102 protein-coding genes (1 of these 102 running past the window's edge) are annotated in these 115,343 nt (G+C 46.3%); 44 read left to right on the top strand and 58 right to left on the bottom strand.

Translation table 11 applies throughout. The features are described 5' to 3' along the window. Window positions 1–183: 183 nt before the first annotated feature. The gene (locus LY387_RS21860) at window positions 184–1,029 is read right to left on the bottom strand and encodes a hypothetical protein (RefSeq protein WP_234496315.1); all 846 of its coding nucleotides are present in this window, start codon (window positions 1,027–1,029) and stop codon (window positions 184–186) included. 168 nt (window positions 1,030–1,197) lie between these two features. Between LY387_RS21860 and LY387_RS21855 the strand changes: the two genes are divergently transcribed. Then, complete coding sequence (locus LY387_RS21855; RefSeq protein WP_234496314.1) at window positions 1,198–2,520, top strand: ferric reductase-like transmembrane domain-containing protein; 1,323 nt, start codon at window positions 1,198–1,200, stop codon at window positions 2,518–2,520. A gap of 74 nt (window positions 2,521–2,594) precedes the next feature. Here the strand turns inward: LY387_RS21855 and LY387_RS21850 are convergent, their stop codons facing one another. From LY387_RS21850 to LY387_RS21840, 3 genes are all read right to left on the bottom strand, one after another. Beyond that, entirely contained in the window at window positions 2,595–3,614 is a 1,020-nt protein-coding gene (locus LY387_RS21850; protein WP_234496313.1) for a hybrid-cluster NAD(P)-dependent oxidoreductase, read from the bottom strand. Window positions 3,615–3,670: 56 nt separating this feature from the next. Further along, on the bottom strand, window positions 3,671–5,332 hold the full coding sequence (gene hcp / locus LY387_RS21845) for a hydroxylamine reductase (protein WP_234496312.1): 1,662 nt from the start codon (window positions 5,330–5,332) through the stop codon (window positions 3,671–3,673). Window positions 5,333–5,531: 199 nt separating this feature from the next. Continuing rightward, window positions 5,532–6,269: a FadR/GntR family transcriptional regulator gene (locus tag LY387_RS21840; protein WP_234496311.1), complete on the bottom strand. Its 738-nt coding sequence runs from the start codon at window positions 6,267–6,269 to the stop codon at window positions 5,532–5,534. Window positions 6,270–6,475: 206 nt separating this feature from the next. Between LY387_RS21840 and LY387_RS21835 the strand changes: the two genes are divergently transcribed. From LY387_RS21835 to LY387_RS21805, 7 genes are all read left to right on the top strand, one after another. Then, window positions 6,476–7,714 carry a M20 family metallo-hydrolase gene (locus LY387_RS21835; protein WP_419153473.1) on the top strand — a complete coding sequence of 413 codons (1,239 nt, stop codon included), beginning with the start codon at window positions 6,476–6,478 and terminating at the stop codon, window positions 7,712–7,714. Window positions 7,715–7,760: 46 nt separating this feature from the next. After that, the gene (locus LY387_RS21830; RefSeq protein WP_234496309.1) at window positions 7,761–9,152 is read left to right on the top strand and encodes a YfcC family protein; all 1,392 of its coding nucleotides are present in this window, start codon (window positions 7,761–7,763) and stop codon (window positions 9,150–9,152) included. A 37-nt stretch (window positions 9,153–9,189) separates the two neighbouring features. Then, a complete protein-coding gene (locus LY387_RS21825) occupies window positions 9,190–9,903 on the top strand; it encodes a DUF1028 domain-containing protein (protein WP_234496308.1) in 714 nt (237 codons plus the stop codon). A gap of 151 nt (window positions 9,904–10,054) precedes the next feature. Next, complete coding sequence (locus LY387_RS21820; RefSeq protein ID WP_234496307.1) at window positions 10,055–10,777, top strand: amino acid ABC transporter ATP-binding protein; 723 nt, start codon at window positions 10,055–10,057, stop codon at window positions 10,775–10,777. Beyond that, the gene (locus LY387_RS21815; protein ID WP_234496306.1) at window positions 10,777–11,571 is read left to right on the top strand and encodes an amino acid ABC transporter permease; all 795 of its coding nucleotides are present in this window, start codon (window positions 10,777–10,779) and stop codon (window positions 11,569–11,571) included. Before LY387_RS21820 ends, LY387_RS21815 begins: the two co-directional genes overlap by 1 nt. Window positions 11,572–11,642: 71 nt before the next feature. After that, the gene (locus LY387_RS21810) at window positions 11,643–12,467 is read left to right on the top strand and encodes a transporter substrate-binding domain-containing protein (RefSeq protein WP_234496305.1); all 825 of its coding nucleotides are present in this window, start codon (window positions 11,643–11,645) and stop codon (window positions 12,465–12,467) included. A 29-nt stretch (window positions 12,468–12,496) separates the two neighbouring features. Next, on the top strand, window positions 12,497–13,390 hold the full coding sequence (locus LY387_RS21805) for an amino acid ABC transporter permease (protein ID WP_234497823.1): 894 nt from the start codon (window positions 12,497–12,499) through the stop codon (window positions 13,388–13,390). 35 nt (window positions 13,391–13,425) lie between these two features. On the opposite strand, the gene cyoE is transcribed toward LY387_RS21805, so the two are convergent. From cyoE to LY387_RS21785, 4 genes are read right to left on the bottom strand one after another with little or no spacing between them, the layout of a single operon-like run. Next, window positions 13,426–14,343, bottom strand: a complete 918-nt coding sequence (gene cyoE, locus LY387_RS21800) for a heme o synthase (RefSeq protein WP_234496304.1) — start codon at window positions 14,341–14,343, stop codon at window positions 13,426–13,428. Beyond that, window positions 14,340–15,506: a COX15/CtaA family protein gene (locus LY387_RS21795; protein ID WP_234496303.1), complete on the bottom strand. Its 1,167-nt coding sequence runs from the start codon at window positions 15,504–15,506 to the stop codon at window positions 14,340–14,342. Before LY387_RS21795 ends, cyoE begins: the two co-directional genes overlap by 4 nt. Window positions 15,507–15,549: 43 nt before the next feature. After that, on the bottom strand, window positions 15,550–16,134 hold the full coding sequence (locus tag LY387_RS21790) for a hypothetical protein (RefSeq protein WP_234496302.1): 585 nt from the start codon (window positions 16,132–16,134) through the stop codon (window positions 15,550–15,552). A 3-nt stretch (window positions 16,135–16,137) separates the two neighbouring features. Then, the gene (locus LY387_RS21785; protein ID WP_234496301.1) at window positions 16,138–16,878 is read right to left on the bottom strand and encodes an SURF1 family protein; all 741 of its coding nucleotides are present in this window, start codon (window positions 16,876–16,878) and stop codon (window positions 16,138–16,140) included. A gap of 94 nt (window positions 16,879–16,972) precedes the next feature. Here LY387_RS21785 and LY387_RS21780 point away from each other — a divergent pair, with 94 nt between their 5' ends. After that, entirely contained in the window at window positions 16,973–17,197 is a 225-nt protein-coding gene (locus tag LY387_RS21780; protein WP_042469869.1) for a DUF2909 family protein, read from the top strand. 62 nt (window positions 17,198–17,259) lie between these two features. Here LY387_RS21780 and LY387_RS21775 read toward each other — a convergent pair whose 3' ends face one another. Genes LY387_RS21775 through coxB form a run of 4 tightly spaced genes read right to left on the bottom strand, consistent with a single transcriptional unit; the run spans window position 17,260 to window position 21,593 of the window. Further along, complete coding sequence (locus tag LY387_RS21775) at window positions 17,260–18,141, bottom strand: cytochrome c oxidase subunit 3 (protein WP_234496300.1); 882 nt, start codon at window positions 18,139–18,141, stop codon at window positions 17,260–17,262. Beyond that, entirely contained in the window at window positions 18,134–18,766 is a 633-nt protein-coding gene (locus tag LY387_RS21770) for a cytochrome c oxidase assembly protein (RefSeq protein ID WP_234496299.1), read from the bottom strand. Before LY387_RS21770 ends, LY387_RS21775 begins: the two co-directional genes overlap by 8 nt. Window positions 18,767–18,780: 14 nt before the next feature. Continuing rightward, a complete protein-coding gene (gene ctaD / locus LY387_RS21765) occupies window positions 18,781–20,424 on the bottom strand; it encodes a cytochrome c oxidase subunit I (RefSeq protein ID WP_234497822.1) in 1,644 nt (547 codons plus the stop codon). Next, window positions 20,424–21,593 (bottom strand): cytochrome c oxidase subunit II, encoded by a 1,170-nt coding sequence (gene coxB / locus LY387_RS21760; RefSeq protein WP_419153458.1) that lies wholly within the window; start codon window positions 21,591–21,593, stop codon window positions 20,424–20,426. Before coxB ends, ctaD begins: the two co-directional genes overlap by 1 nt. 568 nt (window positions 21,594–22,161) lie before the next feature. On the opposite strand from coxB, the gene LY387_RS21755 reads away from it, so the two are divergent. Then, window positions 22,162–24,240, top strand: a complete 2,079-nt coding sequence (locus LY387_RS21755; protein ID WP_234496298.1) for a DUF4962 domain-containing protein — start codon at window positions 22,162–22,164, stop codon at window positions 24,238–24,240. 69 nt (window positions 24,241–24,309) lie between these two features. Here LY387_RS21755 and LY387_RS21750 read toward each other — a convergent pair whose 3' ends face one another. Continuing rightward, the gene (locus LY387_RS21750) at window positions 24,310–24,924 is read right to left on the bottom strand and encodes a fumarylacetoacetate hydrolase family protein (protein WP_042469866.1); all 615 of its coding nucleotides are present in this window, start codon (window positions 24,922–24,924) and stop codon (window positions 24,310–24,312) included. Between the two features lie 249 nt (window positions 24,925–25,173). Between LY387_RS21750 and hutC the strand changes: the two genes are divergently transcribed. From hutC to LY387_RS21715, 7 genes are all read left to right on the top strand, one after another. Continuing rightward, complete coding sequence (gene hutC / locus LY387_RS21745; RefSeq protein ID WP_234496297.1) at window positions 25,174–25,884, top strand: histidine utilization repressor; 711 nt, start codon at window positions 25,174–25,176, stop codon at window positions 25,882–25,884. 187 nt (window positions 25,885–26,071) lie between these two features. Further along, window positions 26,072–27,304, top strand: coding sequence for an imidazolonepropionase (gene hutI / locus LY387_RS21740; RefSeq protein ID WP_234496296.1), 1,233 nt, complete (start codon window positions 26,072–26,074; stop codon window positions 27,302–27,304). Beyond that, entirely contained in the window at window positions 27,288–28,325 is a 1,038-nt protein-coding gene (hutG, locus tag LY387_RS21735) for a formimidoylglutamase (RefSeq protein ID WP_419153457.1), read from the top strand. Before hutI ends, hutG begins: the two co-directional genes overlap by 17 nt. A gap of 99 nt (window positions 28,326–28,424) precedes the next feature. Then, window positions 28,425–30,131, top strand: a complete 1,707-nt coding sequence (hutU, locus tag LY387_RS21730) for a urocanate hydratase (RefSeq protein ID WP_234496294.1) — start codon at window positions 28,425–28,427, stop codon at window positions 30,129–30,131. Window positions 30,132–30,141: 10 nt separating this feature from the next. Further along, entirely contained in the window at window positions 30,142–31,674 is a 1,533-nt protein-coding gene (gene hutH, locus LY387_RS21725) for a histidine ammonia-lyase (protein ID WP_234496293.1), read from the top strand. A gap of 388 nt (window positions 31,675–32,062) precedes the next feature. Then, entirely contained in the window at window positions 32,063–33,514 is a 1,452-nt protein-coding gene (gbpA, locus tag LY387_RS21720; RefSeq protein ID WP_419153456.1) for an N-acetylglucosamine-binding protein GbpA, read from the top strand. Window positions 33,515–33,671: 157 nt separating this feature from the next. Next, on the top strand, window positions 33,672–34,502 hold the full coding sequence (locus LY387_RS21715; protein WP_234496292.1) for a hypothetical protein: 831 nt from the start codon (window positions 33,672–33,674) through the stop codon (window positions 34,500–34,502). A 68-nt stretch (window positions 34,503–34,570) separates the two neighbouring features. Here the strand turns inward: LY387_RS21715 and LY387_RS21710 are convergent, their stop codons facing one another. Beyond that, on the bottom strand, window positions 34,571–36,187 hold the full coding sequence (locus tag LY387_RS21710; protein ID WP_234496291.1) for an NAD(P)/FAD-dependent oxidoreductase: 1,617 nt from the start codon (window positions 36,185–36,187) through the stop codon (window positions 34,571–34,573). 211 nt (window positions 36,188–36,398) lie between these two features. On the opposite strand from LY387_RS21710, the gene fdxA reads away from it, so the two are divergent. Further along, the gene (gene fdxA, locus LY387_RS21705) at window positions 36,399–36,722 is read left to right on the top strand and encodes a ferredoxin FdxA (protein WP_042469860.1); all 324 of its coding nucleotides are present in this window, start codon (window positions 36,399–36,401) and stop codon (window positions 36,720–36,722) included. 82 nt (window positions 36,723–36,804) lie between these two features. Here fdxA and LY387_RS21700 read toward each other — a convergent pair whose 3' ends face one another. Next, window positions 36,805–37,539, bottom strand: a complete 735-nt coding sequence (locus LY387_RS21700; RefSeq protein ID WP_234496290.1) for an RNA methyltransferase — start codon at window positions 37,537–37,539, stop codon at window positions 36,805–36,807. 425 nt (window positions 37,540–37,964) lie between these two features. Here LY387_RS21700 and codB point away from each other — a divergent pair, with 425 nt between their 5' ends. The 3 genes from codB (at window position 37,965) to LY387_RS21685 (ending at window position 41,019) form a co-directional block, all read left to right on the top strand. Beyond that, entirely contained in the window at window positions 37,965–39,209 is a 1,245-nt protein-coding gene (gene codB, locus LY387_RS21695) for a cytosine permease (RefSeq protein WP_234496289.1), read from the top strand. 19 nt (window positions 39,210–39,228) lie between these two features. After that, window positions 39,229–40,506 (top strand): cytosine deaminase, encoded by a 1,278-nt coding sequence (locus tag LY387_RS21690; protein ID WP_234496288.1) that lies wholly within the window; start codon window positions 39,229–39,231, stop codon window positions 40,504–40,506. Window positions 40,507–40,809: 303 nt separating this feature from the next. Then, window positions 40,810–41,019 (top strand): cold-shock protein, encoded by a 210-nt coding sequence (locus tag LY387_RS21685; RefSeq protein WP_006069145.1) that lies wholly within the window; start codon window positions 40,810–40,812, stop codon window positions 41,017–41,019. Window positions 41,020–41,122: 103 nt separating this feature from the next. Here LY387_RS21685 and LY387_RS21680 read toward each other — a convergent pair whose 3' ends face one another. Then, the gene (locus LY387_RS21680; protein ID WP_234496287.1) at window positions 41,123–41,833 is read right to left on the bottom strand and encodes a hypothetical protein; all 711 of its coding nucleotides are present in this window, start codon (window positions 41,831–41,833) and stop codon (window positions 41,123–41,125) included. 67 nt (window positions 41,834–41,900) lie between these two features. Further along, on the bottom strand, window positions 41,901–42,155 hold the full coding sequence (locus LY387_RS21675) for a hypothetical protein (RefSeq protein WP_234496286.1): 255 nt from the start codon (window positions 42,153–42,155) through the stop codon (window positions 41,901–41,903). A 246-nt stretch (window positions 42,156–42,401) separates the two neighbouring features. Here LY387_RS21675 and speA point away from each other — a divergent pair, with 246 nt between their 5' ends. From speA to LY387_RS21660, 3 genes are all read left to right on the top strand, one after another. Further along, window positions 42,402–44,312 carry an arginine decarboxylase gene (speA, locus tag LY387_RS21670; RefSeq protein WP_234496285.1) on the top strand — a complete coding sequence of 637 codons (1,911 nt, stop codon included), beginning with the start codon at window positions 42,402–42,404 and terminating at the stop codon, window positions 44,310–44,312. Continuing rightward, window positions 44,313–45,239 (top strand): agmatinase, encoded by a 927-nt coding sequence (gene speB, locus LY387_RS21665; RefSeq protein WP_234496284.1) that lies wholly within the window; start codon window positions 44,313–44,315, stop codon window positions 45,237–45,239. A gap of 133 nt (window positions 45,240–45,372) precedes the next feature. Next, window positions 45,373–45,606 (top strand): CG2 omega domain protein, encoded by a 234-nt coding sequence (locus LY387_RS21660; protein ID WP_234496283.1) that lies wholly within the window; start codon window positions 45,373–45,375, stop codon window positions 45,604–45,606. A gap of 64 nt (window positions 45,607–45,670) precedes the next feature. Here the strand turns inward: LY387_RS21660 and LY387_RS21655 are convergent, their stop codons facing one another. Next, window positions 45,671–46,189, bottom strand: a complete 519-nt coding sequence (locus LY387_RS21655; protein ID WP_234496282.1) for a DUF2058 domain-containing protein — start codon at window positions 46,187–46,189, stop codon at window positions 45,671–45,673. A 238-nt stretch (window positions 46,190–46,427) separates the two neighbouring features. Between LY387_RS21655 and LY387_RS21650 the strand changes: the two genes are divergently transcribed. Then, window positions 46,428–47,204: a sulfite exporter TauE/SafE family protein gene (locus tag LY387_RS21650; RefSeq protein WP_234496281.1), complete on the top strand. Its 777-nt coding sequence runs from the start codon at window positions 46,428–46,430 to the stop codon at window positions 47,202–47,204. A 148-nt stretch (window positions 47,205–47,352) separates the two neighbouring features. Then, complete coding sequence (ggt, locus tag LY387_RS21645; RefSeq protein ID WP_234496280.1) at window positions 47,353–49,089, top strand: gamma-glutamyltransferase; 1,737 nt, start codon at window positions 47,353–47,355, stop codon at window positions 49,087–49,089. 81 nt (window positions 49,090–49,170) lie between these two features. On the opposite strand, the gene LY387_RS21640 is transcribed toward ggt, so the two are convergent. From LY387_RS21640 to LY387_RS21620, 5 genes are all read right to left on the bottom strand, one after another. Then, on the bottom strand, window positions 49,171–50,739 hold the full coding sequence (locus tag LY387_RS21640) for a polysaccharide lyase family 7 protein (protein WP_234496279.1): 1,569 nt from the start codon (window positions 50,737–50,739) through the stop codon (window positions 49,171–49,173). Between the two features lie 328 nt (window positions 50,740–51,067). After that, entirely contained in the window at window positions 51,068–51,847 is a 780-nt protein-coding gene (locus tag LY387_RS21635) for a reprolysin-like metallopeptidase (protein ID WP_234496278.1), read from the bottom strand. Between the two features lie 179 nt (window positions 51,848–52,026). Beyond that, the gene (locus tag LY387_RS21630) at window positions 52,027–53,403 is read right to left on the bottom strand and encodes an aldehyde dehydrogenase EutE (protein ID WP_234496277.1); all 1,377 of its coding nucleotides are present in this window, start codon (window positions 53,401–53,403) and stop codon (window positions 52,027–52,029) included. A 524-nt stretch (window positions 53,404–53,927) separates the two neighbouring features. After that, entirely contained in the window at window positions 53,928–54,674 is a 747-nt protein-coding gene (locus LY387_RS21625) for a sugar nucleotide-binding protein (protein WP_234496276.1), read from the bottom strand. 162 nt (window positions 54,675–54,836) lie between these two features. Then, window positions 54,837–56,213, bottom strand: coding sequence for an aldehyde dehydrogenase EutE (locus LY387_RS21620; RefSeq protein ID WP_234496275.1), 1,377 nt, complete (start codon window positions 56,211–56,213; stop codon window positions 54,837–54,839). Between the two features lie 544 nt (window positions 56,214–56,757). Between LY387_RS21620 and LY387_RS21615 the strand changes: the two genes are divergently transcribed. After that, on the top strand, window positions 56,758–58,347 hold the full coding sequence (locus tag LY387_RS21615; RefSeq protein WP_234496274.1) for a diaminopimelate decarboxylase family protein: 1,590 nt from the start codon (window positions 56,758–56,760) through the stop codon (window positions 58,345–58,347). Between the two features lie 52 nt (window positions 58,348–58,399). On the opposite strand, the gene LY387_RS21610 is transcribed toward LY387_RS21615, so the two are convergent. Continuing rightward, on the bottom strand, window positions 58,400–58,990 hold the full coding sequence (locus tag LY387_RS21610) for an alpha-ketoglutarate-dependent dioxygenase AlkB family protein (protein WP_234497816.1): 591 nt from the start codon (window positions 58,988–58,990) through the stop codon (window positions 58,400–58,402). 142 nt (window positions 58,991–59,132) lie between these two features. On the opposite strand from LY387_RS21610, the gene cfa reads away from it, so the two are divergent. Next, entirely contained in the window at window positions 59,133–60,275 is a 1,143-nt protein-coding gene (cfa, locus tag LY387_RS21605) for a cyclopropane fatty acyl phospholipid synthase (protein ID WP_234496273.1), read from the top strand. A gap of 110 nt (window positions 60,276–60,385) precedes the next feature. Further along, the gene (locus tag LY387_RS21600) at window positions 60,386–61,441 is read left to right on the top strand and encodes a hypothetical protein (protein WP_234496272.1); all 1,056 of its coding nucleotides are present in this window, start codon (window positions 60,386–60,388) and stop codon (window positions 61,439–61,441) included. 47 nt (window positions 61,442–61,488) lie between these two features. Here the strand turns inward: LY387_RS21600 and LY387_RS21595 are convergent, their stop codons facing one another. Beyond that, entirely contained in the window at window positions 61,489–62,280 is a 792-nt protein-coding gene (locus LY387_RS21595; protein WP_234496271.1) for an MBL fold metallo-hydrolase, read from the bottom strand. A gap of 97 nt (window positions 62,281–62,377) precedes the next feature. Between LY387_RS21595 and LY387_RS21590 the strand changes: the two genes are divergently transcribed. Then, entirely contained in the window at window positions 62,378–63,331 is a 954-nt protein-coding gene (locus LY387_RS21590; RefSeq protein WP_234496270.1) for a GlxA family transcriptional regulator, read from the top strand. 8 nt (window positions 63,332–63,339) lie between these two features. Here the strand turns inward: LY387_RS21590 and LY387_RS21585 are convergent, their stop codons facing one another. The 5 genes from LY387_RS21585 to LY387_RS21565 form a co-directional block, all read right to left on the bottom strand. Beyond that, window positions 63,340–64,266, bottom strand: a complete 927-nt coding sequence (locus LY387_RS21585; RefSeq protein WP_234496269.1) for a D-hexose-6-phosphate mutarotase — start codon at window positions 64,264–64,266, stop codon at window positions 63,340–63,342. Then, a complete protein-coding gene (locus tag LY387_RS21580; RefSeq protein ID WP_234496268.1) occupies window positions 64,263–65,081 on the bottom strand; it encodes a Cof-type HAD-IIB family hydrolase in 819 nt (272 codons plus the stop codon). The genes LY387_RS21585 and LY387_RS21580 overlap by 4 nt, the downstream gene beginning before the upstream one ends. A 75-nt stretch (window positions 65,082–65,156) precedes the next feature. Then, entirely contained in the window at window positions 65,157–65,906 is a 750-nt protein-coding gene (locus tag LY387_RS21575) for a sulfite exporter TauE/SafE family protein (protein WP_234496267.1), read from the bottom strand. A gap of 52 nt (window positions 65,907–65,958) precedes the next feature. Beyond that, entirely contained in the window at window positions 65,959–68,616 is a 2,658-nt protein-coding gene (locus tag LY387_RS21570) for a glycosyl hydrolase-related protein (protein ID WP_234496266.1), read from the bottom strand. Between the two features lie 81 nt (window positions 68,617–68,697). Further along, window positions 68,698–70,434, bottom strand: coding sequence for a PTS transporter subunit EIIC (locus LY387_RS21565; RefSeq protein WP_234496265.1), 1,737 nt, complete (start codon window positions 70,432–70,434; stop codon window positions 68,698–68,700). 243 nt (window positions 70,435–70,677) lie between these two features. Here LY387_RS21565 and LY387_RS21560 point away from each other — a divergent pair, with 243 nt between their 5' ends. Then, window positions 70,678–71,709, top strand: coding sequence for a LacI family DNA-binding transcriptional regulator (locus LY387_RS21560; protein WP_234496264.1), 1,032 nt, complete (start codon window positions 70,678–70,680; stop codon window positions 71,707–71,709). A 177-nt stretch (window positions 71,710–71,886) separates the two neighbouring features. Then, a complete protein-coding gene (locus tag LY387_RS21555; protein WP_234496263.1) occupies window positions 71,887–73,644 on the top strand; it encodes a class I mannose-6-phosphate isomerase in 1,758 nt (585 codons plus the stop codon). A gap of 69 nt (window positions 73,645–73,713) precedes the next feature. Here the strand turns inward: LY387_RS21555 and LY387_RS21550 are convergent, their stop codons facing one another. After that, window positions 73,714–74,364: a hypothetical protein gene (locus LY387_RS21550; RefSeq protein ID WP_234496262.1), complete on the bottom strand. Its 651-nt coding sequence runs from the start codon at window positions 74,362–74,364 to the stop codon at window positions 73,714–73,716. A 454-nt stretch (window positions 74,365–74,818) separates the two neighbouring features. On the opposite strand from LY387_RS21550, the gene LY387_RS21545 reads away from it, so the two are divergent. Continuing rightward, complete coding sequence (locus LY387_RS21545; RefSeq protein ID WP_234497814.1) at window positions 74,819–75,463, top strand: flagellar brake protein; 645 nt, start codon at window positions 74,819–74,821, stop codon at window positions 75,461–75,463. 57 nt (window positions 75,464–75,520) lie between these two features. On the opposite strand, the gene LY387_RS21540 is transcribed toward LY387_RS21545, so the two are convergent. Then, window positions 75,521–77,881, bottom strand: coding sequence for a Lon protease family protein (locus LY387_RS21540; RefSeq protein ID WP_234496261.1), 2,361 nt, complete (start codon window positions 77,879–77,881; stop codon window positions 75,521–75,523). A 251-nt stretch (window positions 77,882–78,132) separates the two neighbouring features. Between LY387_RS21540 and LY387_RS21535 the strand changes: the two genes are divergently transcribed. After that, the gene (locus LY387_RS21535) at window positions 78,133–79,032 is read left to right on the top strand and encodes a hypothetical protein (RefSeq protein WP_234496260.1); all 900 of its coding nucleotides are present in this window, start codon (window positions 78,133–78,135) and stop codon (window positions 79,030–79,032) included. Window positions 79,033–79,036: 4 nt separating this feature from the next. Further along, on the top strand, window positions 79,037–79,561 hold the full coding sequence (locus LY387_RS21530) for a GNAT family N-acetyltransferase (protein ID WP_234496259.1): 525 nt from the start codon (window positions 79,037–79,039) through the stop codon (window positions 79,559–79,561). Between the two features lie 7 nt (window positions 79,562–79,568). Here LY387_RS21530 and LY387_RS21525 read toward each other — a convergent pair whose 3' ends face one another. Continuing rightward, complete coding sequence (locus tag LY387_RS21525; protein ID WP_234496258.1) at window positions 79,569–80,498, bottom strand: SRPBCC family protein; 930 nt, start codon at window positions 80,496–80,498, stop codon at window positions 79,569–79,571. A gap of 202 nt (window positions 80,499–80,700) precedes the next feature. Here LY387_RS21525 and LY387_RS21520 point away from each other — a divergent pair, with 202 nt between their 5' ends. Continuing rightward, the gene (locus tag LY387_RS21520; RefSeq protein ID WP_234497811.1) at window positions 80,701–81,162 is read left to right on the top strand and encodes a fasciclin domain-containing protein; all 462 of its coding nucleotides are present in this window, start codon (window positions 80,701–80,703) and stop codon (window positions 81,160–81,162) included. 51 nt (window positions 81,163–81,213) lie between these two features. Here the strand turns inward: LY387_RS21520 and LY387_RS21515 are convergent, their stop codons facing one another. The 3 genes from LY387_RS21515 to LY387_RS21505 all read right to left on the bottom strand — a co-directional run bounded on the left by LY387_RS21515 (window position 81,214) and on the right by LY387_RS21505 (window position 83,305). Beyond that, window positions 81,214–81,777 (bottom strand): DUF4136 domain-containing protein, encoded by a 564-nt coding sequence (locus LY387_RS21515; protein WP_234496257.1) that lies wholly within the window; start codon window positions 81,775–81,777, stop codon window positions 81,214–81,216. A gap of 93 nt (window positions 81,778–81,870) precedes the next feature. Next, window positions 81,871–82,569 carry a lipid-binding SYLF domain-containing protein gene (locus LY387_RS21510; protein ID WP_234496256.1) on the bottom strand — a complete coding sequence of 233 codons (699 nt, stop codon included), beginning with the start codon at window positions 82,567–82,569 and terminating at the stop codon, window positions 81,871–81,873. A gap of 154 nt (window positions 82,570–82,723) precedes the next feature. Next, a complete protein-coding gene (locus tag LY387_RS21505; RefSeq protein WP_234496255.1) occupies window positions 82,724–83,305 on the bottom strand; it encodes a class I SAM-dependent DNA methyltransferase in 582 nt (193 codons plus the stop codon). A 179-nt stretch (window positions 83,306–83,484) separates the two neighbouring features. Between LY387_RS21505 and LY387_RS21500 the strand changes: the two genes are divergently transcribed. Beyond that, on the top strand, window positions 83,485–84,363 hold the full coding sequence (locus LY387_RS21500; RefSeq protein ID WP_234497810.1) for a LysR family transcriptional regulator: 879 nt from the start codon (window positions 83,485–83,487) through the stop codon (window positions 84,361–84,363). A 242-nt stretch (window positions 84,364–84,605) separates the two neighbouring features. Next, the gene (locus LY387_RS21495) at window positions 84,606–85,283 is read left to right on the top strand and encodes a cation transporter (RefSeq protein WP_234496254.1); all 678 of its coding nucleotides are present in this window, start codon (window positions 84,606–84,608) and stop codon (window positions 85,281–85,283) included. Between the two features lie 30 nt (window positions 85,284–85,313). On the opposite strand, the gene LY387_RS21490 is transcribed toward LY387_RS21495, so the two are convergent. Beyond that, window positions 85,314–86,018, bottom strand: coding sequence for an START domain-containing protein (locus LY387_RS21490; RefSeq protein ID WP_234496253.1), 705 nt, complete (start codon window positions 86,016–86,018; stop codon window positions 85,314–85,316). Window positions 86,019–86,086: 68 nt separating this feature from the next. After that, on the bottom strand, window positions 86,087–87,004 hold the full coding sequence (gene yddG, locus LY387_RS21485) for an aromatic amino acid DMT transporter YddG (RefSeq protein WP_234496252.1): 918 nt from the start codon (window positions 87,002–87,004) through the stop codon (window positions 86,087–86,089). A gap of 204 nt (window positions 87,005–87,208) precedes the next feature. Between yddG and LY387_RS21480 the strand changes: the two genes are divergently transcribed. Next, window positions 87,209–88,741 carry a phospholipase D family protein gene (locus tag LY387_RS21480; RefSeq protein ID WP_234496251.1) on the top strand — a complete coding sequence of 511 codons (1,533 nt, stop codon included), beginning with the start codon at window positions 87,209–87,211 and terminating at the stop codon, window positions 88,739–88,741. A gap of 69 nt (window positions 88,742–88,810) precedes the next feature. Here the strand turns inward: LY387_RS21480 and LY387_RS21475 are convergent, their stop codons facing one another. The 11 genes from LY387_RS21475 to LY387_RS21425 all read right to left on the bottom strand — a co-directional run bounded on the left by LY387_RS21475 (window position 88,811) and on the right by LY387_RS21425 (window position 100,168). Continuing rightward, window positions 88,811–89,623, bottom strand: a complete 813-nt coding sequence (locus tag LY387_RS21475) for a nitrate- and nitrite sensing domain-containing protein (RefSeq protein WP_234496250.1) — start codon at window positions 89,621–89,623, stop codon at window positions 88,811–88,813. A 13-nt stretch (window positions 89,624–89,636) separates the two neighbouring features. Beyond that, a complete protein-coding gene (locus tag LY387_RS21470) occupies window positions 89,637–90,743 on the bottom strand; it encodes a methyl-accepting chemotaxis protein (RefSeq protein ID WP_234496249.1) in 1,107 nt (368 codons plus the stop codon). Window positions 90,744–91,014: 271 nt separating this feature from the next. Then, window positions 91,015–91,167, bottom strand: a complete 153-nt coding sequence (locus LY387_RS21465) for a hypothetical protein (RefSeq protein WP_128650681.1) — start codon at window positions 91,165–91,167, stop codon at window positions 91,015–91,017. A gap of 174 nt (window positions 91,168–91,341) precedes the next feature. Further along, complete coding sequence (locus LY387_RS21460) at window positions 91,342–92,493, bottom strand: arginase family protein (protein WP_031494544.1); 1,152 nt, start codon at window positions 92,491–92,493, stop codon at window positions 91,342–91,344. Between the two features lie 164 nt (window positions 92,494–92,657). Further along, complete coding sequence (locus tag LY387_RS21455; protein WP_234496248.1) at window positions 92,658–94,226, bottom strand: hypothetical protein; 1,569 nt, start codon at window positions 94,224–94,226, stop codon at window positions 92,658–92,660. A 61-nt stretch (window positions 94,227–94,287) separates the two neighbouring features. Then, a complete protein-coding gene (locus LY387_RS21450; RefSeq protein WP_234496247.1) occupies window positions 94,288–95,064 on the bottom strand; it encodes an AraC family transcriptional regulator in 777 nt (258 codons plus the stop codon). Between the two features lie 140 nt (window positions 95,065–95,204). After that, complete coding sequence (locus tag LY387_RS21445) at window positions 95,205–96,329, bottom strand: multidrug effflux MFS transporter (protein ID WP_234496246.1); 1,125 nt, start codon at window positions 96,327–96,329, stop codon at window positions 95,205–95,207. A 160-nt stretch (window positions 96,330–96,489) separates the two neighbouring features. After that, window positions 96,490–97,251, bottom strand: a complete 762-nt coding sequence (locus LY387_RS21440) for an ABC transporter ATP-binding protein (protein WP_234496245.1) — start codon at window positions 97,249–97,251, stop codon at window positions 96,490–96,492. An 11-nt stretch (window positions 97,252–97,262) separates the two neighbouring features. Further along, window positions 97,263–98,213, bottom strand: coding sequence for an iron chelate uptake ABC transporter family permease subunit (locus LY387_RS21435; RefSeq protein ID WP_234496244.1), 951 nt, complete (start codon window positions 98,211–98,213; stop codon window positions 97,263–97,265). Next, window positions 98,206–99,165 (bottom strand): ABC transporter permease, encoded by a 960-nt coding sequence (locus LY387_RS21430; RefSeq protein ID WP_419153455.1) that lies wholly within the window; start codon window positions 99,163–99,165, stop codon window positions 98,206–98,208. Before LY387_RS21430 ends, LY387_RS21435 begins: the two co-directional genes overlap by 8 nt. A gap of 82 nt (window positions 99,166–99,247) precedes the next feature. Next, complete coding sequence (locus LY387_RS21425) at window positions 99,248–100,168, bottom strand: siderophore ABC transporter substrate-binding protein (RefSeq protein WP_234496243.1); 921 nt, start codon at window positions 100,166–100,168, stop codon at window positions 99,248–99,250. Between the two features lie 260 nt (window positions 100,169–100,428). Between LY387_RS21425 and LY387_RS21420 the strand changes: the two genes are divergently transcribed. Then, window positions 100,429–101,163 carry a GntR family transcriptional regulator gene (locus tag LY387_RS21420; RefSeq protein WP_234496242.1) on the top strand — a complete coding sequence of 245 codons (735 nt, stop codon included), beginning with the start codon at window positions 100,429–100,431 and terminating at the stop codon, window positions 101,161–101,163. Window positions 101,164–101,225: 62 nt separating this feature from the next. On the opposite strand, the gene LY387_RS21415 is transcribed toward LY387_RS21420, so the two are convergent. Beyond that, window positions 101,226–101,549, bottom strand: a complete 324-nt coding sequence (locus LY387_RS21415; protein ID WP_234496241.1) for a 2Fe-2S iron-sulfur cluster-binding protein — start codon at window positions 101,547–101,549, stop codon at window positions 101,226–101,228. A 267-nt stretch (window positions 101,550–101,816) separates the two neighbouring features. Here LY387_RS21415 and LY387_RS21410 point away from each other — a divergent pair, with 267 nt between their 5' ends. Further along, entirely contained in the window at window positions 101,817–102,980 is a 1,164-nt protein-coding gene (locus LY387_RS21410; RefSeq protein ID WP_234496240.1) for a GGDEF domain-containing protein, read from the top strand. Window positions 102,981–103,150: 170 nt separating this feature from the next. Then, the gene (locus LY387_RS21405; RefSeq protein WP_042469785.1) at window positions 103,151–104,311 is read left to right on the top strand and encodes an MFS transporter; all 1,161 of its coding nucleotides are present in this window, start codon (window positions 103,151–103,153) and stop codon (window positions 104,309–104,311) included. 68 nt (window positions 104,312–104,379) lie between these two features. On the opposite strand, the gene LY387_RS21400 is transcribed toward LY387_RS21405, so the two are convergent. The 6 genes from LY387_RS21400 to LY387_RS21375 form a co-directional block, all read right to left on the bottom strand. Beyond that, on the bottom strand, window positions 104,380–104,844 hold the full coding sequence (locus LY387_RS21400; RefSeq protein WP_234496239.1) for a DUF302 domain-containing protein: 465 nt from the start codon (window positions 104,842–104,844) through the stop codon (window positions 104,380–104,382). 53 nt (window positions 104,845–104,897) lie between these two features. Further along, window positions 104,898–106,484: an ATP-binding cassette domain-containing protein gene (locus LY387_RS21395; protein WP_234496238.1), complete on the bottom strand. Its 1,587-nt coding sequence runs from the start codon at window positions 106,482–106,484 to the stop codon at window positions 104,898–104,900. A 305-nt stretch (window positions 106,485–106,789) separates the two neighbouring features. Continuing rightward, window positions 106,790–107,926, bottom strand: coding sequence for a DUF1501 domain-containing protein (locus tag LY387_RS21390; protein ID WP_234496237.1), 1,137 nt, complete (start codon window positions 107,924–107,926; stop codon window positions 106,790–106,792). A gap of 5 nt (window positions 107,927–107,931) precedes the next feature. Next, window positions 107,932–109,308 carry a DUF1800 domain-containing protein gene (locus LY387_RS21385; protein WP_234496236.1) on the bottom strand — a complete coding sequence of 459 codons (1,377 nt, stop codon included), beginning with the start codon at window positions 109,306–109,308 and terminating at the stop codon, window positions 107,932–107,934. Between the two features lie 147 nt (window positions 109,309–109,455). After that, on the bottom strand, window positions 109,456–109,806 hold the full coding sequence (locus LY387_RS21380) for a hypothetical protein (protein WP_128648927.1): 351 nt from the start codon (window positions 109,804–109,806) through the stop codon (window positions 109,456–109,458). Window positions 109,807–109,831: 25 nt separating this feature from the next. Continuing rightward, entirely contained in the window at window positions 109,832–111,037 is a 1,206-nt protein-coding gene (locus LY387_RS21375) for a peptidoglycan DD-metalloendopeptidase family protein (RefSeq protein ID WP_234497807.1), read from the bottom strand. Between the two features lie 566 nt (window positions 111,038–111,603). Between LY387_RS21375 and LY387_RS21370 the strand changes: the two genes are divergently transcribed. After that, window positions 111,604–113,205 carry a BCCT family transporter gene (locus LY387_RS21370; protein ID WP_234496235.1) on the top strand — a complete coding sequence of 534 codons (1,602 nt, stop codon included), beginning with the start codon at window positions 111,604–111,606 and terminating at the stop codon, window positions 113,203–113,205. Between the two features lie 127 nt (window positions 113,206–113,332). On the opposite strand, the gene LY387_RS21365 is transcribed toward LY387_RS21370, so the two are convergent. Further along, on the bottom strand, window positions 113,333–113,632 hold the full coding sequence (locus LY387_RS21365) for an isoamylase early set domain-containing protein (RefSeq protein WP_128648926.1): 300 nt from the start codon (window positions 113,630–113,632) through the stop codon (window positions 113,333–113,335). Between the two features lie 138 nt (window positions 113,633–113,770). After that, a complete protein-coding gene (locus LY387_RS21360) occupies window positions 113,771–114,397 on the bottom strand; it encodes a hypothetical protein (protein WP_234496234.1) in 627 nt (208 codons plus the stop codon). Window positions 114,398–114,695: 298 nt separating this feature from the next. Here LY387_RS21360 and LY387_RS21355 point away from each other — a divergent pair, with 298 nt between their 5' ends. Further along, window positions 114,696–115,343, top strand: the start of a protein-coding gene (locus tag LY387_RS21355; RefSeq protein WP_234496233.1) for a YjiH family protein. Its footprint extends 723 nt past the window's final position; only the first 648 of its 1,371 coding nucleotides appear in the window; the start codon lies at window positions 114,696–114,698; its stop codon lies off the right edge, out of view.

Here is a 115,343-nt window from a genome sequence, read left to right as displayed (position 1 = left end):
CACTGCTTGCGACGTCAGGAATTGGCGCACAAAGCTTGGGCAATCTTGTTGAGCTCGTCTTTTTACTGGGCGCTTCGGTCGCTCTGTTTTACATCAGGCTTTGGTACGTCAAACTTCACCCTACAAACGCAGCACTGTCTTTGATTGCCCTCTATTGCATCGTCATAACGCTTGTTGTACTGACTAGGATGAGCTTTCCGTTGATACCTGAATAGCTTGAAGTTTAACTCGCAGCGCTTCTGCAAACTCTCTAAGTTGGCGGGCATTATCTGCATGTAAAGGGTCACCACAAGCTCTGCCATTGTTGGTAATCTCAGGGCTGGAGTAAATTGAGAGCAGCTCGGACTCATAACTCATTATGGTGCCCGCACCGCCACACTGATACCCTCGCGCATAGGGCTTCAACCTGTCTTTATTCATGTCTGAGGTATGCTTTTCTAAAGTTTCATCTAGGACCTTGAACCAAGAACGGTCATCGTGCCAAGCCCAAGATAAATGCCCTAATTCATGCTCTAGCGTGTACTCGTCAGCGTGTTCAGACAACAAAAAGAACTGGCTATTTACATCAGGGTTGGTCGTGCCAATGGTGTATTCCTCAAAATAACCATCGTCGTCCGCTAGGATGACGCCATAAAAATGATTCGGGGAAGATTCAATGTATCGATGTTTTTCTTCTCCAATCAGCTCAGCCAAATCTTCCCTAATCTTGTCGATATCAAACAGAGCTCTACCACTAAAATCCACCACTGAAACCTCAGCTACGCTTCGCTTCATCGGTATGCAAGAGTTTTTCATGATGACGTTACTTTTTCTTACTGAGCGCTCAATCTCACTCGTGACCTCATCTAGACCATAGTTCTCAATCACGGTTTTCGACACAAAGAAAAAAATCGGCGTTTCGACAAGCTCTCCCATCGAACACTTTGGCAACCTCATACCTGGTTTATCAACTTTGTAGAACACCGGAATCAGAGTTAATGACAAACAGAACATAATTATTAGGCTTTGAATAGACAGCAGTTTTTTCATTTTAATATGCACTTTAGCTGATATTGTTTAATCCTAACCTAGAGATGAGATGAATAGTGATTAAACCTCGCTAAAGCCAACCTAGCTCAAGCATTTACATTGATTTACCTAGCATGACGTTGCCTTACATAGCATGGAGTAGAGTTAAAGCTCAACAGGAGCGTTATTATGAAAAAACTCTATTCTATGGTGCTCGCCCTCGTGTTTGTGGTCACCTTTATCTGGTTTCAAGCCGAGCCCTCATTGCTAGACAATGAGAGCTTTATGCCGTGGCGAAGCGCATTACTACAACTCACTGGAATCGTTTCAGTATTGCTTCTGACCCTTACCATGTTGCTGGCACTGCGACTTCCCGTCCTTGAAAATCTTACTCGAGGGTTAGATAAATCATATCGTCTACACAAGTGGACAGCGATATATGGCGTCATCATAGGCGCAGTGCACTGGCTTTTAGCTATTGTGCCGAAACAGCTCGTTAGCGCTGGCTATATGGAGCGTCCGCAACGCGGTTCACCGGCCTCGATCGACCCAGACTCACTTTATGCTGTGATTCAACCACTTCGCGGCAGCGCTGAAGCCATGGGAGAATGGATGCTGTATCTGTTTATTGCTCTTACGTTATTAGCGCTGTTTACTCCAGTAAAATACAAGGTGTTTAAATGGACGCACAAGTTGATGGCCATTGCGTTCGTCGTCATTGGCTACCACTCACTTGTATTGTTGAAACACGCGTATTGGGATAATGCGATCACACCAATTACTGTTGTTATCGTTTTAACGGGCGTTATCGCCGCGTTGTGGAGCTTATTAGGAAAGATTGGAAACAGCCGCAAGCACGTAGGCTCGATTGTCGACGTCCACTTCAACGAAGAGAACTCGACGACTGAGGTGGTGGCACAACTTCCATCTTGGAAAGGGCATCAATCCGGTCAATTTGCGTTTATAAAACTTGGTGATGAAGAGCCTCACCCTTTTACCATCGCGTCGTTCGATAAGGGAAATCAGCAAGTGGGCTTTTTGGTCAAAGCATTAGGAGACTTTACCTCCGACATTCAGAACCAAGTGTCCGTAGGTCAACAAGTCGAAGTGGAAGGACCTTATGGCCGATTTGATTTCAACGACAACAGAAAACAGATTTGGATTGCAGGAGGCATAGGCTGCGCGGCGTTTAAAGCGCGTCTGGAGGAGCTCGCGACATCGAAGTCTAATGGCAACGTCGTGTTCTACTATTGTACCCAAGCGCCCTCAAAAGCCTTGATTGAGGAGATGGAGATCGCGGCTGCCAAAGCAAACGTCGAGTTTCATGTCATCGACAATCGACTTAAACCGTTTTTGTCTATCGAGCAGATACACCAAAAACACCCTGATTTGGCGGAGCGCAGCATCTGGTTTTGTGGTCCTGTGGGGTTTAAAGATGCCCTGCTAACACAGCTCAAAACACTAAAACTTGACACTTCAATGTTCCACTCAGAGTTGTTTAACTTCCGATAACCCAATGCTTCTCGTTTAAACGCAGGGACAAAAAAGGCGCTTAACTCGCGCCTTTAGTCAATCTTAGCCAGGTACTAGTTAAGGCTTACCTCTACATCGGACTTGATAGTACTCGAACATGCCAACACATAGCCATTCGCTCTATCTTCATCTGATAAGGTTTCAAAGCTTGTAGACTCAACCTGACCAACCTTCACTTTGCACTTGCACGAACCACAGATGCCACTTCGGCACGCCGCGATGACAGGCACTCCACCTTTCTCGAGCGCATCGATCAGCAAGCTACCTTCATCCGCTTCCAGTTCCATACCGAAATCTGGCACTGCAACTTTTACCACGCTTTCTCCCACATCAGTATTCACCTGGGTAGGAGTAAAGCTTTCTTGATGGAACTGCGACATATCAAATTGTGCTTCTTCGAGTGCTGACTTGACCGCTTCCATGAAGCCTGTAGGGCCACACAAATAGACGGTGCGATCTCGAAAATCCGCCACCAACTTATTAATCCACTCGAGGCTTATCATGCCTTGTGGAAAGGTCGTCCCAGCATTGTCTTCAAGCAGCATGTTGAGATTAAAATGATCCACCGAGCGGTTTAGCTCCACAAGCCTGTCAAAATAGATAGCGTCTTGCTTACTCTTGGCGAGGTGAAAGAACTCAATATCAATATTTGCATCTTGCACCAGCCACTGGTCAACCATCGACATAATAGGTGTCACACCACAGCCAGCACTCAGCATCAGCACTTTCTGTTTCGGAACACAATCGACATTATTAAACTGCCCAACCGGTGCTTGCGCATCTACCTTGTTTCCCACCGCTAGACTGTCAACAATATGGTTAGAGACCAAACCGTTAGGGACACGCTTAACAGTAAACTTAAGACGTTGTTCACCTGGTACTGAGCTGATCGAATAGGCGCGAAACGTCTTGTTTCCATCGATATCAAAACCAAGTGAAGAAAACTGTCCTGCCTTGAAGTCGAACGAACCTTGCTCAGAGTCACTCGATAGCTCGAATGACACCGAATCTGGCGTCTCAAACCATTTCTTGGTGCAGGTTAGTTGAATTGTCTCTGAATCAGACCATGCCATTTTGCTTCTCCTAATAAAGAAATGACGCCTAAAGGCGTCATTTCCGTCACCTACGTTTACGCTGCCAGAATCGTTTTTAAGTCCTCTTCCACGGTTGTAATACCGCGCATGTCGAACTTATCTTGCAGAATGCCCATTAGGTTATCGGTTAGGAATGCAGGCGCTGTTGGACCGGTATAAATACCTTTCACACCCAGTGCTAACAAGGTCAGTAGAATCACGATCGCCTTTTGCTCGAACCAAGAAAGCACCAGTGTTAGAGGCAGTTCGTTGATATCACAATCGAACTCGTTTGCGAGAGCAAGTGCGAGTTGGATTGCTGAATAAGCATCATTACATTGACCAACATCCAACAGACGCGGGATGCCGTTAATGTCGCCAAACTGATTTTTATTAAAGCGGAACTTACCACAAGCCAAAGTCAAAATAACGCTGTCTTCTGGCGCCTGAGCAGTAAAGTCTGTGTAATAGCTGCGCTCAGATTTGTCGCCATCACAACCGCCGACTAGGAAGAAGTGCTTAATCGCACCCGCTTTCACTTGCTCTACTACTGCTGGAGCTGCTTGCATCAACGCATTACGACCAAAACCAACCGTGATCATGTGTTCGATTTCGTCATGCTGGAAGCCATCTTGAGCCAACGCACAGTCGATCACTTGTTTGAAATCATCACCTTCAATGTGAGCAACACCCGGCCAACCTACGATACTGCGCGTAAACAAGCGGTCGGCGTATTGACCGACGTTCGGGTTGAGCAGGCAGTTGGAGGTCATCACAATCGCACCAGGGAAGTTCGCGAACTCCTTCTGCTGGTTTTGCCAAGCACTACCATAGTTACCAACAAGGTGTGGGTATTTTTTAAGCTCAGGGTAAGCGTGAGCAGGCAGCATCTCACCGTTGGTGTAGACATTAATGCCCAAGCCTTCGGTTTGCTGAAGGATCTTCTCTAAATCATGCAGGTCATGACCAGACACAAGGATACACTTGCCTTTAACAGTCTTTACATTCACTTGCGTTGGCTCAGGATGACCAAAGGTGTCAGTTTCACCTTTATCGAGCATCTCCATGATTTTGTAGTTCATTAAACCAATCTGCATCGAGGTATTAAGCAGTGGCTCAAGGTCAACGGGGTCAGTGCCTAGCCAAGCCATGATTTGATGATACTCACCATACACAGCTTCGTCGGTCTGAGACAACACGCGCGCGTGCTCAAGGTATGCTGCTGCGCCTTTTAGACCATAGAGGCAAAGTAAACGCAGACCAATCACATCCTCGTGTAGGCTGTCATGACCACGGTTGACTGCTGCGGTAGGGGCAAACTCTAGTAGTGCTTCTTTTGTTGTTGGTAGCTCAAATTTCGCCGCAGGAGATAGCTCATCGATGGCAATACCTTTAACCAGAGATGCCGCTTGTACTTGCTGCTGAAGGCGAGCTTTATATTGCGCCGCTAGATTAGAGAGCTCGATGATACGCTCTGGGTCGAAGTTAACATTAGTTAGTGTAGAGAAGAAGGCTCTCGGCGCCCACTGGTCAATTTCTTGGTCAACAATACCAAATTTACGACCTTGGTCAGCCCAGAATGAAACACCCTGCAGGGTATACACTAATACGTCTTGTAGGTCGGAGACTTCTGACGTTTTGCCACACATACCTTGTGTGTATGAACACCCCTTAGAGACAGGGGTTTGAATAGTTTGCTCGCATTGAATACAGAACATAATAAGGACTCCAGTATTTTAAGTCGTGCTTTGGTACTTAGCCAAAGCTGATTATTTCCTGAAGCCCTTATAGCATTTCGCATGCCAATTTTTATCTATCTGATTTAAATGAGTTTAAACAATAAATTAACAACCAAATGAGTCATTTAGACTCACAAATAAAACCATTCATTTAACCACTATCGAGTCATGATGACTCTTATTCATCCAGGAAGCGGTTCTCCATTTCAACTTCCTGTACTTTCATTAACTTAAGTGCTGTCTTCATATGTTTTTGCATGACTCTGTATGCCATTTCCGAGTCACCCACTCGCAAAGCGTCTATCAATGCAACTTGGCTGTCTAAACCCGTCTTCCACAGATCGTAGTTTTCTGGTTCATAAAGCTTTCGATATATGGTCATATCCGACAACATCTGAGCAGTAAAACGAACCACGAGCTTGAGCAATTCATTCGACGAATAATCAGCCAAAATTCGGTGAAACTCAATCGAAGCTAGGTGGTGTTCCCTCTCTTCAAAGATATCTTTTGGTGGCTCAGCGTACTTGTTAGTCTGGTTTTTCAGTTGTTTCAATTGCGTTACTGACAATTTCCCAGCTAAGGAGGCTGCTAGTTGCGGTTCAAGTGCCAATCGAATCTGATATAGGTCATCAATCGAAGATTCTCTAAAAAACAGATAATTACTGAGTAACATATGTGCTTTGGATTCTGAAACTTCAGAAACAAAGACGCCTCCTTTGGGACCCGTTTTTGTCTGAAGTAACCCTTGAGCGTCCAACAGTCGCATTGCTTCACGCACCGTGCTTTTTGATGCATCAAACATTTCCATAACTTCTGCTTCATTAGGTAAACGATCACCCGGCTGAAGCTTCTGCTCCACAATCCACTTCTTTATTGAAGACGCAACATTCTCTGTACGTCGTTTTTTAACGGCCACGCGCCACCTCTGTTTACACGTTGTTTCATCTACTACCGTAACTGAAGATCTCTTTAGGGTGAAGTAGTTACGTACATAGCTCTTCACGAACAGCTTTCATTTTGCTCACAAAACCATCAGCATCATTTGCATTTATCATGATAAATGGTGTATTTTGCCAATTTATCATGATAAATAAGCAAACGCAGCATCATAAAACGGAAAAAATTATGACATTAACCTCGACTTCAACACTTGCTTGGGAATGGCTAGAACAACTCGCTCAATGTTCAGAAACTACTCATCCCGATACGGAGGGAGTAACACGCCTTTGCGCGACAAAAGAGCATCGTGACGCTCTAGAGCTACTTCGCGAATATATGCTTGAGTCTGGAATGTCTGTATCAATGGACAATGCTGCTAACCTGATTGGCCGTTACGCCAGTAACCAACCAAATGCTAAAACACTTATCTTCGGTTCACATCAAGACACCGTTCCTAACGGTGGCAAATACGACGGTATTCTTGGCGTTGTTGCACCGCTCGCGCTGATTCACTACTTCAACCAGAACAACATTACTTTTCCTTACCATATTGATGTCATCGCGTTTAGCGATGAAGAAGGAACGCGCTTTCAATCAACTCTGCTTGGCTCGAAAGCTATCTCAGGTATCTTCGATCCGGCGATGCTTGATGCTAAAGATGCTCAGCAGCTATCGCTGCATGACGCTTTGGTCGATTTTGGTTGCCAGCCAGAGCTCATTGAACGAGACGCTTACCTAGCGGATGACGTTCTTGGGTTTGTGGAGCTGCATATTGAGCAAGGTCCTCAGCTTGAGTCTGCTAAGTTGCCAGTAGGGGTTGTGTCAGCCATTACCGGGATCGAGCGCCATACCATCACGATACATGGAAAGGCCGGTCACGCAGGGACGGTACCGATGAACAATCGTCAAGACGCATTGGTAGGCGCCTCTCATGTGATTACTCTGTTTGATCGGTTATGTAAAAGCGATGAGGACCTTGTCGGTGTCATCGGCAAGATCGAAAACTTCCCTAACGGCGTCAACGTGATCCCTCAGCGCACCGATATCACAGTAGAACTTCGCTCACCAATTGACGCTAAACGTGTTCAAGCAAGAGAAACATTCCTAAAAGGCGTCGAACAAGCGCTAACAGCACTGAACCTGAGTTACGACCATAGCCAAACCTACGAGCAGCAAGCCGTTCAATGTTCGAAAGCGTTATCTTCCAAACTCGTAACTGCAATAGAAGCTTGTGGCATTGAAAGTAAGACTCTGTTTAGCGGTGCAGGTCATGACGGACTGGCTGTCAGTTCGCTGACCGATATCGCCATGCTGTTCATGCGATGTACCAATGGTATTAGTCACCATCCAGATGAAGCCATTCTGCCGGAGGATCTGGAAGCGTCGATTAAAGTACTAAAAGAATTCTGCCTAGCAATATAAAAACACTAAGAATATTCCTAGAATCAAATAATGGAGAATATTGGACATGGAAATGACCAATCAGATAAACACAACATCAAAGCGTCCCTGGTATAAGTCGATGCCAGATCCCATGGTACTGATCTTCGGTATCTTAGTCGCAACCTATTTACTGACTTTTGTCGTGCCATCTGGTGCGTTTGAAAGAGCGGTTGTCGACGGGCGAACTACCGTAATCCCTGAGTCGTTTACCTTGCTAGCCGACGCCCCATCAGTGCATGTTTTCGACATTTTCGTTGCGATTCCTAAGGGATTGATAAGCGCCGCCCCTTACCTATTTATCGTTTTCATCGCAGGTGGTTTGTTTCACATTCTTCAGCGTTCTGGTGCTCTAGAGAATGCAATCGGTGTAGCTGTTAATCGTGTTGGCGTACAAAACCGCAATCTAATCATCACGGTTGGCACTTTCATCTATGGATTCTTTGGCGTCGCTGTTGGATTTGAAAACAATATCGCCCTTGTTCCTGTTGCAGTGCTTATCTCCGCCGCAGTGGGTTACTCAAGCCTCGTTGGTACTGTGATGGCCGTCGGTGGCATAGGTATTGGTTTCGCATTATCACCAATTAACCCATACACCGTCGGTGTGGCTCAGGGTATTGCGGAGCTACCTACTTTCTCTGGCGCAGGTTTGCGCACCGCTTTGGTTCTCGCTTCTTTGGCACTGCTCTCACTCTTCATCTGTAAAAAAGTCACAAAGATGGACTTTGTCGAACAAGACGGGAACACAGGTCTTCAGAAAGATCTCAGCGAGTACACCATGAATCGCGAAAACAAGCTTACCCTGATAGCTTTTGTCGCGGGTCTTGGCGTGATGCTTTATGGCGTTTTTGCCAATGGTTGGTACATCAACGAGATTGCCGGTTTGTTCTTACTGATGGCAATCATCATTGGCGTTATTAACAAGATGAATGCTAACGAAATCGTTAAAGAGATGATGATCGGTGCGTCTGGTGTGACCGCTGGAGCGCTGGTTATTGGTGTCGCAGCTTCGATTCAAGTTATCCTAGATCAAGCGCAGATCATCGATACCATCGTTAATGCGCTTAGCTCTCTCATCCAAGACATGCCAATCGCTATCTCAGCCATCGTTGCGAGCGTAGTACAAGGTGTCATCAACCTTTTCGTTCCTTCTGGTTCAGGGCAAGCGATGGTGACAATGCCAATTTTAATACCAGTCGCAGACCTTGTAGGTATGAGCCGCCAATTGATGATCACGGCTTTCCAGGTAGGTGATGGTTTGACCAATCTTATCGTTCCAACATCAGGTGGCACGCTTGCGATGCTTGCGCTTGGCCGCGTCTCGTATGAGCAATGGCTCAAAGCCATCCTGCCATTTATGTTGATGGTGTACGCCCTTAGTTGGGTCGCCTTGTTCATCGGTCAAGTGATTGGCTATTAATATCAATATTGGGGGCTAGTCCCCCTATTTCTAAATTATGACTATATCCCTTTTACACTTTAATCCATCAACAGGTACCTCGGCTTCTATTACTGCAACGGGAGGCCCTGCGGTTGGTGGCTATGTGAACCACTCTTGGCGGTCGCTTGGTGGATGCGCAACACAAGGGCTCTTTACCAACCCTTGGTATGCAGACTTTGTCCAACAACAGTTAATGGATGGGCAGAACGCGGTGCAAATCGTTGATAAGCTCATTGCCTTAGATAGTGATCATGACAAGCGTCAATGTCTAATAATTGACAGCCAAGGACAATCAGCAGCGCTAAACGGTGGCGATAACATCCCCTATATTGGGAGCATGGCGTTTGACTCCGTCGCTGTCGCAGGCAATATGCTGGAAAATGCTGAGGTAATGACCGAGTTCGCCAGCGCTTTTTTAGCCAGTACTACAAATAATGGGACTGCTGTGCTTTCCAAAGGAGAGCGCCCCATATACAAACCTGACTATGAAGCCTTTCTGCCAGAGTCTCTGATTACCGCACTTGAAGCCGCATTAAATGCCGGGGGCGATAAACGAGGCACAGTGTCAGCCTCTTTGCGAGTGGAATATACTGACAAAGCACCTATCGACATCCGCGTTGATTGGGCGAAAGATAACCTTATTGAAGAGCTAAAGTTTGTGCTCGGAAAAGTCCGAGAGTCCAGCTTTCAAGCATTTCTTGATGGTGTACCTAACCGTATTGATATTTAACGCATTTTAGCCAGAAGCAACCTGTTGCTTCTGGCTTTTATCTCTAGCCCATTTCAACCCCGATAGTATCCACTTTCCTCATTCACTTTGCTTGTTATAGCCATGCGTAATTGCTAATGTAGACGTATATAACAAAAACAATGGGTTCCATGTGAACGCAGTACAGTTTAGCAACGTCAATAAGTGGTTTGGAGACTTCCAAGCCTTAAATTCTATCGAGCTTGAAGTAAAGCAGGGCGAAATCGTCGTCATTTGTGGTCCTTCGGGTTCTGGAAAATCGACACTCATTCGTTGTATCAACGGGTTGGAAGCCTATAACTCCGGTAATATTCAAGTGTTGGGGCACGGAGTTGGTTCCAAGCAGATCAAGCCTGGTCAAGTGGGTATGGTGTTTCAACACTTCAACTTATTTCCGCACCTCACGGTGCTCGAAAACCTCACACTCTCTCCAATCCGCACTCTCAAGCTCTCCAAACAAGACGCAGAGTCACGTGCAATGGAAATGCTAGAACGAGTGAAAATTGCTGAGCAAGCTAATAAGTACCCTTCTCAACTCTCTGGTGGCCAACAGCAGCGCGTTGCCATTGCACGTTCACTTTGCATGAAACCGGATATCTTACTGTTTGATGAACCGACATCGGCGCTGGATCCTGAGATGATCAGCGAGGTTCTTAACGTTATGGTTGAACTCGCAGAAGAAGGAATGACCATGCTGTGTGTGACCCATGAAATGGGCTTTGCAAAGCGCGTTGCTGATAGTGTGGTATTTATGGATGAGGGACAGATATTGGAATCCGCCCCCCCTAGTCAGATTTTCGACGCACCGCAGCACCCTCGCACTAAAGCCTTTTTGGAAAAGATCCTTAATCACTGATGCTATTTAGAATACTCAAGCCAGCATTATCGGCATTACTGCAAATCGCACTGGTGGCGTTAGCGCTAGCGTGGCTATTGGACAGCGGAGCCCAGGCAATGGGATATCGTTGGCAATGGGAGCGTGTGCCCGATTACATCGCCTTTTTTGAAGATGGTGAATGGTGGCCAGCGGAGCTTCTCGAAGGTTTGTTAGTTACGATAAAGATCAGTGCCTTGGCCCTGGTCTTTACTCTACTGTTTGGGCTTATCACCGCGCTTCTCAAAACGTCTAACTCTGTCGTTGGTCGTGGGATTGCGCACGCGTATGTCGAGGGAATAAGAAATACTCCACTGCTAGTGCAAATCTACCTGTTGTATTTTGTATTCGGTCCCATCATTGGGCTCGACCGATACTCAACGGCGGTGTTCGCTCTCGCGCTATTTCAGGGAGCTTATACCGCAGAAATACTCAGAGCGGGTTTAAATAGCGTTCCTAAAGGTCAGTTTGAGGCTTGTCGCTCAATAGGTTTATCCCGTTTCTATACTTATTTTGATGTCATTCTTCCGCAAGTGGTTCGTCGAACCTTGCCACCTTTGACCAACGAAGTGGTGTCACTCATCAAAAACTCGTCCATCGTGAGCGTGATGGCCATATTCGACCTCACAACAGAGGGACGAAACATCGTCGCCGAGACTGCAATGCCATTTGAAATTTGGTTCACGGTCGCGGCTATTTATCTGATACTAACTTTGACACTTTCTGGTTTCTCCGCGTGGCTTGAGTATCGCCTAAGTCAGGAGAAACGAGCCTAACACTAATCGACCAACGCATTCTAAACCGCTGTTATTTAACGTAACTGTATCTATCACCAAGGAGTCTAACTATGAAAGGGAAACTCAAGCACTTAGTCAAGGCCGCCACAACTGCTGCGATTGGCCTCGCAGTATCATTCGGTGTCACCGCTAGTGACACACCAAACCTAGATAAGATTAACGAACGAGGCACACTAAGAGTCGGCATGTCCACGTTCGTACCTTGGGCTATGCGAGACAAGCAAGGTGAGCTTGTAGGCTTCGAGATCGATGTTGCTAAGCGTCTAGCTGAGGATTCTGGCTGGAAAATAGAGTTCGTCCCAACCGCGTGGGACGGTATCATCCCTGCTCTGTTATCACAGAAATTCGATGTCATCATTGGTGGACTATCAATCACTCCAGAGCGCTCTAAAAGTGTGCTGTTTACCGAACCATACTCTCACTCAGGTGTGCAGGTTGCAGCGAGCAAAACCCTCGCCGGCGACTTTTCAAAGATTGAAGACTTCGACTCTCGCCGTGTGAAGATTGCTGCTCGCCGAGGTGCCTTTACGGTTCAGGTAGCACGCGAAACATTCCCTAAAGCGAAAGTACTTCAGTTTGATGATGACGCTCAAGCCTTCCAAGAGGTATTAAACGGCAACGCGCACGCGGTTATTGCATCAAGCCCGAAGCCTGAGCATGAAGCGATTAAACACTCAGATGCGCTGTTTATTCCATTCAGCGACCGTCTATCTAAAGGTAACGAAGCCTTCGCAGTAAGACTTGGTGAAGAAGATAAGAAAGCTTTCTTTGATAAGTGGATCCAAGCACGTACCGAAGATGGTTGGTTAAAAGAGCGCTATGAATACTGGTTCTCAACCCTAGATTGGCAAGACCAGATCGCTGGCGGACAATAGAACTTATGAGCAACACCAACTCAATGAAGATGAACAATAACGCAGTGCCTTCGCCAAAACAGATCAGCAAACGTTGGAGACCCACACTTCTCGACGGCGTCCTGATCATCGCTTTAATATGCGTTGCTGTATGGCTAGCCTACCGTTCATCGATCGGTATTAACTACCATTGGCGCTGGAGCCAAGCATTTGAGTTGGTGTTCACTCCCACCGCCAATGGCGGGTTACCTTATTTTGTTCAGGGCATCATCGCCACGATACGCCTAAGCGCATGGGGAATGGTGCTCGCGGTGACTCTCGGGACCGCGTTGGGTTTAGCAAAACACTCAGCTATCTCTGTTTTCAGTGTACCTGCCAATATATTTATTCAATTGGTCAGAAATATCCCGCCACTGGTATTTATCTTCATTTTCTATTTCTTTATCTCGAATCAGTTAATTCCATTACTAGGACTGAGTGATATCTTGAGAGGGTATACGGGTGAGATTTCTGCGTGGCAAGCCTTTCTGTTTGGACCAAGCTCATTGTGGGAAAACCTTCTTTCTGGCGTTATCTGTATCGGTCTGCTTTCATCTGCTTACGTTGCAGAAATTGTAAGAGCGGGGCTATCCGCCATTCCTAAGGGGCAATGGGAGGCAGGAAAATCATTAGGGTTATCGACTTGGTACCAGTATAAAGATGTCGTCGCTCCACAGGTCCTAACAGCCGTGGCACCGGCGCTCGCGGGACAAGCTATTTCTTTAGTAAAAGATACCTCTATCGTTTCGCTGATATCGATTCAAGAAGTGACGTTTGTCGGTACTGAAATGGCCAACTCTTCAGGACTTATTTTTGAAATCTGGCTTATCGTTGGCGCGTGTTACTTCCTATTGTGCCTTACCCTATCTTTGCTTTTTAGAAGGTTTGAGACTCAGCAAAGATAAGGTAAAACAATACGTTGGAACTGCTCTTTACATAACTAGATCGCCACGTAGTGATCAACAAGCAAGAGAACAAACAGCACCATCAAATGAATGATAGAGAACTTAAACGTCTCCATTGCCGTTTTCTCTGTCGCAGCCACTTTTAACTTCCAAGCGTAATAAATAAAGCCAGCGCTTAAGAAGGTAGATCCCGCCAGATAGACAAGCCCAGTCATGCCAACAAGTGCCGGCATCAAGCACACAAGTGCCAACAATATGGTATAAAGCAAGATTGAGGTTTTGGTGTATTCAACACCGTGTGTGACTGGCAGCATTGGAATATCCGCTTTGGCGTAGTCATCTTTACGGTGGATGGCCAGTGCCCAAAAGTGTGGCGGGGTCCAAATGAAGATGATCATCACCAATAGCCACGCATTCGCATGCAGCTCACCCGTGACTGCGGTCCAACCTAAGAGCGGTGGCATTGCCCCTGCTATGCCAGCGATCACAATGTTCTGTGGCGTCGCGCGCTTTAAATAAAGCGTGTATACAACGGCATAACCCAGCAAGCTCGCGAATGTGAGCCAAGCTGTCAGCCAATTTACCCCTAGCGCTAACACCACAAACCCAAGCACACCGATAGACGTCGCAAAAGCAAAGACTTTCCCGGCGCTGAGATCGCCAGAAGGCAGCGGTCGTTTATGCGTTCGAGCCATTATGGCGTCAATGCGTCTGTCAATAAGGTGATTGAATGCAGCAGCCGAACCCGCCATCAATGCAATACCAGATAGTCCAAGTACACTGGCTTGAACGGGCAGAGCTCCCGGTACCGCCAGACACATCCCAACCAGTGCTGTTAATATCATCAGCGCAACTACTTTTGGCTTGGTCAAGGTAAGATAAACGCGCCAGTTTACGGAGGACTTAACAACAGTGGTATTAGCCGTCGATGCCAAGATATTGGTTTTACTCATAGAGAACTCTCCTTGTCTCCAGATGCCTTAAGCGTTTTTATCGATGTCGTCGCTTCGACAATGGTTAGATTAGGTTTTTCAGCTCGAATATAACGCGCACTGCGCAGTGCATAATTAGTATGAATAAGACTGAGCAGCAATAGCGCTGCACCTAGGTTATGCAGCACAGCGACCGGAAGTGGTAAGTGGAACACCACATTACTGATACCAAGCGCTAATTGAATACCAAGAATGACCGCGACAACCATGCCCAACTTGCGAATCGCTTGGTAGGGGTAACGAAGTAGCCTAAATGCCAGCATGCCGACAATCAACGCCACAACGATGGCACCAATGCGATGAGTTACGTGAATCGTCATTCTTGCAGGATATTCCAATACCCCGAATTCGTAGTTATCAAAGCCAAAGTGAACGGGTGTAAACGCGGTTTTGAAGTCCAGATACTGTGTCCAGTTACCTTCACAAATAGGCAGCGCAGTACAGACAACAGCAGCATAATTAGAAGACGTCCAACCGCCTAGAATGATTTGACCAACCGTGACAACCAATGCCAAGAGTGCAAATGCCTTCAAACGAGAGCTAACGATATTTAGAGCGGTTGGTGAGATTGGTCTATCAACTACCTTAGGCTCAAACGACTTACTCGTGTTCTCCAAACTCTCTTCTGGTGTATTCTGTCGTCTTATTTCCAATTTAGGTCTTAGCTTCAGATAAGTGAAAAACAGGAGCGAAAACATGGTAAAGCCGCCAATGAGGTGTCCCATAACAACAATTGGCATCAGTTTAAGAGTCACTGTCCACATACCGAGCGCTGCTTGAAAGATAATCACCAGAGAGAGCGCGACGGGTAGCAGCGTTCCTAACTTGTCACGACGCTTAGTTAAAGCGATGCCCGTAATAGCAAACACCATCAACCCTAGGCCACCTGCAAGATAGCGATGAATCATTTCAAGCCAAGCTTTATAAGGTTCTACCGCACGCTCTGGATACAAAGTATTGGCAACTTCTACATCCACTTTGGAGCTCGGTACAGTCAGCTTGCCGTAGCACCCTGGCCAATCAGGGCAACCAAGCCCAGCATCTGCCAAACGTGTGTACGCTCCCATGGCAATGACCACAACGGTCAAAACGAGTGCTGCTTTAACTAAGTTCATCAATCCCATAGCGACTCCTTGCTCTGCCTACCGATTCTGCTCTGTTTACTGATCACCCAACTCTTGAAAGCTTCAACAGCTTTCTTAGGTCGGAGAGTAGTCCTTTACTGTGCGATACCTGCTCTTCTTTGGTAGCGGGAGGGAAAAACATCACCAACTGACCCAACGTGTCTGCAATAAGATAGCCCTGCGATGGCACCGCGCCCTTAAACGCATCGTTAACAGTTACCACAGTGAGTGTCTCTGGAAGTTCTGGCAGTGCTTGTCCAGGGAGAACATATACAACGGGTGTCACGCGCTCTTTATACTTGCCTAAAGCGAGGTAGGTCTGCCCCATGATGTAAAGTCGGTTCATACAAGCTTCATCACACGCGGCCGGTAGCATAAAACCTAGCTGCCAACTTTGGCTCTGCAGTGGATTATCAAGGCCAAGGGTTTCAAACGTCATTCGAGGCTCAATGAGCTGACCGTGATTGGTCACGCCCGACTCATACCAGTTGTTGCTCAAAATGGCTTTGGCAATAATGAAAGGTAATGCAAAAAACACCACCAGAGCTATCAAGGTTAAGCGGCCACGTCGCACTGTTTTGGGGTCAACGACGGGCTTGCTGGTCTCCATACCTAGGTTACTACTCATACTTCACCCTCTATTTCCATTTTTTACACGACCTGAAGTGCTGCGCCATTTAACAAAAGCGACCATAACAACTAGCGCAAATACTGCAGCCATCGTGAACCATTGAAACGAATAGCCATAATGCTTTGCCGAGTTCATAGAGATTGGCTTCCAAGGGTGCGGGTAATCGGTCAAATTGTCAGTTGGTTGGATAACCCAAGCTGATAACTCTCCTCCGATTGCTTCTACATCAGCACCTCTCAACCCCTGCTCGCCACGCAACGCTTCACCCAGCAATACCAAATTAAGGTTTTGAATCCGATATAACGAATAGTGTTCGTCAGCAAACCGCTCACTGTGCAACTCACTGCCAAGCGGGCTATCCATCTTCTTATAGAGTCGCCCTTGAACATCGACTGGCTGTGATATTGGTGCCACCGCTGGTAAGTAACGTCTGTCTAATCCACCAGCAATGAAGCCCAGCTCTACCAAAAACCGTTGATTTTGTTGTGACGGAGCAATCATCAATTGATAAACGAGATAGCCCACTACGCCATCTAGAGTTTGATTGTCGAGATAATATAGATAAGGACTAGGCACCAAGTAAGCACTTACTGGCAAACCTATCCATTTCAGATAGTTATGCTCACTCTGCTTCGCAAGAGGTAGAGAGAGTGAAGTAATCTCTTCGGCAGGTAACAAAGCACGCTGCGCTAACGTTTCTTCCAACGCCACTTTTTCATCACCGCGTTGATGTTGCCACATTCCTAATTTGACCAATGCTGAAAACACAACCAAAGTTAAAGCTAAACCAATCCAAAACTTCACGGTTTTGAACCAGATAACGCGAGGAGTACCAATGTCGCCCACACTGTTATTTAAGATTGCTTTAGTACTACTGTTACTCTTCATCATCTTTAACTTAGCGCTTGCCCTAATTCGAATGGTGCGCGACGACCCTGATTCGGATAAACCCATGAGTTATTATTTGGGCCGTCGTGTTCTGTTCTCCGCGATTGTCATTATTCTTCTCATCATCGCGCTTCAAAGTGGTTTGTTAACGCCTAACCCCCGTCCTTACTAGCTAAAATCTTTAACTAACTAAAGTCTCAGCCCTGCGAAATACCATTCGCAAGGCTCCCATATCTATAAGACGTACACAAAAACAAATAGACACAACCACACCACATCGACAAAGTGCCAATACCAACTGCCCGCTTGGAACCCAAAGTGGTCTTTAGGGGTGAAGTGGTCTTTCGCTATTCGGAATAGAAGGACGATTAAGAACACTGTCCCGATAAATACATGAAGACCATGGAAGCCAGTGAGCATGAAGAAGGTATTGCCGTAGATACCCGATTGGAGGGTTAATCCCATATCCTGATAAGCATGAGCGTATTCGACAGCTTGGTAATATAAGAAAAACGCAGCCAAGACGATGGTGATCTCTAGCCATACAATGAGCGCGGTACGCTTGTTTTTCTCAAGGCTGACGTGCGCCATATGCAGGGTAATCGACGATAGCAGCAGGATGACGGTGTTCTGTAGTGGTAACCCCGTCCATGGCATCGCTTCTGTGGTGGTGCCGCCTGGAGTTGTAGTGAGCGGCCAAATCGCCTCAAATGCCGGCCACAACACCTCATGAGTCATGGCATTATTGTCTGCGCCGCCTAACCAAGGGACTGATATCATTCTTGCGTAGAACAGAGCACCAAAGAACGCACCAAAAAACATCACTTCAGAGAAGATAAACCAGCTCATGCCTTGCTTAAATGAGCGCGACAGCTGAGCAGAATAAAGCCCAGACATGGATTCAGAGATAACATTACTCATCCACCCAGAAAACATGTAGATAAGTACCGCCACGCCAAGCGCTAATACGATACCCCCAATGACGCTGCCTGCACCGCCGGTATCAAGATGTTGAACGGTTAGTCCCGCCCCAACTGCAACAAAAAACAGCGCTACGGCTCCAACAATGGGCCAACTGCTCTGCGCCGGAACATAATAAGTTTGAGTCTTACTCATAGCTTATCTCCGATGTTGATAGATTCAGTGCGTCGTTACCGCTGTCGACCTGTGCACGAGAAATATCGAGAGTGGCACCTTGGGTCGCTGCACTGCTCGTAATGTTATAAAGGGTGTAAGAGAGGGTCAGAGTATGAATTGACTCTGGAATGTCTGGCTCGATATAAAAGATGAGTGGCATTTCGGCTTCGCCTTTGCCCTCTAACGGCTGATGGTTAAAGCAAAAGCACTCTATTTTATTGAAATATGTCGCGCCGGTACCCGGTGATACAGATGGCACCGCCTGCCCTATTAATGATTGATTAGATTGGTTCTTAGCCAGATAGGCTGTTTGAATGACTTCACCGGGGTGTACGTCCAAAGAGAGTTTCTCTGGTTTAAACGCCCAAGGCATATCAGGATTAACATGCGCCATAAACTCAACACGAATAGTGCGTGAGATGTCGGCTCGCATGCCTACAGGCTGAACAGCAGATTCGGTATTGGTTTTGCCGTTAATACCAAGCGCCTCACACATAATGTCGTAAAGAGGCACCAAAGCGAAACCAAAGCCAAACATCGCAACTACGGCAACACCCAGCCAGCCCACCAGTTTTCTGTTTGATTTTTTAGTTTCGCTATCCATCGCAATCCACCTTATTAATCAATCTTTGGTGGTGTGGTGAAGGTATGATGAGGTGCAGGGCTCGGTACTGTCCACTCTAAGCCTTCTGCACGTTCCCAAGGTTTCGCTTCAGCCTTCTGACCACCTTTGATGCACTTGATAACCAACCAAAGAAAGATAAGCTGCGACAAACCAAACGCAAACCCGCCAATAGAGACGATCTGGTTAACATCTGCAAACTGAATCGCGTAGTCTGGAATTCGACGAGGCATGCCAGCCAAGCCTAAGAAGTGCATAGGGAAGAACAGCACATTCACCGAGATAACTGAGCACCAGAAATGCCACAAACTGAGTTTGTGGTCATACATGTTCCCCGTCCACTTAGGCAGCCAATAGTAGGCAGCAGCCATGATGGAGAATACGGCACCAGATACCAACACATAATGGAAGTGCGCGACAACAAAGTAAGTATCATGGTACTGGAAGTCAGCTGGCACTATCGCCAACATCAAACCCGAGAATCCACCTATGGTGAACAGTACAATAAAGGCGATGGCAAACAGCATCGGCGTTTCAAACGTTAATGCCCCGCGCCACATGGTTGCCACCCAGTTAAACACCTTCACGCCCGTTGGTACGGCTATGAGCATGGTGCAATACATGAAGAAGAGCTCAGCAAACACCGGCATTCCAGTCGTGAACATATGGTGTGCCCAAACCAAGAAAGAGAGCAAGGCGATACTGCATGTCGCGTACACCATTGAGTGATAGCCGAACAACTTCTTGCCACTAAATGCCGGTACAATCGCAGAGATGATGCCAAAGGATGGCAAAATCATGATGTACACCTCAGGGTGTCCGAAGAACCAGAAGATATGCTGGAACATGACTGGGTCACCACCACCAGCGGCGTCGAAGAAGCTGGTACCAAAGTACTTGTCGGTCAGCACCATGGTCACAGCCCCAGCAAGTACCGGCATTACCGCAATCAGTAGGAATGCCGTAATTAACCACGTCCACACAAACAGAGGCATTTTCATCAATGTCATGCCTGGTGCTCGCATGTTGAAAATGGTCACGATCACATTAATCGCCCCCATGATCGAACTGATACCCATGATATGAACCGAGAATACAAACAGCGCCGTGCTATCTGGTGCGTAGGTAGTTGAAAGCGGTGCATAGAAGGTCCATCCAAAGTTCGGACCACCGCCAGGCATAAACAGTGAAGCAATCAGAATGAGAAACGCAAAAGGCAAGATCCAGAAACTTAGGTTGTTCATGCGCGGCAGCGCCATATCCGGCGCACCAATCATTAGCGGTACCATCCAGTTGGCTAAGCCGGTAAACGCAGGCATCACCGCTCCAAATACCATGATGAGACCATGTACCGTCGTCATCTGATTAAAGAAGTTCGGCTCTACAAGCTGCAAACCAGGCTGGAACAATTCGGCGCGAATGACCATCGCCATGGCTCCGCCGGTCAAGAACATAATAAAGCTGAACCAGAGGTAGAGGGTTCCTATATCCTTGTGACTGGTGGAGTATACCCAGCGCTGCCAACCTGAAGGCGCGTGATCATGATGATCGTCTTCTAAGACTGCCGTGCTGTTTGCGCGGCTCATGTCAGCATCAGTCACCGCGGATGCTTTCACTTTTTCCATTGGATCCGTTTTCATCATAACTCCTTGGAGCTAGGCTCCGCTTCCTGAGTTTTGTACGCATTGATGTCTGAGGCTTGAATTACATCTCCGGTGTTATTACCCCAAGCGTTACGCTGATAGGTAATAACAGCTGCGATCTCTTTATCGGTTAGCTGATTGGCGAACGACTGCATCGCTGTACCCGACACACCATCGACAATCTTGCTGATGTGTGTATCAATAGGACCCGTCGTCGCCACTTCGGCCCCTGCAATAGCAGGGAACGCACCGGGAAGACCTTGTCCGTTCGCTTGGTGACAAACAGAGCAGCGACTTGCATAAATGCTTTCGCCTGTGGTCAAAAGCTCTTCAATAGACAGCGTCGCATCCAACGCTTTGGCCGCTTCGGCTTTGGCTAGCGCCATTTCTTCTCGTTTGCCAGCCAACCATACGTCGTAATCCGCTTGTGTCATGGCTTGAACAACAATGGGCATAAAGCCGTGCGCTTTACCGCAAAGCTCGGCACATTGACCTCGATACACACCTGGCTCATCGATTTTGGTCCAAGCTTCATTAATAAAGCCTGGGATGGTGTCCTTCTTGACCGCAAAGTCAGGCACCCACCATGAGTGGATAACGTCATCGGACGTCATTAAGAAACGGATCTTTTTATCGATGGGCACAACCAGCGGGTTATCCACTTCAAGCAGATAGTGCGCCCCCTTCTCTTCTATCCCATCGATCTGTTTTTGCGAGGTCGACATCAACGAGAAAAATTCAACGTCTTCGCCAAAGTATGCGTAATGCCACTTCCACTGCGAACCGGTAATTTTGATCGTGATATCTGATTGAGAGGTATCTTCCATCGCCACTAAGGTTTTGGTCGCAGGAATCGCCATCAATACCAAGATGATGATGGGTATCACGGTCCAAACAACTTCGACTTTAGTACTCTCGTGGAAATTCGCAGGCACAGCACCTTTGGACTTTCTGTGTTTGAAAATGGAGTAAAACATCACCCCAAACACCACAAAGGCTATTGCACAGCAAATGTAAAAGATGAGCATATGCAGGTCATAGACTTGGTTACTGATATCAGTAACACCCCGAGTTAAGTTGTAGTTACTCGACTCGGCGAGGAGAGGTTGGCTGACAAGCGCAGTCGCCAAACCAATCCCAACGTGAATGGTCAGCAATCTCTTCAAAAGATTTCTCCTTTGCCTAGCCACGCCGTTTTTGACGTGGTTCCCCTATGACTTGTACCAAGCACGTCCAGAGAGTGATCAAACAATCTAGGATGGGACAAGTCCGTAATCAAAACCCAACAAGCTGTGATTCGACGACGGTATACGAAGACCAACTAGGTTTTTTCGACCCTTCACTGGGTCTCAAAAAGTAATGCCAAACTGCACAAGTAAACGGTCAAGACGAAAACTTAACCACTTACTTATTGAGTCCGGTATCAATAAAATACAACCAGAAACAAATTGTTATATTTTTGTTAACTAAAGGCTAGTTAGAGATTTCCAGATCTGCAAGGATAAAAATAATCGGAGACTTTTTGTGATAACGGCTTATCGAACACTCTAAAGATTTTGACAAAATGCTAAGTTAGGTTTCTTGTTACAAGTCGATAACGCGACCAAATTTCGTCATTGGTTACACTTCACAAAAACGTAAGAGAATGCGTAGAAGTATTTTATTATTGTATGACAATATGTCATATTATCTGCAATTCCTTTTCGACACATTTGTATCTACAAGAGAGTTCGTATGAGTAACGAGAAATCATTCGACGCAATCAAGAAGATGAAGCTGGAGAACGATACTTCAGCTGGTAACTTGGTTGACCTACTTCCTATCGAAGTTCAAAAGAGAGACTTTGACCTTTCTTTCCTAGACAACCTTTCTGAGGCTCGTCCTCGCCTACTTATCCAATCTGAAGAATTGGCTGAATTCAAAGCTAAGGTTAAAGAAGATGAGTCTTACTGCATGTTCGACGACTTCTTCAATAACTCAACGAAGAAGTTCCTAGACACTGCACCATACGCAGAGCCACAGCCATACCCAGAAGAAACAGTAGGTAAAGCCTCTCTATGGCGTCCTTACTGGCGTCAAATGTACGTTGATTGCCAAATGGCACTTAACGCAACTCGTAACTTGTCTATCGCAGGTATCGTGAAAGAGGACGAAGCGCTAATCGCAAAAGCAAAAGCGTGGACACTTCAACTCGCGACTTACGATCCAGACGGCGTAACATCTCGCGGCTACAACGATGAAGCGGCGTTCCGCGTTATCGCAGCAATGGCTTGGGGCTATGACTGGCTACACGCTCACTTCACAGAAGAAGAGCGCGAAATCGTACGTGAAGCACTAGTGACTCGCCTAGACGAAATCATGCATCACCTAAAAGTGACGGTCGACCTATTGGCTAACCCACTTAACAGCCACGGTGTTCGTTCAATCTCGTCTGCTATCATTCCGACGTGTATTGCGCTTTATCACGACCACCCTAAAGCAGGCGAATACATCGCTTACGCTCTAGAATACTACGCAGTTCACTACCCACCATGGGGCGGCGAAGACGGCGGTTGGGCTGAAGGTCCTGACTACTGGAACACGCAAACCGCATTCCTAGGTGAAGCTTTCGACCTATTGAAAGCGTACACTGGCGTGAATATGTTCAACAAAACGTTCTACGAGAACACAGGTGACTTCCCGCTATACTGCATGCCTGTTCACTCGAAGCGCGCAAGTTTCTGTGACCAGTCATCTATCGGTGACTTCCCGGGTCTTAAACTGGCATACAACATCAAGCATTACGCAGGTGTAAACCAGAAGCCAGAGTACGTTTGGTACTACAACCAACTTAAAGGTCGTGATACTGAAGCACACACTAAATTCTACAACTTCGGTTGGTGGGACTTCGGCTACGACGATCTTCGCTTCAACATCCTATGGGATGCACCAGAAGAGCAAGCTCCGTCTAACGATCCACTTCTAAAAGTGTTCCCAATTACAGGTTGGGCTGCGTTCCACAACCGTATGACTGAGCGCGATGAGCACATCCACATGGTGTTCAAGTGCAGCCCGTTTGGCTCAATCAGCCACTCGCACGGTGACCAAAACGCATTCACACTGCATGCATTTGGTGAAACTTTGGCATCTATCACTGGTTACTACGGTGGCTTCGGCGTAGACATGCACACTAAGTGGCGTCGTCACACGTTCTCTAAGAACCTTCCACTATTTAATGGTAAAGGTCAGTACGGTGAGAACAAGAACACGAACTTCGAAGGTCACCAAGATCGCTTCTGTATCGAAGCAGGTGGTCAAATCACTGATTACGATACAGATTCTGATGTTAAGTTCGTTGAAGGTGATGCAACAGCCTCATACAAGTTCTTCACGCCAGACATTGAGTCTTACAAGCGTAAGATCTGGTTTGTAAAAGGCAAAGTGTTCGTAATGCAAGACAAAGCGAGCTTCGCTGAAGAAAAAGACCTGACTTGGCTAATGCACACAACGTTCAACACAGAGACAGCTGATAAGTCATTCGCTATCCGTGGTGAGAATGCACACCTAGACGTGAGCTTCATCAACGACAGCGCTGACAACATCACATCTGTGAAAAATGTTGAAGGCTTTGGTGACGTAGACCCATACGAGTACCAAGACCTAGAAATCCACCGTCACGTTGAAGTGGAATTCTCTGCAGCTAAGCAGCACAACGTTCTAACGCTATTGGTTCCAAACAAGAACAACGGCGAGCAAGTTGAAGTGTCTCATAAAGTTGAAGGCAACACGCTTCTTCTGACTGTAGACGGCGAAACAGTGACTATCGAGCTGTAATCGCATTCACACACAAACACCCCGCAATTCGCGGGGTGTTTTTATTTCTGGCGTTGTCTAAATCGTTAATTAAACCGCGACCCATTCAACCTCAATAATCGCCTTACCGTCATGCTTAATGCGGCCAAGGAATCGGTCACCCGCAACAATCTCTCCCACACCCTGTGGTGTACCCGTCATAACCACGTCCCCGTCCTCTAGACTCGTGTAGGAGTTAAGCTCTTGCAAGATGACTTGTGGCTTGTAAAGCATTTGAGGCGTGCCGCCGAGCTGCATACGCATACTGTTGATAAAAAGCTCCACCTCTAATTTACTCACATCTAAGCCTTCAAGAGGGATAAATCGACTGAACTTGGCAGAGTGGTCGAACGCTTTCGCACGCTCCCATGGCAGTCCTTTGCCTTTGAGCTTAGATTGCAGAGCACGCTTAGTAAGATCTAAACCAAAACCGACGGCATGCAACTGCTTATCTTTGATAATAAAGCAGATTTCCGCCTCGTAGTGGAGAGGTTCATCGAGAAAAGAGTGCAACTCGGTCGCTATGCTTGAGTTAGGCTTATTGAAGACCACCATGTTTTCCGGCACTTCATTACCCAGTTCATGGATGTGTTCGACGTAGTTACGCCCCACACATAGAATCTTGGATGGATAAAACTTTGTTTCTCCGACGACGACCGCTTTCATTTCTTTTCCCTGAATACCACCACTTAACCTGAACCGTTTATTTTAACGGAAGATAAGTGACAGACTTATGATTTAGAAGAAAAAAGTTCAAACTTGAGGTAAAGATCTGCTTTTGCTTACCCTAACCTGAAGCCATCCATCTGACGGGGATTTAAGGCGTCAATTGCAAATCAATCGATCGAACACCTTGCATTTTCCAACAATTTCCATAACCATTTGTATATTCAAATTGTAAAGCTTGAGCGATTGATGCCTGCAGAACCACTCTATATCCAGATAAAACAGTATATTGAAGACAAGATCGACCAAGGCCATTGGGGAATTGGAGAGCGTATTTCGACAGAAATGGAGCTCACTGAGCAGTTCGATGTCAGCCGTATGACGGTTAACAAAGCGATTCGAGACTTGGTGGGTGAAGGCAAACTTGAAAGGCGTCCACGTCTTGGCACCTTTGTGACACGGCCAGTTGAGAAGGCTCAATCACCGCTACTTGATACAAGAAATATCGCGAACGAAGTCGCATCACGTGGCAAACTATACTCCAGTGAAGTACTCCGTCACGAGGCAACACAAGCAGATCAGCACATCGCCACCAAACTTGGCGTAATGTTGGGGAGCTCAGTGTATTACAGCGAAATCCTTCACAAAGAAAACGAGCTACCCATACAGCTTGAGTGCCGCTGGGTGAACGCTAAATACGCGCCACATTATCATCAGCAAGACTTCACAAAAACGACACCAAATGAGTATCTTACTGCTAACTGCCCTATGACGGCAGTCGAGCATACAGTTGAGGCGATCACCTGTAGCGATCAACTGAGCTCACTGCTGGAAATGAATCCCTCTGAGCCATGCTTGCTTCTTCATCGACGCACTTGGAGTGAAGATAAATTGATTAGTTCAGCACTGCTTTATCATCCAGGCAGCCGCTACCAGCTAAGCTCTAAAGTCGAACTCTAAAATCACCAACAACCTCTATCATTAGAATCACTTCGCTAGCCTTTTTAAACAAAGCGTTAGCGATGATCCATGCGTCTTCCCCATCCCAATTAATTTCAAACTTGATCACATTTCGTTCAACCTCACTTGATCAATTGTATATATTCATCTATTAATTTGTATATACAATAACTACTCAACGCACACTATGAATCTGATCCTTACCAACGCGCGCATTGTTACAATGGAGCCGGGTACTGATGGTTACCTCCCATCAAAACCGTGCACGCTGGTTATCCGTGGCGGATACATTAACGCGATCCTCCAAAACGAAAACGAGCTTGACGCCTTACACAGGGACATCACTGATGATGTTCCCGTATTCGATTGCAAAGACAAAATCATCACCCCAGGACTGATTGACCCTCACACCCACTTGATCTTTGCTGGTAGCCGAGCGCAGGAGTTTGAGAACCGCTTGAACGGCATGTCATATGAAGCAATTGCCAAAAGCGGTGGTGGTATAAACAGTACTGTTCAAGCCACCCGCGAAGCGTCTATCGAGGAGCTTGTTGAGCTCGCATTACCAAGACTCGATAGCCTAATCCGCAGTGGGTGTACCACAATCGAAGTTAAATCTGGTTATGGTCTGACGCTCGACGATGAAGTGAAGATGTTGCTAGCCGCCAAAGCGCTTGAAAACCATCGCAGAATTAATATCACCACCACCCTACTCGCCGCACACACCGTGCCGCCCGAGTTTCATGGTCGTGCTGATGACTACATCGACTATGTCACTGGCACTATTATTCCCCACGTGGCAAAACACCAACTTGCTGACGCTGTTGATGTTTTTTGTGAATCGGTTGGCTTTACGCTCGAGCAAACCAAGCGAGTTTTCCTAGCAGCCAAGGAGCACGGGCTCGCCATTAAAGGGCACACCGAGCAACTGAGTAACCTCGGTGGAAGCGCCCTAGCCGCTGAGTTCAAAGCGCTATCCGTCGATCATATTGAATATCTAGACGATGTTGGCGTTAGAGCACTGGCAAGCAATGGGACCGTCGCAACTTTGTTGCCGGGAGCGTTTTACTTCTTGCGAGAAACCCAGCAACCACCAATACAAAGCCTAAGAACCCAAAGCGTTCCAATGGCAATTGGCAGCGATTTGAATCCGGGTACTTCCCCTTTTGCCAACCTTCAATTGATGATGAATATGGCTTGTACTCTGTTCCGGTTAACACCAGAAGAGAGCCTTCGTGGAGTCACGTGCCACGCCGCAAAAGCCATCGGGCAAGACCAGCATATTGGGCAAATCAAGCTAGGCTATCGCGCTGATTTGGCAGTATGGAACATCGACCATCCGAGTGAGCTTAGCTATCAGTTTGGCATGAGCGGACTTAGCAAACGAATCATTGCAGGGAGTGTTGAAGATGTCCTCTAAACACCACACCCCATTTGTCTGGACTGGTCGCGACGATCTCGAGGACGGCGATAAGCGCTATCGAGTTCATCATAAGATCCAAACCACTCAAGACGCTCAAAGACAACGCCTACAATTAATGGGCTTTTGTACTGATGAGGGAGTAAAACGCAACAAAGGACGAGTTGGTGCTCAGCAAGGTCCAGATGTTATTCGTGCTGCCTTGGCAAATTTGGCATGGCATCAAGACAAAGCGATTGTCGATATAGGCAATGTAAGCTGCCCTGATAGCAAGTTGGAACAGCATCAAGCAGCAGCTTCAGAAAAAATCACTCAACACCTTTACAATGGCCCTATTGTTATATTGGGCGGTGGTCATGAGATTGCATGGTCTTCTTTTAAAGGACTGTCCGACTATTTATCGGGGGCGAACAGCGAATCAGATGAAAAACCGAGTATTGGCATTATCAATTTCGACGCCCATTTTGACCTCAGAGAATACCAATCAAAAGATGGGGCGTTAAAAGACATCGAACTTAAGCCAAGTTCCGGTACGCCCTTCTCTCAAATCGCCGACTATTGCCAAGCCAAGGGGCACCCGTTTCACTATCTCTGCTTAGGAGTGAGTGAAACGGGCAATACAAGAGCCCTGTTCGACAAAGCCGATGACTTGCGAGTTCACTACATCAGAGACACCGAGCTCTTTGATACACCACTGCACGACAATATCGCCAAATTGCAACGCTTTATCGCCAATGTCGATATCGTTTATCTAACGATTGATCTTGATGTCTTTAATGCCAGCCTAGCACCTGGAGTCAGTGCACCCGCCGCATTTGGAATGACGCTCGAGCAGTTTATCCCGCTGCTCAACACCGTTCTTTCGAGCAATAAGCTCATGCTTGCTGACATCGCTGAATATAACCCGAATTACGACATTGATAACCAAACGGCCAAGCTCGCAGCAAGAGTGTGCTGGCAAATAATGGTAGCGATGTCTAACCAAACTATTCAAACAAGTATGCACACACAACAGCAGTAATCGCTAACCAATAACGTAAACACTCTCTGCCCACGTTCACAACAAAGCCGCTACCACAATAAAAGCGTCAAGTAAGGCAGAGTTCAAAAGGAAATGAAAATGACTGATAAACACCATTCACGCCTGGATACGTCTCGCTCAATCAAAGCCCCTCGCGGCACTGAGCTCAATGCGAAATCGTGGCTAACTGAAGCTCCCCTTCGCATGCTAATGAACAATTTGGATGATGAGGTAGCTGAACACCCTCAATCGCTTGTTGTCTATGGCGGCATCGGGCGAGCAGCGCGCGACTGGGAGTGCTACGACAAGATTGTAGAGGTACTTAAGCGTCTTGAGGACGACCAAACACTCTTAGTTCAGTCAGGCAAACCTGTTGGCGTATTCCCTACACATAAAGACGCACCTCGAGTGTTGATTGCTAACTCTAACCTTGTTCCTCATTGGGCAAACTGGGAACACTTCAATGAGCTCGATAAACAAGGGCTCATGATGTACGGTCAAATGACCGCAGGATCATGGATCTACATCGGTTCACAAGGCATCGTTCAAGGCACTTACGAGACCTTCGTTGCTATCGCTAAAAAACACTTCAATGGTGACGCAGCCAACAAATGGATTCTAACCGGTGGCTTAGGTGGTATGGGCGGTGCTCAGCCTCTCGCAGCCACTATGGCAGGCTTCTCAATGATCGCTGTTGAGTGTGACGAATCACGAATCGACTATCGCCTAAATACTCGCTATGTCGATACTAAAGCGCATTCACTCGACGAAGCTCTCTCAATCATCAAAAACAGTGACAAGCCAATTTCAGTCGGTCTGCTCGGAAATGCAGCAGATGTCTATGCCGAACTGGTCGAGAGAAACATTACGCCAGACGTGGTAACCGATCAAACTTCAGCTCACGACCCTCTCAATGGCTATCTGCCGCAAGGCTGGAGCATGGAATTTGCCAAACAGCAGCGTGAGAGTGATCCTGAAGGCGTTGTAAAAGCGGCAAAAGCCGCGATGGCCTTGCAAGTTCAAGCCATATTAGATATGCAAGAAAGAGGTGCGGTGGCCACCGATTATGGCAACAACATTCGTCAAATGGCGCTTGAAGAAGGCGTACAAAATGCCTTCGATTTCCCTGGTTTCGTGCCTGCTTACATTCGAGATTTGTTCTGCGAGGGCGTAGGACCGTTCCGTTGGGCGGCTCTATCAGGCGATCCAGAAGATATCTACAAAACCGATCAAAAAGTAAAAGAGCTCATTCCAGATAACCCACACCTACACAATTGGCTGGACATGGCACGCGAACGTATTCAGTTCCAAGGCTTACCAGCGCGCATTTGCTGGGTCGGCCTTAAAGACCGCGAACGCCTTGGCCAAGCCTTCAATGAGATGGTGAAAAGTGGTGAACTTAAAGCACCAATTGTGATCGGTCGTGACCATCTAGATTCAGGTTCGGTTGCTAGCCCAAACCGTGAGACGGAAGGCATGATGGATGGCTCAGATGCTGTTTCTGATTGGCCACTGCTGAATGCTCTGCTCAATACCTCTGGAGGGGCGACATGGGTGTCTCTGCATCACGGCGGTGGTGTTGGCATGGGCTTCTCTCAGCACAGTGGTATGGTGATTTGCTGTGATGGCAGTGACGACGCTGCACGCCGCATCGCACGAGTACTGCACAATGACCCAGCAACAGGCGTCATGCGCCATGCGGACGCTGGCTACGATATCGCCAAAGAATGCGCGAAAGAGCAAGGACTTGACCTTCCTATGTTGGATACACAAGCGCTAGATACACACGACAAGAGCCATGGGTAAGGAGTCCATCATGTTGAAGTTAGTTCTAAAACCCGGTCAGTTAACCCTTGCTCAGCTTCGCCAATTGAGCCGCTCTCCAGTCAGCTTATCTCTCGACCCTGCGGCAGTCGAAGATATTGAAGCCAGCACCCGAATCGTCGAGCAGGTTATCGCCGAAGATCGCACTGTATATGGCATCAACACCGGGTTTGGCTTACTCGCTAACACCCGCATCGAGCCAAACGATCTTGAGATCCTACAAAAAAGTATCGTTCTCTCTCATGCTGCTGGTATTGGTGAGCTGATGAGTGATGAGACTGTCAGATTGATGATGGTTTTAAAAATCAACAGCTTGGCTCGTGGCTTTTCAGGTATCCGTCTTAAAGTCATCAATGCCTTAATTGAACTAGTCAACTCTCAGGTCTACCCTTGCGTGCCACAAAAAGGCTCCGTTGGCGCCTCTGGCGACCTTGCTCCATTGGCTCATATGAGCACCATCTTACTCGGTGAGGGAGAAGCTCGTCATAACGGTAAGAGCATCAGGGGATTAGAAGCCCTGCAGATCGCAGGTTTGGAACCTATTACCCTAGCGCCAAAAGAAGGACTAGCACTTCTTAACGGGACACAGGCGTCGACGGCGTTTGCACTGGAAGGTCTGTTCTTGGCCGAAGATCTGTTTGCTTCTGCCACGCTTTGCGGCGCTATGTCGGTAGAAGCAGCGCTTGGCAGCCGACGTCCTTTCGATCCTCGTATTCATCGTGTTCGCGGTCATCGCTCACAGATGGATGCAGCGCAGGCTTATCGCCACCTACTTGAGAACAGCAGTGAAATCGGCGACTCGCACCAAGGCTGTGAAAAGGTACAAGACCCCTACTCATTGCGTTGTCAGCCGCAAGTGATGGGAGCATGCTTACAGCAGATACGTAATGCCGCAGAATCACTGCAAGTCGAAGCGAACTCAGTGTCAGACAACCCGCTCGTGTTTGCTGATGACGGGGATATTATCTCTGGAGGGAACTTCCATGCTGAGCCAGTGGCAATGGCAGCAGATGGTCTAGCACTAGCGATTGCCGAGATTGGTAGCTTGTCGGAAAGGCGAATGGCACTTCTGATCGACAGTGCGCTCAGCAAGCTGCCACCGTTTTTGGTGGATAATGGCGGTGTAAACTCTGGCTTCATGATTGCTCAAGTTACCTCAGCAGCCTTAGCCAGTGAAAATAAGACTCTCGCCCACCCAGCGTCAGTAGATAGCTTGCCAACGTCAGCAAACCAAGAAGACCATGTGTCCATGGCAACTTTTGCGGCAAGAAGGCTTAAAGACATGTCGGAAAACACTAGAGGGATCTTGGCGGTCGAATATCTCGCCGCGGCTCAAGGTTTAGACTTCCGTGCCCCTCTAAAGTCCTCACCGAGAATCGAGCTAGGTAAGCAGATCTTGCGAGAATCAGTCCCCTTCTACGATAAAGATCGGTATTTTGCTCCGGATATTGCCAAGGCAAACGACATTATAAAACTCGCGCTTCACAATGGGTTAATGCCAGAGCACATTCTTCCAAGCTTATAACGCCCAAAAATCTATCCTATCGATAAAGGGGTCAGCGATTAGCTGACCCCTTTGCTATTCTACTTTTTTCCTTTTGAGAACCAAATGTCACTTAAGCAGCACTGCCTATAGCATCAAAGCTCTATCTAAACTTTCTCACTCAATGATAATATCAACATTAACAATAGCTTTAGTATAAATTGACAGAATAATCCTCTATTTTTTGTCACTAAAATGCTAGAAAATCTATTTTATAGAGTTCCATTCCATATCTGATTTAATCCATTCGCCAGACTTATTTTTCCACTCTAAATTACTCGCAGCACTTGTAAGAAAAAAGTGACAAGAAGAAAAAAACTGTTAATTGCACACTCTGTGCTGAAGAAACTGATTAAGAGAAGGTATTGGTATGAGACACACTAAAGTCTTGATTTCAATGGCAGCTATTGGGTTAGTCGCCAGCCCACTTGTTCACAGTCACGGCTATGTTTCAGCGGTTGAAAACGGCGTCGCCGAAGCTCGTGCAACGTTGTGTAAGTATCCGGCAGACACCGGAGAGCAGAACGTAAACTGTGGCTCTGTTCAATGGGAACCACAAAGCGTTGAAGGTCCTGAAGGCTTTCCAGAGGCTGGTCCACCAGACGGTCAAATTGCCAGCGCAGGTTTGTCACAGTTCTCACCACTCAACGAGCAAACAGCGGATCGTTGGGTCAAGCGTCCAATTCAGTCTGGTATGCAAAATTTTGAATGGACGTTTACTGCAAACCACGTAACCCGAGATTGGAAGTACTACATCACGAAACCAAACTGGAACCCGAATCAGGCACTTACTCGTGATTCATTTGACCTGAATCCATTCTGTGTTGTCGATGGTAACATGCAAAAACCACCAAAACTGACAACGCACCAGTGTAACGTACCAGCCCGCGATGGTTACCAAGTGATCTTGGCGGTTTGGGACGTAGGTGATACCGCTGCCGCTTTCTATAACGTGATTGACGTGCAGTTTAGTGGCGACAATCCTGGCATTCCAGGTTGGACACAAGCAGGTACGATTAACCCAACGATGGACCTCAAACCAGGTGATTCAGTCTATACCCGAGTGTTTGACGCCAACGGAGAGCTACCAAGTCTTTCGACCAGCGTTACCATTGAATCGGAACAACAAGGTCAAGCCAACCAGTGGTCTCATGCACTGGCCACACAGATTAATAGTGAACATAACAACATCAAGGCGGGTCAGCCAGACAACAACGGTAACATCGCTCCAGTCTACGGCAGCAACACTGTCTATGTGGTAGAGAATAGTTCACTAGAGCGTGTTGAAATTGGCTACGACATCGTGACACCTCCACCAAGTGCAGGTGCAGAAGTTACTGGTCTTGATACTGAATACACGATTGGCGATACACCTGTCACGCTAGCGCTTAACGTCGCGGCAACAGGGAAAGTAGCGGTCACTTTGAACGTCTATAATCACGCACAAGAGTCACTGGCAAACAGTGAGCTAAACCTTGAGGATGGTGACAGTCAGAATGTTGATTTAGTTTTGTCTAAGTCGGAGCCAGGACACCATATGCTCGTTACTCGAGTTCGCGATGAGAATGGCAACCTAGTTGATCAAACAACTCAAGACTTTATGTTGGTTGACGCATCTGTACCTGGAGACTACGACTTCGTGTTCCCGGATGGTCTATCTCAATACACAGAAGGCACTAAGGTACTAGCGACAGATGGACACATCTATCAATGTAAACCTTTCCCTTACTCTGGATACTGTGTGCAATGGTCACCAACCGCGACTCAATTTGAACCAGGTACAGGCAGTCATTGGACATCAGCATGGAATAAGCTGAACTAACGTTCAAACCCCAAGAGCAGGCAACTCCCCTATGCCTGCTCCTTTTTTGCTCCAAATCACACTACAAAATCATTACCCGTCAATAACGTACTAAACATAACCATAACCTTCTGATATATTTCTAACTCTACTCAATAAAATTTGTTTGGTGATAGAAATGGATCTTCGTCATCTTGTCATTACGGGCTCGCTGTTAGGAGCCACTACATTTCCTGCGGTTTCCGGTGAGTTTCACATCGCTGGCGGTGCATTTTTTTCTCAGGCCGACACTTCTATTGGCGTGACGAACCCTAATACCGGTAATGAGTTTGACTTAGATTTTGAATCAGATCTGAGCCTAAAGGAACGTTCGACACTGCCATATTTACTGGTCGGCTACGATTTCAATGAACGTCACGGCATTTTTTTAGATTGGCGCAGCCTTCACCGTAAAGCGAGCAATCAAGCGGTAACAAAACCATTTGAGTTGCCAGGAGACGGCAACAAGGAGGTCCAGGCGGGTGCACGCATCGATTCTACACTCAATATCGATATCTTGCGCTTCGGCTACAATTATAAGTTCTATGATGGTGAAGATTGGGATTGGAAAGCTTCGATAGGCTTGCACGTGATGAACTTTAAGGTCGGCTTTGGTGGTGAGATAGGCATTCGTATGGATGACCAAACAGAGTTAATTCCGGTGAAAGATGAAGAGTTCACTGATTTAACAGCCCCACTTCCCAACATTGGCCTTATTACCGACTATCGCATTAACGATAACTGGCATCTACTTGGCCACGCGCAGGTTTTTGCACTAAGTATCGAAAACATCTCTGGTTTACTGCTCGATCTAGGGGCAGGAGTCGAATACAAGTTTACCGACGACTTTGGTCTAGCAGCAACGTACAGCTACTACGAAATTAATGTGGATTACGGTCGTGATTTTGCAGACTTGGATGCGAAATTTAAATTCTATGGACCGATGGCGACGCTAACTTACGTGTTCTAACTACCAGTTACGAAAAAGCACACCTAAGTGGGCTTTTTCGTTATTTACGCGATTAAGTATTAGCGAGATTAGGCCTCAGCCAAGTCTTCAACCATTGCAAGCGCAAGCGCCTCAGCAACTTTGATACCATCAATACCCGCTGACAAAATACCGCCCGCATAACCCGCACCTTCACCCGCAGGGTAGAAGCCTTTCAGGTTCACACTCTGGTAGTCTTTACCACGTTTAATACAAACTGGAGAAGATGTACGTGTCTCTACGCCCGTCAATAGGCCGTCTGCACCCGCAAAGCCTTTGATCTTCTTATCAAAAGCAGGAATTGCCTCACGGATCGCTTCAATAGCAAAATCAGGTAGTGCCTTAGAAAGATCGGTCAGCTTGATGCCCGGTGTGAATGACGGCTCAACATCACCCAGTGCACTTGGATCGTTACCTTTTAGGAAATCACCAATTTTTTGAGCTGGCGCGTCATAGTTCTCGCCGCCCAGTACATAAGCATTACTCTCTAGCTCACGCTGGAAACGGATGCCTGCAAGTGGGTCGCCTGGGTAGTCGTGCTCTGGAGAGATACCAACAACGATGGCGCTGTTCGCGTTACGCTCGGCACGCGAATATTGACTCATGCCGTTGGTTACAACTCGGCCTTCCTCAGAGGTAGCCGCAACGACAGTACCACCTGGGCACATACAGAAGCTGTAAACCGTGCGACCGTTCTTACAATGGTGAACCAGTTTGTAATCCGCAGCACCTAAAATTGGATTACCGGCATTGGGACCAAAGCGCGCTTCATCGATAACAGATTGCTTGTGCTCAACACGGAAACCTACCGAGAAAGGTTTTGCTTCCATGTAAACACCGCGCTCATGGAGCATCTCAAAGGTATCGCGAGCACTGTGACCAACCGCAAGAACGACATAGCGCGTTTTGATTTCTTCGCCGTTAGACAACGTTAGACCTGTAATTTGGTCGTTATCCATATGAACATCGTCAACGCGAGTGCTAAAGCGGATTTCACCACCAAGCTCTAGGATTTTGGCACGCATCTTCTCAATCATGGTAACCAGCTTGAAGGTACCAATGTGAGGCTTAGACACGTACATAATCTCCTCTGGAGCCCCAGCAGCAACAAACTCTTCAATTACCTTGCGGCCGTAGTGCTTAGGATCTTTGACTTGGCTATACAGCTTGCCATCAGAAAATGTACCTGCACCACCTTCACCAAATTGAACGTTAGATTCAGGGTTTAGCGTGCGCTTGCGCCAGAAACCAAAGGTATCTTTGGTACGTTCGCGAACTTCTTTACCACGTTCCACAATAATTGGCTTAAAGCCCATCTGCGCAAGAACCAAACCTGCGAACAAACCACAAGGACCAAAGCCGATAACCACTGGGCGCTCAGTTTGGTTAGCTGGCGCTTTTGCCACAAACTTGTACTCCATATCTGGCGTCACTTTTACATGTGGGTCGTCAGTAAACTTCTCGAGCAATTCTGCTTCGTTCTCTACAACCACGTCTAACGTGTAGATAAGCAAGATGCGTGTCTTTTTACGGGCATCGTAACCGCGCTTAAACATGTTGAAAGAGATCAATTGGTCTTCAGAGATGCCAAGCTTTTTCAAAATAGCTTGGGAAATTTCACCTTCTTCGTGATCAAGAGGCAGTTTGATTTCGGTTAAACGTATCATGGAATGGTCTCGCGTCGTTGGTGTCTTAGCTCGTAAAGACTGGGCTTACTCGCTCACAATGGCGCGCATTTTACGTTAACTTGAATTGTCTGTCATACTTAATTGAATTTTGCAGGTGAGAGACTGCCCGAGTCATCGCAAGATGTTGAATTTTGCGTCGGGATCAGTATTATCGCCCCTCCACAAATTAGGCTAATAAGAGTTAACCACCATGGCATTTGTCGTTACCGATAACTGTATTCAATGTAAATATACCGACTGTGTAGCGGTATGCCCTGCTGACGCCTTCCACGAAGGCCCAAACTTTATGGTGATTAACCCAATTGAATGTATCGACTGTGGACTTTGTGTTCCTGAGTGTGATGCGCAAGCCATCTTCCAAGAAGATGAACTGCCAGAGGACCAAGTGGTTTACATCGAACTCAACGCAGAGTTATCTGAACTATGGCCAGTACAAACCGAAGTAAAACCAGCAATGGAAGACGCTGAAAAGTGGAATGGCGTACCAAACAAGCTTGGGATGCTTGAGAAGTAATCCGATAGCAAAGCCCCATAATTCAAAATACTATCGTCACCCCTGCGCAGGCAGGGGTCTTAAGTAAAGCGCACGCCAGTCTTTAACTGTGCTGACGTCGATAGTTATCCATAATAATCCCCGTCGCCATCGCTACATTAAGCGACTCAGCACCACCGAACGACGGAATAGTGATCTTGTCAGTGACATATTGCTCCGCTTCTGGGCGAACACCATGTGACTCACTACCCATCAGCAATATACCTTGTTCCGAAAAATCAGTTGAGTGAACACTTTCACCTTCAAGAAACGCACCGTACACCGGAATACTCGCCTCGTTAAGATAACGAGGAAGATCCAACAAAGTCACTTGAACGCGACCAAAGCTGCCCATGGTCGCTCGAATGGTCTTAGGGTTATACGGATCCGCGCAATCACTGCTAGCTACGATGTGTTTGATGCCATACCAGTCGGCAATACGAATTATCGTCCCCAAGTTACCCGGATCAGAAACACCATCAAGCGCGATCATCATACCTTCTGCGGACGGCGCTTGAACGTTAGGGATCTCTACCATCGCCACGGCTGCGTTGTTACTGACTAGAGAGCTCGCTTTAGTCAGCTCTTCTAAAGACGCTTCGATGCAATCATATTGACTAAGCTCGCTGGCGTGTTTTTGCAGAAAAACATCGGTAGCAAAGACCTGCTTTACAACCAAGGAAGTGTCGACAAGCTCAAGAACGTTTTTCTCGCCCTCAACCAAAAATAGGCCGTGCGCTTTGCGCTGTTTCTTTTGCCCAAGGGCTCTTAGCAGTTTTAGTTGGTTTTTTGAAATCATTGTCTTACCTCAGATGAAAGCGGGCGCATTATATACTTAATTACTTACTTGATGCGAGCCTACTCCGACTCTTGGCGCATGATCCTCTTCTCGCTAGAGCCAACAGCTTCATAAAGGAACAAGTAAACTTTCAATTTTAAGGCTATGAAACTATTTTTTAGCTAAAGTAATTAAAAAGCTCACTTAGCCCTCTATAGCAAACGGTTGCCATGGTCAGATAGAAATTAATTATGCTTTTTCCAGATTAATGACCCGCTATTAACCATATGATTAATAGGACTAAATAACAATACGAACTAAAAAAGCGTGTTTTTTTGCCAAATTGACGGCTTGACACTGTGATTTACATCACCATAATACGCGCCGTTTGCCTGAAATACGAGTAAACGTACGACAAATAGATTTAATGAATGGTGAGGTATCAGATGTCTGCGGATAACAACTACAGTTTAGGGCCGGTTCCAAAATCGGCGAGAAAGGGAGTCGCTTCATTAACCATGGTGATGCTTGGTTTGACTTTCTTCTCCGCAAGTATGTGGACTGGTGGTTCCCTTGGTACTGGTCTCTCATTTAATGATTTCTTCCTCGCTGTTCTCATTGGTAACCTCATCCTCGGTATCTACACTTCCTTCCTCGGTTACATTGGCGCTTCTACTGGTCTCTCTACTCACCTTCTTGCTCGATTCTCTTTTGGTTCTAAAGGCTCTTGGCTCCCTTCTGTATTGCTAGGCGGTACGCAAGTAGGTTGGTTTGGTGTAGGTGTGGCTATGTTTGCCATCCCAGTTCAAAAAGCGACAGGCATTGATACCAACATCCTTATCTTAGTAAGCGGTCTATTGATGACTGCAACGGTTTATTTCGGTATTTCAGCGCTGATGGTTCTTTCAGCTATCGCTGTTCCTGCTATTGCCATTCTGGGTGGTTACTCAGTACTCACCGCTGTCGATAGTGCTGGCGGCGTTGCGGAGCTTCAAAAGATTCAACCCGCAGAGCCTCTCGACTTCTCAGTAGCACTTGCGATGGTGGTAGGTTCATTTGTCAGCGCAGGTACACTGACTGCCGACTTCGTTCGATTTGGCAAAAAGCCAATGGGCGCGGTGTTCATTACTATGGTTGCGTTCTTTATTGGTAACTCCTTGATGTTTATCTTTGGCGCTGCGGGTGCATCGGTAACAGGTCAGTCAGACATTTCCGAGGTGATGATTGCTCAGGGTCTACTACTTCCTGCAATTATCGTTCTGGGTCTAAACATCTGGACGACTAACGACAACGCCCTTTACGCTTCGGGTCTTGGTTTCTCTAACGTGACGGGGCTACCAAGCAAGTATCTATCTATGGCTAACGGTGTGGTCGGTACCTTGTGTGCTCTTTGGCTTTACAACAACTTTGTTGGCTGGCTAACTTTCCTATCACTTGCTATCCCACCAATCGGCGGCGTAATCATTGCCGACTTCCTTATCAACCGTAAACGCTACGCAAATTTTGATGCGGCAAAATTCCAAACGGTAAACTGGGCAGGTATCATTGCTGTTGCTATTGGTGTAGCAGCAGGTAACTTCCTACCAGGCGTTGTCCCTGTAAATGCAGTACTTGGTGGCGCTCTGAGCTATCTTGTACTTAACCGTCTTCTTAACGCTAAAACAGCTCAGCTAGAAAACGCTGACGCGTAATTATTAGGAACTTGATGCCATGTCATCTTTGCTTATTCAGAATGCAACCATAAACGGTCGAACGGGTCAGTTTGACCTCCTTATTGAAGAAGGTGTATTCAAGGCGATCGAGCCAGCGGGAACGTCATCGTTCAGCGCTGACGATGTGATTGATGCTACTGGTCAAATGGCGACTGCGCCATTTTGCGAGCCTCACATTCACTTAGATACCACTCAAACTGCTGGTGAGCCAAGTTGGAACATCTCCGGCACTCTATTTGAAGGCATTGAGCGTTGGGCTGAGCGTAAAGCGATGCTCTCAATCGACGATGTTAAGCGCCGTGCGAAACAAACGCTCAAATGGCAAATAGCGAACGGCATCCAACACGTGCGCACCCACGTTGATGTCTCTGATCCAACCTTGACAGCGCTAAAAGCGATGGTGGAAGTTCGTGAAGAGATGAAACAATGGGTGGATATTCAGATTGTGGCGTTCCCGCAAGAAGGCATCCTTTCCTATCCAAATGGTAAAGAGCTATTAGAACAAGCCGTACAGCTCGGTGCTGACGTTATTGGTGCTATCCCACACTTTGAGTTCACACGCGAATACGGTGTAGAGTCGCTGCATTATGTGTTCGAACTAGCACAAAAATACGACTGTTTGATCGACGTTCACTGTGACGAAATCGATGACGAGCAATCTCGTTTTGTTGAAACGCTCGCAGCACTGGCGCACAAATTTGAAATGGGACACCGCGTTACGGCAAGTCACACGACCGCAATGGGCTCATATAACGGTGCTTACGCATCACGTCTATTCAGGCTACTAAAAATGTCTGGCATTAGCTTCGTTGCTAACCCGCTTGTCAACATCCACTTGCAAGGCCGCTTCGATGACTATCCAAAACGTCGTGGCGTGACTCGCGTGAAAGAAATGCTCGCAGCTAACATCAACGTTTGCTTTGGTCACGATGACGTATTTGATCCTTGGTACCCGTTAGGTACCGCCAACATGCTACAAGTTCTGCATATGGGGCTGCACGTTTGCCAAGTAATGGGTTACGATCAAATCAACCAATCGTTGGATATGATCAGCCACAATTCAGCGCGCGCACTAAACATTCAAGAAACTTATGGTTTAGAGGTAGGTAGGCCAGGTAGCTTACTACTGCTGCCTGCTGAAAACGGCTTTGACGCGGTACGTCGCCAAGTCCCAGTGGGTTACTCTATCCGTAAAGGTAATGTGATCGCTCGCACAAAACCGGCCGAGACATCTATTAACTTAGGTGCAGAAGAAGCGGTTACGTTCAAACGCTAGTAGTGCCTTAAGCGAATATCTCACTCAAATTCAAGAGCAAGCGACGAAATCGCTTGCTCTTTTTTCATGATTTAACAAGAAATTCATTTAAACCGTCCATAGGTGTGGTACACTGCGGATGCTCTGGTGTTCAGAGAGTTATTTAAAGTAAGAGTAAAAAGAGTACGAGAAGTATTGTCAGATGTTTCCCTAGCGGGTATTTGTCATTCGTTTTTCCCATTTACAGCTTGATTAAATAAACAGAACCACAAAGCGAGATCGCCGCAAGGCAAAAATTTTAATCTTAAAAGTAAGGGACATAACATGTCTAACACAAATACTGGCACTGTAAAATGGTTTAACGAAGAGAAAGGCTACGGCTTCATCGCACAAGAGAACGGTCCAGACGTATTCGTTCACTTCCGCGCTATCTCTGGCGAAGGTTTCAAAACTCTAAAAGAAGGCCAAGCGGTTTCTTTTGGTGTTGAGCAAGGCCAAAAAGGTCCTCAAGCTGTAAATGTTATCCCTCAGTAATAACGTTAGCTAGCAAATTCAAAAGGCTTCGATTACTCGAAGCCTTTTTTGTATCTATCGCATTTCCATTCCCAAACCTGCTTCCTTTTCCCCATAACTTAAGTTAGAAGTCGAGATAGAAGCCAAACTCGACATTGCTGCTATCTTCAATTGGCCTCCCTGGACGAACTCGGTACTGACCCTTGGTATATTTCACGTAGGGTTGGACGTAGGGCGTGTTCAGTGTTGCGGATAGATCAAAACTATTTCTGGTACCATTTTCAAAGCCATGTTGTGAAGTGAGAACATCGACATTGTAATTTGCGCCAAGATCAACCATTGGGTGAATGCTATAGCTAACGCCTACCGTGTTTTTCCACTCTTGTCTGTGATTAGCATAATCGATTGGGTCTGGCAGTTCATAGGCTTTGGTCGTGTCACGCCACTGGTAGTAAGTATCCCAGTAGACAAACAGGCTCGGCGACACCGAATACCCGTACATAAAGCCAATATCATAAATATCAATCGACTCATCAAAACCGTACTGCCCGTACACACTGAAGTAGTTTCGCTCTATCAACCAATCGTAGCTAAGCCCAAACTGCAAATAGCGATCGGTATCCACCTCTGCACTCACTGTAAGACTGTCAGTGGCCGCAATATCGACACCAAATACCCCGATGGTTTCATCTTGGTACTGAGTGGCTTGGACGTTGAAATCAATAATATCAGCGAGTGATTGCTCCTCAGCGGCAACTGAAAGTGGAAGAGCCAAAGAAAAAACAGTGATCAGTCCGTTGCGTGAAAGCTTCCATGGAAAACTAACGTTTCGCATGCAATAAATTCTCTGTATGGGTAAGTAACAACTTGGAGTTTGCGCTTAGAGGTGTTCACCTGAAGTATCACCATGGTGCCGGATTACTGATGTTTAAAAAACTGAGCCAAAGATATAGCTGATATTTACCTTGTAAATACCAAGCAGAATCATTTTTTAAACCAACCGCTATGATGACAGCAAAAATTTCCGTTCCAAATTGGAACAAATGCTGATCGACACCTTTAATAAAATCAAAGGCGATGTGAGCCAAACCGCTCGATGACTCGGTATAAGCGGTAGTACCTACGACAGAAAGCTCAAAAAGCTTGCTTACAACCAATCGCAATCGAAAGGATTAATTATTTTTGTTAGACATAGGGGGTGATTTATCCGTTAATGCGCACGAATCTTAAGTACACGCTCCACAACATTTGAGTACTTAAGACGCGTTTCGTGAGCATCATGGAAGATCATCACGGGGTTTGATTTTTCAGGTAAATGCTTCTTCTCAATCATCAAATCGAGCAGCAATTCGAATAACATAAAGATGAGCGACAGCCTGAACACACAATAAGTGAGACACGCTGTGACAACGACTTCAAAGCTAGACCGCGTTCGTGCGGATTACAACGTCCAATACTGGAGCCAAAACTTCTTCGGAATCAATGACGATGGCGACGTCATTGTTTCCCCTCATAAAAATGGTCAACACCAGGTACCTCTCAACAAGATTGCGAAGGCACTTGAAGAGAAGGGACTTACATTGCCTGCACTGGTGCGTTTTCCGCAAATTATCCACCAGCGCGTGCACGGTATCTGTGATGCATTTAACCAAGCCATCCAAGACTACGGATATCAAAACGAGTACCTGCTTGTTTACCCGATCAAAGTAAACCAGCAAAAAGACGTTGTAGAACAAATTCTCGAAAGCCAAGCGGAAGCTGAAACCAAACAGCTCGGTCTAGAAGCAGGCAGTAAGCCAGAACTGATGGCAGTTCTGGCAATGGCACAGCGTGCTAGCTCTGTGATTGTTTGCAACGGTTACAAAGACCGCGAGTATGTTCGCTTAGCTCTCATTGGTGAAAAGCTTGGCCACAAGGTCTTTATCGTTCTAGAAAAGCTGTCTGAGTTAGATATCGTGCTCAAAGAGGCGGCAGCACTTAACGTCAAACCTCGTGTGGGTCTGCGTATTCGCCTAGCCTCTCAAGGGGCGGGTAAATGGCAATCAAGTGGTGGTGACAAATCTAAGTTCGGTTTGTCTGCCTCACAAGTACTGCAAGTTGTCGAGCGTCTAAAAGCGCAAGACCAGTTGGACATGCTACAGCTTGTTCACTTCCATTTGGGATCGCAGATGGCGAACATTCGCGATGTACGAAACGGGGTTAACGAGGCGGCTCGCTTCTACTGCGAACTTCGCAAGATGTCTGTGCCTATCTCTTACTTCGATGTAGGCGGTGGTCTAGCGGTCGATTATGACGGTACACGCAGTCAGTCGAGCAGTTCCATGAACTATGGACTTGCTGAGTACGCTCGAAACATCGTGAGTACAGTTGGCGACGTATGTGCGCTGTATGAAGAAACCGCGCCGGTTATTATTTCTGAGTCTGGTCGCTCTCTCACTGCGCACCACGCGGTATTGATCACTAATGTGATTGGTACAGAAAGCTATAATGTTCAGTCTGTTGATGCGCCAGCAGAAGAGGCTCATCCTCTGCTTCAAAATATGTGGCAGAACTGGCAGAGCCTGAAAGGTGGCACTGACGCCCGCGCTGTTATCGAGATTTACAACGATACACAAAGCGACCTAGCAGAAGTACACACCTTGTTTGCATCTGGTGTGGTTGATTTGCATCAGCGCGCTTGGGTAGAACAGCTCAGCCTGAGTATTTACGGTGAATTGCATCGTCAAATGGACAACAAGAATCGCTTCCACAGGCCGATTCTTGATGAACTTAACGAACGATTAGCGGACAAGTTCTTTGTGAACTTCTCACTATTCCAGTCGATGCCAGATGCTTGGGGTATTGAACAAGTATTCCCTGTTTTACCGCTATCGGGTCTTGGCAGTGAAGAACAAACGCGCGCTATCATGCTGGATATCACGTGCGACTCGGATGGTACCGTTAAGCAATACGTTGATGGTCAAGGTATTGAATCTACCTTGCCAGTACCAGCATGGAACAAAGATGAACCGTATCTGATGGGCTTCTTCCTTGTCGGTGCGTATCAAGAAATTCTTGGCGATATGCACAACTTGTTTGGTGACACCCACAGCGCGGTTGTAAACGTTACCGATGAAGGCGAGTTTGAATTTACGGCAATCGATCTAGGCGATACCGTCGAAGACATGATGCGCTATGTTCATATTGACGTAGAAGCCATCAAACAAAACTACAAAGAGCTTGTAGAGCGTCACATCGACGCTGACGAACAAGCGCTAATTTTAGAAGAACTAGAGTGCGGCCTTACTGGTTACACCTATTTAGAGGATTTTTAAATGAATGATTTGTTTACCAAAACCGATTATTCACTGTACTCGAACGCAATGACATTCTTGCGTCGACCTTACGTGAAAAACCCAGTTTCTGCCGACGCAGACGTGGTGGTTTTTGGTGTACCTCTAGACATGGCGACCTCTGGTCGCCCTGGCGCTCGAATGGGTCCAGATGCCATTCGTCGCGCTTCGGTTAACCTAGCTTGGGAAAGCAAAAAGTTCCCATGGGACTTCAACGTATTTGATAAAACCAAAGTCATCGATTCAGGTGATTTGGTATTCGATACCGGTGATGCAGAAGATTTCACCTACCGTTTAGAAGCGGCAACCAGTGAGATCTTAAAGAGCGGTAAAACCATGCTGGCGTTGGGCGGTGATCACTTTATCACCCTGCCAATCCTGCGTGCTTATGCTAAGCATCATGGGGAAATGGCATTGATTCATTTTGATGCTCACACTGACACGTATGCGAACGGCAGCAACTATGACCATGGCACCATGTTCTACCATGCGCCAAAAGAGGGCTTAATCTCAGCGAAACACTCCGTGCAAATCGGTATTCGTACTGAATATGATTACGATGACCACGGTTTTAATGTGATTAACGCCATGCAAGCCAACGATCAGAGTGCAGAAGAAATTGTTGCGCAGATCCGCAATATTATTGGTGATAAGCCAGTTTACATCACTTTCGATATCGACTGTCTCGATCCAGCGTTTGCACCAGGTACTGGCACACCAGTATGTGGTGGTTTGAACTCAGACAAAGTACTGAAGATCATTCGCGGTCTGGCTGGTATCAACGTTGTGGGTATGGATGTGGTTGAGGTATCGCCTCCCTATGACCAAAGCGAGTTGACTGCATTGGCAGGCGCGACTATTGCTCTTGAACTTCTTTACGTTTGGGCGAGTAAAGAAAGCCAAGACTAGCCAGCGGCATAAAGCGAGGTACTGATACCTCGCTTTTTTATAGCTACGATTTGTCGTGGCGTAAAATGACAAATCCTCTTTTACCATTTCTCTAAACTATGCCTCATCCCAACACCTATGAGGCACTACAACCATGCGTAACCTACTTCTTATTGTCGCTGCTCTATTGCTACCAGTATCAGCAAGCTATGCCAGTATTTCTATCAAGACTGATAATCTTGAGCTCAGCGAAGACTGTGTAAGTTATGAGTCAGACCGAGTTCGAATCGAGTCGGAAGAATGCGATGGTAAGCATCATAAGGACAAGGATAACCGTAGTGCACACGGAAAAAACAATCCTGGTAAAGGACATGGTAAGAAGAAATAGCACAGTCACTGATAAAAAAAGCCCAGTATACTGAATATATTGGGCTTTTCTAAAGTATCCTAGATTACCACATCAGATCATCAGGCACGACGTATTGTGCATATGGGTCATCTTCTTCGACCACTTCTTCTTTAACATCATTTTCAATGACAGTTTCTTGATCACGCTCTGCAATCTTTTTCGCCACAACCGTCGGAATCACTGCATAGCTCTCTTCAAGGCGAGCAATAGACAGGTTGCCTTTGCTGAGTTGATCGCGGATCTCTTGTGTGACATAGAGGGATTTCACTAGCGTGCCGTCGGTGAAGTTGTATTTAATGTCACCATCACCAAGCGCTATCGTATTTAGTGTGATAAGTTGCTTCACCTGCGCTTTAATTTCTTTACTTAGCTTAGCTTCATCACGCAGCTTGTTGAGCTCTTGGTCACGCTCTTTTTGCGCTGCTTTGTTCTCTTCAACAGCCGCTTTAGCTTCGCGTGCTTGAACACGTGACTTCTTTGAGCCTTTCTTGGCTTTCTTCAGTTTTTTCTCGTTGACCAGACCTGCTTTTAGCATCTGCTCTTGAAGGCTTAGTTTCGACATGAAATGCAATCCTAGTTTGTTCTCACAATTGTGTGCATGATCCCAAGAAAGCCCTTGAAGAGCAAGTCCAATCCAAAGGAATATGACCTCGTCTCACGTGATTCGCCGCGCACGTCTTTTGGTGACTTGCGAGCCGAGATCTCTGTCTATAGATCACGTAACCGATTGAACCTTTTGAGACTCGGTACGGTTTAGGATATGTTGATTGTTAACGACTTTTCACCATCATATAACCTCTATGTTACTTGACCTCTCTCAGATAATTTTGCTCTTCCTGGCTGGCGTGTTTGGTGGTGTACTTAACTCTGTCGCAGGAGGAGGGAGCTTCATCACCTTCCCTGCACTGCTTTTCGTCGGAATCCCCCCGATTGTCGCCAATGCCACCAATACCTTTGCGGCTTGTGCTGGTTATCTGAGTGGCACCTACGCGTTTAGGCTGGAAGTACTTAAAGATCGCAGTAACCTGCTAAAAATTGTCCTTCTTAGTATTGCCGGGGGCATCAGCGGTAGTTACCTATTGATTTTGGTGTCTGAGCAACAGTTTGTTTCCGCGATTCCATGGTTACTGCTGTTTGCAACTTTGCTGTTTATCTTTGGTGATAGCATCAATAAGCGATTGCAGAAAGCCAGTAGCAATCGTCATTTAGGTGGGCTTGTCGCCTTTGGTTTGGGCGTATTCCTATTCTGTGTAGGCGTTTTCGGCGGCTTTTTTAATGCCGGGTTAGGCGTCATCGGTTTGAGTTACCTTGCGGTTGCTGGCTACAAAGACATTAATTTAATGAACGGACTCAAACTCCTTATTTCTACCTGCGCGTCTGCCATTGCTATTGTCCTATTTGTTTTCAATGGACTCATCGACTGGTATTCAGGCATCGCCGTTATGCTTGGGACTCTTACTGGCGGTTACGTGGCTGCAAGGCTTTCACGACAACTACCCCAGATTGTGGTCAGACGTTTCGTTACCTTTAGCTCGATTGCGATCACTTGCTACTTTTTCTACGACACCTATTTATAACCCTTGGATATAACCTCCATTCTTTTTATCACCCTCTGACCTATTGATAACAAAGCTATGACCTAACGGTTAAACTGCCGCCAACTGGATATGTTACTGATAGCACCTAATCTATCAGTACTTATGACAAATCGTTTAGAGGTCCCCTATGTCATCACGTATCGCGTTGCTTCTGACGCTGGTCTCCACGTCATTGGCAGCACAGCCTGATCCTTTTCCAACACAACCAAACGACACTGGAAAGTCGTTTATGGTCAGTGCCACCAACCCTTATGTGACCAGCACAGGGTATTCAATCTTGAAACAAGGTGGCAATGCGGTGGATGCCATGGTGGCGATGCAAATGGTGATGTCGGTGGTTGAACCTGACATGACAGGCATCGGAGGTGGCACCTTTGCCCTCTATTACGACAACAAAGCTAACTCGTTTACGGCCTATGACGGGCGCGATGAAGCTCCGTCTAGTGCAACGCCAGATATGTTTCTGGATGACAACGGCAAAGCGATAAGCCGAAATGACATTCTAGGACCACGCTCAGTTGCTATTCCCGGAACATTGAAGCTTCTTTACCACACTCATCAAAAACACGGTAACTTGGCGTGGAAACAATTGGTTCAGCCTGCCATCAACTACGCTGAGCATGGCTATTCAATGAATAGCTACACCTACGATATCGTTGTCCGTGAACAATCAAGATTGGTTCATGATCCTGAAATCAAATCACTCTATTGGAACGGTGATGATATTCGCCCTACTGGTACTCTGATGACCAACCCGAAAATGGCAACCACACTAAAAGCCATCGCAGAGCAAGGTGCGAACTACATGTATCAAGGTCCGCTGGCTAAACGGATTGTCGACACCGTGAATGCACAATTGGACAAAGAGCAGCCTGAGCTTTCGGTTGAAGATTTTGCAAACTATCGGGTAAAAACTCGTGACATCGTTAAGTCCGACTATCGCGGTAACGAAATCGTTTCGTTTGGTTATCCAGCGTCTGGCGGCGTTCTGGTTTCTCAGTCACTCGATATGCTTGAGAAGTACGATATCGCCTCGATGCCAAAAACGACGGCAGAGCCGTGGCGCTTAATGGTGGAGGCCATGCGTCTAGCCAAAGCCGATCGCATCGCTTACGCAGGTGACCCGAGTTATGTTGAAACGCCAGTAGAGGCCCTGCTCGACGAAGATTACCTCGATGACCGTTTTGATATGATCCCAGAGCAAGGTGCTGGAGACAGTAAATCCATCAAACCAGGTCTGCCTGAAATCAAAACACCGGCTCAACACGAAGGCTTTGAGAGTCAAGATACCGGCCATATCTCCATTGTAGATAGTGAGGGCAACGCGATCGCGATGACAAGTACTGTTGGCACAGGCATGGGCTCTGGCGTCATGGTCGACGGCGTCTTGCTCAACGCGCAAATGGCCAACTTCTCATCGATACCAACACTCAAAGGTAAGCCTGTCCAGAACGCTATTGAGGCAGGTAAACGCCCCCGTTCAGCAATCACTCCTTTGATGATGTTCGATGAAGACGGCAAGCTTCGTTTAGTTGTCGGTAGCCCTGGTAGTTCACAGATCCCAGGGTACGTACTGAAAACCATCGTGGGCGTGGTCGATTGGAACCTATCAGCACAGGATGCGATTGATCTTCCGAATATTCAATATGGTACTAAGATCGACCGAACTAAGCCGTACAACCCAACGGGGCTGCTCGTAGAGAAGCGCACCTTTGCAGAATCAATGGTGCCAAGCTTCGCTGAGATGGGCTATAAGGTGCACGTCATCCCGGTAGTCAGCGGTCTGAATGCGATTGAAGTGAAAGATGGCGAGTTGCACGGAGCAACTGATCGTCGCAGGGCTTCCACATCATTAGGCGATTAAGATCTGAATCTATCTACATCGCTTGGAAACAAAAAAACCTCCGGCTCAATAAGCCGGAGGTTATATTTTTAGATTAAGGTATTATTTTTGGTATTGATCGTGAGACACGTCAAGCTGGTAGAACGTCGCTTGAGAGTAATCGTCTAGATCACCACTGATGTTTTGGTTGTATACACCAGCTTTGAAGTACATGTACTTGCCACCAACGTCATAACCACTGTCGCTCATGTCAACAACTTGTACCACGTCGTCTTTGCCTTCACGCATTAGTGTAACCGTCATAGTGTTACCTTTAACTTCAATGCGGTAGCTAAATACTTCACCAAGTGCGATGCCGTCTTCACCGACTTCAGCAGTCATATCGCCCACTAGAGGGTAGAAGTCTTCTTTTGTTGCATCTTGGCTTTCGTGTGCAAAGTATACTGCGCCCGTTGCTTGATTTGGCAGTTTACGGTAGTACAAACGAATTGGCTCGTCGTTTTGGTCGTGAATCTGACCAATGATAAAGCGACCAACTTCGTTCGCGTTACCTGTTGTGGTTGCATGGTCGATTTTCAACGTCGCTTCCATCACACCGTCAATACCACCAGCCGCTTCTAGATCCGCTTGAGGAGCACTTGAGAATACCCAGTTGTTCTTGTTAACACCTTTCGTGCTAATCGACTGGTCACCACGGCGCATCATTTCACGAAGCTCAGTACGCGCGTACTTAGTATTCTTCGATGTACGTACACCTTTCACATAAGACTTGAATACTAGACCGCCGTCATCTGCTGTGTAGAAGATTTCTGGATGTTGGTAACCGTTCGCAAGGTTCCACTCAGAAACGTCATCCGGCTTGCCATTTTTGTCATGGTCGAATGGTTGAGATAGGTACCAGTGTGTCAAATCAAAGTTTTCGCTTGGTGCGTTGCCCGCAAGCGGCTTCTCAGGTAGGTTAGTTGGTACAGGCAGCGCGCTGCGAGTGTCACATTTTACTGTTGTTTCACATGGGTATACTGCTGGCGCACCAAAGTTACCTTTACGTAGATCTTTGCGTGCTTCTTTGCGTGCCTTTTCAGCCGCTTTCATCTCAGCAATCATTGTTGCTTCTGCTGCAACCACTGCTGGGGTAATGATGTGGCTCGCTGGACAAGCATTGATGCCGCAGTTTACTGCAGCAAGCTCAGTGACACTGTTCCAGCCGTTCTTAGTGTTACCATGGCCAACGTATCGTACGTAGCGTGCTTTAACAGCAGGCTCAAACTGGAAGCGCTCTAGACCAATTGCTTGACCTGAGCTCATCTGGTTTTCTAGCACTGTTGTCCAGTTTTCGCCATCGACACTGACTTGGATATCAAACTTAGACTGACGCTCATTACCTTTACTGAACGCGGCTTGAACAGCGTCAAACTCTTGCACTGAACCGTAGTCCAACATCGCCCACTCACCGTCACCAGCAGAAGACCAGCGCGTAGTAAGGTCTTGGTCAAATAGACGATCAGGTCCATTACCATCGTGACTGCTTGCCGTGATCGCAACCGGCGTCAAAAGTGGCTCGCCAGTTTCTTTGTTGTTCGGGAAATCAGAAGTTGGTGTGCTTGTGCTCGCGCAACCAACCGCTAGTAATACAGAAGAAGCAACCAGGCTCTTTAGAATCGTTTGTTTCATATCAAATCCATTATTGTCGTACAAAGACAGCGTATGTAAGCGAAAATGAGTTCGCAAACAGCTATTTTTAGGTACTTAACCTTCAAATGTGGGCCGTTACACAAAACCTTACATAATCTTATAATACAAATAAATCTTTAATTTGATAAATGAGACTGCCGACACTTTTTGTGTTTCTGATACTTTAACTCGGTCACATTTGTTATTGATAAATTAGTGGACAGGCAGTTTGACTTGTTCAAAAAGTGGCTTCATAGTCCAAACATTACCTGCCGTCTCGCTACAATCATATTTTTGATAAAGGCGGTACAGAGTACGTAGCTCCAGACTACCTCACCAAGTATTGCTTGGCGAACTCAGTTAGTACACGACTGTTATCAGCTGTAACTGCGTCTCCACATATTTTGCTATCCCAATATATGTTTGGGTTTGAATAGACAGGCATTCGGTCATCTTCATAAGACATTATCGTGCCGCGACCAGCGCATACATAGCCTAAAGAATAGGGTTTACCCGGAGGGTAGCTACTCATCCAATACTCCTCAAGATCAAACGCTTCCACACCCTCTTTCAAGGTCTTTATATCGTGAGATGCTCCGCTTAAATGCCCTATCTCATGCTCGAGGACAGAATCTGGACAATTTAGAGCTATGGTGAAAAAGAATGTCGAGCTTGACGCGTAGCCACAGTACTGAGACTTGTAACTGTTCAACCAGTTAGAAAACACGATTGCGTTAAAGATAGGGTGTCCGTTGGCATTTGTTTCAGGAACTTGGCGCCCAAGCTCATTTTTTAGCAACCGCTCTGCGACATCGACATCCTGAAACCACGAGCTATCTAATTCAGATACATACTCAATATGAGTAGCGCTTCTTCTTGTAGGAATACACGAATTCTTCAAGGTGGTATTAGCATATGCGATCCAACTGTCGATCTTCGCTTTCACAAATTCGGGAGAGTATTCGTTCAAGACATCTTCACTTATATAAAAGTGGACTTCTGTTTCTAGAGATTGTTCAAGTAAGCATTCTGGTAGTTTCAAAGTCGCTGAGAGAGCTGGAGAGTTAGACAATAAGGCTATAATAAATAGGATAAATATGGCTTTCATGACACCTCTTAAAGAACGGTACAGTGCAGTAAAAGTCAGTGTGCCTCAGCTCCAAATACCAATCAAATTGCATATTGATTAATGCGAGCAAAACTGGAATAAAAAAAGCCGAGCTTTCGCTCGGCTAGGTATATCATCGCTTGGGAAGAGTCGATGAGATATTTTGATTTCGTTATCAATTAAACGATGCGCAGACCGCCTTGAGCGATGGCAAATCGACGTGCTCGTGTGAACGATAGTGCATTGGTGATGCCTTCACCCGTTGGGCCAGCGATTGTGAACGTTGACGTACCTTCTGCGTTGTAACCTACACCAGAAAGTGTTGGACCATTGTGAGCAAAGATAGTCGTGTTAATGCGACCACCAAACTTAGTGACGTTCTCGATGTTACCTGAATAGATGCATGCAGAGTGCTTATTGCCACGCTCAGCTGCTACCGCACGTTCTATCGCTTCATCGATGTCTTTGCAGATAACCACTGGTAGCACAGGCATCATTTGCTCTACGTGTACGAGTGGGTGATCGTTCTCAACCAACATAACTGCCAGACGAGTGTCAGACTTAACGCCGATCGACTTCAGGATTTCACCTGCGTCCTGACCAACATATTGCTTCACTGGGTGCCATACACGCGCAATTTCGTGTGCAGTACATGGTTTCGCACCTTCAAATTCATCAAGAGTTAGGATCTTGTCAGTCAGCTTCTCTGCTTCTTTTGCCGACATCACGTACGCACCAACTTCTTCTAGTTTGTCTAAGAATGCATCCGCTACAGACTCTTCAACGAAGACTTCTTTTTCACCGATACACAGTAGGTTGTTATCGAAAGAAGCACCGCCGTATACGCCAGCAGCTGCAAGGTCTAGGTTTGCTGATGCGTCAACAATAACCGGTGGGTTACCAGCGCCAGCGCCCACACCTTTCTTACCAGACTGAAGAATCGCTTTTACCAGACCAGGACCGCCAGTGCCTACCAGCATGTTGATTAGTGGAGAGCTCGCAATCTCGTTTAGGGTTTCTAGTGTTGGCTCTTTCACCATAGTGACTAGGTTTTCAGGGCCACCTGCAGCAACGATAGTTTCGTTCAGAAGGTCGATCATCATCGCAGACACAACTTTTGATGAAGGGTGAACGTTGAACGTTACTGCGTTGCCACCTGCTAACATAGAGATAGCATTGTTAACGATCGTTTCTGTTGGGTTGGTCACTGGCGTTACTGCGCCAATAACACCATAAGGTGCACGCTCACCTAGAGAGATACCGTTGTCGCCAGACCAAACCTGAGTATCTAAGATTTCAGTACCAGGCGTCTTAGCAGCGGTTAGCTGATGCTTAGCAACCTTATCTTCTACACGACCCAGTTTGGTCTCTTCACGAACCATTTTTGCGAAGTCTTCTGCACGCGCTAATACTGCACCGCGAATTGCAGTGATGATGGCTTCGCGACCTTCTTTAGTACAGTTAACGTAGTACTCGATTTGAGCTTTGTGAGTTGCTTCAATCGCAGCGTCCACTGTCGCGAATACACCTTTAGCGTTGTTGATATCAAAAGACATAATGATTACCTCGTGAGATTTGGTGCTATAAGAGCTGGGTTTTGCCTTCTATCTGCTCTTTTGAGCTTGTTGGCTGAGCTTTATCGCTAGCCTCAAGATGGTGACAATTTACCCCAAGCATTCATCGAAACTATGTCACTCAGCGTCAGTTTAATTGACCAAGATACCTATTTCTGACAAGTATGTTACTTGACTGTTTGGGGCGAAAAAATCGGAGGAAAGAAGCAGCACGAAAGATCAGTAAGTTAGCAGCATCATGGCAGATAATCAGGCGGCCGTGCGGGGTAAGGCGTGTTACTTTTACTAAGCAATGAAGTAACGGTAACTCATAACATATTGAGCTGAATTATGAATTAAATCTTTGTTTGACATGGACTTATAACATGCACTTAGAACACGTAGTTGGATGTTTAATCACGTTCATCAATGCAATCCTGCCATAGCAGACTAAGCTAGGCGTAGAGATCATCTGGTGATGCAACGCTCTCTCCATTTCAAAAAGTTGGCGTTGAACTCGAGCTTACCTAACCAAATCGATAACTAAGCGCAGGGAGCGCAATACGTTCGTCCACCAAACGCTGATCGTGTTCATAATCAGTATTGGAGACAACGTGCCAACCTTTGTCGTAATGCTCACTCAGAGCACAAACCAGTTGATAAAAACTCCATCGCTCGGTCGCGTTACTGTCTAGGTGGTACAGGCCAGGTTCATTTCTTTCAATCAGCTGCAAAAACGCAATGGCCGTATCATCCATATGTGATGTGGCCGGAAACCAAGCCTCGCTGGCGTTGATAACCCCTTGCTCTAGATGTTGCTGCTCTAAATGCGCCAACATGTTGTTACCAGTGGTTTCGTCGTGGATCTGCCATCCGATCCTAGCGATCATCGCATCTGGATTGACATTCCAAATCGCATCTTCGCACTGGATTTTGTACTGCCCGTACGCCTCTCTCGCATTGCGTTCTTGAAAGATACCGTAAGGTCCATCAATCTCAGAATCAAACACCATAGCAGTGCTCACAAAAAGAAAAGGGATCCCCTGCTCTTTACAACGCATGGCGAGCCAAGCAGCCCAGTTTTCGTCTCCCATGGCCATATGACAGACAGCATCGATCGAGTGTTTGTGCCAAAACTGTGTGCTTTGCTGCTCATCCTGTGGAGATACGATGTGGTGGTTCCACTCTAGAACTCCCCACCCACGGAGCGTAAATTGTGCAGCGACTTTAGGGCCGAGTGTGCCGGTTAGACCTGTCATTAGAACGGTTTTCATTGAATGACTCTGAGGTTGGTTTTCAATGAAGGTCAGTTAATCATATATAAAGAAAGGCTCAATAAGAGATGAAAGGAAACTTAATAGGGAGCACAGTTTGTATAGAGAAAAAAAGCCGAAGCATACGCTTCAGCCTTCCTTTAAATCTATCGTCGCGACTCATTAGACGATACGCAAACCACCTTGAGCTATCGCAAAGCGGCGTGCGCGAGTGAATGAGTACGCGTTAGTAATACCTTCACCCGTTGGACCTGCGATGGTGAACGTTGAGGTACCTTCTGCGTTGTAGCCTACTCCAGACAAAGTTGGGCCATTGTGAGCAAAGATAGTGGTATTGATAGCTCGACCAAACTTAGTCACATTCTCAATGTTGCCAGAGTAGATACATGCAGAGTGCTTATTACCACGCTCAGCGGCCACTGCGCGCTCAATCGCTTCATCAATATTTGCACAGCGAACAACCGGAAGAACAGGCATCATCTGCTCTACGTGTACCAGCGGATGGTCATTATCCACCACCATAACTGCAAGGCGAGATTCCGATTCAACGCCGATAGACTTTAGAATGTCACTTGCGTCTTGACCTACGTGCTCTTTCACTGGGTGCCATACGCGAGCAATCTCTTGTGCAGTGCACGGCTTCGCGCCGTCAATGTCATCCATCGTGAGAATTTCAGCAGTGAGTTTTTCAGCTTCTTCCGCAGTCAGTACGTATGCGCCCGCACTTTCAAGTTTTGTTAGGAATTCATCCGCTACAGAATCTTCAACAAACACTTCTTTTTCACCGATACACAGAAGGTTGTTATCGAAAGATGCGCCACCATAAACGCCTGCCGCAGCAAGATCGAGGTTTGCAGTTGCGTCAACAATAACAGGTGGATTACCTGCGCCTGCTCCAACGCCTTTCTTACCTGATTGCAGAATAGCTTTTACCAAACCTGGACCACCCGTACCCACAAGCATGTTCACCAATGGAGATTTAGCGATTTCACTTAGTGTCTCAAGAGTTGGCTCTTTAACCATAGTGATGAGGTTTTCTGGACCACCCGCTTCAACGATAGCTTTGTTGAGCATGTCAACCATGACCGCAGACACTACTTTAGACGACGGGTGCACGTTAAAGGTCACCGCATTACCTGAAGCCAACATAGAAATAGCGTTGTTTACAATGGTTTCGGTTGGGTTAGTTACTGGCGTTACCGCACCGATAACACCGTATGGAGCCCGCTCTTCGAGAGAAATACCGTGGTCACCCGACCATACTTTAGTCTCTAGCACTTCGGTACCTGGGGTTTTTAGCGCTGCTAACTGGTGCTTAGCGATCTTTTCTTCAACACGGCCTAATTTCGTCTCTTCACGAACCATCTTTGCAAAGTCTTCTGCACGTGCAAGCACTGCCTCTCGAATGGCAGTAAGGATAGCTTCGCGGCCTTCTTTGGTAGAGTTAGCGTAGAACTCAACTTGAGCTTTATGAGTAGCCTCAATCGCAGCGTCCACTGTCGCGAATACACCTTTAGCTTTATAGATATCAAAAGACATAGTAATTACCTCATGAAGATTGAAATGACTGTGTTGGTACTGATCTATTGTTGTGTTTACTCTCTCTTCGGCCTCACATTTGGCTAATAACAGAACGGGCGCTATTAGCCTTGCCTCGAGTTAGTGATTACAAATTAATCACTAAGCATCAACTTGTAACGTCACTGAGAGTCAACTTTATTGACCAAAAACGCCAAAAAATGTGATCTTAATAAGGGAGTGTTACTTGACGCTTTGGCGAAACCAGATTTTTCTTAACAAAAAAACAACAACCCTCTCAAATAGCAACGAAATCGAACGTAACTCCGCCCCACCATTTGATTTAATTGATACTTTGGTATACCAGTTACGCCGAAGTAACATACCTATGGCAACGAATGAATGTTAACAACATATTCATCAGACCTATCAACTGGATTCCAGCCATATTTATTAGGTGTAAGTTTTTTTGACTCTGGGTGACGTGTTGTTTTTTCAACCACCAATTACACTGCTTAGCAACAAATCAGTTCATACCTTTTCAACGATTTCCTGAGGAACGAATATGAAATATCAAGCGCGTTTAGAAGACTCAGTAAAGCAACTAAGTTCTGTACTAGAAGAGCAAAAGCAACTTCTTGCTGAGCACAAAGCAAACCAAAACTACGCTGAGCGTCTACAAAACATCCTAACGCCAACTGACGAACTAACCACAAAAGGCGACGACCTTTATATCGGCGGCTGCAAAGCTTCTGACCTAGTTGAGCAATACGGAAGCCCGCTATTCGTTCTTAGCGAAGACACACTGCGTGGCAACCTACGCCGCGTTAAAGCAGCATTTGGTTCAAACTGGCCAAAACCTGTGAACGTTATGTTCGCTATCAAATCAAACACTAACTTTGCTGTTCGTGCTATTTGTAACGAAGAAGGCGTGGGTGGTGACTGTTTCGGTCCAGGTGAAGTTGAAGCGACTCACATCGGCGGCGCAGATCCAAAAACGATCGCACTTAACGGTACAGTTAAGCCTGAGCTAGCTATCCGCAAAGCGATTGAGTACGGCTACGCAATCCACCTAGACTCATACGAAGAGATCGAAATCGTTGAGCGCATCGCTCGCGAAGTAAAGCCAAAAGAGAAAGTACGCATCGCAGTACGTCTAAAAGTTATCCCAGAAGAGTTCTTTGATAACTTTACACCAGACGCATACCCATTCCCTGACTTCAAGGGCGCGATGAAGTGGATCAAATTCGGTCTTCTAAAAGAAGAAGCGAAGAAAATCATCAACCGCGTAAAAGAAATCAACGTATTCGAATTCTACGGTTTCCACACTCACCTAGGCCGTTTCTCTAAAGATCCAGCTGGTTGGGATGCGCTTTACCGTGAATACGCTCGCAACGTGATTGAAATCTCTCGTGAGTGTGGCGTTCAGCCATTCCAAATCGACCTTGGCGGCGGTTGGCCACGTGAGCGTGAGCCAGAAGGTCGTAGTGTTGAAAACCTAATGAACCCGAACACGATTGAAGACTACGCAAAAGTGGTTTGTGCCGGCATGCTTGAAGAGTTCAACAAAGAAGGCTTCGAGATCCCTCAACTATGGCTAGAGCCGGGTCGTTACATCGCAGGTAACATCGGTACGCTACTGACTTCTGTGTACGTAGTGAAAGAAGACCAAGAGATGGACTATAGTTACACAATGGTTGACGCGTCAACATACCTAGCCGTACTGGTTGAGTCTCAAGAGTCTAAGAACCCAGTTCTACCAGCAACTAAGATGACACAACCTCTTCAGCAGAAGACAACAGAGATCGCAGGCCCAATCTGTATCCCATCAATCTGGGAAAGCGGTGCACGCATGCCTGAGCTAGTACCTAACGATATCCTAGCTATCATGGATGTGGGTCACTACGCAGAGTCTCAAGCAAGCCAGTTCAACTCTCTACCACGTCCTGCAACTGTACTAGTTAAAGACGGTGAAGCTGAGCTAATCAAGCGCGCTGAGACTGTAGAAGATGTATTCGCAACTCAGATTCTTCCTGAGCGTCTTCAGCAAAAGAAGAAAAAGCCAGCAGCGAAGAAGCCAGCATCTAAGCGTGCTGTAGCAAGAACGCCTAGCTACGCTAAGAACACAAAAAAAGCAGCATCTGCAAAAGCATAATCAAACTCTGATTTAGCTGGTCAAAAGCTCCCTGTCGGGAGCTTTTGTTGTTTTAGGGAACCAGAACTTTTCGAAAAGTTAAGTTAATTCTAGGTTCGACAAATCGCTTAGTTTTGGGAATGGTATGTTGCCAATGATGTTGAGTTTCTCCAGCCATGATCAGTAGAGAGCCAGATGTGAGATTAAACTCCACTTTCTCACCGGTCATTTTGTGTCTGAGTAAAAACCGCCGCTCGGCCCCAAAGCTCATCGAGGCAATGACTGGATTAATGCCAAGTTCTTTCTCATCATCACTATGCCAACCATTGGAGTCTTGTCCATCACGATACAAATTCGCGAGCACGGAATTGAACTGACTGTCTGCAACCTTCTCACAATGGGCTTTCAAACTGTTGAGTAACGGATTCCAAGGTAAAGGCTCCAGTTTTAGGTTCGAATAGGTATAACTTGCATCACCGTACCAAGCCTGCAGACGCGGTATCGCAACCTTTTTTCCAAACATCACAATGCTGTCTTGCCGCCACGCCAATTGTTCTAAAAGCTGATGATGGTAAGCGTTGGCTTGCTCTGATGTAAAATAGTTGGGTAGCCACAATAGGCGTCCATCCAATAGCTCATTCCATTGATTTTCTAAAAGCTTCAACACGTACTCTCCAAATAGCTCGGCATTGTCAGACCCGCTTTGATATTCAAACTTGAATATCTCAATTTCCTTCTCTCTCTATAAGATTTCTCTAGTATCGACTCAAACAAACCTATCATGTCTGAGTAAGCAAAGGTACAGAATGGAGCAGGCAAATCTCTTCAACGATCTCTTATACGGCTCTGGTATCGAGATCAACGGTTCAAATCCCTGGGATATTCAAATTAATAGCACTGAAACCTTTGAGCGAATCCTGCTTGACGGTTCGTTAGGCTTTGGCGAAGCCTACATGGATGGACTTTGGGATTGCGATGACCTCGCTGAACTCATCAATCGACTGTTAAGGGCCAATATCGCAGACAAGTTCGATGCAATGATGGCAGTTCGACTCGGGGCTGCTGTTGGCAAGCAGAAGTTCATGAATCTGTTTAACCCACAAAACATTACTCAGTCCAAAGACAGTGTCCGTCATCACTATGATATCGGTAATGATCTCTACACATCAATGCTGGATAAGCGCCTGACTTATACTTGTGGCTACTGGCGCTATACCGACTGCCTTGAGCAAGCACAAGAAGATAAACTTGATCTCATCTGCCGTAAGCTAAACCTCAAACCAGGAATGCGCATCCTTGATATTGGCTGTGGTTGGGGAAGCTTGATGCATTACGCTGCCGAGAAATACGGCGTTGAGTGTGATGGCCTTACTCTCTCCGTTGAACAAGCTAAACTTGGTCAGAAGATAGCAGACAAGCAAGATCTGCCAGTGAACTTTATCCTCCTCGACTACCGAGAGTTTCAACCAACAAAGCCTTATGATGCGGTTGTTTCTGTCGGTATGATCGAGCACGTCGGCCCAATGAACTACGCCGAGTATTTTGGCAACATTCATCGTTTTTTGAGAAATGATGGCGTGTTCCTACTGCATACCATTGGCGGAATAACTTCCAAGACCAAAGCCGACCCTTGGTTTGATCGCTATATCTTTCCAAATGGTGTTATTCCATCTCTATCGCAACTTAGCACGGCCATCGAGGCGCTATTTAACGTTGAAGATTTACATAACTTCGGCCCTTGTTACGACAAAACACTTACCGCTTGGTATCACAACTTTAATGAGCACTGGTTCTTACTTGAATCAAAGTATGGCGACCGCTTTTACCGCATGTGGCGTTATTACTTGCTGGCAAGCGCTGGTGCTTTCAGAGCCAGAACATTAAATGTTTGGCAGTTAGTCTTGACCAAGCAAGGCGGTGCATTGCCTTCGTATATCCGTCAACTGTAGATACTGGAATGCGTTCTAATGAAATCTGATGCCATGGTGTTCGTTGCCATATTTATTGCGGTGTATCTGACGCTCTGCGTCGTACTCATCTAACACTAAGATCTTTGAAAATGAAGCTATCAACCAAACATACCCTCGAAAGCGTTCATGACCACTTTGCCGGTAGCGTGAAAGCTGGACGCGAGGTCGTTTCGGCCTTTATCGGCATCGATCAGCGCGACCCACAAAATAGCAAGCAGCTGCCTCGTTGGTCTCAAGAACTCAACAACGCTTTGTTCGACCTTTCCTGCAGCGATATTGCGGCACTGCCGGAGAATATGAAGAGCTGGACGGAAGTTGAGGCGCATGTTTTGAGCTTGGTTGAGGATGACCATCCGAGTACACCTTCCATTGCTATATTTAGCTGTGGTGTCAAAGATTTAGTTGTACCTTTGCCATCTTTGGTTGAAACCGAAGTTGACATCGGAATACCCCAACTTGGAAAGCTCCTGAGTTATACCGAAGGCTATAACAAATACTGCGTTATTTTATTCTCTGAGATGGGCCACCGAATTATCGTCATTAATCATTCCTCCACCGAAAACTCGACCATCATCGAGAGTGAAATAAACAGTGAACCCGTACCAGTAACGACTGACAATGACGCGATTAGCGAAGCCTTCGAGGGAGAATCAGCGGCTGTTGATATCAACGAACACTTTTTTTCGGTCCCTGATTATCGACAGATGATCTTTGGGGGCAATATTCGAATCGCACAGGGGGTAAAATACTCTCTCCATAACGCTATTGCCGGGCATTTAGTGACATTAGAGCCGTTGGCATTTGATATCGATGATGAAGATTTATGCCAATCTGTGCAGCAGATTGCGGCTAATCAACAGAGACTCAAAGATATGACAATATTGAACGAGCTTTCTATGCTTGGCAGTAATGTCAGTGTCTTTGGTCTAGATAGCACCTTTGGCGCATTGCTCGATGGAAGAGTGAAAAAAGTGGTCCTTCCCTACCCTTTTGATACAGAAAAGTGCAACCCTTTAATCATTGAAGCTATCACACAAGGCGCAGAGTTAGAGATAGTCTACGGTGACCCCGCACAGCGTCTTAGTCAGCTAGGCGGAGTGGCGGGCGTGCTCTATGAGCGTTTCGACACTTTTGACAACGATTAAGCCACATCAGAGGTAAAGGTGAATACCTTTACCTCCATATCATGTACTTAAAACTCTAGGGTTTCACCATCGGCTGGGATCAACACTTTTTGTTCAAGACCAAGCTGCTGTATTGAGTTAGCCAGAGTTTCTCTATCAACCGGACAGTGGTTGAGTGCCTCCATGTGGTTGGCAATAACCTTACCCGGTGATAGCTGGATAAATTCCATCACTTCATCAGTTGGCATCAATAAAGGTTGACCCACATCCATTTGTGCTTGTCCTGCAGCAACCACGGTAATGTCTGGCTTAAGTTCAGTCAGTGCGCGTTTCACATCGTCCGTTAATACCGTATCACCACTGATGTAGATACTTGGCTCATTAGGCAACTGTAAAAAGAAGCCACTGCCATTTGCCATCACCTTGTGAATCCAACCGTGGCCGTGCTGAGCAGGTACAGCGGTAATTTCGCCGCCAAGGTATGGCGTCGGTGTCCACGCTTCCAGACCATTGGCAACCGTCATACCATACTTTTCAAGATAGGATTTATCCTTAGCGAGTGTAGTCACAGGGATACCTTGCTCAACCAAAAATTTCTCTCCCGCAGGATCTAGGTGGTCACCGTGCTGGAGCGGCTTGAAGCCAAACGTCTGGCTATGTGTGACCAAGGCTTGGTTGACTTTGCTAAGAACCCCTTCAGCATTCAAAGGAAGGTCAACTGTGGGGTTTTTCTCAGCCTTAAATCTGAATACAGAAAACGGAGGCATGGACCCTTTTTCACCCAACATTGGGTCAATCAAAATAAAGTGTTCGCCAGATTCAATAATAAACGTTGCGCTTCTCAAGTGATGGATTTTCATGGTTACCTCCCGTTTCGTCGTGGTGACCATTATGCAAGTTCGCCGAGGTGTGCAATACTGTCCCAAGAGACATTAATCGCTCATATTGGGCCATTCCATGAAACAGTATCAAATCGCGCTCATCGCTCTCGATAACATCAGTGCCTTTCACCTGTCAGTGCCATGTTTGGTTTTTCAGGACGTGTTTGTCGATCAAACGCCCGCTTTTCATCTGACCATCTGTAGCGAAAATGCGAATGCGGTATCGCTCAGTACCGGCTTCCAAGCCTCTGTAACCCATGGCCTTGAGGCTGTTGACGCTGCCGATATCGTCATCGTTCCGAGTTGGCCAAATTCGCTACCAGAACCAAGTGAGCTATTGCTAGGTAAACTCCGAGCAGCTCACCAAAAAGGCGCAACAATCGTTGGGCTATGCCTTGGCGCTTACGCATTAGCAAAAGCAGGGCTGCTAGATGGCAAACGGGCGACCACGCACTGGGGTTTCCAAGACGCCTTTCAGGCCGAATTTCCCAATGTCATCGTTGATTGCGATCCACTCTTTATTGACGAGCACCAGATCATAACCTCGGCAGGCACGGCAGCCTCTCTCGACTGCTGTCTACATATCGTGCGTTCCCTATGCGGTAGTGAGGTCGCCTCACAGATAGCGCGTATGATGGTCACAGCGCCATTTCGAAGTGGAGGCCAGCAGCAGTACATTCCCAACCCAATCGCCAAGCAACCGGAAAGGTCCACGAGCTTTGGTCACGTGATTACGGCCATCGAGCAAAACCTTGCTGCCGATTACGATTTGGATACCATTGCTACTCGTTGCGCCATGAGTCGCCGAACCTTTACCAGACAGTTTAAAGCTGCCTATGGCTGCACGTTTGGTGAGTGGCTTTTAAATCGGCGATTAGCGCTAAGCCAGCAACTCTTGGAATCCACCGATTACACAATAGCCACAACGGCCGAACTCGCGGGCTTTGGCTCTGAGAGCGTCTTTAGGAAGCATTTCAAGAAGAGTTTTAATACGTCACCCTCAGAATGGAGGGCGACGTTTAGGGGTTAGGCCTGTGATTAAATGTGAGTTTCACCACTAGAGTGACTAACCGTCATATCAAGCACAAAACTTTGGTTTGGTGCGAGCGTTATTGCGTTCTTGAAAATAGCTGGCTCCAAACAAATCATAGTTCGGAACTCGCTATCACCCATGTCGCACATACTCTGCGCTCCCTCAAACCAAGGATTCCACACCACTATGCTGTCTGCATTGTGAGAGTGGATCGTTAATCCGTCTTCACATTCAAGTGAAAACTGCTTCGGATTCTCAAACACATGATCGAGTGCCTTCTCTACGCGAAATGGGCGGTCTACCGTGATAGGTACGCCCTCACTGACACTATTCAAGCACTGGTTGCTAAGACCCTTAACCCTGCTATCTGCAATATCTGAAACCCTAAAGTAGCTATGAAGTGCGCCAGTAAATTCAAATGCATGAGCATCTCGGTTATGGATGACAAGTTCCATTTTAAGCGATGCGCCGATAGTAACTTTAAGCTGCAACTGAAACCGGTATGGAAACCATTCCCACGTCGCACTGGAGTCATCTAATGTCAGCTCGATAACCGCACTGTTCTCATCACTGATCAACCTGGCCACATCCCATTTCATGAGTCTGGCAAATCCATGACTGGGTGCCTGTGAACCCGCTTTATTTGCTTTGCCAAACCAAGGCCAGCAAATGGGTACACCCCCTCGGATAGCTGTTACCCCATCGAATTTCGCTTGTTCACTCAACCAGAAGTAGTCAGCGCGCCCGCTCGGTTGATAAGACAACAGCTGTGCACCCATTAACGCTATCTCACATCGGGCCTGCGGGTGCTCAATCTCTAATACTTCAACACTGTCGCGATAGTTAATTTGGCAACGACCGAACCGCCAATCGTCGAGAGGTAAGCTGGACACAGGGGACACCGAGCTTGCTACACACTCGGTCTCATTCATAGCAAGTGCTCCTTAATAAAGTGTGCAACAGCCTGCTCCTCGCTTGTACCAATTTGTTCTACCTGTGATAGTGCAGACACCACTCGTTGCGCCGCATCCCCCATTAAAAGCCCGTGCCCCACACCAGCAAGCATCTCAACATCATTCATGCCATCTCCAAAAGCCAGTATTTGGTCGCAAGAGATATCCAGTCTTTGCGCTAACGTCTGCAAACCGGCTTTCTTGTGTACGCCATTGGACATAATTTCGAGGCAGAAAGGGGAAGAAAAGCATATCGATAATTTTTCACCTAACGCTTGTTTCATTTCCATCTCAAGTTTGGGAAGCACCTGTTTGTCACTGCTCGAAGAAGTAAAGTAGATCTTGTGGATGCCTTGAAGAGGAGGACTCGCTAGGTCAATCAGTTGATAATCAAGGTGAATACGCGGGGCGTTATCCCTAAGCCATTGCGTTTCCTGCCCCACATACCACAAATTCTCACCATAGAGGTTGGTATTGATATCTTCATCTTCGGCTACCATAGCGATAATTTGAGCGACGAGAGAAGGTTCCAAAGTTACAGCTTCCAGACACGTATTGTCAGAAAGGTGCACCTGCGCACCGTTGATGGTGACAAAGTGGGGTGAAAGATTAGCCGCAGTAGCAATGGCACGCGCGTCTAAGAAATGGCGACCAGTTGCAAAAGCAACCTCAAAGCCTAACTCTTGTGCCTGTCTAAGAATGGAACTTGTGAACTCTGGAATACGTTTTTCTTTTGAAAGCAGTGTCCCGTCAAGGTCACATGCGATTAGCTTAATGTCTGTTTTCAAAGTCATATCATGTCTTTTATTCGAAAAAGGGCCACTCTGTAAGCAAATCTCTGGGGGTGTGCATAGAGTGGCAAGAGCGGACTACATGTGTGAAAGTCCATCAAATAGGAGCTTACTACCTGAAATGAACAAGAATAGGTAACAAAGCTTATAAATCAGTTCTTGGCTCACTTTGTGAAGCAGAATAACGCCAAGTTTTACGCCAATGGGCGCTAAAGGTGCGAGTACTGCAGCCGTCACTAAGTTGTCAATGCTGAGACCGCCAAGCCAGGTATACACGCCCAGTTTTGCAAAATTAATGATTGCGAAAAACCAGACAATGGTGCCAATCAACTTCAGTTTGCTGAGCTTTTGTGGGAGCAAGTAAATACTGACTGGACCACCGCCCGCATGTATCGCCGTGCTCGTAAAACCACCCAAGCCACACCAAACAGAGGCACCAAATCGACCCACTTTTTTCTCTGTTGCGCTGCGCTTGAAAACATATAGGAACACAAAGCCAACAGAGATTGCGCCAATGAGTATTTGCAATCCATATTCGGGTAGCTGTTTTAAGAACAGAGCCGCTAAAGCGACACCAATAAGGCCACCAGGCAACATAACCTTAATCTGCGACCAATCAACATTCCGTCTGTGATGCTTAAGAGCAGCTATATCCATAACAATCAGGATCGGCATGAGAATCGACGCCGCAAGTTTAGGTGAAATAGCGAGCGCCATAAGTGGAACCACTACGTCACCGACCGCTCCACCTAAACCTCCCTTACCTATCCCGTAAACCAAAATGGCCGGAATAGCGACCATATAAAAAATAGGATCATCAATTAACATATAGACTTCTTAGAATGTGGCCAACCGAGGTTGGCCACAGTTCAGCGGAGGGTTAAGCAATACGTACGCTACGAAGCTCGCCTTGACGAAGCTCTGGAGTCACATCGCCCTGACTTTGCTCTAGCAAGTTAGTAACTTCTTGAGCCTGATAGCCATAAGCAGACTTCAGAGTACCAGCTTCAATCGCAGTTTCTTCACAGTTGTAGGTGCGAAGAATGTAGCCATTATTGTCTTTAGCTTTGGTGAGTGTTGAGAACACGGCATCTGTGCTTTCTAGTTCAAACAAGCTAAAGTTTGCTGGTACTTGGTCACGCAATGGGTTCGTCGCAAAGAAACTGATGTTGTACTCACCCGCACGACATAGGTTTTGCTCATGATAGAACACGGTCTCTGTTGCAAACTCGACGTACTGCTGACGCACTTGGTTTGATTGGTAGTGATCACCGGTAACAATCCCAAGATCAAACGTCATCACTTTCTGCAGTTGGCTGTCAGGCGTTGGCGTGATCTTGTTCGGCGTACCAGAAGCGCGACCCGGACGACGCGAAAGATCAGGTAGACCAAAGTGGCCACAGGCACGGAATAGCGTCACTGCAATCTTGTCGAAGTCCTTGCCAACGATTTGATACTCTTTACAACCGTGAGCAAAGATTGCCGTAAACTTATCATCATTTTTCAGTGCTACTGTGTTAAGTAGAGGCTCAGTGGTCGTAGGCTCTTCCAACCAACCATCTTCTCTCCACGTTTTTAGCTCAGGTGGATTCACTTCACGAGCAATCTCTGAGAACTGAGTACCTGCGTATGAAAACTCACTTGCAACTTGAGAGTCCACGACCATGCGCAAACGATGGTTCAGCGCTTTATTATCGACCTCAACATGAACGCCAATCACTTCTGATGTGTTGGATAGCGAGAGAGAAACTTGGTACGCCAGCTCACTGCTCACAACTCGAGCCGCGCGCTCTTCCATGTTCGCAGGCACCAGCCATTTACCTTTCATTGTCATGGTTTGAGTCGTTGGTGTTTTCTCAAGCGTTACTAACGAGTTATTCAGGTCTAAATCTAGCGTCCAGTCATTGTCCATTGGGCTATGGTCGTAGTTATCACCCGCATCTGAATCATTGCTGAATCGAAGTGCATCAGTGTAAGTGACACCCGTTTTCAGATTGGTGATCTCAACTTCACCACCGTTCAATTCAATTCGGTAGTCGTCATTGCTGATTTCATTGCCCGCTTCGTTGACAGCAAGAGTGACATCCGAACCCGCTTTAGAGTCATCGACTTCGATAGTTTTGTAAGAGAAGCCATTCATTTCTAGAGTCATTTCTACTTCAGTGATGAAATAGTACTTCTCTTCATCGTGCAGGCTCTCATCACCGCGGATGACACCACCGTAAGGGCGAGTTTTGCCAATGATAGTGTATGGGATCTCTTGACCATCATTAATCAGCGCAAAGTGCTCATTCTTGGTGTAGATCTTAAAGCGGTCGGTAAACACGCGCTTTTTAGGAAGCGTATTTGCCACAACCATTGGTGTGCTGTTATCGCCATACTTAGACGATACCGCCAGCTTACGGGCAATAAAGGCTTGCGCCGTTAGCGCGAGATCATAGGCCTCTTTTAGGCGAACATAGATGCGCTCATTGGTCTCATCCGTGTTGGTACATACACTGTGGGTTTGAGCACGTGAGAGTAAGTTCCAAATCTCTTTAAGCAGGCCACGCTCATAAGGAAGCCCCACCTTGTCAGCCATTGCCATCAATGGTTGAACAGTGTACGTCATCAGGCGTTCAACCTTGTCGTGAAGCTGTTTTACATCGTAACGTACTGAGTTAATTGACTTGTGAATACGAGAATACTGAGGGCACAGTAACTCACCTTTATAGGTTGGCAGCTTATCACCCGCCTCTTCACGAACCTTAGCGAAGAACTCTTGGTAAGTGGTTTCTACAAACTCATACAAGTCTGATTCTTTGTTGTACTTATCAAGCAACTCGTAGAAGTTGGCGAATGCTGGTGTTTGGTCTTCACCTAGAGGCAATAGGAAGTTGTTGGTTGGTGCTTTATGCGCTGCCAACTCCAGTGAGGTCATGTCATTCGTTGTACACTCAGGGCGAATATTTCGCGTTAGCAGATCACCTTCGAAGTAAGGTTCAACTGCCCAGTGGTAACCATCGATCAGCACGTTAGTCATGATCTTTGAGCCATCGTTACTTTCCCACCAAAACTCGGTTGGTACGTTGTGCTTGTCACCCATACCACGGCGGATAGACAGATTTTCGATGTTCAAGCCGTTGAAGATTTTAGGGAAATCTGTCGGGTGACCAAAACTATCTGGAAGGTAAGAGACGTAAGACGAGCCGCCAAGTTGATCCGCATACTCAATACCATAGATAAGGTTATTGATCATCGCTTCACCAGACACTGCGAAGGTTTCAGCTTGCGTGTGCCAAGGACCAATGAACAGCTTGCCTTCTTCAACAAGTTTGACGATGCGAGAGCGATCCTCAGGGCAAACATCTAGGTAGTCTTGGATAGCCGCAGTTTGGCCATCAAACAAGAAGTATTTCATTTCTCCACGCTCTAGCATGGATAGAATTTCACGTACGTTATAAGTTAATTGAACCTGAGCTTCACGGTCTGTGAAGTACCATTCGTTGTCCCAGTGTGTTTGCATTACAACGTTTGCGATTTTTTTCTCTGACATCATTTCCTCACTCGAAAATACAGAGACCCTACCTACCTCGCTGGCGAGTAGGGTCTGAAATTAAAAAGTTATTGTTTATTTGATTTAGATAGCTAACGGATTGGCTTGATTTGACTGCCTTGTTAGCTCCTCTAGATAGTCTTCTAGTTGAATCTTGACGTTACTCACCGAGGCTCCGTAGATGGCTTGAATGTTGTTGCCACCTGCATCGACCACATCCAGTGCACCCAGTTTTTGCCATGTTTTCTTCGACATATCGACCAGCTCTTTGTTGTGAACCGAAAGACGTAGACGAGTCATACAGTTATCGACTGTCGCGATGTTCTCAGCTCCGCCCAAGGCTGCAATGATGCCTTCTACACGGGTGTTGCTTTGACCTGCCATTTTGCCAATGAAGGATTCACTTTCATCTTCCTCTGCACCTTCTTTCTCGCGGCCTAGGATGATGATGTCCTTCTTGCGGATGATGTAGTTGAATGTACCTGCGTAGATGCCGAACCAAGCGATACCTGTTACAAGCCACACTATCATCTCCCACCAGCGCCCCATGATGTAACCGACCGATAGCACACCCGTGGTAATCACGTTTGGAATTCCGCGTAGGTACCAAGTCATGATCGATGGGTCGTTAAAGATGTCTGAATACAGGTCAGGAATCATGGCAATGATTGACTGATAAACAACGTTCACACCGTATAGAATTGGTGATGCGAACACGAACATGAACTCAAGTGGCTCAGAAAAGCCTGTAAACACTACCGCCAGAGTCGTACTTAGGTAGATTGACTTAACTTTTGCTGTGCGACGCTCTTTTGGAATCGCTAGGTACATACCTAGAGCGGCACCCGGTAGCGTGAAGATACCGTGGAAGTCAGCGGCGAACATAACCTTACACATTTGAGGCTGTTCCATTAGTGCGTTCGCGTTTGCCATGTCACCAATGTTCACGTACTGAATGATTTCATCCATACGAGCCGGACACATTTGGTGCAGACCGATTACCGACATGTCTTTGAGCTCTGAGTAGAACTCGCCACCCACTGGCGTGTATTCCCACACTGAGTTGGTCACATGGTGCATACCAATTGGACGAAGAATTACCTCAAGCAGTGTTTTGAAGAATGGTGCGACATAATCACCATTGTTCGCCGCCCAGACACTGAAGTTGTCGAGACCCACACCAACAAGCGGCCATACCACGAGTAGAACTAGGGCAAACGCGAAGGCATAGAAGAAGGTCACGATGACGCAGAAGCGTTGACCGTTAAAGAAGTCGAGTGCCATCGGCAGTTTATCGAAGGTTTTGTATTTCTCCCAAATTTGAGCAGAGAGGATACCGACGACAATTGCGCCCACGATACCAACACGGAAGGTCGGCATGCCAAGCACCACTTGGAAGATATCCGCATAGTCTGGGTTGGCAGTCACGCTGACGAGATCCATCGCGTTGTTGATGGTATCGATGCCTTTAAAGGTGCCGAAATACCAAACGCTCAATTCTCCACAGAGCTTATGCAGCATCAAGAAGAACAAACCGGCGATAATCACGGGCCCCGCTTGCTTGTTACCTGTCAGGGAAGAGGCAACACACAGAGCAAAGAATATTGGAAGGTTGGACAAAATCACCCAGCCGCCAACATTGAGGTATTTACCAAAGAAGGCAAAACCATCACCAACAAAAGGGATACCACCAAGTAACACCGGGCTCATCATAATCGACCCGAGTGAAATCATGATGGCAGCGAACGGCAATACAAAGGTTACGGCGAAGAGCATGGCCTTCGCGAACTTTTGTATGGAGTCAAGGTTGCTAATTTTCATTTGCTTACCACGTTAATCGTTATTTTGTTTATTTGTATGTAGGTACAGAATTCTGTTTTTCGTGCTGTCGTTTGACGCTTTTTAAATTACCCCAAGAGATAAATTTTTTAGTAATAGGTTTATCCGTTAAACCACTCAAAATTTATCAACACGGCGTCAAACCAACGATTTCTGTGATACTCCTCACTAGAATTAAGGAGAATTAGCCGTTTTAATGATTTACCGATAAACCGAGGATAAATCATGGCTAAACCAACTATTCATGACGTTGCTAATCGCTGCGGTGTAAGTGCAACGACTGTCTCCCTCACGTTAAGGGGAAAGGGACGCATATCTGAACAAACGAGAGAGCGCATCTTTGCAGCTATAGAAGAGGTCGGGTATGTCTACAATCAATCTGCCGCCAACTTAAGCAGTAAAAAAAGCAATTCTGTGGGGTTGATCTTGCATGACATCACCAACCCCATATACAACCAATTGACCGCGGGGATCAGTCATAAGTTTGATGAGAGTGGCTACCTGCTGTTTCTTGCCAACTGCGAAGCGAACGCCGACAAACAGCAAAGGTTCATTGAATCATTAATGAGCCAAAATACAGCGGGTCTCATTATCTGTCCGGCAAAGGGGTTAGATACTGACTACCTTCACGCACTGAGGCGCAGAAACATTCCCGTGGTGTTCGCTGTGCGCTCACCAGACCTTGATGACTATGACTTTGTGGGCATCGACAACTTTAAAGCCGCACAGATTGCCACTGAGTACCTGCTCGACCTTGGCCATACCAAGATTGGCTTTGTCGGCAATCTGGCCACATCAAAAACAGCGTCTCATCGCGTCGGAGGCTACATCGGTAAGCTAATGGAGCGAGGAGTGCAACCCAACTACGACTACATTGCCAAGGGCTATAAAAATTCAAGGCGAGAAGGCTACTCTCTTACTATGGAACTTCTCCGTGAACACCCTCAGTTGAGCGCGTTAGTGTGTTACACCGACACCATGGCCTACGGCGCGATACGAGCTTGCCAAGACAAAGGGTTGAAGGTCGGGACTGATATCGCCATCGTCGGCTTTGATGACTTACCTGAATCAGCAGAGACCATCCCCCCACTGACTACAGTATCAGCGTGCGCCCAAGAGCTGGGTCATGTCGCCGCTAAAACATTACTTCACCGAATAGAAGGCAGTGACGAACCACCCAAACAGATCATTTTGTCACCAAAACTGACTATTAGAGAGTCTTGCGGAGAGGAAAAGAAAATATTGAAGATGATATAAATTACACCCAATTTAGGTTTAACGATAAACCCACAAATCAGGTAAACAAACCAGATAATAATTAGGTTTGGTACATAAAACTAAAAACCTGTGAGGTAAAACGGATAAACCAATTAGTAGATTTATTTTGAGGTCGTTAATTTAAGCCCATAACAAACCAATCTCAGTGAACAAAATATGAAATACCTACAAACAAAACCTAATTATGACAAGTTCCCTCACATCAACGTCAATGGCTTTAATGGACATGCTTGGCAAGGCTGGGGGGCAATCTGGGATGCCATCAGCACCAAGTTCGACAACAAACAAAAATCGGTTCTGACCATCGACTGCTATCCTGGTGTCAACATCGCGGAACTGGAATCAGAGCTCAAGCAGCAGTTTCCAAATGCCCTGCTCGTCAACGCTGAAACGGCCAAGTACCCAGAAGACGTCGTATTCGACATGATTGAGCGTCACGTCACCGACGATCGCGTTTTTGGCTTCATTGCACCTCATAAACTCGAAGAGTTTTTCGACAAGGACAAACTTGCAGAGCTGCGTGCAACGGTAGAGCAATCTAATCAACCTGTTGTGGTCTTCGGTAGCGGTGCGTCACTGGTACACAAAGGCACCACATCGGTATACGCAGATATGGCTCGCTGGGAGATCCAACAGCGTTACCGCCACAGCGGTTTAGGTAACTGGGGAGTAGAAAACGCCGATGAAGATATTCTTCGTCGATACAAGCGCGCTTTCTTCATTGAATGGCGAGTATTCGACAAACACAAAACGCCCCTGCTGAAGAGTGTCGATTTCGTTCTGGATACCAATGATCAATCCACGGCAAAACTGATTTCTGGTGATGCCTTCCGAGCGGCTCTTAAGCAAGCGACCGAGCAGCCATTCCGCCTAGTGCCGTTTTTTGACCCAGGCGTTTGGGGCGGCCAGTGGATGAAGGAGGTGTGCGATCTAGACCCAAGCAAAGAGAACTACGCATGGTGTTTCGACTGTGTGCCAGAAGAAAACAGCCTGCGCTTAAAAGTTGATGATGTTGTGGTTGAAATTCCTTCTCAAGATCTCGTCCTACTTCAACCGAAAAGTCTGCTTGGCGAACAAGTTCACGCGCGCTTTGGGGCCGAATTCCCAATCCGTTTTGACTTCCTAGATACGATGGAAGGCCAACACCTCAGTCTTCAAGTCCACCCTCTCACTGAATACATCCAGAATGAATTTGGTATGCATTACACGCAGGATGAGAGTTACTACATGCTCGATGCGGGTGATGATGCCAGTGTTTACCTAGGCGTAAAAAACGGTGTAGATAAAAAAGCGATGCTTGATGATTTGGCAGCGGCTCAACGTGGCGAAAAGTCATTTGACGATAAACAATTCATCAACAAATTCCCTGCTAAAAAGCACGACCATTTCTTGATCCCAGCAGGTACTATTCACTGCTCAGGCAGTAACGCCATGGTATTAGAAGTGAGCGCGACGCCTTACATCTTTACCTTCAAACTCTGGGATTGGGATCGTGTAGGCTTAGATGGACAGCCTCGCCCAGTACACTTAGCACATGGTGAGCAAGTGATTCAATGGGAACGTGATACTGATTGGGTAAAGGAAAACCTTATCAATGCTGTGAAACCAATCGGTGAAGGCGATGGCTGGCGTGAAGAAAGCACTGGGCTTCATGAGAGAGAGTTTATTGAAACCCGTCGCCACTGGTTCACAAAGTCGGTCACACACAACACTGAGGGACATGTCAACGTACTCAACCTTATCGAAGGACGTGAAGCTATTGTTGAAAGTCCGACAGGCGCTTTTGAACCTTATGTGGTTCACTACGCGGAAACATTTGTCGTACCGGCAAATGTTGGTGAGTATACGATTACGCCGTTTGGTGAGAGCGAGGGTAAAGAAATTGCCACTCTAAAAGCCTACGTTCGAGTTTAAAGGCTGATACTTTGAACTTAGATTAGCAAAAGACAGTGGCCTTATTCGAAAGCCACTGTCTTTTTTAGTTTAGTCAACCACACTGTTCAAGCTATACCCCGCATACTCACGCCATTCAGGAATATCTCTTGGGTCACCAAACTGACGGAAAAAGCGCACCGAACTTTGGGGGGCTTTGCAGTCTAACTTGTCTTGGCAGTAGTTAGTCAACTTATAGTGACTTTGGTAACCCTCTACCCACGCGTCATAAGCTATATGAGATTGCTTCCAGAACTCATGATCCACCTGCCCTTTGGTTGCCAAGAAAGGGTAACTAGGCTTCGTTTGTTGAGTAGAATAAATAGCGGTGCCATACAAGTTGATCAGTTTCGAGAGCAGATCTGCACCTATTTCTTCGATGGTTAGCGATTTGATTTTCTCAATATCATGGCCAACAAGCGTTGCGACTCTTTCAACCAAAAAGTCCATGTCGATCTGTGGCTGGAGTTCATAAGCTAGCCAGTTTAGGCGCTCTCCTATCTCATCAAGAAACTCTTGTCTGGTGAACTGTCCTTCGCGCAACGCTCGATTGTACTTAGTAACATTAGGGTTCTTACGCGCCAAATAGTCTTGAAGCTCTGGGTAGTCAGTGAGCGAAGAGTGGCTCTTAGAAAGCACCTCCAACAACGCTTCTTGATTCACCAACAATCTACCTAACTCATTTTTGACACTTTCATTCATATTAAACCTCACCTTTGATTCTGGCTATAATATAACCAAGCTCAAATATAATCAACAATGATGAATAATTAAAATACACAAAGAAATGACAATGAGCGGTAAAACAGATATTTATGGAGAAAAACAATGCTCGGCAGCTGAGATAAATTGAGCTCAAAGAGAAAAACGGAAGTTGTGCGGTTGCACTCAATATTGACATCTAAGTCAATATTTTGACTCTTGATACCCTGTTTTTGATTGCACTTTGACTATCGAAACCCTAGAATTTTGTGAACACCGTTCAAAAATATAATAAGTGTGACTCAAGGAATTTCATATAAAATGTTCGGCTTAAGGCCTTGAGTGTAGGACAGAAAACGTCAGGAACCATCAAGCAGTGACGCAACAAAATCAACAAAAATCTAATCCACCACAACGGACGACCCAAACACTAAACAGCACCGATGCCCTTGCGATGATTGAGCATGGCGGTGATGTTACGCTCACAGTGAACACGCCCGTCGGGACGTCATTTCGCTGTGCTACCAAGTTTATCGGCGCGCACTCTGATCATCGAATTCTATTAGAAATTCCCAAGATCGATGAAAGCGACCTTAAGTATTTCTTCCAAGAGGGCTTTTGGCTGATCGTAAGAGCGATTTCACAACGAGGGGAAGGCGGCGTGGTTCAATATCGCGCGCAGCTACTAAACATTGTTGAAGAGCCTCTGCCGATTTTGGTCCTTTCGATCCCCCAATCGATGCAGGTCACCAACCTCAGAAAAGAGCCAAGATATGAGGTAAACCTCGATGCCGTGCTAAAATCTGGCGAACGTCAGACGCGATGTGAGTTGAGAGACATGTCAAAGAGCGGCTGTCGCTTTATCCTCCCTGCACTTGGTAAGAGTTTGGTTGTAGGACAAGAAGTCTCTTTGATGGTGGCTGCGGGTGCTCAGAAAGGGCGTTATTTTCCTCCGCTATCTGGTTTGATTTGCAACCAACAAAAGTCCAGCCATTACACTGCTTACGGTATCAAGTTCGATGAAGCAGGAGAAGACAACGCAAAAGAGTTGCTCTCACACCTTAAGTTTGACGGCACCAAACTAAAACTGCGCGCATAAAGAAAGCCAAGCGATCGCTTGGCTTTTTTAGTGTCACAGTCGGTGAGTCAAATATCACTACTTACGCAATGCATTCAACCTAGCTTGCGCAATACCAAAAATGGTATCAATTGGATAACTGCCCTCCAGCGTCGCTGTACCTGCTTCTTTACCCGTAAACAACTCAATTGCCTCGGTAACATGGTCTATCGCCCAGATATGGAAGTCACCTTTCTCGACCGCTTTCACGATATCAGCGCGCAACATTAAGTTATGAGCATTGGAACGAGGAATAATTACCCCCTGCTCTGAATTGCGTCCCTTGATGGCGCAAACATCAAAGAAGCCTTCAATTTTTTCGTTCACACCGCCAATCGGTTGTGACTCGCCAAACTGGTTCATTGAGCCAGTTATCGCGATATCTTGTCGATTTGGCTGACCCGAAAATGCCGACACAACAGCACAGAACTCAGCCATACTAGCGCTATCACCATCAACCCCACCGTAAGACTGCTCAAAGGTAATGGTAGTCGTCAGAGGCACTTTTGCTGTTTTACCGAATACTGAAGAGAGGTATGCACTTAAGATCATCACACCCTTGGAGTGAATGCTGCCACCAAGGTCAACACTACGCTCGATATCGATGACCTCACCATCACCATAAGACGTCGTCGCGGTAATGCGGTTAGGGGCACCAAACATATGATCGCTTGTCGTCAGCACAGACAATGCGTTCACTTGTCCAATCGCAGAGCCTTCGGTACGAATAAGCGTTGTACCATTAACGAACCCTTCCATCACGCTGTCTTGAAGGCGATTAACACGCATCTGTTGGTATTCCAACGCCTGATCGACATGCCCCAAACGAATCAAGTTCGATTTCGCATTACGAGCGACATAGTTGGACTCACGTAACAGGTTAGCGATGTGAGCAGAATGTAGAGAAAGCTTACTCTGATCACCCGATAATCGCGAGCTATGTTCGATTATCCTGGCGATCGCTTTTCGGTCGCAATGCAGCATATTGTTGTCATGAACAATACTAGAAATGAACCGAGCATAATGGAGTTCAGATTCTGCTGTACGAGGCATCTCATCTTCAAAATCTGCGGTGACTTTAAATAACTCGCCAAACTCCGGGTCATAATGTTGCAGTAATTGATAGGTTCTATAGTCACCAAAGAGAATGATCTTCACATCCAAAGGAATCGGTTGTGGGTCAAGTGACACAGTACCTGACAGCGTCAGTTCCTTCTCAAGTGAAGTGAAGCTCAACTGACGAGCACGAAGCGCACGCTTAAGTCCGTCCCACACATAAGGCTGCTCTAGAACTTTTATCGCATCCATTAACAGAACACCACCGTTAGCACGGTGCAAACTGCCTGCACGGATCAATGAGAAATCGGTAAATACCGTTCCCTTGTAAGTCGCTGTTTCGATAGAACCAAACAGCGAATGATAATTGGGGTTCTCTTCAACGATGATCGGGAAATCAGAACACGACTGCTTCACAATCAAGTTTACTTTGTAGCGTCTTGGAAATTTTTTATCCAACGATGCCGTAGCAATCTCACCCTGCTCATTACCTTCTTCAAGGAAGATATCGACATTTTCACAGATGTCTTTTTGCAGTGCGCTCAGATATTTCTTGATTTCAGTGTAGCCGTTGTACTCTTTTTTAAGTTTCTTGATCAGATGGCTAATGACGCCTAACGTCACTTCCTCGTTAAGCTTCTGAATGTTATCTGTAAAGGTTTCCTCCCAATCTGTCAGCTCGCGAGCCATACCGCGCAGGCTGACTTCTAGCTCATCGATAGTAAGGCCGAAACGTTCTTGTTCTTCTTCAGACAGCTCTGCAAAGGTTTCATCTGTGTGGAGATCTTCGCCATTTAACGCAACAAACTGATAATCACCTTGAGAGGTAATAGTGAGGCTAATGCCTTTTTCTTTGGCTTCTTCGCTGAGTTTTTGAAGCTCAACTTGCTGCTTGCGTGCCAGATCGTTTTTAAGCTTATCAGCACGACCAAAATAGAGTTCATTATCAAACGCCATAGGTATGGCTTTAACGAGTTTTGAGATAAGTTTTTCAACATCCTTTTTCAGCTTCTCGCCCATTCCACACGGAAGTTTAAGCACTTGCGGTGTTCGTGTATCTGCAAAATTAGCCACGTAACACCAGTCGAAAAGTGCTTCACTATCGTGTGGATGACGGCTGAGATAACGCAAGATCATGGTCCGTTTACCGAGACCGTTTTGACCAATTGCGTAGATGTTATAACCCTTTTCCTTGATGGACATAGCAAACTCGACGGCTTTCTGAGCTCGTTCTTGTCCGACGATCTCATCAATTGGGTCTAGCTCTTTGGTCGATTTACAAGGCAGCTTTTTTAGTTCTGCGGCGTGGTATAGCTTATTGGCTTCTAATCTTTGAATCGCCATTACCAGCTCCTACTTTTTCCCTTCTTAGTTTCAGTTTAGCTGAATTGGCTTTACATTTTAGTGACTTACTAAGGAATTACGCTCAACCGCTGTCTTTTTGTACAATCTCGCAATTCCTGCCAACTTAGCTCGTTACCCGAGGAGCGCACCGTTTACTCTCTTGTTTAGTTTGGTTATGTTAGAAAAAACTAAGGTCGTTTTAGCGTGCTCAAGCACTCTTTTGGATTACCGACACTACAGTGAGTTGTGAAATGGAAAAAATACTAGCAGGAACCAGAGTACTTTTCGCCTTCGCCATCATGGCATTAGCATGGTCGATTTACAGTTTCACCATGGAGGCAAAACAAGTTCGAACTGAGCTGCCCAGCTTGTTGACGCAGATAGATCAGACCGCACAACGCATCACTCCTGTCATAGAAGAAGTTCAAAAGATACAAGCGATTATTCCAAGTATTCTTGAACAAAGTGCTGAGTATCAAAAAGCGATACCTGAAGTGTTGGCGAGAGTTGACGACATCAATAAGCAAATACCCACTATCATTGCCGAAGTTAAGAATGTGAGAAACGCCATTCCCCCTATTCTTGAAGAGACACAAAACTGGCACCGCTCCTTACCAAGCATTCTCAAACAAATAGATGAAACCAATCAGACAATTGAGCAGACCAACAAGCAAATAGCCGCGACATCAAAACAGATCCCTGCCATTTTGGCTGAAAGTGAAGCGGTGCGTAAAGCGATGCCCGAGATAATTAGTCAGGCTGAAGACTTGGTCCAACAGGCCGAGCAAGCCGGTCGTGAAGCCAGTAAGGGCGCGGTCACAGGGGTCATTGGCGGCATCCTCAGTTCACCATTCCAACTTGTTGATTCGCTCACCTCTCAAACCTTTGGAGTGAATGATGAGAGTTACTCAGACAAAGATAAATCGCTACATAAAGACGCGGTTGAGAAATTAATGAGAAGTCCGAAGTCTGGAAAATCTGTTCCCTGGAAAAATACCACCAGTGGTAATTCAGGTACCGTAAAAATCCAGTCTGCGGAGCAAAAAGGTAGCACAACTTGCTACAGCATCGTGAGCCAACTCACCATAGCCAAAGGATCAGACAAAGGTACGCATAGCATCGTAACCGAGCGATGTGTGGATAACCAGTAGCATTATGAAAGTTCAATATATTGAAGATAGCTCAGTGGATGAGCAGCTTAATCAAGCACTGATCGCCCTACTCAGCTCCTGTTTTACCAAGCCAAGCGACGCAAGGTTCAAAACTCAGCGTTTTTACAATGAGATGCCGCAACACCGCTGGTACGTCACGAGCGACAACAAACACCATGTTGTCGCTCATGTTGCGGTACACGAGAAAACCGTTGAAATTAGAGGTCGCTCCTATCCTATTGGCGGCGTAGCTGAAGTATGTGTTCACCCAGACTATCGCAAAAAGGGCTTGGTCAAGACGATGCTCACTGAGGTTCACCAATGGATGGAGCAGCAAGGAATGCATTTCTCAGTTCTGTTTGGTCGAGATGAAGTCTATGGGTCTAGCGGGTATATTCGAGTTACCAATTTGAATATCCTGCAAGAGGATCCGCTAGCTCAACCAACACCCGTATCGGCGATGGTCAAGCCTTTGAACGATTACCGATGGCCATCTAAACCTGTACTACTGCCTGGTCTGGTTTTCTAGCCAAAGCTTACTTCTTAAACAACACCACCTCAGTGACCAAGTCTTTCGCTTCATTCTCACGTGGGTCATTGAGGTACCTTTCGATTCCCAAAGGACGACGCTTGACTTTGACCTTGTGGTGGCGTGATGCATTCATTGCCATCGACCAAGCATTGCCCATGAAAGGGTATTCGCCTGTGTGTTCAACAACATAGGTCTCACAGCTAGCCAGCGTACCCGTTTCAAATGGCTTCGCTACCTCGACCTTTTGTCGCACAGGGAAGCAGGTCGTAAACTCAAAGAACTGCTGCTTCATTTTCATCGAGTGATATAACGCAAAGGGTGGCCCGGCTATCTCTACCCCTTTCGTTTCTATGAGCTGGTTAAGTTCAGAAAAGTGCGCTTGCATTTGCGGTCCCAGTTCAGCAATCGTGCCACTACCGCGTACCCCCACATAATGGATCTCGTCTTGAGTTCGTTCCCCAATGAGTTTGAGACGTGAGTGAACTTCGCCTGTTTCCAACGCAGACTTGAGCATCTTTAACCCGCGCTCATAATCCATCCCTATCATGGTTTGAAACAAGCCTTTGAGAAAAAACAGGTACCATGGCACCTTGCTCTTCATGCTCCAACGTACTTCGGTATTATTGCCCATTTGTACCGCTTGAAGGCTCACCTTAGCCTCAGATTTAAACGGCCTTTGAAAGCTTAAATGCATGTCGAGCTGCGTGGCACTGCGCGTCATCAAAGTCATTTCTCCAGCGCCAACAAGGTCACCGTCCCATTGATACCCATCGCCGATATTGCCTTGCTCACCCCGATAATCAAGCTTGCATTCAGGCTCCATGATCAACCACGGAGACCACTGAGGCCAGTTCCGATAATCCGCCAAAAAGTTTATTGCGCTCTCTGCTTGAGTCGCGATATCAATTCTTTTTTCAACAAAATAATCCAACATGTTCAGTCACTTTGCGTTATTTAATGTGAGTAGTTTAGCTGCCCGAAAACAAACCTGCTAAGCAATCTGTTTTGAACTGAATACATTTTGTTGGCTGATCTTGGTGATCGATGAGTTATTCGCCGCGTAACAGACGACTGCGAATAGGAATAAAAAAAGGATCGCAGATATGAAAACACTATTAACACGTTCGTTTGCAGCAATGGCAGCACTTCTTCTTTCAATCTCGGCTTTCGCAGACCACCACGGAATGAAAAAGGACATCGTTGATGTTGCGGCGGAAAATGGCTCGTTCACGACACTTGTCGCTGCAGTTCAGGCTGCGGGGTTGGTTGATACATTGAAAGGGGAAGGCCCGTTCACGGTGTTCGCTCCGACTGACGAAGCGTTCGCCAAGCTACCTGAAGGTACTGTCGAATCTCTGTTACAACCAGAGAACAAAGACAAGCTGGTTGCTATCCTAACCTACCATGTGGTACCGGGTAAGGTGATGGCTGCAGATGTGATGGGACTGGACAAAGCGAAGACAGTCCAAGGCCAAGAGATCATGATCACTAAGAAAGACGGTATGGTTATGGTCGACAACGCAACGGTTGTTGCGACAGACGTTAAGGCCAAAAACGGCGTCATTCACGTCATTGATGCTGTCATCATGCCGAAGTAACACAACACGTTACCCTATAACGAAAACCGAAGCTTGACGCTTCGGTTTTCTTTATCTTGGAGGCAGGTCATCTAACATGGAGCCTATTAGGTTTTTGAGCTCTTCTCGCTCTTCTGAATCTTTTACTCTCTGATCGGTTGGCCCTTGAGCAAGCGCTCTCCATCTTGGGAACGCGCCAACCGAGTCAAAAACAGCGATATAGATGCTGCCCTTCTCACCTTTTTGACTATCGCCCTGTATACCCGTTGCAATCTGCGTGCTTTCAAAAATCTGTTCATCGTTCATGGCATTTTCTGTCGCTATACCAAAATCAAGATGCATTGTTGCCGCATGACCATCACTGACGGCGACATAACCTTTCGACGCTAAAACCTGGTCAATTTGAGCCTTGATAACATTGAGGTAATAGTCCGCATCATACTCTTTCGAAACATGTGCGACTGGAGAATCACTTCGCCAAGAGTAGGTAACAACTCCAGATTGAGGTAAAAAACTAAAATCTCCCGTTTTTGCAACCCCATAGGAAAAGTTGAGTGGTGAGTTCGTTGTGGTAGACGTCGTACACCCGACCAAAGCGATGCTGGCAAAAAGTAATGAAGAGAGCAGTTTGTTCATTGGCAATGTCCCAAAGCGTAATTTAACCTAAGGTCTAAACACAATAATGCACTAAAAAACAACAAGTTCAAATTTTACTCAGCAGAATGGCATTTATTGGTAAACCGCTCGGTAAGCAACACCCTCTAGCCTATTACGCAAGTTCTGGGCTTCCCCCTGATGGGTATCGTAATTTGAAAGCACCTTCTCTGCTGAAAAATCGTCACCATATAGAGCTTGGTTGAGGTCGTTGTCTAGCGATAGTGTAAAGGTATCGATACTTCCACCGAAGTACAGCCCTTTATTTTCAGACACCATCATAGCGCTGACGCCCCCAGTGCCACCAATAACCTTGCCACTGACACCTTTCCCCACTGTGAGGTCTGCCGTGCCCCCCACTTTAGTTGGACTCGCTTTGAGATCGTCTAGTACATCGTCTGACAGAACTACGCCGACACCACTTATATGTTGAGCTCCCGCTAAAAGTCCGATCATCGCGCTGTGGAACTTAACAAACACAGGCTCGCTCCAACGATGATCCTCACGTGTCAGTAATATCCCTCTTCCCCATTGGGCGCCAATGAGAAAGCCCGCCTGACCACCCGACGGGAACACCACAATAGCCTTTGCCACGCCGGTAAGATTTTTCACAGACTCCCAATGGTCCGTCGAATCAAACATGTCGATTTTTTCAGAAGCCTTTTCGATGAGTTGTTGTGCTTGCTCCCTGCTTTTTTCATCACTTGCACACACGGAACTGGCAAACAACACGCTCGTTGTGGCTAACAAAATAGCGAGAAGTTGGCTGCTCAATCGTTTTGATCTCAGAAACTTTGGTCTCAGAAAATTTTCTCTCAGAAACATAGTTAACCTGCTTAAAATTAATACGCCAGCAGCATAACAAAAAAAAGGTGAAGCCAAAGGCTTCACCTATTCGTGATTCAGATAAAAACTATTGCGATTTATGCTATTTGCGACCAACGCCCATGAGAACTTTTTTGGGTCCTTTGCCAGCGTCTATTTCAAACGGTACGGTCACTTCAACTTTCTCGAAGCCAGCATTGAGTAAAATCTCTTTTGCACGCTGCTCAGTTAAACCATATCGCAGGTCATCGCTATCCACCGCCCAATCCCAGTGAATAAACAAGCCATACTCATCAAGAAGGGTATAGATAATGTTTACAGTCTCTTGAAGGTTATCAAGGAACCCACACACCGACGACGCTACAACCAAATCAAACTGATTACGAAATGCTGGATGCTGAGCGACCAAGCCGCGAGTCAATAAGTCGACGACTGGTTCAACATTTTCCAGTCCCTTTTTATCAAGCTCTTCGATCATGGCCTCAGAGCCGTCAAGCGCGACAATTTCTTTTGTTGCAGGTGACATCAACTGACTTAAAAGGCCTGTACCACAGCCAAAGTCCAACACCGTTTTTCGCGTTAATGAGGTCTGCGCGGTGAGTTCTTCAAAACAAGACTGTGCAAAGGTAGCCGTTGCTTGGTCTTTCTCCCATGTCGCAGCGTACTCATCCCACTCGTTAGACATAGTTTACTCCATTCATTTGCAAGTGCTGAACACAATATAAGCACTACATTTTAATCCTTAATGACTACGCATAGATTAAACCAGAACGCCAAGCAATTCCTAGTGTTATCTTCGTATTCTTTGGGACTCGTGCTATGATTTTTATTCCTTTGTTTTCGGGTGTTTGAGTGGCAATGTCGATTAATCTTTCCCAAATTGAAGCCTTTTGTGCCGTTGTTAACTCAGGCTCTGTGTCTGAAGCAGCGCGAATGCTGAACTGTAACCGTACTAAGCTCAGCATGGCGATCAAAGCACTTGAGAAAGATCTCGATACTGAACTATTTGTTCGTACTGGCAACAATGTCACTTTGTCAGAAACAGGGAAGGCCATCTTCAAAGACTGCGACAACCTACTGGTCACTGCGGCACGAATTCGACAAACGTGCGCACAAGTGTCAGGCGATTTTGCAACCGAACTTCGCATTGCTCACGATGACAGCCTACCTGATAAGGTTTGGCAGGATCTCACCATAGAGCTTAACCAACGTTACCCTGCTATTTCACTCAATATTGTTCTCGCCTCTTCTGGCGATCTCGCTGATATTGTCGAAAAGAAACAAGTCGACTTTGCCTTTGGTGTCGATTTTGAAAGGCAAGGTGACCCAAGGCTCACCTACCAACCACTTGGTAAGATTCGAATGATGTCGGTATGTCGCGCCGACCACAAACTATCGAACTTGCCTCGGGTCTCTGACGAAGTATTACGAGACGAAATGCAAGTATCTCTTGCCTATCTAAACCTACGTGATAACCCGGAGTTACTGCCTTTCTCATTGAAATACATCGGCTTCTCGAGTTTTGAATTTATGCTCAAGACCATTATTTCCGAAGGTGCTTGGGGGGTATTGCCTGAACCACTGATTCGTCAGCTTCTGCGCGAGCAAACACTTTCAGTGATAAAGCATACCTATGGTCTAACTCAAGAAGACTTCAGTATGATTGCCCCTTCAGGGATGTCTGAACATCCAGCCATGACTTGGCTTGCTGATCAAATCAGCGATTACCTCTTCACTTTCTAGTTATATCGCCAAGTCACTCTGCACTTAAAATACTCGGCGTGATGGTCAATATCACATATTTTAAATAACCACATCAGTGGGTGCCACGATTCTTGACAGCAAAAACAACCATGTAACTCATTGATATATTTAAACAAGAGCACTTCCTTCACTCCAACACAGTTCTTCCATCGACAGTTAAAGTTTGAAAGTTAATCACTGCGGCGAAACAATAGACTCAATTCAAACAAAAGGTAAATCCCATGTCTTCGCAAAAGCAACACAACGAGTCTTCCGTATTGAGAGTTTCAGCCATTATCGCAACTGGCTTTGCTGTCGCAGGGCTTGTCGTGGGTGTGCTTATGGGCTCGCTCGTCATCGCCTTTGACGGTGTTTACTCATTAGTAAGCTTGCTGTTAACTTTATTGTCGCTGGCGGCAGCACACCAATTGAAGAAACCAAAGAGCCAAGCGGCTAAATATGGTCGTCAAACCGTAGAGTCGGTTGTTATTGCCATCAAAGGTCTCGTTATATTAGTGATCGTCTTGGCGTCTCTATACTCAGCGATAAGCTCGATGTTCACCGGTGGTCGTCCAGTGGATACTACCGTCGCCACCATTTTTGGATTGTTTAACGTATTAGGCTGTTCGTATGCTTGGTGGTATATCTCTAAGCAAAACAAAGTACTGTGTGCAAACCTGATCGAAGCTGAGACGAAACAGTGGCAGATGGATACACTATTAAGTTTTGCGGTAATGGCGGGCTTTATCACCGCTTGGGGACTAGAACAGTCACCATGGTCACACCTGAGTGTCTATGCGGACCCAGTGATGATGATTTTGATTTCGGCATACTTTATTAAAGTACCAGCGTTTATGTTGATCGATGCGTGTAAGTCTCTGTCTCAAGCTGACGATGTCAACTACGCACGTAATTCTTAATGCTTGATTGAGACTGACGCTTAGTAGGCTTTAGTCTCTAACATTCGGATGAGAGAGATGTTGGTATCCAGCAATCTCTCTCTTCAATCCTCTGAAGGTCTCAATGGCGCCTTCTACTGTAAGCTGATTTGCCAGCCAATCTGGCAAAGCCCCGCCCACATCGGCAAACGCCGTATACACCACAAAGACGTCTCCATCAGATAACTTAGTAAGCTCCCAACGCGCTCGCACTTGGGTAATTCGTATGTAATCAGGTTGCTGAGCTAAATACTCAGTGGCATCGCTAATCTCTAGCACAAATCGACGACCTGATTGGTAATAGCGCGAATAGGTGACCATATCACGATTTTTGGCAGGCCAAGGGCCGGCGAAGGTTGTGTAGACCACATTTTCATTGGCAGAGAGCTGGGCCAGCACCTTGGTTTGTTCTACATTATGAAGCCACCGAGGAACGTTTTTTGTATCCTCAAAGAGTCGCAGAAACGCGGCAAAAGTCGTTGTCATATCCGCATGAACGCGAATCTCAATTAGGCCATCTTTGTGTTCGCGCTTATAAAGCGTCACCGCATCTTGGTTATAGCTGACGAGCCAAGGCTTTCCGCTTGGCGCTGCAAACGCGTTATGACTGTAAAGACTTATTCCAGCACCTAAAACGACCAACCCAATTGCTTTGACAAAAAGTCGGTGCTGACAATACCTCAACCAACCATTATGTCTCTGCTGAACACACTCCATTTACCTCGATCCTATTTTTTATCGTAATATCCCTCTTACGACAGTAGAACCAGATAAGATTGCTGTGCTTATAGAGCCGACGCCTCTTCGTGCTCAGGTTTCTCTCTCGTTGCCCATGCGCACATTAACGATCCCAAAGTCACCAGCGCAACGCCCTGCCAAAAAGATTGAGTCAACGCGACAGATAAATAAAACGACGAAAACAAGGTGGAAAACACAGGTGTAAAATATGAGAAAGTCGCAATCAAAACCATGTTACCGCCGATGATCGCCTGATTCCAAAGCGCATAGCCCGCACCCATCACAACTCCCGCAAGCACTAAGGTAGAAACCGACGAAAGGTTGAATGCCATTTCTCGCTCATTGCTAAACGCATAATGAACCCAGAGCGTTATGGCTGTCATCGCGAAAAACACCACAATCGCATTCTTGCCACCGCTCATTGTCGGGGTGATGTTGCAGTAGAGTGCCCAAATAAAGGCTGCAGAAAACGCCATGCTGTAGGTAATCGGATTCGTTGCAATATTGCTTTTAATACTTTCAATCGACAACGTCGAGTCACCCGAGATACACCACACTACCCCTATGAAGGCGAGTATCACGCTCGGATAGACAAGGATATTCACTTTGCGGCCGCTACTAAGCACAGCAAACAACACAGTAAGAGCCGGCCACAAATAATTAATGACTGCCATTTCCATCGCCTGCTGACGGTCATTCGCCATTCCCAATGCTAGTGCCAATAAAATTTCATAGGCGACAAACAAAACACCACCAAATAGCAAGTAACGTGTATTAAAGTCACTCAGCCTCGGAACGCCCATGACCAAAGCGAGTGCAAGTGTACTCACGGTGTACATTAAAGCCGCGCCGCCAATGGGCCCAAAAAGCTCTGCGATATCTCGTGTCAATGCCATAACGCAGCTCCACATTAATATCGCCATCACACCAAAGAGCGTGTATTTATTACTTCCCAACCCGGCCATTTATACTCCTAATATCCAGCTCACTAAATCTGGTTCAATCCGTTATAAGTAATTGTTATGCAACCTTGTCGCTTTCGATTAGGCTATACTTATTTGCTATGAAATATGTCAGTAAAAAGGCGAACGATTCAGTGCAAATTAGCGCTTGAGTCGTTACACTCTCGCTGCATTTTTAGAACTCTATTAAATACCAGCACTTTAACTATGCCCAATATTTTGTCTATCAAAAAATTCTTCGTTTTATCTCTTATCATCGCGTTAAGTGGCTGCGTCTCGTCCAGCATTGATCCGAGCCGATACGAAAAAGAGAGCTCTTACACCATCATCAATGCCGAGCCGACTCGACTTGATGAACTATTCAAACGTGAGGTCTCCTCGCATTCTCTTACCGAAGAAACCGGGTTTTATCCATTAGACAAAGGGCACGATGCCCTGCTAGCTAGGCTCGCTATCATCGAAACCGCTCAGTCGAGCATTGATGTCCAATACTATATTTTCCGTGACGATGAAGCGGGGAACCTCATTGGTTGGCGTTTATTTGAAGCCGCAGAACGGGGCGTCAGAGTACGTTTACTTCTCGATGATATGCAAAAGTACGACGACCAAGATTTGGTTAGGTTCAGCAGTCATCCAAATATCGAAGTACGCATGTTTAATCCACATCACCTGCGCTCTGCTCGTAGCATTTCGATGTTGAGTGACTTTGAACGCCTCAATCACCGCATGCACAATAAGTCGCTTACGGTAGATGGCATCGTCTCCATTATCGGCGGCCGTAACGTAGGGAACGAATACTACTCCATCGAATCCAACGTCGAGTTTGCCGATCTTGATTTACTCATGGTCGGTAAGTCAGTACGTCAGGTTAATCGTCAATTCGATCTCTATTGGAACAGTGACTACAGCATTCCCATCGAATGGATAACACCTATTGAAGAACACTACACCGACGCCGATGTCGATAAATGGGTACAAGAGCTCGATTTGGAAGCTAAGTTTTCTGGAGGCACTTACGATTTTGCCAAGTTGCCGTTGTACAACGACCTCATCAATGGAACGGTAAAGCTCTACTGGGGTATCGGTGAGCTGCTTTATGATCTTCCCGACAAACCCGATAGCAAGCAAAGTACACTTATTGATAGCCTCAACTCTGTTCTCGAGGATTCTGAAACCTCGTTAGTGTTTATATCTCCTTATTTTGTACCTACAGAACAAGGAACAAAGGAGCTCGTCGCTGCAGTACAGCAAGGGCTCGAAGTGATTATCATCACCAACTCTCTGGCATCAAACGATGTATTCGCCGTACATGGTTGGTACGCAAAATATCGCGAAGATTTAGTCGAGGGTGGCGTACAGCTTTGGGAGGTGAAATCCAATGCAGAGATTAAGAAAAACTGGAGTTTAACAGGCAGTAGCCGATCCAGTTTGCACACCAAAGCGATGATCATTGATAAGCAAAAAGTTTTTGTTGGTTCTATGAACCTCGACCCGCGCTCTGCACATCTCAACACAGAAATGGGAGTCGTGATTGAACAACCAGAATACGCTCAGAAGGTTTATCGTAACCTTATTGATGAAATTCCAAAAACAGCTTACGAAATGAAGATGGAAGATGGCGATCTCGTTTGGTTTGATCATACCACCGGAGAAACACTGACATCTGAACCAGAAGCAAGTATCTGGCGCAGAATGGGCGCGTGGTTTAGCGGTATTTTGCCGATAGAGGAACAACTATAAACCTCTGATAACATTCATTGCCTCTGAGGTTTTTACGCCTCAGAGGTCAAAATCGCTGGACAATCCAAATTAAAGGAGTTCACTTAGTTTACTCACTCGCTCATCAAAGACACTAAACACCTCATCCAACGCCGCCGTCGCATCATCAAAATACTCTAACGCAGCGACGCTTGGGATCACGATGAGCACCTTGTTTTCTATCGTGCTAAGAAGTTTTTTCACCGTTGGATAGTCGGAGTGTTTTTGCGCAGACACAAAGTTATGAATGGACTCGTGTAGATACTTCAAACGAATTCGCTCGACACTCGAACATTTTGACTTCGCAGCGACACCCGTCCCCAACGCACGTGCCTGGCCGACACATTCAGCCACTTTCAGTAGGTCCTTCCAAAGCGCCGCTACGGACTCCCCATCTTTTTGGGGCAACTCAGCTAACCGATAATGCTGCGCACACTCCTCTACAGACTCAAGAACCGCTGCGAGTAACTGATTGTGAGTAGCGAGATTTTGTTCCGCTGACCACTGCCTATAATGAGATTGAACTGCAGGCCATTTATCTTCGACATGACGCCAGCTGCTCGTACCCCGAATCGGCTCATCGAGTGTGGCTAACGTTTGCAGGTGGCGATTGATGTCGCTTTGAAGCGATGGCAAACGGGATTGAAGTTTATCGTCCCCACAAAGCACTCCATTGGTAATGCCTCGGTGTTGCTGAATAGTCGCGAGCAACTGTCGAAGCGTGGTGAGGTGCTGTAAGCCACCCTGTCTGGTATTTTGAATACTATTGTAAGTACTCGCTCGCTTCCAAACTATCGACCCTAAAATAAGCAGAACTATAGAAACGCCCGCGATAATTGGTAGGTTTGTCAGTATCGTGTCCATATTCATTGACTCCTTACGCAGTTAGCTTTTCGAGATGTTCGGCAACTTGGGCATTGTCCGCTGCCGTTTCGGCATTATGCTTTGCGGTAACGGCAACCTGCTCCATGTTGCTGGAGATCTCCTGAATCGCGATCGCTTGTTGTTCTGAGGCAGCCGATACGCCTGCGACCTGGTCAGTGATCGATGCCATAGAGACTTTCATCTCCTCTAACGTCTCTTGTGCCACCAGCGCTTGATTGGTGCAACGGCTATTACCCTCTCTCACTTTCTCAACCATTGCGGTCACATCACTCATGCTACTGGTCACCTGATCAACATGAGAGGTAATCGCATTCGCAGATTCATGACTTCGCTTAGCCAACCGCCTAACTTCTTCCGCCACCACGCTAAATCCGCGTCCATGTTCGCCTGCTCTCGCCGCTTCTATTGCAGCGTTCAGAGCAAGGAGGTTAGTTTGCTCAGCAATATCACGGATAAACTGTGACATTTCAGATACGGTGGACAAGTGGCTCTCTAGCGTCACTATGCTGCTCGCGGTAAATCCAACTTGCTCTTCAACTTTCTCAACACTTGCTTGAACGCTCACTAACGCTTGATTTCCTTGTCCGCACAAAGCATTGCCTTGCTCAATCGCCTTCAGTGTTTGCTCAATACGACTCGACACATCCTCAATACTTTGCGAGATTTCGGTGGCTGCCGACGCTGATGACAACGTCGAGTCCGCTTGCTTGTCACTGTCCCTGGCTGCATCCACGGCATTACTGGCAAGCTCCTGCGCGCAAAATGCCATCTCTGAGCGCATAGCTTCTGCCTTTCTTAGCTTTCTAGACATCATTTGAACGACGTCATCAATGGCATGAAAACTCGAATAAAGTAACGCTATTGAGCTTGGAAGTGTCGGCTCTTCGCCACCCTTCATCTGCACCATATACTCATTAAGTACACGAACTTCTCGGCTTAAGGAAAACAGTAAAAGTGTTGATAGTGCTGCAGTTAGGAATAGCAGCACCATACCAAGTTGATTGGCTTCAAAAGCAAGTAGTGCTACCGATGAAATCAAAGCTAATGTCAGCAATACATTGACGCTGTTCAACGATGTAGCACGTAAGATAAGTATCATCTCTCCCCTCCCTGGCTAAAGACTCGCTCTCTTTATGTCTATGATTGAACTGCAACATTCATTCCAGTCGACGCGAATAGGGTGAAATAGTGCTGAGACTCAATAGTATTAGCGCTTGTAGTACATTCGAAGATTGCACACCTACGATGCAGGCATGGTTTAAAAGAGGGGCAACGCACCAAGAGAGTGCAGTATACTGATAGTATTAAGAATTAAATGAAAATGGCGACCATTGGGTCGCCATTTAAAAAGAAGAACTAAGCAGTAAAGATTACGCTTTTTGTAGGTCTTTTGCTGGGTAAGTTAGAGACATGCCGTCTACTTCTACACGAACGTAGAAGCCGCCACTGCTCAAACCAGTCACGACCATTTTACCTAGATCGATACCTTTAGTTGCAACTACAACATCATCAATAGCAAACATTTTAAACCCTTAATTGGAAAATAAGATTAACAGCAATCTTTCGGGCGCTATTGAAGCAAAGTTGTTTAAGTATCACTAATCTGATTTTTTGTCGTTTGCATCAATTTTTGTTATCAAGCAGACATAAAAAAACCACCGCAAAAAGCGATGGTTTTTATAATCAGTGCAGTAAGATTACAGCGATACAGAACCAAATGCTTGGTGCCATACTGTGTGACGGTTTTCGCCGCCGTTTTCTTTCTTACGCTCTTCTGCTAGCCAACAAAGTAGTTCCCAACCAAAGCCAGCTGCGATGATGCCGTCTTTATCTGTTGGATCTGTGTCTGGCGTGTATTCTGCAATATCAGCACCCACAAGACGTACTTTACCTGAAGCCTTCACTTTACGGATGATGTCGTAAACCTGAAGGTGAGTCAGACCGAATGGATCTGGGCTCGAGTTTGAACGACAGAACGCAGTATCAAGTGCATCTAGGTCAAACGTGAAGTAAACCGGACCACCATCGCCACAAAGTTCGATGATCTTGTCTGCTACTGCATCCACGCCTTGCTCATAAACTTCGTTAGTCGTGAAGCCAGTGGTACCAAATGCGATGTGGTTACCTTTCACCAGCGCCGTTTGACGACCACGCATACCAATCTGAACTGTGCGCTCTGGATCCGCTAGACCTTCAGAGTACAGTTTTGGTAGCCAGTGACCTGATGTGTATGGGTAATCAAAGTCAGCACGCGTTGATAGGTCGTAGTGCGCATCGAAGTGGATAACGCGAAGTGGACCGTACTTCTCACCGAGTGCACGCATCGTTGGGTATGGGATTGTGTGGTCACCACCGAAGATAAGTGGCGTACAATCTTTTTCAACAACCATGTGGTGAAGAAGTTCAGTGAGCTGCTCAACTTCTGCTTTCAGCTCAAACTGGCCTAGGCTGTCCCAGTTACCGTAATCTGAAACACGACACCATTCGAATGGGATCTCACCGTTGTCACCAACCGTACCCATACCCATTTTACTTAGGTGGCGTAAGCGTTGTGGTGCGAATTTGTGTGAAGAACCAGTAGGAGAACACTTCTCAATACCCATACCGTAGATAACAACATCTGTGTTATCTAGATCTTGAGAGAATGGCGCTTGGTAGAAACCTAGGTAGTCTTTGTTGATAAAGCTCATCTGTTCGATGCCTTTACCGCCACCTTGCTCTTTAACGCGAGCTAGATAAGCTGCGACTTCTGGATCTAGGTTATCTGCTGCAGATACGTTTTCCCAAATGTGCTTATACTTTGCTACTTTTTCTGGGTCGATTGCTGGCCATTTTTTTACGTTAGACATGATATTGCCTCTCTACTTGGTTGATATGGCAATACTAACGTAACAATTCATGGCCCAACAGTAACAAGGGGTACACTTTACTTTAGTAACATACGTAAATTAATCAGTTTACGTTGAACTTGAAAATCAAACTATTCAATACGTTGTTAATACAGCTCCCGTCACTATCGCACGAGTACTTGCCGTGCTTTCTCAAGTGTTTCGCACAGTGATTCATCCAGAATCATCACTTTCAATAATTGTTCAGAGATCCTCGGAAGCTCTGATACCATGCCATTCGCCTCACTCCAATGCTGCTCAGCAAACGCGTAGTGCCCTGTCACTTGATAAATTAACGCCAATAGAATGGTTTGCAGTACATTGCCTTCCACGTAAAACAACTCGATGCTTTGCAAAGCCGCATCCATATCCTGCTGTCGAATCGCATTCAGCGCTTGGCTTAGTTTGAGCCAGTTTGGGAAGTACTCATCTTTACCCAACAGATCAGTCAGAATTCGAATGCCGTAGTCAAAATTACCCGACAGACAAACCAGCCAACCTGCAGCACCTATGGTGTAGTGTGAATTTGGGTTAAGTTGAATAATACGCTCTGCGCAACTCTTTACTTTTTGTTCGTTGTTCGTCAGTAGCGCCCACCAAGCTTGAGCCAAAATCACTTCACTATCATGTGGGGAGAAATCCAGAGCTTTTGCTACCAGCTTTTCACAACGCTCAATCACTTGCTGTTGGTCCATAATGCCAAACAACAAAGCGTCACAATATAACTGTGCCAACGTCGCCAACATTCGTGCATCATTGGCATAGCGCTCTGACGTCAAGTCTTCATATAGCGCAATCATGTCCTGCAAACTTTCTTGGCTCATTTTCGTGAGATACTCAAGATAAAAAAGCCTGGCTTGATAGTCATTCAGCACCGTCTTGTCGTGGTGCTTTATGGCTTGAAACTCATGCATCGAGATAACGCCATATGAGGAACCAATCTTGGTTGCCATCTTTTGTACTATGCGCTCTTGTTCCCCAAGCGAACCAAGTTCACCCATCAACTCAAAACGTTCGCTCCATATTTGGATCCCCTGATCGGTCTCACTCAACGCAATGGTTATGCGAGTAGACATGCTATTTCGTCTCACCGAGCCTGAAATCACGTACCTAGCCCCGAGCAAACGACGCAGTTCGCTAAGCGATATTGATCCTTCTGATACTTCTTGAATCCGAAGCGGAGAGAGTACCGCCAATTGATCAAAGCGACCCAAAGCGTGGTTCAACTCTTCTTGCAGTGAGTTTGTTAGATCCACGCATAATTCGTCTTGGCTTGTAAGAGAGAAAGGTAAAACCGCGATGGTTGGGTAGTGAGTATCAGGCAGTGTTGGCTCTGGTAAGTAGCTGCCATTTAAAGACAATATTGGCGTATAGCTTCGCTTTGGCAGGTCTATCTTCACCTCGCAGTTAGGGTTATCCTCAAAGAAGACCGCGAGAGATTTTCTTAACTTGGTTGCAAGCATTCGCACCATAGGATCACTAGATTGATCGAAACTAGTGGGCTTTCCAAACAATTCGGTGGCAATACCATACTGTGTCAGCTCGTCACCCAATCCAGCCTCTGCCTTCTCCACAATATATCGCAAGAACGCAACGAGCTTGGGAGAGGAATAGAACAGTGGATGAGACACTATTTTTTCTAGCGTGTTTTGAAGTTGCTGCTCGGTGAACGGCTTAGAGTCTGTATTGGACATACTGATTTTGAACAAATGAGTGCATCTCAATAGTTTATCATCTCAACAATGCATTCCAACTTTACTGTCCTTCTCCCACGTATTTGCCCGGTGTTTCACCCGTTTGCTGGCGAAAGAACGAGACAAACGCACTGTCACTCGAGAAGTCGAGCTCACTAGCAGTATCGGCGACACTCTTCCCTTCTGAAAGATATTGAATCGCCATCAATAATCGCCATTGCTGACGCCAACTTTGGTAGGGCATTCCCGTTTCTTTAGTAAAGATGCGCGTGACTGTTTTGGCACTAGCACCGACCGTAAAGGCAACTTGGTTAAGCGGCTGTGGCTGATAATGCTCACCTACCACCCCATCGAGCCATCGCTGCAACCGTCTGTCGCTCGGCAGCGGCAGTGCCATGTTCTCTTTGGGCGCAGCACTCAGTTCTTCAAAGAACAACGCCATCATGTTCACTTGCTCGCTTTGTGGTTTTTCCCACTCCCAAAACGCCATGCGTTCGATAAGCGCTCTAAGTAGAGGGTTAACAGAGAACACGGTGACCATATCGGGGACATCAACACAAAGCTCAGAATCAAAGTAGAGAGAGCGATACGCCACCACATTGCTCATTTTCGCATAATGCTCAATCCCTGCAGGGATCCAAGCTGCACGTGTCGGTGGCAATATACACTTTGCACCATCGAGGGATATCGACATACAACCTGAGGCAGCGAATAATAATTGATGCTTTTGATGATGGTGCATGCCAGAGTCATGAGTCCCGACGGTAGCAGCAATACCCACAACCGGATTCTCAATACTGTCAGCATCAAACCGAGTGGTTTCATCAATGATAGCCACGAATTCCCTCGCTCCTTTTAGTCTAATTCTATCAATAATATTATCGAGTTATGGACGAAATACCACTATTTACAAACCGAAGACTAAAAGTAAAAAAGCTCTCCGACATGCAGAGCGCTTTTAGTCGCCTTACCTTTGACTTAGTGCTTTTTACCTCTCATGGTGACAATCATCGTCAGTACACTGCAGCCGATCAGGACAGTACCCAGATCTTGTATTATTCCTGCTAAGCCCAAACCTCCACCAATCATTAAATAGTACATCAAGCCAAACACTGCGCCCGCACTGCCCGCTTGCTGTTTATAATCGGTCAACGCAACACTAAGCACGTTTGGAATCGCAATACCGAATGACATGACGACGAACATCATAGGCGCAACAAACCAGATTGAGTCGAGCATGGCAAATACGGCAATCGAGCCCACAGCAAGAAGCAGGGCTGCCACACCTAATAACGTTCGATGAGAAAAGCTTCTCGATAGCATCGCTTTGTTTACGTAGCTTCCTACAAGCGTACCTAAGCCTAAAACAATGCCACTATAGCCAAACTGCTGAGCGTTAAAACCAAGCTCTGCAAAGCGAAATGCACCTAGCTGGTAGTAGGAAAATAGAGCCACGTTATACAGTGCAACCAAAACGGCAGATTGCCAAATTTTTACATCCTTGATCATACGACCACTCAAACTACAGAGTTGTAGCGGCTGTTTTTGTTGCTGCGTTTCTGGCAGTTGAACTAAGTTATAAACGAAGAGCCCCAGAGCCATCACAAATAAGGCTAGGAACACGTACTGATACCCACCTGCTTGCGATAGCTGACCACCCAACAACATTCCAAGTACGGGGCTGATGGAAATACCCATCCCCATTAGACTAAATACTTTGGCTAACTCTTCGCCACGAAAAACATCGCGCAGCATGGTTTGAGTTACCACAGAGCCGACCGCAATACCGAATGCACTGACAGCCCTGGCTAACATCACAGTGGTGAAGTTATCGGCTTTCATAGCAACAAGTGCTGCTCCGCCATAGATAAACAAACCCAATAGCATTGTCGGGCGTCGCCCCCACTTATCGGCTAATACTCCCCAAACGACAACGCCAACTGCGAAAGCCGAAAAGTATATCGATAGAGTTTGTGCGGCTTGTGCGTAACTAACAGCAAATGATTGTGCGATTGAACCCAATGCTGGGCTATAAATGGTTTCCACTATCTGCGGAAACATCAGCATGACAACCATCAGCCATAAAGACGGTTTCGTTTTCATATTGTGTCCTCATTAATCTTTAACATGGGCCGCATTATGGAGTAAGAACTCACTCGCCCATTAACAACATAAATACAGAAAACATCAAAATAAGGACATTAATAGGCCAGATAAAAAAAGGAGCCACGTTGGCTCCTTCAAAAGACACTGAAAAAGGGAGTTAGCTATTGAAATAGAGACACACACGGCGCCCATCCACTTCGCGAATATCGAATGGGATCTCGTAGATAGCTTCCATTGTCTCTTGCTGAACAACTTCCTCGACACTACCTGATTTAATGACCTTACCCTTCTTCATCGCCACGATGTTGTCCGAGTAGCATGAGGCAAAATTAATGTCATGGATCACAATCACCACCGCTTTGTTGAAATCATGCGCCAAACGACGGAGCGTGTGCATGATTTCCACGGAGTGTTTGATATCGAGATTGTTTAATGGCTCATCAAGAAACACGTAATCGGTATCCTGAGCGACGACCATCGCAATGAACGCCATTTGTCGCTGACCACCACTCAGTTGATCAAGGTATTTGTGTTGAATCTCTTCGATTCCTAAATGACCGAGTGCTTGGTCAATGATCTCGTTATCTTCCGCCGTCAAACGTCCACCAGAGTGAGGGAAACGACCAAAAGAGACCAGCTCGCGAATAGTAAATCGCATATTGATGTTGTTCGATTGGCGAAGGACAGCCAGATGCTTAGCAAGCTCCTTGGTATCCCACTGTGCAAGCAGCTTATCACCGATAACAACTTCACCAGCGTCACTCTCAGTCAAGCGGCTCGCCATCGACAGCAGCGTACTTTTACCCGCACCATTGGGACCAATGATCGACGTGACCTCTCCCTTCGGAAACAGCGCATCGGCATCTTGAACCACAAAGGTTTTGCCGTATTTTTTACTTAGACCTGTTAACTTAATCACTGTTATACCTCTTAATTAATTCTGTTTCTTAGTAATAAGAACAGGAAGTAGGACCCACCAACGAGATTGATAATGACGCTGATCGTCGTTTCAAATGCCAGTACTTTTTCGACAAACCACTGACCCGTTACCAGTAAAAATACCGCTAATAAACTGCTCGCTATGATTAGGAATCGATGCTGATAATGACTAAACATCTCACGGGTTAAGCTCACTGTAATGAGTCCAAAGAACAAAACGGGGCCAACCAACGCAGTCGAGATGGCGATCATAATGGTGATCAGAATCATCACCCGTTGGGTAAGCTGCTGAGTATTCACACCCAAACTGGTCGCGTTATCCGTGCCTAACCAGAGCACGTCAAGCTTAGGGGCGTAATAGAACAAAATAGCTAAGCAGAGCGATAGCGGGATAAGGCTCCAATACACCAGCTTGGCATTCACATTGTTGAAGCTCGCGAACATGGAGTTTTGAATACTGGCAAACTCATTCGGATCCACCAGCATGGTCAAGAACCCTGTTACGCTGCTAAAGAGGCTTCCGCAAACAATACCAATCAGCAGCAAAGTAAACACATTGCTGTCTTTGCGTTTAAAGTAGAAATGAAACAGCAGCAGTGAGAAGCCAATCATCACACAAGTCGAAAGCAAAAAGTTACTCATTGCGTGTATGACCCAAAAACTGGTGCTGCCAAGAATAACCACCATGAGAACTTGCACCATCAGGTACAAGCTATCAAAGCCCAATATAGAAGGCGTCAAAATACGGTTGTTAGTGATGGTTTGAAATACCAAAGAAGAAGCCGAGATTGCTACTGCGGCTAGGACAATCGCCAACACTTTGGGAATACGGCGCGATAGGAAAAACTGATAATTATCCGCCGTCAGTCCTTGACCAATAAACCATGCAATAATGGCCACACACCCAGCGACGAGCAAAGAGACTTTTAACGAATCACGCATTGCGCTTCTCCCTTAACACCAGATAAATAAACACCGCACCACCGAAAATACTGATGATCATCGAGATAGGCATTTCGTAAGGGAAAATAATGAGACGACCTAAGATGTCGCAAGCAAGCACCAAGATAACGCCCCAGTAGGCTGTCCAAGGCAATATCCGCTTCATGTTGTCGCCCATAAATAGCGACACAATATTAGGGACGATAAGACCAAGGAATGGGATAACGCCGACGATCATCACCACAGTAGATGAGCTTACTGCCACCAAGATAACGCCAATGAACACGATCTTTTGGTAATCCAGACCGATATTCTTTGCGAAGCTCTCTCCTACACTTGCAGCACTGAATTGGCGCGCATAGAAATACGCCAAAAGACAAGCGGGAACCGCGAGATAAAGGATCTCGTAATTGCCCTGCAACACGCTGGCGAAATTCGCTACCGTCCACGAGGACATGGTCTGAACTAAGTCATACTTGTAAGCAATAAATGTGGTCAACGCGGAAACTACGTTGCCATACATAATGCCGATGAGCGGTACTAACACGGCGTTCTTGAATTGCAGTCTTTGTAAAAAGCGTACAAAAATCAGTGTACCCGCTACGGCAAAGAAGAAGATGGCTCCTAGATGCAACCACTGGCTTGCACCGCCAAGGAAAATAAGCCCAACCACATAGCCTAGTAGTGCGCAGTCGATAGTGCCCGTGGTCGATGGAGACGCAAATCGGTTTTGCACGATCTGCTGCATAATCAGACCGGCAACACTTAAACCGGCACCTGCGAGGATAATGGCAAGCAGTCTAGGGACACGGCTGACGACATAGATGGAATAGGCATGCTCATCACCACGAAATAGATCCATGAGTGAAACGGAAGCCGCGCCAAGAACAAGAGAGCAGACTGCCAATCCAATGAGCAGCGCACTTGCCAGAATGTATTTTTGAATGGTCATTACAACGATGGGCTTAATAGGAATCCTAAACGAGAAAAGTCTCCGCCGGATTACCAGCAGAGACTTTCGGCAATTTATCTGATTAGTTCAGTGCTTTATCGATATCGCTGATCATGGTTTGCGTAGCAGTCACACCGCCGCCTGAGATATACCAAGCGTTAGGGTCGATGTAGACAACCTTGTTGTTTTTCGCAGCAGGCGTAGAGTTAACTAATGGATTGTTGAACAACTCTTGTGCCTTACCAACACTTCGACCGATGGCTTGTTCGCGATCCAGAATAAAAATGACTTCCGGCTGAGCATCTGCAACATACTCAAATGAAATGAGGTTTCCGTGAGCGCCTTCGATTGGAGCCACATTCTGACTGCTCGATTCAGCAAAACCAAAGTCATCAAAAACGATAGAAAAACGGCTGCCCTTATTGAACATGGCAACATTGCTACCGTTATTCATCAACATCAAGGCGTTCAACTTCTCTTTCGCAACTTTTGATGAAGCCTCGTCAAGTTGCTGCTGAGTTTCAGCGATTAGCGCTTCCACTTCATCTTGCTTATCGAACAACTTGCCTAACATACGCCAGTTCTTTTGTGCATCTTGCCAATATTGACCGTTGTCGACATAGAACATCACCGTTGGTGCGATCTGGTTTAGGTCATCGTAAACACGAAGCATGCGGTTTTCAGCGATAATGACATCTGGCTTCAACGTAAAGATGGCTTCGAAGTCAGGTTCACCAACAGAGCCTGTATTACCCGTCGTTTGTTTATAACCAGCCAAATACTCTGGGAGAAGTGAATGAGGAGCACCTACGGGTTTCACGCCAATACGGTCCAGCACATCTAAGCTACCATTGCCTAGTACAACGACACGCTTTGGCGTGCTGTCGAATTCACTCGTTCCTTTAAAGTGCTGAATAGTCACAGCGCCTGCTTGAGCGACCATAGCTAAGCTTGCGACTGCTGTTAACGCCAAACGCTTGACGAGACCAAAGGACTGACTCATTCCGATTTCCTTATATATTTTATGGTTATATTAGACAAGCTCATTATCACCCACAGTTAAATGGGAATCAATATCGTTTTCATAGTCAGTTGCAATTTTATTGTCATAGCGCAAGAAAGAGCTCTTTCACACTGCTTCCTTGTTTTGGCTTGTACTTAAGCAGCGAATCACAGTACAAATTGCAAACAATTATCAACAAAAGCACGCTATTGTTTTTACTCATCTCGGTTTTGTCATACTATGACCAAAATCATTTACTTATGAGCAAACTCCGAAGCATGGCGACCACCAAAGCGAAATACTCTGATATCTATCAAGCGATCAAGCAGCGCATTCTGTCTGGGGAATACAGCACCACTGAAAAGCTCCCTGGCGGCAGCGAGTTTGCCGAAGAGTTCGGTTGTAGTGAACTGACCATCAAAAAAGCACTGGATATCTTGGTAACGGAAGGCTTGGTCGTGCGCAAACGTGGCTCTGGCTCTTTTGTAAAAAGACCATTAGGTAATGCTGGCTATGCTCATCTGCATGGGACCAAAGCTAATGTTATTGCTAACGGTCAATCCGTAGAAACTAAAGTGCTCGAGTTTCAGGTCGTACCCGCCGACGAACATGTTGCCAAGCGTCTTAACTGCGATGTGGAAGATATGCTCTATAACACCACCAGACTGCGCATCATTGACGGTATCGCGTCCTCACTGGAAGAAACCTATATGCCAATCAGTATCATCTTAGGTTTAAAAAGAGAGCATGCCGAGGACTCCATCTACAGCTTTATTACCGATAAACTTGGTCTAAAAATACACAGTTCGACAATGGAAATTTCTGTCGTTAAAGCGAGTGCCTTTTACGCCGAGCAGTTTGGGATCGCTGAAGGAGAGCCACTGGTCAATGTAGAACAGGTAGTGTACCTTGATGATGGTGAGATTTTTGAGTACTCCAATGTGAAGCACCGTTGGGAGAATTATAAGTTCGCGACTAACTTCTTCAAGATTTAACGCCCTCTTTTTATCCTAGCTTGGTGATCGAGAGTCTCGCCGCTAAGTCGCGGCGAACTTTGCTAACACTGGCAAACCTGAGTCTTTCCCGATTTTACATTTTGTTTAAAATCACGAATGGACTCCTTGCGGATCTGTTTAAGATCCTCTCTATCAACAACGACCTCAGTATTAGGTTTCGGCTTAGCGCTGCATGCGTAAGTCTGAGCTCCATCAACTTCAACCAAACATGCCTTGCAGCAGCCGTGCTTGCGCTTGTTCTTTAAACACGGTGCAGGAATACGAACGCCCACTCGGCTTGCCAGCTCCACTAGATTTTTTTCATCGGCTTGTATAACGGTGGATTGACCATCGATAGTGATTTGGGAAGGCTTGAATTTGAACATGTGTCTCGTCTAATTAAAAAGTGTCTCTTTATAAGACGAAGAAACATCAAAAAAGACGATGCTTTTTTTATTTTTTGGTTTTGCTTCAAACTACCTAGCCAAAGTAGGATTTTTCCTCACCTTTCTATAAAACTGTGCGCGTAAGCACATGATATACCGAAAGCCTTCACATCTTGCAGCAAATATAATATGCGCGTTCCAATATAAGTGATAACTTTATTAGCACAGTGCTATCAAAAGTGATGAAGCACAGGAAGCTAATGGCCCATGGACTCAATCCAACTACGTGTATACAAAGAACGCTATCTTCGAACTGCGGCACTGTTTCGTCATGCGGTAAAAAACCATGCCATCATGGGCGCGCTTTTCGCTGTACTTCTGTTCTTAACTACAGACCTAAACAGTGAACTTTTCGCTTGGTATGCTTGTATGTGTTGTGTCATTTGGCTTCGTCATCTCTCTATTCAATCTGCCATTAAAAAGCTTGATTCTCTGACCGCTACTAGCCGTCGTTTTGATCTTATTTTTGCAGCCTCACCAATATTGAACGGCTTTGTTTGGAGTATTGGGATATGGCTTGCTTTCTCTCAAAATAACTTTCAAGTCACCATAGCGTCACTGCTTGTTGCTGCGTCTGTTGCGTTTCATGGGTACTCTTACCTCTCTTACAGCAAGACGAGTTACATCGGCTATTTTATTGCTGTGTTTAGCTTACCGACGGTCTATGCGTTTAGTGAGGGCTGGTATCTTATTGGGATGGTTTTTATATTTGGCATGTTTCACTTTGTGTTTTTCAACACTCATCAGTCAGACATCGCGACCTCGAGGCTATATGAACACTTCGAGCACACCCAACTTATCGCTAAGCTTACACAGGCAGAAAAGCAGCTAACCCGACACGCAAAGTTCGACAATCTAACTGGTCTTTATCGAAGGCGCGAATACGAAAAGCGCTTTGTCGGTCTTAAGTACACGGCACTTATTCGTCAGCAGTCCATCGGTGTTGCTCTATTTGATGTTGACCATTTCAAGCAGTTCAATGACACCTATGGTCACTTATTTGGTGATGAGGTTCTTGTCAAAGTAGCCAATCTCATCAAGATGCATGCCTCTAACACTGTCTTTGCAGGCCGCTTTGGTGGGGAGGAGTTCGTTCTGATTGGAATTTTCGACTCTAAAAAACAGTTTATCGAAGTATTAGAGCTGGTCCGCCAACAAACCGAAAGACTCGCTCTTTCCGAACACAATACATCGGTCACCATCAGTGCAGGTGCTTGCTTCCAACCTGCCACAGAGTCAATCGAGCTTCGTGATTATATTCTCGAATCGGACTCAGCGCTCTACCAAGCGAAAGCCTCAGGTAGAAACAAAGTTGTACAGTCAGATGAACTTAATCAACAGAAACAATATAGCTCAATTTCAGTCAGTTAATCCTCTTACTCTCTGCAGCTCGTCCATAGAATATCGATAAATTTCTTTTATCGTGAAGATCATTTTTTTTCGTTTTACTCCCCCCTCTTAAAGCCTCATAGTCGCGCCGAAAACTTCATCAAATCTTTCTTTTTCTTGATTTCCCACGACTAAATTTGGAGGCTCCGCTAGTGGAAAACACAACTGATTTCGCAGTAAAAACTGGTTTCAAAGTTCCTGTTATTGCGCTATCACTTTATGCCGTGGCATCGGGCTATCTCATGAGTCTGATCCCTCTGATGTTGAATCAGTATGGCATAGACGCGAGCAACGCAAGTTGGTTGGCGAGTGTGTTTTATGCGGGTCTGCTAGTTGGTGCGGTCATCATTGAACCTGCGGTAAAACATGTCGGTCACCGCGTCGCATTTATTGCTTGTTTGGCGCTGTTTATCGCGACCATCATCACTCTACCTCTAGTCCCAGTGGCAGGAGTATGGTTAGTTGCTCGCTTTATTGCTGGTATTGCGGTTGCAGGTGTCTTTGTCATCGTCGAGTCCTGGCTATTAGTCGGTGATGAGTCGAGCCGCGCAAAACGTCTGGGGCTTTACATGGGCTCGCTGTATGGCGGTTCGGCGCTTGGGCAGCTTGGCATTGGTTTTATTGGTATCGAAGGCAGTGTACCGTTCGTCGTGATACTCTCAATGCTGAGCGCAGCGATTATGGTACTGATGTTTGTCCCAACTCAGCAGCCGCAAAGTGCGCATTCCGCAACCTTGTCGCTTAAGCAGGTTGCAAAGCTTAACCATGCAGCGATCATTGGCTGCATCGTTTCGGGTCTAACGCTGGGCTCAATCTACGGTTTGATGCCAGTCGAGCTGACGCACCGTGAGGTGTCACAAACGAACCTAAGCGCACTAATGGCACTGGTTATTCTTGGTGGTATGGCAGTGCAAACCATCGTTCCAGCATTGATTAAAGTAGCAGGACGTACGCCATTGATGGGCCTTTTCTGTCTACTCGGTGTTTTTGGTGTGGGACTGGTGATCTTAAGCGACGACTTAAGTGTGTTGGCAATCAGTCTATTCTTGATAGGCATGGCAACATTTGCGCTCTACCCAATCGCCATTAATCTTGGCTGCGATAAACTGGACGAGAGCTTCATTGTCTCCGCTACACAGGTGATGCTGTTTTGCTACAGTATTGGCTCTGTGGCAGGCCCTATGATTGCTGACTGGTTTATGAATGGCACGCAAGGTCTGATGGCATACTTACTAGCAACCATGATGGCAACTGCTATCTACATGTTTATCGCTAGCATCCGTACCAAGAAGCATTTGGTGGCAGGCGAATAAAAGAAAGGGAGCACCGCAAAGTGCTCCCTTTTCAGCGTTGCTTTCAGTGTGTATTTTCTAGAGGTACGTTACTGCGTTGCACCTTTGGCAAAATTGGCGAGTGCTCCCTCGACTTTACTAAGCACTTTGTCACACCCTTCTATGTGATGTCGCGCAGCAAGATAGCTTGGGCTGTTATAAACAAGCCACACCTCTCCTCGATCGTCTTCCATGATCAGCGCCTTTTGCGGAAGGTCGATAGCGACACTTTGGCTACAAGCCATCAATGGCGATCCTACCTTAGGATTACCAAAGATGATGAGCTCAGTAGGTCTTAACTCTACTCCCACTTTTTTCGCCGAATCTGAATGCTTAACACGGGTAAAAATGGTCATGCCTTTGCTTTCCAGCAGACCTGCCAATTTATCCGCTGTCATCGACACGTCGTGAGTACTTTTAACTCGGACTAGCCCATCGTCAGTAGCCGAGGTTGACGCTAATACGCTACTGCTGATTACAATAGCGAGTCCAAACCATAACCTTATTAACTTCATCACTTCTCCTATCCGCGATCGTCACAAGATGAAATGAGTATAGTGCTCGCTCGCTAACCTAGCTCTATTGTTTTGTGAATCGTCAAATGCCTAATAAACCCAACATCATGACTGACAACTATGACAGCCCCTGTATAGCCATTGATGGCTTTAACAAGTTGCTGCTTAGCTTCCAAATCAAGGTGGTTATCTGGCTCATCCAACAACAAGATTGAGGCTTGGGTTTGATGAGAGGCAATGAGCATTGCGAGCTTCATTTTTTCTCCGCCACTAAGATCCAATACCTTTTGGTGCACCGAATCACGCCGAAAACCTATACCAGCAAGCAGCGTTCGTGCCTGTGGGATATTTAAGGATGCACAATGCGTGCATACTGCATCCAACATGGAGACATTAGAATCCAAAAAAGAGAAGTACTGGTCGAGATAAAAACACACTCCATTAACAGCCAAATTGTCATCGACGCTTGAGTGATGCTCTGTTTTCAAAAGTAGCCTCAGCAAGGTGGACTTTCCAGAGCCGTTAGCGCCTTTGAGCCAAACATGCTCACCAGAAAATATCTGAGCAGTAATAGGCTCTGACTCTATTCGCTCATGATAAAAGCCTTCAAAGTGGACCTTAACTCTCCCTGTCGACTGAACCTCACTGGTATACCATTTTTGTGGCTTGAGTTGCTCAAGTTGCGATTTTACATCCTGTATTTTTTGGTCGAGGTCAGCCATTTGTCGCTCGTTCTGCGCTTTTACCGCCGAATTGGCGAGTTGTGCGCCTTGTTTCTTGCCATCCATCAATATCTTCGGCTGGCTACCAGACGCCCGCAGCTTCTCGCCCCGACTCGCTAGCCTTTGCATCGTAAGGTCTCGACGGCGCGCTTTCTCTACTTTGACTTTGCGGGCTTTCTCTAACATTTTTGCCATCTTGTTGATCGCCGCAAGCTTTTGCTCTTTTTGGGTTATATATCCCTGATAACCGCCACCGAAACAGGTAATTCCCAAGCTATCAAGCTCGAAAATACGGTCGGTTTGCTCGAGGAAGGATATATTATGGCTGATCACTAGGATAGGTACCTGTCGCTGCCTTAGCGTTTCCACTAACCAACTTATGTGCTCGGTATCCAAGTGATTGGTTGGCTCATCGAGGATCCATCCATCGTGCTCTTGGTTAAGCAAACGATAAAGCCTGATGATTGCCCGTTGTCCTCCACTTAAATGGAGCAGTTTGGTACTTAGGTCAGTCGGCAACCGCAGTGACTCGAATAGCTCCGTCAAAGTTTGCTCAAGCTGCCAATCTGAATCGGCAATAAGATCAAACCACTGATTGTCGGTTGAACCTCGTGAAATCTGCTTGAGAGCTTCAAGCTTGTCCTCAACACCCAGGTAAGCGGCGATAGAGTAATCCAGTTCATCTTGTGACTCTTCTTGACGGTAAACACCAATTGACTTGGTGTTACTCCCCCACTCAACGCTTCCACTGCTGGGTTGAGAGTGTTTCGCAAGTATTGACGCTAAGTGGCTTTTGCCGCAGCCATTTTTCCCAACCAAGGCATTCACGCCAACAGGGATGATAAAAGAGAGGTCGTGAAACAGATCGTGACCGTCAGAAAATTGTTTTGATAATGAAATAGCATGAATTGTAGTCATACATCCTCCTTGGCAGAGCATGAGACGCATGGCATCACATACGACAATGTCGCGATAAATAGCAATGTCCTGATAGGTAGACAGGAATATAGAACGAGCCAACGCCCACTAACTCTGCGATTTCAAAAGTTACTTGTATAAAACGTTCGAAATTGAGTTAGTTGTTCATGTAGGCGTGCGCTCCTAGGGAAGTGTTGCTTGGAATTATACATGAATTTGCCCAAGTAACACGCTTATCGACAAGCAGTGTTACTGGGCTCGCAAAGTTATGTGGTACAGAGGAGCCAGCAATTCAGATTAACGCATTATCCAAGCAACTTACCTAAGTCCGCTGGTTGAGGTGCATCAGGGAACACTTGCTGTAGGGTTTGTTCATCAGCCCCCATATGTTGGCTAAGCACCGTTTTGAGCACTGAGCGCATATCGGTCGTCGGTTGCAAGTCACGACCTTCATATCGTTCACTTTCAGCAAGTCCAGGCCAGTCAGTAATGACATCTGAACCCTCAAGTGCCCCGCCCATAATAAACATGGCATTGCCTGTACCATGATCAGTCCCTTTGGTGCCGTTTTCTGCTACAGTTCGACCAAATTCACTGGCTGCGATAACCACAGTCGATTGCCATTTGTCGCCCAAGGCTTGTTTGAGTACATCAAGCCCTTTGTCTAACTTAGTCAACTGAGAAGCAAGGCGACCATTTGTCGTTCCTTGTCCTGAATGGGTGTCCCAACCGCCCAGCTCTAGTACCGCAATATTGGGTCCCTGTGGTGAGCTGATAAACTTACCCGCTTGACGCATCAAATTGTTAAACTGCTTATTCTGACTGCCTCCGCTGGTCATCGATTCAAGCTTCATGCTCTCTTCGAAGTTTGCTGATAGGGTTTCGTCATTTTGGAATAGCTCAGCCAGCAATAGGCTTTGTTCCTCCTCTGCTTTGAGTTTATGAGGGAACCAACTGCTGACTTTTACATCTCCTTGAACTATCAGAGGCATGCCAGAATCTATTGCTATCGCTTGCTGTGAGTGCTGCGTTGCTAAGAATCGGTTCATCCAACCAATTGGACCAAATGGGTCGGTGGTGCCGTTCTCAAGCACCTTTTGCCCATCAAAGTGAGAGCGCTCTCGATAACCCGTTGCACAAGCGTGCACAAAGCCAGCTTGCTCTTGTTGATACCATTGATACACATTCTTGAGCGCTGGATGCAATCCAAAGCCATCACTTAATGGCTGAAGCTGATCCTTCTTTATTGCGATACTAGGTCTGAGGTTGTAGTAATCCTCATCGAAACTTGGCACCACCACGTTCAATCCATCCATTGCCCCGCGCAGTGTTATCCACACCAGCACATTCGGACTCTGGGTAGAAGCCAATGACAAGTTGGGCAACATGGTGACTAAAGATGCTGCCCCGATGCCTTTAATAAAATCGCGTCTCGTTGCCATAGTACTCACCTGTATTGGAACTGTGGGCTCATCCACAGCACCACCAATTTCGACGTGGGATCCTGCGCTTTATCCATGGCGGTAAGAACGTGCTCATCCACCTCACTACCGTAAAGACGCTGGGTCATTTGAATCAGTTTGTCATCGACATTTTGTTTGCTGCGCTCCATCTGTCTTACTACCAGCTTGGCGATTTGGTTCGCAACTTGCCAACGCTGAGTAAGTGCTGATGAGGAGTTGTAATCAGAGTCTTTATCGGACCACCCTGCAGGCGATCCCGGCATGAAAGGCGGCTGTCCAAGCTGACGTAGCATTTGCTGCATCTGGCGCGCATTGGGCTCAAAGTCAGCACTACGAAGTACCGCAAAATACCACTCTTGAGGCGTCCGAAATCTCAGCTGTTGACTGCTATTTTTGAGCGTGGAGTTAATTAAAGTGATGTAAACAGGAATCAGCATCCCTTCATTCTCTAGCCACACTTTAGTGAGATCATCCACTAGCGAAGGATGACCTGAGCCATAGAAGTGTTGAACCAACTTGCTGCATAAATGCTTCGCGGTGTTTTCATGATTGGCTAGATCACGAAGGCAAGATATCGCTTGCTCCTCCCCCTCTTCCTCATAGACCTTACCCAGTACGTTGATAGCGCCTGGCTCATGCATGGCATCAACAAATTGATACCCTGGTCGATCTGTTTTAAAACTCACTGTCCAGCCAGTTAAACCTTGGGCAAGTTCAATCACATCGTTTTGTGAGTAGCCGCCATCGACCCCCAAGGTGTGAAGTTCAAGAATCTCCCGCGCCAAGTTCTCGTTAAGGCCTTTATTGCGCTTTTGACCCACTTTTGAGTTGGGCCCAATAGAACGGTGATTATCGAGATACATCAGCATGGTTGGATGCTGACAAACCGCAAGCAGCATGGAAGGAAAATCGATACTCCACAGCTCGCGAACCACCTCATTTTCGATGCCGGCAGCTATCGGACGAACGCGTCTGTTGTCTGCTGAAATGGCGAAGTGGTTACTCCAAAACTGAATCAACCTTTCCTGGAAGCCAAGCGGTGTAGTTAAGGTTTGCAGATTTCTCGCATGTACAATGGTTTGAAAATTTTCTTGGAAGAAAGCATTGCTAGATTTGGTGAAAAGTTTTTTCTCTTCTGGCGTTGTCGCTTCTTTTCTGCGGCGGTTTAAATCACCAAGATGCGCCAACATTTCTGTGGTTGACGGTAACTCAGTAATGGCTTTGTGAATGTAGGGGGTCGCTTTTAGCTGATCATTGAGTGCGGGTTCCTGTTTGGCATCGCCAACTCTGGGACCAAAACCAAAACGCTGAGAAACGACGTACTGGGAAGTACTGGTCTGCGCGGTCTCTTTACTTTCCATGGCAACCTCGTTGAAGGGGGCATACAAAAAGCATTGCACATCCACACCAAATTGCCTAGAGCCTGACCATAAAATCACAAACGGCGCTCAAAAATGAACGCCGTTTGTCTTTCGAACTACCAGATTTAACGCTCTAACGCATGTCGATTAAGAACGTTTAGGCTGACGGTAAGTCTTACCTGCTGTTTTGTAAGTATCGCTCGGTTTGATTTCGAACATAACGTCAAAGAACCACGCGACAAACTTAATCACATCATCACCTTCGTTCATGATGTGTTCAGCGTACTCTTGCTCTTCACCGTTATCATCAACATCGTTAAACACGTGATAGATACGCTCTTCACCGTCAACCGTAGCCAAAGCAAATTGACCTGTTAGGCTTTCTGCTGCCTCTTTGATTTCTGGGTTTTCAGAGCTTTTCAGCTTGTTCAGCGCATCTGGAAGTGTTTTCAACTCACATAGCTGCATGACCAGCAGCTGAAATTCTAATTGTTGCATTCATTACACCTGGTTATTTGGCCATTTATAGGCTAGCCAATTTGGTCTCTTGTTTCTCAAGCATGGCATCGAGTTCATCACGACGCGCAATAAACTGCTTGAGCTCGTTTTTCGGGACAGAGTCTGCCATAGGAATGTTAGCTCGCATAGCATTTACTGGTCTTCCACGAGAAATCAACTCGTAATGAAGGTGTGGACCTGTCACGCGACCCGTTGCGCCGGACAAACCGATTCGAGTCCCACGAGTCACTTTCTGCCCTTTCTTCACCAAGATTTTACTCAGGTGAAGATAACGCGTCTTGTAGGGTCCACCGTGGTCGATAACGATGTACTTACCCGCGTACGGGTGGTTACGGACCATAGCAACAACGCCATCACCAGTGGTGTAGACATTAGTACCGGTACGAACGCCAAAGTCTGTGCCGTTATGCGGTGAAACTCGTCCCGTCACTGGGTGACGGCGATTTGGATTAAAGCCCGAAGTAATACGATGGTTCTTCACGGGATAGCGCATAAAGGCGCGCTGCAAGCTGTCCCCTTTCGCATCATAGTACTGACCGTTCGAATGTAGGTAAGCCGAGTACATAGCACCACGGTTAAAGATCTTGATCGCTTGGATCTCTGAATTACCCGTTGGCGTGCCTTCAACAAATTGGCTGTTCTTCACTACCTCAAAGCGATCGCCTGCTCGAAGATCGCGGGTAAAACTTAGCTTGTCTTTTAGCAGTGTGACTACCTGATCGATTTCGCGCGGGCTCAGTCCAAGCTTGTTAGCTGACGCAGAAAAACTACCGTTGATGCTGCCCACCATAGCGACACTCTCCCAGTCACCCGGGATAGAGATATCTTCGAACTCATAGCTTCCATCGTCTAGACGCGCATAAACCGCTTTTTCAGCGACATTACGACTAACTTCGAGTTTGCTTAGTGCACCTGTCGCTTCATCTTGCCAAAAGCGCAGACGATCACCGGGTCTAAGCGTATCAAGAACAAGGAAGTTCAAATCGGTTTCCATCACTGACATCATGTCACTGTATGGAAAGCCCAGCTGATCAAAGATCTGGCTTAGGCTATCACCAGATTTAACAAGATAAGCAAACTTAGGAGGGAGTTCGGCTTTCGCTGGTTCATCAGCGAGTACAGCTACCACGGGTGAGTCATTGAGATTGAGCTCAATGGTACCCTGCATATTTGAGTCAGGTAAGCTGTGAAGAAAGGCAAAGGCTGCCATAAAGGGCAGACCAAAAGCGATGCTTCTTTTGAGTTTTCGAGACGGATTCTTAGCCGTTGTTAATCCGTCTGCTGGTTGATTCGATTGCACAATGGTTCCGATGCATGTCCTAAACAGAGCCATTAGAGTAATGGTTTCCTAGTTCAAATGCACTCAAATGTCGGGAAAAGTAAGGTAAAACATGTGATGAGAGTGTAAAAAAGCGACGTTCGTCGTCAATTAAACGACCTAGATCTTGTTCTAAATTGGCGCTTTTTCCTTAAGTATTTGAATTCTCGTAAAACGATATATGTGGGAAAATTCGGCAATAACAGCGCCATATTATAATGCAGAACTAAGTGCATATGGATGCATTCTGTTTCAGCTTCGATCCATCATCTCGACCACAAAGGGCCCTTTTTATGTTAAAATCGCCGATTCAGGATTAGATGTAAAACGGATAATTTCATCATAACCCTTTGATTAAAATTACTTTAAACAAAGGATTTTCGAATTCTAATCAGTAATTCATTAAACATGGAGTTGGTCTTTATATTCGTGTGAACGAATATGTAAACCTCATAATTATGAGTTTTAAATCTCAAAAATACAGTATCGATTCAACTGACTATCAAGTCGGCCAAGACAACATCACTAAGTGGGGCATGGATGTCCACAACACAGTCTTCACCGCTTCAGCGGGCTTATCCATCCTCTTTATCGTCACTCTTCTCGTACTTTCCCCAGCAGATGCCAAAGCTGCCATCGACGCGGTAAAAGCCGCTGCGCTATCGAAATTCGATTTCGTCTTTATGTGGGGCGCGAACATCCTTCTGATCTTCGCAGTACTTATCGCCCTATCGCCACTGGGCAAAATTCGTTTAGGCGGCGATAACGCCACGACAGATTATTCAACCTTATCCTGGATCTCAATGCTGTTTGCCGCGGGCATGGGTATTGGTCTGATCTTCTGGGGTGTCGCAGAGCCTACTGCGTTCTTTACCAACTGGTTCGGAACACCTCTCAATGCAGAACCTTTTACACCAGAAGGTCGTGAAGCGGCACTAGGTGCCACAGTATTCCACTGGGGACTGCACGCGTGGGCTATCTACGGAATGACAGCGCTATCGCTGGCTTACTTTGTTTATAACAAAGGCCTACCTCTTTCTATGCGCTCTGTATTCTACCCACTACTGGGTGACAGAGTTTGGGGAAGAATTGGTGACATTATCGACGTAATGGCGGTTCTCGTTATCTTGTTCGGTCTTGCGACATCACTTGGTCTCGGTGGCTCGCAAGCGGCAAGTGGTATCAGCCACGTATTTGGTCTAGAAAATAGCTTATTGCTGCAGATTGCTATCATTCTGACCATCATGGGCTTAGCTATTGTTTCTGTCGTTCGCGGCATGGACGGCGGCGTTAAAGTGCTCAGTAACCTGAACATGATCATTGCCTTTGTCTTCCTTGGTTTCATGGGTATTTTGAACTTCACTACAGTGCTCGACTCCGTCACTACGTCGGTTGTAGGCTACGTGAAAAACATCATCCCTCTAAGCCAGACGTCAGGTCGTGAAGATACCACCTGGCTGCATGGCTGGACGGTATTCTACTGGGCTTGGTGGGTAGCATACGCGCCATTCTTCGGCATGTTCGTAGCACGTATTTCAAAGGGTCGTACCATTCGTGAGTTCCTTGTCTGTGTTCTCGTCATTCCAACCATAGTGACAACCGCATGGATGTCATTCTTCGGTGGTATCGCTATCCAGCAGATCATCGACAAAGTCGGCTTGCTTGGCATGGAACAAGGCATCACGGATGTCTCGCTGAGCTTGTTCTACATGCTTGATGCCTACCCTATCGGTAATATTCTTTCGCTGATTGCGGTTGCGCTGATCATCGTGTTCTTTGTAACCACACTGGACTCTGGCTCTATCGTTGTCGATAGCATGACTGCAGGTGGTAAACTTGAGCTACCAATCAAACAGAAAGTCGTTTGGGCAGTAATTTCTGCCGTTATTGCAATGGTAATGCTATGGATTGGTGGTACCGACTCCATTCAAGCACTGCAATCCATTACGATTATTGCCGCGCTGCCGTTTACTATCATTCTGATAATGGGCTGTGTGAGCCTTCTTAAAGGCATGTTGACTGAGGTTGAACAACCGGAAGTTGCAAGCAAATCTCGATAACGACCGACAAGCGAGTCTACGTCGACTTGCTTCAAATCGTGAAGAATAAAAAAGCCGCTCACTATCAAAAGTGAGCGGCTTTTTTTAACTTGTGGTGTTGAGTCTTGTCTTAGTGACTTAAGTCAAATCAAACTTGTGCAGTCTTAACAATACAGTTATCAGCACCAAAACCATTTGGCACGTATTGGTCTGCTTGGGCATCGTTGACCCACTCGTTTTCGTTCACTAGATAACGGAATTGGAACTCCGCATCTTTTGGTAGTCGAGTTTTGTATTTGAATGATTTGGTCTTGGCGACCTTCTTCATTGGGGTTGGCTGCCAGTCTAAAAAGTCAGCCATTAAAACCGCACTCTCCACATTGGTCGCATCTAACTCAAAGGTGACTTCTACTTCATCTTTTGTTTTAAAAAAGCGCTTATTAATCATCGCAAGCTCCATTTGTCTAAAAATAACAACATCAAAAAACCCATGTTATGTAATTAATGTCACATTCTCAAGTGTGCATTTCGCAACCATTTATTTCTGAAAGCTATTGCCCAGATCACGCTCGGTGCAAAAAGATGACTAACAATCCACCCATTTAAACGCTTTGGCTACGCAAACTAACGTGTCATTTTCTTCGGGAACTTCACTCATTGACTGCGCCTGTCCGTGCTTCTTAAACGTGAGTGTCATGCGGTCATCGGCTCTTGTCAGCGCTGAAATCTCTATTCGGTCTCCAGCAAACTTGGCATCCGACAAGATTACGCGTTGGCGCGCGCTGTCCCACTTGAAAAGCCCAAGATAATAAAAAACGCCAGAACCTTGATTGCTAACGGCAAAAGGAATAACGACCGCAGATAACGCCTTGTCGTCATAAATAGACTGTTGATAGCGATAAAGAAGATAAACATTACCTCGCTCCATACCGTCATCATAACTTCCCGCCGCAACTTGTTTTTCAGCATCGATATCGGTAAGCAGTGTAAAAGCGCTCGTTTCGGGAACCTGAATAGTCCATGGATTCGGAATCTTTAGACCCAAGATGGCTTCAACAACGGGATCGGCTTGCACATTTTGCTGAGAGGGAAATTTAGCAAGGATCTCTTCATCAGACAGAGAAAATCGATAGATACCTGCGACAATAACCACGGCAAGTAAACACAGAGGGATCAAAAGTATAAGGGGAATGGGGAGCTTCTTCCTAGGCATTATTATTATTCTCAATAACTTATTCATTCACTACAGTTTAGCGTGTTCTCTAAACTGCTGAAAGCATCAATCCCCACTATAATGTAGCCATGTTCACACAAACACTCACCATACATTCTATTGCGTATTATTGGTTACGATAGAACCATATAGTGAATAATTACCCTTTAATGATGAATAGTATTGCCAGCATTCAAAAAAAGGAGTAATCTTGCGCCCAATGCACAAATATGGATGTTTAGTGAATAAATAGGCGCAGGACGTCGCCATTATTAACTAGTTGTAACACGAGAGAAAAATGCAAAATAGTGCTCAATCTATGCCGAAAAGCGGCAAAAAAGGCAACTTCTGGATGTTCTTCATCCCGTCTTTAATCGGTCTATTCCTGTTTATGGCGCCTATCAGCTACGATGGCGGCTTGACGATTCCTGTCGCAGTTCTTGCTAAAGCTTTGCAAGCCGCTGTTGGCGATTTCATTGTACCTTTGGTCACGGCAATCATTGCTGTCATGGCAGCGGCGTCTATTTTAACTCGCATTTTTAAGCCTGCTTTCATCACAGACAACGAATTTCTGAACGGTCTATTCAACCCAACACCAATGTGGCTGGCTGTGCGCGTAATTGGCGGCATCGCGGTGCTGATGACCTACTTCCAGGTTGGTCCTGAGGCTATCTGGGAAGAAAACACCGGTGGTCTTGTTTTAGAAGGTCTACTGCCTACCCTGTTCGCTGTATTTATCTTCGCAGGCCTTTTACTACCGCTACTACTGAACTTTGGTCTACTTGAGCTGTTTGGTGCTCTGCTAAGTAAGATCATGCGCCCAGTGTTTAACCTTCCAGGTCGTGGTGCTATTGACTGTATGGCTTCTTGGTTAGGTGATGGCAGTGTCGGTATTCTGCTAACCAGTAAGCAATACGAAAACAAGTTCTATACCATGCGTGAGGCG

This window comes from Vibrio maritimus, from assembly GCF_021441885.1.
Lineage (GTDB): Bacteria > Pseudomonadota > Gammaproteobacteria > Enterobacterales > Vibrionaceae > Vibrio > Vibrio maritimus_B.
The sequence above is the reverse complement of the archived record's forward strand: the minus strand, read 5'-3'. Positions and strand labels throughout refer to the sequence as shown.

Excerpts from the sequence above, each read along its gene's own strand:
- LY387_RS21860 (WP_234496315.1), bottom strand. The coding sequence starts at position 1,029 with ATGAAAAAACTGCTGTCTATTCAAAGCCTAATAATTATGTTCTGTTTG.
- LY387_RS21855 (WP_234496314.1), top strand. The coding sequence starts at position 1,198 with ATGAAAAAACTCTATTCTATGGTGCTCGCCCTCGTGTTTGTGGTCACC.
- LY387_RS21850 (WP_234496313.1), bottom strand. The coding sequence starts at position 3,614 with ATGGCATGGTCTGATTCAGAGACAATTCAACTAACCTGCACCAAGAAA.
- hcp (WP_234496312.1), bottom strand. The coding sequence starts at position 5,332 with ATGTTCTGTATTCAATGCGAGCAAACTATTCAAACCCCTGTCTCTAAG.
- LY387_RS21830 (WP_234496309.1), top strand. The coding sequence starts at position 7,761 with ATGGAAATGACCAATCAGATAAACACAACATCAAAGCGTCCCTGGTAT.
- LY387_RS21825 (WP_234496308.1), top strand. The coding sequence starts at position 9,190 with ATGACTATATCCCTTTTACACTTTAATCCATCAACAGGTACCTCGGCT.
- LY387_RS21815 (WP_234496306.1), top strand. The coding sequence starts at position 10,777 with ATGCTATTTAGAATACTCAAGCCAGCATTATCGGCATTACTGCAAATC.
- LY387_RS21810 (WP_234496305.1), top strand. The coding sequence starts at position 11,643 with ATGAAAGGGAAACTCAAGCACTTAGTCAAGGCCGCCACAACTGCTGCG.
- LY387_RS21805 (WP_234497823.1), top strand. The coding sequence starts at position 12,497 with ATGAACAATAACGCAGTGCCTTCGCCAAAACAGATCAGCAAACGTTGG.
- cyoE (WP_234496304.1), bottom strand. The coding sequence starts at position 14,343 with ATGAGTAAAACCAATATCTTGGCATCGACGGCTAATACCACTGTTGTT.
- LY387_RS21795 (WP_234496303.1), bottom strand. The coding sequence starts at position 15,506 with ATGGGATTGATGAACTTAGTTAAAGCAGCACTCGTTTTGACCGTTGTG.
- LY387_RS21790 (WP_234496302.1), bottom strand. The coding sequence starts at position 16,134 with ATGAGTAGTAACCTAGGTATGGAGACCAGCAAGCCCGTCGTTGACCCC.
- LY387_RS21785 (WP_234496301.1), bottom strand. The coding sequence starts at position 16,878 with ATGTGGCAACATCAACGCGGTGATGAAAAAGTGGCGTTGGAAGAAACG.
- LY387_RS21780 (WP_042469869.1), top strand. The coding sequence starts at position 16,973 with ATGTCGCCCACACTGTTATTTAAGATTGCTTTAGTACTACTGTTACTC.
- LY387_RS21775 (WP_234496300.1), bottom strand. The coding sequence starts at position 18,141 with ATGAGTAAGACTCAAACTTATTATGTTCCGGCGCAGAGCAGTTGGCCC.
- LY387_RS21770 (WP_234496299.1), bottom strand. The coding sequence starts at position 18,766 with ATGGATAGCGAAACTAAAAAATCAAACAGAAAACTGGTGGGCTGGCTG.
- ctaD (WP_234497822.1), bottom strand. The coding sequence starts at position 20,424 with ATGAAAACGGATCCAATGGAAAAAGTGAAAGCATCCGCGGTGACTGAT.
- LY387_RS21755 (WP_234496298.1), top strand. The coding sequence starts at position 22,162 with ATGAGTAACGAGAAATCATTCGACGCAATCAAGAAGATGAAGCTGGAG.
- LY387_RS21750 (WP_042469866.1), bottom strand. The coding sequence starts at position 24,924 with ATGAAAGCGGTCGTCGTCGGAGAAACAAAGTTTTATCCATCCAAGATT.
- hutC (WP_234496297.1), top strand. The coding sequence starts at position 25,174 with ATGCCTGCAGAACCACTCTATATCCAGATAAAACAGTATATTGAAGAC.
- hutI (WP_234496296.1), top strand. The coding sequence starts at position 26,072 with ATGAATCTGATCCTTACCAACGCGCGCATTGTTACAATGGAGCCGGGT.
- hutU (WP_234496294.1), top strand. The coding sequence starts at position 28,425 with ATGACTGATAAACACCATTCACGCCTGGATACGTCTCGCTCAATCAAA.
- hutH (WP_234496293.1), top strand. The coding sequence starts at position 30,142 with ATGTTGAAGTTAGTTCTAAAACCCGGTCAGTTAACCCTTGCTCAGCTT.
- gbpA (WP_419153456.1), top strand. The coding sequence starts at position 32,063 with ATGAGACACACTAAAGTCTTGATTTCAATGGCAGCTATTGGGTTAGTC.
- LY387_RS21715 (WP_234496292.1), top strand. The coding sequence starts at position 33,672 with ATGGATCTTCGTCATCTTGTCATTACGGGCTCGCTGTTAGGAGCCACT.
- LY387_RS21710 (WP_234496291.1), bottom strand. The coding sequence starts at position 36,187 with ATGATACGTTTAACCGAAATCAAACTGCCTCTTGATCACGAAGAAGGT.
- fdxA (WP_042469860.1), top strand. The coding sequence starts at position 36,399 with ATGGCATTTGTCGTTACCGATAACTGTATTCAATGTAAATATACCGAC.
- LY387_RS21700 (WP_234496290.1), bottom strand. The coding sequence starts at position 37,539 with ATGATTTCAAAAAACCAACTAAAACTGCTAAGAGCCCTTGGGCAAAAG.
- codB (WP_234496289.1), top strand. The coding sequence starts at position 37,965 with ATGTCTGCGGATAACAACTACAGTTTAGGGCCGGTTCCAAAATCGGCG.
- LY387_RS21690 (WP_234496288.1), top strand. The coding sequence starts at position 39,229 with ATGTCATCTTTGCTTATTCAGAATGCAACCATAAACGGTCGAACGGGT.
- LY387_RS21685 (WP_006069145.1), top strand. The coding sequence starts at position 40,810 with ATGTCTAACACAAATACTGGCACTGTAAAATGGTTTAACGAAGAGAAA.
- LY387_RS21680 (WP_234496287.1), bottom strand. The coding sequence starts at position 41,833 with ATGCGAAACGTTAGTTTTCCATGGAAGCTTTCACGCAACGGACTGATC.
- speB (WP_234496284.1), top strand. The coding sequence starts at position 44,313 with ATGAATGATTTGTTTACCAAAACCGATTATTCACTGTACTCGAACGCA.
- LY387_RS21660 (WP_234496283.1), top strand. The coding sequence starts at position 45,373 with ATGCGTAACCTACTTCTTATTGTCGCTGCTCTATTGCTACCAGTATCA.
- LY387_RS21655 (WP_234496282.1), bottom strand. The coding sequence starts at position 46,189 with ATGTCGAAACTAAGCCTTCAAGAGCAGATGCTAAAAGCAGGTCTGGTC.
- LY387_RS21650 (WP_234496281.1), top strand. The coding sequence starts at position 46,428 with ATGTTACTTGACCTCTCTCAGATAATTTTGCTCTTCCTGGCTGGCGTG.
- ggt (WP_234496280.1), top strand. The coding sequence starts at position 47,353 with ATGTCATCACGTATCGCGTTGCTTCTGACGCTGGTCTCCACGTCATTG.
- LY387_RS21640 (WP_234496279.1), bottom strand. The coding sequence starts at position 50,739 with ATGAAACAAACGATTCTAAAGAGCCTGGTTGCTTCTTCTGTATTACTA.
- LY387_RS21635 (WP_234496278.1), bottom strand. The coding sequence starts at position 51,847 with ATGAAAGCCATATTTATCCTATTTATTATAGCCTTATTGTCTAACTCT.
- LY387_RS21630 (WP_234496277.1), bottom strand. The coding sequence starts at position 53,403 with ATGTCTTTTGATATCAACAACGCTAAAGGTGTATTCGCGACAGTGGAC.
- LY387_RS21625 (WP_234496276.1), bottom strand. The coding sequence starts at position 54,674 with ATGAAAACCGTTCTAATGACAGGTCTAACCGGCACACTCGGCCCTAAA.
- LY387_RS21620 (WP_234496275.1), bottom strand. The coding sequence starts at position 56,213 with ATGTCTTTTGATATCTATAAAGCTAAAGGTGTATTCGCGACAGTGGAC.
- LY387_RS21615 (WP_234496274.1), top strand. The coding sequence starts at position 56,758 with ATGAAATATCAAGCGCGTTTAGAAGACTCAGTAAAGCAACTAAGTTCT.
- cfa (WP_234496273.1), top strand. The coding sequence starts at position 59,133 with ATGGAGCAGGCAAATCTCTTCAACGATCTCTTATACGGCTCTGGTATC.
- LY387_RS21600 (WP_234496272.1), top strand. The coding sequence starts at position 60,386 with ATGAAGCTATCAACCAAACATACCCTCGAAAGCGTTCATGACCACTTT.
- LY387_RS21595 (WP_234496271.1), bottom strand. The coding sequence starts at position 62,280 with ATGAAAATCCATCACTTGAGAAGCGCAACGTTTATTATTGAATCTGGC.
- LY387_RS21590 (WP_234496270.1), top strand. The coding sequence starts at position 62,378 with ATGAAACAGTATCAAATCGCGCTCATCGCTCTCGATAACATCAGTGCC.
- LY387_RS21585 (WP_234496269.1), bottom strand. The coding sequence starts at position 64,266 with ATGAATGAGACCGAGTGTGTAGCAAGCTCGGTGTCCCCTGTGTCCAGC.
- LY387_RS21580 (WP_234496268.1), bottom strand. The coding sequence starts at position 65,081 with ATGACTTTGAAAACAGACATTAAGCTAATCGCATGTGACCTTGACGGG.
- LY387_RS21575 (WP_234496267.1), bottom strand. The coding sequence starts at position 65,906 with ATGTTAATTGATGATCCTATTTTTTATATGGTCGCTATTCCGGCCATT.
- LY387_RS21570 (WP_234496266.1), bottom strand. The coding sequence starts at position 68,616 with ATGATGTCAGAGAAAAAAATCGCAAACGTTGTAATGCAAACACACTGG.
- LY387_RS21565 (WP_234496265.1), bottom strand. The coding sequence starts at position 70,434 with ATGAAAATTAGCAACCTTGACTCCATACAAAAGTTCGCGAAGGCCATG.
- LY387_RS21560 (WP_234496264.1), top strand. The coding sequence starts at position 70,678 with ATGGCTAAACCAACTATTCATGACGTTGCTAATCGCTGCGGTGTAAGT.
- LY387_RS21555 (WP_234496263.1), top strand. The coding sequence starts at position 71,887 with ATGAAATACCTACAAACAAAACCTAATTATGACAAGTTCCCTCACATC.
- LY387_RS21550 (WP_234496262.1), bottom strand. The coding sequence starts at position 74,364 with ATGAATGAAAGTGTCAAAAATGAGTTAGGTAGATTGTTGGTGAATCAA.
- LY387_RS21545 (WP_234497814.1), top strand. The coding sequence starts at position 74,819 with ATGATTGAGCATGGCGGTGATGTTACGCTCACAGTGAACACGCCCGTC.
- LY387_RS21540 (WP_234496261.1), bottom strand. The coding sequence starts at position 77,881 with ATGGCGATTCAAAGATTAGAAGCCAATAAGCTATACCACGCCGCAGAA.
- LY387_RS21535 (WP_234496260.1), top strand. The coding sequence starts at position 78,133 with ATGGAAAAAATACTAGCAGGAACCAGAGTACTTTTCGCCTTCGCCATC.
- LY387_RS21530 (WP_234496259.1), top strand. The coding sequence starts at position 79,037 with ATGAAAGTTCAATATATTGAAGATAGCTCAGTGGATGAGCAGCTTAAT.
- LY387_RS21525 (WP_234496258.1), bottom strand. The coding sequence starts at position 80,498 with ATGTTGGATTATTTTGTTGAAAAAAGAATTGATATCGCGACTCAAGCA.
- LY387_RS21520 (WP_234497811.1), top strand. The coding sequence starts at position 80,701 with ATGGCAGCACTTCTTCTTTCAATCTCGGCTTTCGCAGACCACCACGGA.
- LY387_RS21515 (WP_234496257.1), bottom strand. The coding sequence starts at position 81,777 with ATGAACAAACTGCTCTCTTCATTACTTTTTGCCAGCATCGCTTTGGTC.
- LY387_RS21505 (WP_234496255.1), bottom strand. The coding sequence starts at position 83,305 with ATGTCTAACGAGTGGGATGAGTACGCTGCGACATGGGAGAAAGACCAA.
- LY387_RS21495 (WP_234496254.1), top strand. The coding sequence starts at position 84,606 with ATGTCTTCGCAAAAGCAACACAACGAGTCTTCCGTATTGAGAGTTTCA.
- LY387_RS21490 (WP_234496253.1), bottom strand. The coding sequence starts at position 86,018 with ATGGAGTGTGTTCAGCAGAGACATAATGGTTGGTTGAGGTATTGTCAG.
- yddG (WP_234496252.1), bottom strand. The coding sequence starts at position 87,004 with ATGGCCGGGTTGGGAAGTAATAAATACACGCTCTTTGGTGTGATGGCG.
- LY387_RS21480 (WP_234496251.1), top strand. The coding sequence starts at position 87,209 with ATGCCCAATATTTTGTCTATCAAAAAATTCTTCGTTTTATCTCTTATC.
- LY387_RS21475 (WP_234496250.1), bottom strand. The coding sequence starts at position 89,623 with ATGGACACGATACTGACAAACCTACCAATTATCGCGGGCGTTTCTATA.
- LY387_RS21470 (WP_234496249.1), bottom strand. The coding sequence starts at position 90,743 with ATGATACTTATCTTACGTGCTACATCGTTGAACAGCGTCAATGTATTG.
- LY387_RS21465 (WP_128650681.1), bottom strand. The coding sequence starts at position 91,167 with ATGTTTGCTATTGATGATGTTGTAGTTGCAACTAAAGGTATCGATCTA.
- LY387_RS21460 (WP_031494544.1), bottom strand. The coding sequence starts at position 92,493 with ATGTCTAACGTAAAAAAATGGCCAGCAATCGACCCAGAAAAAGTAGCA.
- LY387_RS21455 (WP_234496248.1), bottom strand. The coding sequence starts at position 94,226 with ATGTCCAATACAGACTCTAAGCCGTTCACCGAGCAGCAACTTCAAAAC.
- LY387_RS21445 (WP_234496246.1), bottom strand. The coding sequence starts at position 96,329 with ATGAAAACGAAACCGTCTTTATGGCTGATGGTTGTCATGCTGATGTTT.
- LY387_RS21435 (WP_234496244.1), bottom strand. The coding sequence starts at position 98,213 with ATGCGTGATTCGTTAAAAGTCTCTTTGCTCGTCGCTGGGTGTGTGGCC.
- LY387_RS21430 (WP_419153455.1), bottom strand. The coding sequence starts at position 99,165 with ATGACCATTCAAAAATACATTCTGGCAAGTGCGCTGCTCATTGGATTG.
- LY387_RS21425 (WP_234496243.1), bottom strand. The coding sequence starts at position 100,168 with ATGAGTCAGTCCTTTGGTCTCGTCAAGCGTTTGGCGTTAACAGCAGTC.
- LY387_RS21420 (WP_234496242.1), top strand. The coding sequence starts at position 100,429 with ATGAGCAAACTCCGAAGCATGGCGACCACCAAAGCGAAATACTCTGAT.
- LY387_RS21415 (WP_234496241.1), bottom strand. The coding sequence starts at position 101,549 with ATGTTCAAATTCAAGCCTTCCCAAATCACTATCGATGGTCAATCCACC.
- LY387_RS21410 (WP_234496240.1), top strand. The coding sequence starts at position 101,817 with ATGGACTCAATCCAACTACGTGTATACAAAGAACGCTATCTTCGAACT.
- LY387_RS21400 (WP_234496239.1), bottom strand. The coding sequence starts at position 104,844 with ATGAAGTTAATAAGGTTATGGTTTGGACTCGCTATTGTAATCAGCAGT.
- LY387_RS21395 (WP_234496238.1), bottom strand. The coding sequence starts at position 106,484 with ATGACTACAATTCATGCTATTTCATTATCAAAACAATTTTCTGACGGT.
- LY387_RS21390 (WP_234496237.1), bottom strand. The coding sequence starts at position 107,926 with ATGGCAACGAGACGCGATTTTATTAAAGGCATCGGGGCAGCATCTTTA.
- LY387_RS21385 (WP_234496236.1), bottom strand. The coding sequence starts at position 109,308 with ATGGAAAGTAAAGAGACCGCGCAGACCAGTACTTCCCAGTACGTCGTT.
- LY387_RS21380 (WP_128648927.1), bottom strand. The coding sequence starts at position 109,806 with ATGCAACAATTAGAATTTCAGCTGCTGGTCATGCAGCTATGTGAGTTG.
- LY387_RS21375 (WP_234497807.1), bottom strand. The coding sequence starts at position 111,037 with ATGGCAGCCTTTGCCTTTCTTCACAGCTTACCTGACTCAAATATGCAG.
- LY387_RS21370 (WP_234496235.1), top strand. The coding sequence starts at position 111,604 with ATGAGTTTTAAATCTCAAAAATACAGTATCGATTCAACTGACTATCAA.
- LY387_RS21365 (WP_128648926.1), bottom strand. The coding sequence starts at position 113,632 with ATGATTAATAAGCGCTTTTTTAAAACAAAAGATGAAGTAGAAGTCACC.
- LY387_RS21360 (WP_234496234.1), bottom strand. The coding sequence starts at position 114,397 with ATGCCTAGGAAGAAGCTCCCCATTCCCCTTATACTTTTGATCCCTCTG.